This is a genomic window from Salipiger mangrovisoli, assembly GCF_015223355.1.
Taxonomy (GTDB): domain Bacteria; phylum Pseudomonadota; class Alphaproteobacteria; order Rhodobacterales; family Rhodobacteraceae; genus Salipiger; species Salipiger mangrovisoli.
The window spans coordinates 111,994-224,058 of record NZ_JADFFK010000005.1; the positions used below are offsets into that span (position 1 = coordinate 111,994).

Sequence of the window (112,065 nt, forward strand, 5' to 3'; positions counted from 1 at the left end):
CACCGGCGAGGCCACGGATCTCGAGCAGGTTGCCGCCCTCGGGCAGGCGCGTCGCAAGGTACTCGACCTGCTCCTTGCCCATCGCCTTGAAGTCCACCGCGATGCGCCAGGCGCAGGGCGCGGTGACGATCCCGTCGAAGCTGACCACGGTGACACCGGCGTTGCACGCCTCTTCCACCGCGCCGTTCAGCGCCGTCGGCGAGGCGGCGTTCAGGATGATCGCGTCATAGCCCTGCAGGATCATGTTCTGGATCTGCGCGGCCTGTTCGGTGGCCTGGTTCTCGGAGGTCGTATAGGCGTCAGCCGCAGCGACGACGCCCTCTTCCACCGCCTTGCCGCCGACCTCTTTGAAAGTCTGCAGCATCGCCTGCCGCCACGAATTGCCCGCGTAGTTGTTCGACAGCGCGATGCGCTTTCCAGACGTATCGGCAAACGCCCCGCCTGCCAGCATGGCAAGCCCCGCCGCGCCGAGCAGCATCTTGGATTTGGTCATTCTCCCTCCCATCGCCCTATTCCGGGCGCTCACTGGTCGCCCGTCCTCCACGGGCAAGTGCATGCTGCCCTTGCGGAAGCTGCTCGTAAAGTATGCGCCCCGCAGAACGCTTGCGGGTTTCCGCACGTCATCTGCGGAAAAGGGTATTTTCTTCTTCGCCCGACCGCGCCATCGTGCGGAGACGCGCAAGAGGAGGCGCGTGGGGAGGATTCATGACGTCACTGCAAACGGCCGCGGCCGTGCGCGCGGAGCACTTGCGCGCGGAAACTCCGCCGGACGGATCGGGTGCGGCGCGCAGCGCTGCCTTCGCCCGCATTTCGGCGCGGCTCGCCGAAGAGGTCGAGATCGGCTCGGCGCTGAGGGTCATCGCGCCCGAGATCGCCGAGGTCCTGCCCTTCAGCCATGTCGATATCTGCCTGCACGACACGCCCGGCTGGGTGGTCAGCTTCGAGGCCGGGATCGAGACCCGCTGGTCGCAACGCCGCACCCGCGTGCAATATTCCCCCGTGCGCGACGTGCTGCAGGGGCGCAGCCCTGCCATGCTCTCGGCCAATGCCATGGAGGATCCGCAGCAGACCTTCCCCGGGGCCTGCTGCGAGCCGATCCTCAACCACCGCCTGCGCGCCCGGATCACCGTGCCGTTGCGCGTCATGGGCAAGGTCACCGGTACGCTCAATTTCTCGCATGGCACCGAAGGGTTCTACGGCCCCGGGCAGGTACCTCTGGCGCAGGCGCTTGCCGATCTGCTCGCGCCGTGGTTCCACGCGCTGCACGGCGCGGCGCGCGCCACCCAGGCGGCGCAGCTGCGCGCCCGCGCGCAGGAACAGGCCGAGGGGCTGCGTCAGGGCGCGCTCGAGCTGACCCAGACGCTCGAGCAGGAGCGCCAGCGCATCGGCATGGACCTGCACGACCAGACGCTCGCCGATCTCACCCGCATCCTGCGCGAGCTGACGGGCGACGCGCCCCTCGACCGCGACCTGCTGGCCGAGCGTGTCACCGACACCATCGACGACCTGCGCGCGCTGATCGACACCGCTGTGCCGACCCTGCTCGACCTCTTCGGCTTTGCCCATGCTGTGCGCGTGCACCTCGAGCGCGCCGTGGGTTCAGAGTCGGTCGAAGTGGACGTCGAGGACGAGACCGAGGGGGCACCGGACCGGCTTGGCGCCACCGAGCGCACCGCGCTCTTCCGCATCACGCAGGAGGCGATCAACAACGCAGCCCGCCATGCCGGGGCGCACCGGATCCTCGTGACCGTCAGCTCCGAGCCGCAGGACCGCCTGCGCATCACCATCAGCGACGACGGCATCGGCATCGGCCCCGAGGTGGGGCGTCGCTCGGGCCTTTCGCACCTGCGTACCCGCGCCCATCTGATCGGCGCCGACCTTGAAATCGTGGCCGACGCCGGCACCCGCGTCACCGTCACCCTGCCGGAGTTCCCCGCATGAAAGTCCTTCTCGTCGAAGACGACCAGTTCCACGCCTCCTACCTTCAGGACGCGCTTGCCGAGGCGCTCCCCGAGGTCACCGAGATGCTGCACGCCACCGACGGTGCCGCCGGCGAGGCCGAGGCCCGCGACGCGCGTATCGAGGCGGTGGTGATGGACCTGCAGATGGACGGCCGCAACGGCATCGAGGCCGCCCGCGCGATCTGGGCCGAGCGGCCGGGCACGCGCATTCTCTTCTGGTCGAACTACTCGGACGAGGCCTACCTGCGCGGCATCTCGCGCATCGTGCCCGAGGACAGCGCCTATGGCTACGTGCTGAAGACCGCCACCCGCGAGCGGCTGAAGCTGGCGCTGCGCGCGGTGCTGCTGGAAGGCCAGATCATGGTCGACCGCGAGATCCACCGCCTGCAACGCCGCAGCGCAAGCCCGCGCAATGCGCTCGACGACAGCGAATACGCGGTGCTGCTGGATCTGGCACTGGGGCTGCAGGACAAGCTGATCGCAGAGCGCCGCGGCATGTCGCTGCGCACGGTGCAGAACCGCCTGCTGTCGCTCTACGACAAGCTGGGCGTCGATGGCGAGGACGTCGGCCCGGCGCTCAACAAGCGTGTGAAGGCGCTGTCGCGGGCCTTTACCACGCGCACGCTCAACGTCGAGACGCTGGAAAGCGCGCAGCGGGACTACGAGCGCTGGCTGGCAGGACGGGCTAGATCGGTGCACTAGGGGCGCCGGGCGTCCGGCCCGTCTTGCGCCAAGCTGACCACGCAAGGATCGGCCGCCGCTCACGCGGCCCCTTGGCGCAGCCGCGCGGCGGGGCTAAACCGGCCTTCCCGAAGACCCAGAGGAGGCCGCAGCCGTGGACACCCAGACCCGTATCGCCAGCACCATCGCGCGTGAAATCCAGGCCAGTCCGAAGCAGGTGACGGCAGCGGTCGAGCTGCTCGACGGCGGCGCCACGGTGCCCTTCGTGGCGCGCTACCGCAAGGAAGTGACCGGCGGGCTCGACGACACGCAGCTGCGCAACCTCGCCGAGCGCCTCACCTACCTGCGCGAGCTCGAAGCGCGTCGCCGTGCCATCCGCGACTCGATCAAGGAGCAGGGCAAGCTCACCGACGCGCTCGATAAATCCATCGCCGGCGCCGAGACCAAGGCCGCGCTCGAAGACATCTACCTGCCCTACAAGCCCAAGCGCCGCACCCGCGCGATGATCGCCCGCGAGAACGGGCTCGAGCCGCTGCTGCGCGCCATCGAAGCCGACCGCGGGGCCGACCCCGCGCAACTGGCCGAAGCCTACGTCAGCGAGACCGTCGCCGACGCGAAGGCCGCGCTGGAAGGCGCGCGCGACATCCTCGGCGAGGAGTTGACCGAAAACGCCGCCCTGCTCGGCACCCTGCGCGAGTTCATGCGCGCCGAGGCCTTCATTACCGCCAAGGTCGTCCCCGGCAAGGAGCAGGAAGGCGCCAAGTTCTCCGACTATTTCGATCACCGCGAGAAATGGGCCGATATCCCCTCGCACCGCGCGCTGGCGATCCTGCGTGCCTCGAAGGAGGAGGTGGTGACCGTCGACATCGCCCCCGACCCCGAAACCTCGACCCGTCGCGGCGAGGACATCGTGGCCACGGCGATCGGCATTCCCGGCAGTGCCCCCGGCGACCAATGGCTGCGCGGCGTCGCCGAGTGGACCTGGCGGGTGAAGCTGAGCCTGTCGATGTATGTGGATCTGATGACCGAGCTGCGCCGCCGCGCGCATGAAGAGGCGATCCACGTCTTCGCGCGCAACCTCAAGGACCTGCTGCTGGCCGCACCCGCCGGGTCGAAGGCGACGCTGGGCCTCGATCCGGGCATCCGCACCGGGGTGAAATGCGCCGTGGTGGACGCCACCGGCAAGCTGCTCGACACCGCCACCATCTACCCGTTCCAGCCGAAGAACGACACGCGCGGCGCCACCGCCACGCTGATGGAGCTGATCGCCCGCCACAGGATCGAGCTGATCGCCATCGGCAATGGCACCGCCAGCCGCGAGACCGAGCGGCTTGTCGGTGACGTGCTGAAGCTGCTGCCCGCAAGCGTTGCGAAACCGACCAAGGTTGTCGTCTCCGAAGCCGGTGCTTCGGTCTATTCGGCATCCGAGACGGCGGCCAAGGAATTCCCCGATCTCGACGTCTCGCTGCGCGGCGCCGTCTCCATTGCACGCCGTCTGCAGGACCCGCTGGCCGAGCTGGTGAAGATCACCCCGCAAAGCATCGGCGTCGGCCAGTACCAGCACGACGTCGACCAGCGCAAACTGGCGCAGACGCTGGAAGCGGTGGTCGAGGACGCGGTGAACGCTGTGGGTGTCGATCTCAACACCGCCTCGGCCCCCTTGCTCGCCCATGTGGCGGGCCTTGGCCCGTCGTTGGCGCAATCCATTGTCAGCCACCGCGATGCCGCCGGCGCCTTCCCCTCGCGCAAGGCGCTCTTGAAGGTGGCGGGTCTCGGGCCGAAGGCCTTCGAGCAATGCGCCGGATTCCTGCGCATCCGCGACGGCATCGAGCCGCTGGACGCCTCCTCGGTGCACCCGGAGGCCTACGGCGTGGCACGCAAGATCGTCGCCGCCTGCGGCCGCGACATCCGCCAGATCATGGGCCAGCCACAGGCGTTCAAGGGGCTGCGCGCCGAGCAGTTCGTCGACGGCGCCTTCGGTCTTCCGACCGTGCGTGACATCCTCAGCGAACTTGAAAAGCCCGGACGCGACCCGCGCCCCGACTTCGTCACCGCCAGCTTCACCGATGGCGTCGAGGAGATCACCGACCTGCGCCCCGGCATGATGCTCGAGGGCACGGTCACCAATGTCGCGGCCTTCGGTGCCTTCGTCGACATCGGCGTGCATCAGGACGGGCTCGTGCACGTCAGCCAGCTGGCAGACCGCTTCGTCAAGGATCCGCACGAGGTGGTGAAGGCCGGCGACGTGGTGAAGGTCCGGGTGACCGAGGTCGACGTGCCGCGCAAGCGCATCGGCCTCACCATGCGCAAGGACGGCGGCGGCCGCGAGGCGGCTCAGGACCGGCGCGGCGCGCCCGACAAGGCTGCGGGCGGCAAGGGGTCGGGTGGCCGGGGGCCGGGCGGCAAGTCCGGCCCGCGCGGCCCGATGAGCGCCGGCCCCAAGGGCGGCTCCGGCGCGAGCGGCGGCCAGGGGGCGCTCGGTGCCGCGCTGCTCGACGCGATGAAGAAGAAGCGCTGAGCCCGAAGGCAGGCACGGGGCCCGTTCCGCTCGGGCACCGCGCCTGCCGGTGGCCGCGCCCGGCCGGCAAGACAGCTCCCCCAGCTCCCCCGTCCCGGCCGCGACGCGGGCCGCGCTTTTCTGCCGGCCACCGGGACAACGGCACTCCGCCCCTTGCCGGTCGCCTGCCGGTGCCTGCCGGCCCAAGTGGCGGCCGCGCAGCGGTTCACCGGACATCTAGGGTGCCGCGTCCGGCGCTGCCGAACGCCCCCAGGGACCGCCCGGCCCCAGCCGGGTTTTCTTCTAGGCAAAACTATCCTGGGGGAGGCCGCGCAGCGGCCGGGGGCAAAGCCCCCACTGCAGGTTTCAGGTCCGCGCCCGCGCCCGGCCTTCTGCGATCCGCCCGAGACCGCGCCGGCTTGACTTGTGCCGCCCAAGCGGCGCATGGGGGCCGCAACCAGCCCTCTCCGGAAAGCCCGCCGACCGTGTCCACCAACCCCTACGACCTCGCCGGCTTCTACGAGACCGCCATCGCCGAAGGGCGGCACCGCGCCATCGTCGGCGGCCGCTGGGACGAAACCGGGCGGATCGAGATGTCGATCCTGCGCGATGCCGGCCTGCTGCCGCACCATCACCTGCTCGACATCGGTGCCGGCGCGCTGCGCCTCGGCTGCAAGGCGGTGCCCTATCTCGATCCCGGACACTACTGGGCCACGGACGCCTCGCGCGCGATCCTGCTCGCGGGCCACAGGGCAGAGCTCGAGGACCCTTCCCGTCTCGATCCCGCGCAGCTGATCGGGGATGCGGGATTCGACTTCCCCGGTGTGCCCGACCGCATCACCCATGCCATCGCCTTCGCGGTCTTCCCGCATCTGCACATGGCGCACCTGCGCCGCGCGCTGACCAACCTCCGCCGGTTCGAGCGGCTGGAGCGTTTTCTCTTCACTGTCTTCCTTGCTCCCGATCCGGTCACCGCCACGCGTCCCTACCGCCAGCCCGACGGCGTGGTCACCCACGACACGCGCGCGCCCTATCACATCCTCGCCGAGGACGTGTTGCACCTGGCGCAGGGCACCGGTTGGTCGGTCACCCGCGAGTCGGTCATGCTGCCCCGCGGTCAGGTGCTCTTCATCGCGCAACCGCTTCGGGACTGACCCAAAGCGGTGCACGCGGTCAGGGCACCCTGATCAGGCCGCCAGCTCGCGCGAGACCAGTTCGATCCAGTAGCGCATGCCGGGAAGGATCGCCGCGTCATTGAAGTCATAGGCGGCATTGTGCAGTTCGGCGCTGTCACCATTTCCGTACCAGACGATGGCACCGGGGCGTTTCTCGAGCATGTAGGAAAAATCCTCCGAGCCCATTGTCCGATCACAGGCGTCGTCGACATTGCCCGCGCCCACCACCGCCGCGGCGGCGGCCAGCGCGACCGCGGTTTTGGCCGGATCATTGGCCGTGACCGGGTAGCCCGGCCGCCAGTCGAGCGCGACCTCGCAGCCGAACTGCTCGGCCCCGGCGGTGAGGATGCGCCGCAGGTGGCCCTCGATCTCGGCGCGGGTGGCCCTGTTCATCGTCCGGATCGTGCCGCCGAAGGTGGCGGTATCGGGGATCACGTTGAGCGCCCGAGCCGAACCCGCGTCGAGATGGGTGATCGAGACGACCACCTGATCGAACGGGTCCGAGAAGCGCGACACCAGCGTCTGCGCCGAGGAGATGAGATGCGCCGCGGCGACCACCGGATCGATCGACATGGTCGGCGCGGAGGCATGGCCGCCGCGGCCGGTCACCGTCACCATGAAGCGATCGCCGCCGGCCATCAGAGCGCCGGGCCGCGTGGCGAACTGGCCGACGGGCAGGCCGGGCTTGTTGTGCATGGCGAAGACGCTGTCGATACCGAACCGCTCGAGCATCCCCTCCTCGATCATCCTGCGTGCGCCCGCGCCGCCCTCTTCGGCGGGCTGGAAGATCAGCGCCACGGTGCCGGCGAAATCGCGGGTCCGGCAGAGGTACTGCGCGGCGGCGAGCAGCGTCGCGCTGTGCCCGTCGTGGCCGCAGGCATGCATCATGCCCGGCACCTTCGAGGCGTGGGGAAGGTTGGTCTTCTCGTCCATCGGCAGCGCGTCCATATCGGCGCGCAGGCCGATCACCGGACCGGCCCCCTTGCTGCCCCGGATCAACGCCACGATGCCGGTCCTGGCGATGCCGGTCTCGATCTCGTCGACGCCGAAGCCCCTCAGCTTCTCTTCGACAAAGGCGGCGGTTCTATGCAGGTCGTAAAGCAGTTCGGGCTGTTCGTGCAGGCTCCGCCGCCAGGTTTTCGCGTCATCCGCGATGCGAGCCATGTCTTCTGCGTGGGTCACGCGGGTCTCTCCTGTTGTTCCGATCCGGCCGCAGCCCTGCGCGGCATCGCGGCGCGCGTCGCAACGGTCCCGAGCCGCTCTCTCAAGTCCGCGCTGGATGTTGGGCACGGTTGCAGAAACCGCGGACAAGGCCAAGCGGTTCAGAGGGAATCTTCGACCCGGAAGCCCTCGGGGATGGCATCGCGGCCGTCCAGCAGCAAGTCGGCCATGACCTCTGCCACCTTGGGCCCCATGCCGAAGCCGATCTTGAAACCGCCGTTGGCGATGAAATGCCCCGCGCGGCCCGGCCAGGCCCCCAGCATCGGCGCGCGGCTGCGCGCCCGCGGGCGCACCCCGGCCCAACGTTCGATCACCTCGGCGCCATGCAGCGCGGGCACCGCCAGGGACGCGCGGGCAATGAGCTCCTCGCATTGCGCATCAGTTGCGGCCGGATCGTCGTACTCGCGCTCCGAGGTCGAGCCGATCGCCACGGTCCCATCGGCGTGAGGCACGACGTGCAGCCCCTCGGCATAGATCTGCGGCACCTCGCCCGCGACGAAGCGCAGGCTGACCGATTGCCCCTTCACCCCGGTCCCGACGGGCTTGCCGAGCGCGGCCGACAGATCCTGAAGCCCGCGCCAGCCCGCGGCCCAGACCACCTGCCCCGCATCCCCGGCTTCGGGCAGCACCTCGATCCCGCGCACCGCCAGCGCCGCGACCAGAGCCGCGCAGGCCCGGCGCGGGTTCATCCGGGCGGTGAGCGTGTCGTGCACCAGCAGACCCGAAGGCGTGATCGGCGCCCAGGGCCCGGCCTCGGCTGCCGGGATCACCTCCCAGACGGCCTTGTCGCCCCAGAGCTCGCGCGCGGTGAGCACGCGCCCACGCGCCAGCTCCACCGCCTTGTCGTCCGCCAGGGGCTGCAGGCGGCCAAGCCGCCCGTAGCCCGCCGAGACCCCGCCCGTGGCCTCGACCGCGGCCCAGAATTCCGCCGCCATCAGCAGGCTTTCGAGCTGGAATGCCTTCTTGGGGTTCCAGTTCTCGGGCACATGCGGGGCCAATGCACCCACCTGTCCTCCGCTCGATCCCGAGCCCGCGCCGAATGGGTCCACAACCTGCACCCTGGCACCGCGCCGCGCGCAGGCCCAGGCGATCGACAGGCCGAAAATGCCCGCCCCGCGCACCGTCACATCCACGCTGTTCTGCCTGCTTGCCATTCCGCCGACTCCGCTTCATGTAGGATCACAGTTCTAGGACAGGACCGCAGAATGAGCCAGCCCGACACCCCGGAGTGGCGCGACGGAGACGTTCCCGTTTCCCCACGCTTCGACGACCCGTACTACTCGCTGGAGAACGGCCTGTCCGAGACCCGCCACACGTTTCACGCGGGCAACCAGCTGCCCGAGCGCCTGCGCGACGGCTTCCACGTCGCGGAGCTGGGATTCGGCACCGGGCTGAACCTGCTGGCAACGCTGGCGTTGTGGCGCACGGCCGGGATCCCCGGACGGCTGCGCTTCACCACCTTCGAGGCCTTCCCGCTGGCGGCCGGAGACATGCTGCGGGCGCAGGCCGCCTTTCCCGAGCTGTCGCAGATCGCCGCCGAACTCGCCCCCTTCTGGCGGGCGAATGCGCGCGAGATCACCCTGCCGGACCTGACGTTCACCATGGTCGAGGGGGACGCGCGCCAGACGCTTGCTGCCTGGGACCAGCAGGCTGACGCCTGGTTCCTCGACGGCTTTTCCCCGGCGAAGAATCCCGAGCTCTGGGGACCAGAGCTGATGCGTGAGGTCGCCCGCCACACCGTGCCGGGTGGCAGCGCCGCAACCTACACCGCCGCGGGCCACGTGCGCCGCGCGCTGGCCGAAGCCGGGTTCGAGGTCGAACGCCGCCCCGGTCACGGACGCAAACGCCACATGACCGTGGCCAGGAAACCCTGATGGCACAGCAGAACACGCGCCTCGGCATCTGGCTGATGGTGCTCACAACCCTGATTTTCTCGGTGCAGGACGGGCTGTCGCGGCACCTGTCCGAGGCCACCAACGTCTATATGGTGACGATGGTGCGCTACTGGTTCTTCGCCGCCTTCGTGATCACGCTGGCGGCGCGCAGCAAGGGCGGCCTGCGCGGTGCGGTCAAGAGCGGCCAGCCCGTGCTCCAGACGATCCGAGGGGTGCTGCTGGTGGTCGAGATCTGCGTGATGGTCTCGGCCTTCGTCTACCTCGGCCTCGTCGAAAGCCACGCGGTCTTTGCCTGCTACCCGCTGCTCATCGCGGCGCTCTCGGGGCCGGTGCTGGGCGAGAAGGTCGGCTGGCGACGCTGGACCGCGATCGGCATCGGATTTGTCGGCATCGTCATCATCCTCCAGCCGTCGGGCGGGGTGTTCTCGCCGCTCGCGGCGATCCCGCTGCTGGCGGCGCTGATGTTTGCGCTCTACGGCCTGCTGACGCGCCGCGTTGCCCGCACCGACAGCGCCGCGACCTCGTTCTTCTGGACCGGCGTTGTCGGGGTGATCACCGCCACGCTGATCGGCATGTGGTTCTGGCAGCCGATGGACGCGCCGGACTGGGCGATGATGGCGCTGCTCTGCCTGACCGGTGCCACCGGCCACTACACGCTGATCAAGTGTTACGAGGTGGCCGAGGCTTCTGCCGTGCAGCCTTTCGCCTACCTTCAGCTGGTCTTCGCCTCGGCTCTCGGTCTCATCGTCTTCAACGAGTCTCTGCGACCCAACGTGGTGATCGGCGGCGCGATCATCGTCTGTGCCGGCATCTTCACCCTGCTTCGGGCCCGCAAGGCCGAGCAACGCTGAGCAACGCTGAGGCGACCCGGCCGCGCGCAGGCGATCAGGCCAGCTCGGGCACCGTCTCGCCACGGGCGATCCTCAGCGTCTCGTAGGACGGCGGGCGGATGTCCAGCACCTGCCCCTCGCGCACCAGAAGCCGGTCCGATTGCGGTCGGGCGATGAGCTGGTCGAGGCTCCAGGCCTCCAGCACCATGAAATCGGCGCGTCGCCCGGCGCCGAGGCTGCCCGCCCCGAACCCGCAGATCGCCGCCGGGGCCGTGCCGGCCAGCCCCGCGCTGTCGCCGAACGGGTGGTCGAGGTGACAGATCCGCACCGCCTCGCGCCAGGTGTCGAGCATGTCGTGATCGCCATAGGCGTAGAAGGGATCGCGGCAATTGTCCCCGGCCACGGCCACACGCACCCCGGCGGCGCGCAGCTCGTGGATCGGCATCACCCCGCGCCAGCGCGGCGTGCGGCCCGGAACCCGGTCCTGCAGGTACATGTTGACCGTCGGGAGGGTGATCAGCGAGAGCCCCGCCTCCTTCACCAGCGCGATGGTGGCATCCATCTCGGCCTCGGGCAGCCGCGCCAGCGAGCAGCAATGGCCGCAGGTCACGCGCCCCTCGTAGCCGTGGCGGAGCGTGGCGCGGGCGACATGCGGCAGGGCATCCGCCTCGGCGGCCTCGTCCACGTGCAGGTCGAGATCGAGATCGCGTTCTTTGGCCAAGGTGAAGACCCGGTCGAGCAGCCCGTCGATATCGTCGAGCGAGCCGTGGGTGCCGCCCGAGGCACGGGTGACCCCGCCGAGCAGCCCGCCATGTCCGGCCACGATGTCGGCAAGGCGAACCGCGTAATCCGTCCCCCAGGCGTCGAAGGGCACCAGCGCCGAGGCCTGCAGCGCAATGCGTCCCTTCCAGGTCTCGCGGATTTCGGCAAACGCGCCCCAGACGGTTTCGCCCTGCCCCTCGTGGCTGTCGAGATGGGTGCGGATCGCGGCAACGCCATGCGCCTCGGCACAGGACAGGCCGAAATCCATCCGGTGGATCAGGTCGTCATGCCGCCAGTGGGCGATGCGGTCGCGCGTGGTGGCTTCGCGCGCACCGGGATGGGTGCCGCCCGAGGCGGGGGCGCGGCCCATCACGTGACCCTTGTCGAGATGGGTGTGCGCGTCGACCAGCATCGGCCAGACATGGCGTCCGCCGAGCGAGAGGCGCGGCGCCTCCGTGGCAAGGCCGCCCGGCGCGGCGATCGCGGCGATGCGCCGGTCACGGAGCAGCAGCTCGACCGCCGCGGTTCCGTCGCCATCCAGCGGGGCACCGGCGGGCGCGCCCTCGGTCAGCAAAGCGGCAGGGCAGCGCAGATCGGTGAGCAGCAGGTCTCCGCCTGCCGCGAGCGCCTCGGTGAGGCGGCGGTGCATGGGGTTGGTCATCAGTAATCTTTCCGTATCTGCTCCGAAGGCTCAGCTTTCGCCCTGCCCGAAGTGGTCCTTGATCGCCTGCATGAAGCCGTCCGCCGCCGAGCTGAGCGCGCCGCGGCTGCGGTGCACGAGACTGAGCCGCTGCCGCCCGGCGGCGGCCATCAGCGGCAGGAAGGCCAGATCGCCGTCGCGAAGCTCCTGATCGACGTCGACGCGGTTGAGGAAGGTCACATGCGGCGGGCGGCGCACGAGGCGCTTCATCATCTCCGTGGAATTGGTTTCCACCACCGGCCGCAGCTCTGCCGTGGCCGGGGCGAGGTTCTCGATCAGCGGCCGAAGCGACAGCTGGTGCGAGGCCAGCACCAGCGGGTAGATCAGGCAGTCGGCGACGCGCACGTTCGGCTTGGCCGTAAGAGGATGGCCCGGCGCGACCACCGCGCCAAGCCGATGCTGGAAGACCGCTGTTAGCTGCATCCGGTTGTCCTCGGGCAGGTTGTAGCCCAACCCGATCTCGGCCTCGCCCGAGGCGACCATCTCCATCAGCTCGGAGCGGTTGCAGACGGTCACTTTCAGCTCGACCCGCGGGTGGCGTTCGCAGTAGTCGGCCACCACGTCGCCGAGCCGCCCGGCGGCGAGCGTGCCCATGGTTGCCACGGTGACCTCGCCATGGCTCAGACCCTTCAGCGCGTGGATGCGCGCCTGCAGCCGGTCGTGGCCCTTCAGCGTCTCGCGGATATGGGCAATCAGCAGCTCGCCGGGCGCGGTCAGCTTCAGCCCGCGCGGCAGTCGCTCGAAGATCGGCACGCCGAAGTCGGCCTCGACCTCGAGCACCTGCCGGTTGACTGCGGAGGCCGCGACATTGAGCTCGCGCGCCGCCTTGCGGATGGAGCCCTGACGGGCGACCTCGTCGATGTAGCGCAGAGCGCGGCCGTGCAGCATGGACCTTCCGAAGCTGGGTCTCGCAGGGACCTGCGCCCTGCCCTTTGTCGTGATGTTGTCACCCGGAAGGCCCATGCTCAACGCCTTACTTCTTGGCCGCTTTGCTGGCGGCGAAGTTGGCGTTGATCCGCATGGTCAGGTAGTCACCCGCGGTGATCGGCTCGTACTTGCCGAGCGGGCCCTGCATCACCGCGTCGCGGTTGGCCTGGCAGAAGAACGGCAGCGACAGGCGGCGGCCCTTGTATTCGCCCTCGTGCGGCATGCGCACCCGGTGCAGGGTCGACTGCAGCTGATCGTCCGACCAGCGCATCAGCATGTCGCCGATGTTGCAGGTGATGTAGCCGCGGCGCGGCGGCACGTCGGTCCAGGCGTTCGATCCGGCGTCCTTGCCGGGGCAGACCTGCAACCCGCCTTCACCTTCCTTCTGGTGCAGGATGGTGAGGCAGTCGAAGTCGGAATGCGCCCCGGCGCGCCACGCCGTGAAGTCCTCGGGTTTGGCGTCTTCCATCGACATGTAGTGGATGAGGCGCAGGGTCGACTGGTACTGGTCGGACTCGGGGTCATGCGCATGGGTGAAGAAGTCCTCCGGAAAGCCCATCTTCAGCGCGAAGCACGACAGGATCCGCATGCCCAGCTCCCAGTTCTGCCGCTCGAACTTCAGCGCGCGCTCCTTGAAGCGGGGCAGTTCGTCCTCGGTCGGCCATTTGCCTTCCATCAGCGGGCGGGTGACCTGGTAGCTTTCCTTGTTGTCCGGCGTGCCGGTCGAGGGGCGCACCTGCGCCTTGAATTCCCAGCCGGCGTTGGTGCCCTTGGGCATCGGGTATTGCGCCTTCACCTCGGTCGGCAGCTCGAAAAACTCCCAGGCGGTGTCGAAGGCGGCGTCGATGTCTTCCTCGGGGATGCCATGGTTGTAGACCTGGAAGAAGCCGATGCCGGTCGAGGCCTCCCAGAGCGCATCGGCGATCTCGTGCTTGCGGGTCTCAAAGTCCGACAGGTCGATGGCGGGCACGTCGCGCTCGACGGTGCTGCCCATGCCGCCGATGGTGGTTTCCTTGTTCAGCTCGGCAAGGTCGTAACTGGTGCTCATTGCAGTCTCCAAAGTAGGTCGCCGGAGGGACCGGCAGGTTGGGGAGCAATGTCCGGGCCGGGGCCTGACTGCTTCTACTCCGGGGGATGCACCGGGCGGCGAACCGCGCGGCACGAAGGGGTCAGCGCTTGCGCGGCAGGCTCCAGGGGAAGAGCAGCTTCTGCGCCCAGCTCACCGCCTGGAACAGCGCCAGCGACATGCCGGCGAGGACGAAGAGCCCGGCCCAGGCCTGCGGCAGTTTGAACATCGAGGTCGAGAACTGGATGAAGTAGCCCACCCCCGCGTCCGAAGCGCAGAACTCGGCCACCACCGCGCCGATCACCGCCAGCGTCACCGAGATCTTCAATGCCGAGAAGATGTAGGGCACGGCAAAGGGCAGCCGGATCTGGGTGATCTCGCGGAAAGCCGGGGCGCGCAGGCTGCGCGACAGCTCGATCAGTTCCGGCGGCGTGGCGGCAAGGCCGGTCGCGGTCGAGACCACCAGCGGGAAGAAGCAGATCAGCGTGGTGATGACGATGCGCGGCGCGTCGCCAGCGCCCAGCACCACGATAATGATCGGCGCGATGGCGACCACGGGGGTGGACTGCACGATCACCAGCAGCGGATAGAGCGTGCGGTTGAGCGCGGGCGAGCGCACCAGCGCGATGGCCAGCGGGATGGCGATGGCGATGGCCAGCGCAAAGCCCAGCAGCGCCACCCGCAGCGTTGCCCAGACGTGGCCGACCCAGCGCTCTGCCCCGATGCTGGGGAAGGTCGAGAAGATCGCGCTCGGCGCGGGCAGCAGGTAGCTGGGGATGTTCAGCGTGCGGGCAGCCAGCTCCCAGAGCGCCACGGTGCCGAGGATGGTGAGGATCGCGGCGACACCGGGCGCCGCGAGGATGCGGCGCAGGTCGAGGCGTTTGCTTTCGGGCTTGGTGAAATCTGGCATCGAAAGGCTCATCAGGCGGCGTCCCTTTGCAGCAGCAGGTCCCGCAGGTGGGCGGCAAGCTCGGTCACGGCGGGATCCTTGATCGTCTCGCGGCCGCGCGGGCGGGCGACAGGCACCGGCAGCTCGGTCAGCACCGAACCGGGGCGGCCGGTCATCACCAGAACGCGGTCAGCCAGCAGCGCCGCCTCGCTGACGGAATGGGTGATGAAGACCACGGTTTTCGGCCGCTCGGAGAAGATCCGCAGCAGATCGAAGCCCATCTCCTCGCGGGTCAGCGCGTCGAGCGCCGAGAAGGGCTCGTCCATCAGCAGGATGTCGGGGTCCATGTGCAGCGCGCGGGCGATGCCGACGCGCTGCTGCATGCCGCCCGAAAGCTCGTCGGGCAGGCGCTTGCCGAAGCCCTCGAGCCCGACCATGCGCAAAAGCTCCTGCGCGCGGTCGCGGTCGTGGCTGCCCACCCGTCCGCGCTTGTGGCGGACGGGGAACATGACGTTGTCTTCGATGGTGGCCCAGGGCAGCAGCGTCGGTTTCTGGAAGACGATGCCGATATCCTCGCGCGGGCCATCGACCCGCCGCCCAAACACTTCGACGGCGCCCGACGTGGGTTCGAGCAGCCCGGCAATCATCCGCAGCAAGGTGGACTTGCCGCAACCCGAGGGGCCGAGCACCGCAAGAAACTCGTGCCGGGCAACCTCGAAGCTGACGTTGCGCAGGGCCTCCACCCGGCCCGAGCCGGTGTCGAAGACCTGCCCGAGATGGTCGAAGCGAATGGCGGCGGGCGTCTGCATCAGCCTTCCCCGCCGGGCTGGAAGTCGCGGGTGACGAAGCTCTCGGGCTCGGCCGCGGCCTCGTCGAGCCCTTGCGCCTTTGCCACGCGGGTCCAGGTGGCCGCGAGGCGACCCGGCTCGAACACGCCCAGCCCATCCGCGTCGGTGACGTCGTTGAAGATCAGGCCGAGCGTGTCACCCAGCGAGCCCAGAACGTCGTCCTGCCCCAGCTCGGGCACCATGTTGACCACCGATTGCGCAGCTGCTTCGGGGTTGGTCCTGCAGAACTCCACCGACTTCTTGAAGGCGGCGACGAAGCGCTTGGCCACGTCCGGGCGCTCGGCGAGGAAGGCGTCATTGGCAACCAGCGAGGCGGAGTAGAGTTCAAGCCCGGCCGCCGACCACGGCAACGCGATGATCTCCTTGCCCGCGTCCTTGCCCTGCTCGGTGTAGCGGGTGAGATCGGTCATCCAGGCGACGATGCCGTCGACCTGCCCCGTCATCAGCATCGGCCCGAGCGCGCCCGCGTCGGCCTTGGTCAGCTCGAAGTCGGCCTCGGTCAGCCCCACGTCCTCGAGCACCAGCGGCAGGTAGACGTTCGACGAGGTGAAGGGCGACGTCGCAACCTTCTTGCCCTTCACGTCGAGGACGCTGTCGAAACCGCTGCCCTTGACGGTGTAGAATGCGTGCGGCCCCTTGTTGAACACCGACAGCACGGCAGTCACGGCGACGCCTTCCTGCGCCTTGGCCGCCATCAGCGCGCCGATGTCTGCCGAGCCGATGTCAGACGACCCGGCGGCGAGACGCGAGATCGCATCCGACGAGCCGCGGCCCGAGGCGATGGTCACGTCGAGCCCCGCGTCGGCGCAGAAGCCCTGGTCGACGCAGACGTAGATGGGGGCCTTGTCACCGCCGGGCAGCCAGTCGAGCTGGTAGGTGACCGGATCCCCGGCGAGCGCGGTGGTCGCGGTCAGCGCGAACCCCAGGGCCGCGAGCGTGGTGGATGTGGATGGCATGAAAGCACTCTCCCTAGTGTGCGGATTTGTTGGACAGTTGCAGGCGATCGATCTCGGCCCGGTCGATCCCATCGTCGAGCATCCGGCCGCGGGCACAGCGCCGCCGTTCCGGATCTGCGCACGTCAGGCAGCCCCGGCACTTGTGCGCCACGAGATCGATATTATCGATTTTTTCTATTATAAGCAGATGGTTGATGGACATAGTCGGCCTCGTCAGCGGTGATCCTACTGGCGAGCAATGTCCTGGATTTGCTCCAGACCGCTTCTACTCGTGCCCTCATTTATGGAACACGTTTTCGGCTTCCATCAACGAGATTTGACGGGTTTTCATTGCGCACATAAATTGAACAAATTTCTTCGGTGCGAACCATCGGCACTTCGCGCCTATTCCCAATATATTGTTTTTATGTATTTAAATTTCAATACAGGCCAAGTTGCGCGCCAAGAAGGCCGGGTAAAGAGGCACAAACTTTAATCGTTCGGTTTTTTAGAACGCTTTCAGCGATAAATTCTGTCGTGCTCGCGTCCATTACGCGTGCTTCGCAAGGGACAGAAAATGCGTACGGCCGGTCAGCCCAGCCCGAGCACCAGCAGAACCAGGGGAATCGTCAGAACCCCTGCGAGGGTCTGGGCCGTCACCAGACCGGCCATCAGCGTGCCATCGCCCCCCATCTGGCGGGTCAGCACATAGGCCGTGGGCGCCGTCGGGATCGCCGAGAAGACCACAAGCACCAGCGCCTCCACCGTGCCGAGGCCGAAACCGCCTGCCACCAGAAACGCCAGACATGGCACCAGGAGCAGCCGCAGCGCCGAAGTCCCCGCCAGCGCCGAAAGGTCGCGCCGCATTGCGCGCGGCTGCAGCGCTGCCCCGACGCAGAGCAGGCCCAGCGGCAGGCTGCCCCGTGCCAACAACTCCAGGAACCTGTCGCCGCCAAAGGGCAGTCCTATCCCCGACAGGGCCAGCGCGATCCCCAGAAGACATGCAAGGATGAGCGGGTTGCGCAGCATTGTCCCGATCAGTCGGCCCGGATGGCGCAGCACCTCGGCCTCGCTCAGCGCCATGATCGACAGCACATTTACCAGAGGCACGGCCACCGCAAGGTAGACCGCCGCCCGCTCGACGCCCGCGGGCCCCGTCAGGCTCGCCGTGATCGCCAACCCCAGGTAGGTGTTGAAGCGTACCGCCCCCTGTAGCGCGGGGCCGAAGCGCGCGGCGGGCATCGGACAAAAGCGCCGCCACACCGCCAGACCAAGGCCGACAAGGCAGATGGTGACGATCGCGGCCCCGCCTAGGCGCAGGATCTGCGGGTCCCCCAGCGGGGCGCGCATAAGGCTCGAGACAAGCAGCGCCGGAAAGAGCAGCAGGTAGTTGAGCCGCTCCGCCGCGGGCCAGAAGGCCGGGTCAGGAAAGCCTTTCCGCGCCAGCACGAACCCCAGGCAGATCAAACCGAACAGCGGCCAGATTGTGATGAACAGCACGGCAAATTTCCAGTCGCGCGCCCGTGGCAGACGCCCGGACGGATGTGTCTCGTCGCCATCTCTATCGCGCAGCACGGCGGGTGTCGGCAAGGGTGATGGTTGCAGGGCACGTGGCATCCAAACCCTACACAAGCGAGGTAGAGGAGTATATGACTTCTCTCAATATCCACATTATGAGAATGAAATGCTCGACTCCTACGATCGGAAGATACTCGCGCTGCTCCAGCGCAATGCCGAGATGCCGGTTGCAGAAATCGCCGCCGAGATCGGGCTGACCAGCACGCCCTGCTGGCGGCGCATCCGCAAACTGGAGGAGCGCGGCTATTTCAAGCGCCGCGTGGCGCTGCTCGACGAGGCGAAGCTGAACGTCGGGGTCTCGGTCTTCATGGCGATCCGCACCAACCAGCACAGCCGCGAATGGTCCAGCGCCTTCGTCAAGGCGGCCGAGGAGATCCCCGAGATCGTCGACATCTTCCGGCTGGCGGGCGAGATCGACTACATGCTGCGGGTCGTGGTGCCTGACATCGCCACCTTCGATCGGGTCTACCAGCGGCTGATCCAGAAGGTCGAGATCCACGACGTCTCGTCGATGTTCGCCATGGAGACGATCAAGTCGAGCACCGAACTGCCGCTGGATTACGCCTGAGCGTTCAGGCCGCGCTGGCCGAGAAAATCGCCCGCGCGCCGTCCACCGTGTACCCCTCCACATACGCCACCGCGTCACGCGCCAGCGTGAGGACGCTTTGCAGGATGAAGTCCACCTCGGTCTCGCTCATCAGCACCGACAGGTTTAGACGAACGAAACCGGGCTTTTCGAGCTCCTGCCCCGAGAGGATCGCCGCGCGGGTCCGCGCCGCCGTCTCGGCATCATAGCCCAGCAGGCGCAGCACGTAGGGACCGGCGCAGGCGCAGCCGCCGCGGGCCTGAATGCCGAAGCGGTCGCTCAGCAACTTGGTCGCCAGCTGCTGGTGGATATAGCCGCCACGCGGATCGCGCAGGCGGAAGGAGAGCACCGGGAGCCGCGAGGCCCTGGTGTTTCCGAGCAGCTCGATGGCCGGCTCGTCCCGCCAGGCCGCGATGGCGCGGGTCGAAAGCTCGGCGTTGCGCTGCGCCATGCAGGCCGCGCCGATCTCTTCTTTCACGATCGCCGCCAATGCCGCCCGGAGGTCACCGATGACGTTGGGCGTGCCCGCCTCCTCGCGCGCCTCCAGAGCGTCCGAATAGTCATGTCCCTGCGCGGAAACGAAGCGCACGGTTCCGCCACCGACCCACGTCGGACGATCCGAGACCACCGCATCGCGGCGCAGGACCATGACACCCGAAGCCCCCGGCCCGCCGATGAACTTGTGGGGCGAAAACACCAGCGCGTCGATTCCCGCGCCCTGCTGATCCATCGCCATCGGCAGGTAGGGCCCGCCCCCGGCGTAATCCCAGACCATCAGCGCCCCGGCGGCCTTCACCCGGCAGGTGAGACCCGCGACATCGGCGATGATCCCCGTCACGTTCGAGGCAGCCGAGAAGGCGCAGATCACCCGGTCATACCGCGCGGCGTCCGCCAGCGCGGCATCGAGCGCGGCAAGCTCCGGCCCGCCCTCCTGTGCTTCGGGCAGCTCGACGACCTCGGCGCCGCTCTCGCGCCACGGCAGGATGTTGGAATGATGCTCGTAGGGGCCGAGGATGACCTTGACCCGGCCCCGATCCGCGCCAAGCAGATGCACCAGCCGGTTGAGCCCGGCGGTCGCTCCGCTGCCGGCGAAGATCACCGCATGGTCGGCGGTCGCACCACAATGCGCCGCGACCGTCGCGCGCGCGGCCCCGCGCAGCCGGGTCATGAAGCCGCCGCAGAACGAGGCCTCGGTGTGGCTGTTGGCGTAATAAGGAAGCACCTGCTCAAGAAGGAACATCTCGAGCGTCTTCAGCGCCCGGCCCGAGGCGACGTAGTCGGCATAGACCAGCGGCTTCGGCCCGAACGGGCCGTCGATCATCACGCCCTTGCCGACGAGATCCCCGGCCATCTCCGCCACCGGCGGCAGCGCGGCACGGAAGGAGGAGAGAAGGCTCGCGGGATCGGGACTGGGCATGGGGTCACTCTGCTGCTCGGAGGGGTCCGCACACGAGGCGCGGTTGCCGCCAGACTAGCATCGCGAGCCGAGCAGAGGGTTCCAATTTCATGCGCACTTTTGGCATCTTGGCGTCACCATATGCTACATCGGCGTGATTATTTGGAAGTCCATTGCTCATAATCTCCCGCAACGCACCTTCCTGTTCCAACATCCCCGACATCGCGGCCAGCTGGCAACGCAGCCGGCTGCACCGCCGCGCGTTCCCCGAGGAACAGGCTTGTGCGGTGCCCCGAAATCCCCCTTGAATGAGCGTGAGCAAGGGAGCGCGCCATGTCCTTTACCCTGAAACAACTCCGCTATTTCGTCGCCGTTGCCGAAAAGGGCTCGGTGATCGGCGCGGCGCAGACGCTGTCGATCTCGCAATCGGCGGTGACCGAGGCACTGAAGAACCTCGAGGCGGACCTCGGCGTCACGCTTTTCGAGCGCCACGCGCGCGGGCTCGACATCACCCACAGCGGCCACCAGTTCCTGCGCCATGCGACGAAAATCCTCTCGGACGTCTCGGGCGCGCGGCGGGCGTTCCAGCGTGCGCCGGGCACCACGCAGGGGCGGCTCAACATCGGGGTGACCTCGCTGATGGCGGGCTACGTGATGTCGGACCTGCTGTCGCGCTACCGGCGGATGAACCCGGCGGTCGAGGTCTCGGCGCTGGAGGATCAGGGCGAATACCTCGAGCACCTGCTGGTCGGCGGCGAGCTCGACGTGGCGGTGATGGTGATCTCGAACCTGCGCGACCGCATGGCGCTGCAATCCGAGATCCTCGACGTCTCGTCCTTCCGGCTCTGGCTGCCCTTGGGCCACAAGCTGACCGCGCGCGAGAGCATCGGGCTCGACGACGTGGCGCGCGAACAGCTGATCATGCTCAACGTCGACGAGATGGAGGAGGAGGCGGTGAAGCTGCTCTCGGCTTTCGGGCGCAAGCCGCAGATCGCCTTTCGCACGCGCTCGGTGGAAGCCGTGCGCAGCCTCGTCGCCACGGGCGCGGGCGTGGCGCTGCTGCCAGACCTCGTCTACCGTCCTTGGTCTCTGGATGGCGACCGGATCGAGAGCCGCGACGTCTCGGGCAGCCTGCCGATCGTGCAGGTGGGCATGGTCTGGCGCAAGGGCCTGCCGCTGTCGGAGGCGGTGCAGGATTTCCTGTCGCTGGCGCGGATGGGACAGGCCGAGAGGCCAGCGCGGTTCTGAAGGGCCTACCTATCGGTTTTTCCGAATGACCATTTCTGATTAATGAATTTGCGAATGCAGCGACGCCGTCTCATGATTTTCATGCGGAACAAGGGCACGTGGCCGAACGGCTGAAAGATGCCCCCGCGCCACGGCGCAGGCCGCCGTCGGCTCTACAACCAACAGCGAATTCCGGGCCGCCGCCCGCACCGGGGACGTGTCTCGCACGGCCATCGGCCTCATGCGGCCTGCCCGCAGGGAGAGTGCAATGACCAACCGTTTCATCACCGCCGTGGTGAGTGCGATCACCGCCGCCTCGCTGGCGACGAGCGCCGTGGCGCAGATGACCGAGATCGGCGAGGGCGAGGGCGCGCTGTCGATCGTCGCCTGGGCCGGCTACATCGAGCGCGGCGAGACAGATGCCGCCTTCGACTGGGTGACCAAGTTCGAGGAAGCGACCGCCTGCAAGGTCTCGGTGAAGACCGCCAACACCTCGGACGAGATGGTCGCCCTGATGAACGAGGGCGGCTTCGACTTGGTGACCGCCTCGGGCGACGCCTCGCTGCGGATGATCGCCGGCAAGCGGGTACAGCCGATCAACGTGGACCTCATCCCGTCCTGGAGCAAGGTGGACGACCGCCTGAAGGACGCGCCCTGGCACACGGTGAACGGCGAGCACTACGGCACCCCCTACATGTGGGGCCCGAACGTGCTGATGTACAACACCGAAGCCTTCCCCGAGGCGCCGACCTCGTGGAACGTGGTGTTCGAGGAGATGACGCTCGCGGACGGGTCGAGCAACAAGGGCCGGGTGCAGGCCTATGACGGGCCGATCCACATCGCCGACGCCGCCAACTACCTGATGGCGCACAAGCCCGAGCTGGGGATCACCGACCCCTACGAGCTGAACGCCGATCAATATGCCGCCGCGCTCGACCTGCTGCGCGTACAGCGCGAACTCGTCAGCCGCTACTGGCACGACGCCTTCATCCAGATCGACGACTTCAAGAACGAGGGCATCGTCGCCTCGGGTTCCTGGCCGTTCCAGGTGAACCTGCTGCAGGCCGACGGCGTGCCCGTCGCCTCGGTGATCCCCGAGGAAGGCGCGACCGGCTGGGCCGACACCACCATGCTGCACGCCGAGGCCGAGCACCCGAACTGCGCCTACAAGTGGATGGAGCACACGCTGTCGTCCAACCTGCAGTCCGACCTTTCGGTCTGGTTCGGCGCCGTGCCCTCGGTGCCCGCCGCCTGCTCGGATGGCTCGGGCATGCAGACCCAGGAAGGCTGCGACGCCAACGGCCTGTCGCAGTTCGACAAGATCAAGTTCTGGAAGACCCCGGTGGCCAACTGCGAGAGCCAGGGCGAATGCGTGCCCTATTACCGCTGGGTCTCCGACTACATCGGCGTGATCGGCGGCCGCTGATCGCCCTCCCCTGACCTTCCCCGCGCCGCCGCCAGCGGCGCGGGCACAAGAACCGGAATACTCCCATGCCAGCCGTGAGCTTCGACCACGTCTCCCGCCATTTCGGTGCGGTGAAGGCGGTGGATGACGTCATCCTCGACATTGCCGAAGGCGAGTTCTTCGCCATGCTGGGGCCCTCGGGCTCGGGCAAGACCACCTGCCTGCGGCTGATCGCCGGCTTCGAGCGCCCCACCGGGGGCGACATCCGCATCTTCGGCGAGCCCGTCGCCGATCTGCCGCCCTACAAGCGGCAGGTGAACACGGTGTTCCAGGATTACGCGCTCTTCCCGCACCTCAATGTCCGCGACAACGTCGCCTACGGGCTGATGATCGCCGGGCGCGGCAAGCGCGAGCGTCACGCCGAGGCCGAGGCGGCGCTCGAGATGGTGCGGCTCGGCGGCTATGGCAGCCGCAAGCCCTCCGAACTGTCGGGCGGTCAGCGCCAGCGCGTCGCGCTGGCGCGGGCGCTGGTCAACAAGCCCCGCGTGCTGCTGCTCGACGAGCCGCTGGGCGCGCTCGACCTCAAGCTGCGCGAGCAGATGCAGGAGGAACTGAAGACACTTCAGCGCCAGCTCGGCATCACCTTCGTCTTCGTCACCCACGATCAGGGCGAGGCGCTGTCGATGGCCGACCGCGTCGCCGTGTTCAACGACGGCAAGATCATCCAGGTCGGCAGCCCCGAGGACATCTACTTCCGCCCCGAGGTGCCCTTTGTCGCCGATTTCGTCGGCTCGTCGAACGTGCTGCCCGAGGCGCTGGTCGCGCGGCTGACCGGCGAGACCTGCCCCGCCGCGATCCGCCCCGAGCGGCTGCGGCTGACCTCCGAGGGGCCGCTGAAGGCGCGGGTGACCGGGCTCAGCTTCCTCGGCCTCAGCACGCGCGTGAGCTTCGATGCAGAGGGCACGCGGCTGACCGCGCTGCTGCCGCAGGACGTGGCCCGCCCGCGCGAGGGTGACGAGGTGGCGCTGAGCTGGGCGCCCGAGGATCTGCACCTGATGCGAGCCGGGGCATGACGGTGGTGCAAACGACCCCTTCCGCGCAGGCAGGTCCTTCCGATGGGCTGCTGACGCGGGTTTCGGACACGCTCTGGCGGCGTCCGACGCTGCTCCTGCTCATCCTGCTGACGCCGCCGGCGCTGTGGCTGGGGATCATCTACCTCGGCTCGCTCTTTGCGCTGCTGTTGCAGAGCTTCTTCTCGATCGATCACTTCACCGGGCTGATCAACCACGAGGTCACGCTGGCGACCTACGCCGAACTCTTCACCCCGGCGAACTTCGACATCATCCGCCGCACGGTGGGCATGGCGACCATCGTCACCCTCGCCTCCGCCGTGATCGCCTTCCCCATCGCCTATTACGCGGCGCGCTACGCCAAGGGGGCGTGGCGGGCGCTGTTCTACCTCGGCATCATGATGCCGCTGTGGTCGAGCTACCTGGTCAAGGTCTACGCCTGGAAGCTGATCCTCGCCAAGGAAGGCATCCTCACCTGGATCTTCGAGGGGCTGCACCTCACGTGGCTGCTCGACGCCTACCTCGCGCTGCCGGTCATCGGGGGCAACTCGCTGTCGGTGAGCCCGACGGGCACCTTCCTCGTCTTCGTCTACGTCTGGCTGCCCTACATGGTGCTGCCGATCCAGGCCGCGCTCGAGCGTGTGCCGGGCTCGATGCTCGAGGCCAGCGGCGATCTCGGCGCGACACCTGCGCAGACCTTCCGCCACGTGCTGCTGCCACTGGCGCTGCCGGGGGTGATCGCGGGCTCGATCTTCACCTTCTCGCTGACGCTCGGCGACTACATCATCCCGCAGATCATCGGCACCTCGCGGCTCTTCATCGGGCAGGCCGTCTACCAGCACCAGGGCATCGCCGGGAACATCCCGCTGGCCGCCGCCTTCGCCGTGGTGCCCATCGTCATCATGGGCGTCTACCTCTGGATCGCCAAGCGCATGGGGGCCTTCGATGCACTCTGACCGCGCCTCGCTCAAGCTCAAGATCGCCGCCGCCGCGGGGCTGCTGTTCCTGCACCTGCCGATCGCGCTGATCTTCGTCTACGCCTTCACCACGGAAGAGAAATCCTTCCAGTGGCCGCCGCCCGGCTACACGCTGAAGTGGTTCGCGGCGACATGGAACCGCCCCGACGTCTGGGAGGCGATGGCCCTCAGCCTGAAGGTCGCGGCAATCTCGACGCTGCTCGCCATGATCCTCGGCACGCTCTGCGCCGCCGCCGTGAGCCGCACGAAGTTCTTCGGCCGCGAGAGCATCTCGCTCTTGGTGATCCTGCCGATCGCTCTGCCCGGCGTGGTGACGGGGATTGCCCTGCGCTCGGCCTTCTCGATCGCCGAGGTGCCGTTCAGCACCTGGACCATCGTGCTCGGCCACGCGACCTTCTGCGTGGTGATCGTCTACAACAACGCCGTCGCCCGCTTCCGCCGCACCAGCGGCAGCCTCATCGAGGCCTCGATGGACCTCGGCGCCAACCTCTTCCAGACGCTGCGCCATGTGATCCTGCCCAATATCGCCACCGCGCTGGTGGTGGGCGGCATGCTCGCCTTCGCGCTCAGCTTCGACGAGGTCATCGTCACCACCTTCACCGCCGGACAGCAGCAGACGCTGCCGATCTGGATGCTCGAGGAACTGGTGCGCCCGCGCGAACGCCCGGTGACCAACGTGGTCGCCATGGTGGTGGTGCTGGTCACCCTGCTGCCCATCCTGGGCGCCTATTATCTCACCCGCGGGACCGAAGCGGTCGCCGGGCAAGGAAAATGACGGAGAACATCATGCAGACCAAGATGCTGATCGGCGGCGCTCAGGAAGCCGGCAGAGAGACCGAGGAAGCGGTTCTGAACCCGCGCACCGGCGAGCTGATCGTGAAGATGCCCGAGGCGGACATGGACCAGGTGAACCGCGCCGTGGCTGCCGCCCGCGCCGCCTTCCCAAGCTGGGCGCGCACCACGGCCGCGCACCGCTCGGGCCTGCTGCTGGCGCTGGCCGACGCCATCGAGGCGCGCGCCGAGGAGTTCGTGAAGCTGGAATCGCTCAACTGCGGCAAGCCGATCGAATGCGTGCGCAATGACGAGGTTCCCGCGGTGGCCGACTGCTTCCGCTTCTTCGCGGGCGCGGTGCGCAACATGCACGGGCCGGTGGCGGGCGAGTACATGGAGGGCCATACCTCGATGATCCGCCGCGATCCGATCGGTGTCGTCGCCTCGATCGCGCCGTGGAACTACCCGATGATGATGATGGCCTGGAAACTGGCCCCGGCGCTGGCGGGCGGCAACACGGTGGTGATGAAACCCTCGGAACAGACGCCGCTCACCGCGCTGCTGATGGCCGAGATCATCGCCGGCATCTTCCCGGCGGGCGTGGTCAACGTGATCGTCGGCCAGGGCGCCACGGTCGGCAATGCGCTGATCAACCACCCGCAGGTCGACATGGTGTCGATCACCGGCGACGTGGCGACCGGGCGCAAGGTGCTTCAGGCGGCCTCGAAGTCGGTCAAGCGCACGCATCTGGAACTGGGCGGCAAGGCCCCGGTGATTGTCATGGATGACGCCGATCTCGGCCGCGTGGTCGAGGGGCTGCGCGCCTTCGGCTACTACAATGCCGGTCAGGACTGCACCGCCGCCTGCCGGATCTACGCGGGGGCGAAGGTCTACGACAACCTCGTGGCGGACCTCTCGTCGGCCGTCTCCTCGATCACCTTCGACGATGCGGACGATACGAAGAACGAAATCCCGCCGCTGATCTCCATGCGCCAGCGCGACCGGGTGGCGAGCTTCGTGCAGCGCGCCTCGGAACTGAAGCACATCGAGGTGACCACCGGCGGCGCGCAACACGAGGGCTCGGGCTTCTACTACCGACCCACCGTCATCGCGGGCGCGCTGCAGGAGGACGAGATCGTCCAGCGCGAGGTTTTCGGCCCCGTCGTCTCGGTCACCCGTTTCGACGACGCCGATACCGCCGTGGCCTGGGCCAATGACAGCCAGTACGGGCTCGCCTCCTCGGTCTGGACCGAGAACATCGGCCGGGCGCTCGATATCTCGGCGCGGCTGCAATACGGCTGCACCTGGGTGAACACGCATTTCATGCTGGTCAACGAGATGCCGCACGGCGGACTCAAGCAGTCGGGCTACGGCAAGGACATGTCGATGTACGCGCTCGAGGATTACACCGTCGCGCGCCACGTGATGATCGCGCACTGAAAATCGGCAGGGGCGGCCTCGCCGCCCCGCGCCTCAGAGCGGCACGTAGCGGTAGCCGTCCCCGGCCCGCTCCACATGCCCCATGCCGCCCTGCGAGAGGTGGTAGCCGATCACCGGCACCTGCTCCCGCGCCAGCCGATCCATCAGCGCCACGCGGGTCTTCGCGCCCAGTTCCGGGTCCTGATCCGAGTTCGCCTCCCAGGCGGGACGGGCGAAAGCCACGTGGTCATTGCCGATGGCATCCCCGACGATCAGCACTTGCTCGCCCCCCTGCCGCAGCTCGAAACCCATGTGTCCGGGTGTGTGGCCAGGCAGGAGCATGGCTGTGAGGCCGGGCAGGATCTCGGTGCCATCCTCGAACCGCTCTATCCGGTCCTCGATTGCCTCCATCCGCCTCCGCGCACCGAGGGCGAAGAGCTGACGCTCTGCGCCAATGCTGTCCGCAGTCGCCGGATCCCACCAGTAGTCCCACTCGGCCCGGCCCATGAGGTAGCGCGCCTCGGGAAAGACCGGCTCGTCGAAGTCGTCGAGCAGCCCCCAGATGTGATCGGGGTGCGCATGGGTGAAGACCACCGCGGTCACCTGGTCCGGGGTGACGCCGACGGCCTCGAGATTGCCTTGCAGCGCGCCGGCGCTGTCCATGAAGTCCGGCCCCGCGCCGACGTCGAAGAGCACCGTCTGATCGCCGTGCTGCCAGAGGGTCACGTTGCACTCGGGCGTCAGGCGCTGGCGGTCGATGTGCCGCGCCGCGAGGATCGCTGCCAGCTCGGCTTCGGGCATGCCAGCGAAGATGAAGTCTCCGGGCAGCACCAGGTTGCCGTCGCTCACGGTGGTCAGCAGGCCGGTGCCGAGGGTCGCCTCGGCGATCAGCTTGCGGGGCAGCAGCGGCGCGAGGCCGGCAGCAGCGGCGGTTTGCAGCAGGTGCCTGCGGGTCAGTGGCATGGTCTCTCCTCCCATTCACACATTCGCATTCTATGATGCAAATTGCAGGACTGGAAGCGCCGAATGCGCCGCTACTCTGCGGGCGCGAAACCGACGATGAGCTGGCGCAGCCCGATGGCCGCGCCAGCGAAGATCGACAGCAGTGCCACGGGCGCGCTGAAGGACAGCAGCGAAAAGGCGCTGAGCCCCTGCCCGACGCTGCAGCCCGCGGCCAGCACCGCCCCCGGCCCCATCAGCGCCGCACCGAGGATCTGCCGTTTCAGCTCGCGCGGGTCCTCGCAGGCCTCCCAGCGGAACTGCCCCTTGCGCAGGGAGCCGAGGAAGGCCCCAAGCAGCACGCCGGTGACGGAGCCGACAGCAAAGCCGGGCGCCGCAGCCGAGGCGGTCATCAGCCACAGCAGGCTCTCGCCCAGCGGGCGGGCAAAGGAATGGCCTTCGACCGAGATGGCGCCGAAGCTCTGGGTGGCGGCGATCTGCGTGCCGACCCAGGCCGAGGTGACCGCAAGCCCGACGACGACGCCCCAGAAGACGTGCCGCCCCGCGCGCAGCATGCCGCCGCCCGACAGCGAGATCGCGATCAGCGCACCGCCCACCACCAGCCCGGTGAGCAGCGGTGCCCCGGTGAGCTGCGACAGCGCCTGCGGCGACGTGGCCGGGGTGTCGGGGAAGACGGTGATCCGCGCCAGTGCCAGCGGTCCGGAGAGGGTGACATAGGCTGTCAGCCCCATCACCACCACGATCACCAGCGCGCGCAGGTCTCCGCCGCCGAGCCGCGCCAAAGCGCCGTAGCCGCAGTTGCCCGAGAGCGCCATGCCATACCCGAAGAGCAGCCCGCCGAGCACCGTGCCGGGCAGCGACCATTGCCGCGAGAGATAGAAGGTCTGGCCCGCGTCGAGCCATCCTGCGGTGATCGCGACATGGGTGGCGATCACAGCCGTCCCGACCGCCAGCCCCCACATCCGCAGCCGCCGGGTGTCCGAGGAATAGAGCGCGTCCTCGATCGCGCCAAGCGTGCAGAAACGCCCGAGCCGCGCGGCGAGGCCGAGAACCATGCCACCCAGCAATCCAACCAGCGCCGCAAGCGCGGCGCCGTCACCAAAGTCGAACATTCCGACCGCCGCTCCCTTTCGACCCTCGGCCAACGCCTCCGGTCACTCCTCCCGACAGAACAGGTCGTATATGACTTCCATGATCTTCTTCGGCCGGTCGTCGGTCAAGGAATAGTAGATTGTCTTGCCGTCGCGACGGGGCGTGACCAGCCCCTCGAGACGCAGCCGTGAAAGCTGCTGCGAGACCGCCGACTGCCGCGCCGAAAGCAGGTCCTCGAGCTCGGTCACCGATTTCTCGCCCGAAGCGAGATGGCACAAGATCATCATGCGCCCGCCGTGGCTCATCGCCTTGAGCAGGTTCGAAGCCTCTTCGGCCTTCTGCATGAACCGGTCCATTTCCGGCTCGCTCATGCCCTCGTCGAAGACGTGGAGTTGGGCTGCGTTCGACATCGGCGTCATCCGTCTATCGTATTCGAGGCCGGAAGGTCCTCGATCAGTCGGGCAAGCAGTGCCCAGAAAAAGTCTTCTCCAGGATAGCCTTCGATTCGCCCGGTTTCCATCCCGTCCTGCACCAGCACGAAGGTCGGGGTGAAGGCGACGGGTCGCTGCAACACGATCTCCTCCGGCAGCGCCCGGATGTCGGCCCGGCGCAGCGGCGCGGCCTGTCCCTCGGCGGTCTTAGGGTAGATCGGTGCGATCTCGGCGTCCCAAGCCTCGCAATAGCGGCAGCCGACCTGCTCGGCCATGAGCAGCAGGGTCTCGGCGCAGAGTGGCGCGGGCAACAGCAGCAGGAGGCAGAGGAGAAATCGCATCGTCGGTCCATTCAGGGTGATTGACCGAAAGCATATCACATACGTAACGTAATATGCGAATATGTATTTGGAGAGGAGCGCCACGCGCATGTTCGATGTCACATTTCTGGGCGCTTTCATCGCCGGACTGCTGTCATTCCTGTCGCCCTGCATCCTGCCGATCGTGCCTTTCTACCTCTCCTACCTTGCCGGGCAGGGCGTGCATGTGGTCGCCGAAACCGGCGTCGTGCCGCCCGGACTGCGCCGCCGCGCGGTAACCGGGGCGGTGCTGTTTGCCCTCGGGGTGACCACCGTCTTCGTCGGGCTGGGGGCCACGGCGACGGTCTTCGGCCAGATGATGCGCGAATGGTTCGGCGTGCTGCGCTGGATCGCCGCGGGGCTCATCCTCCTGATGGGTCTTCATTTTCTCGGCGTGCTGCGCATCCCCTTGCTGTACCGCCAGGTGCGATCCGAAGCAGGCAAGGCCGGCGGGTTTCTCGGCGCCTATGTGATCGGCCTCGCCTTCGCGTTCGGCTGGACCCCCTGCGTCGGGCCGGTGCTGGCGGCCATCCTCTTTACCGCCGCCGGTCAGGACACGGCGCAGCACGGCGCGGGGCTGCTGCTCACCTATGGCGCGGGGATGACCCTGCCTTTCGTTCTGGCGGCCGCCTTCATCGGACCGTTCCTGCGCTTCATCGCCCGCTTCCGCCGCCACCTCGGCCGCGTCGAAAAGGCCATGGGCGTGTTGCTCATCCTGTTCGGCGTGCTGATCGCCACCAACAGCGTCAACCTGATCGCCGCTTGGCTCATCGACACCATCCCCTGGTTCAGCCGCATCGGCTGACCGGCCCCCACACCCAAGGAGCACGAAGATGACAAGACTGTTCCCCACGCTGGCTGCCGCTGCGCTCATCGCCTGCGCGTCCACCCTGCCCCTGCCCGCAGCACAGCTCGGCGACGACGGGCTGCACAAGGCGCCGTGGATGCACGACACCTTCAAGGATCTGCGCGAGGATCTGGCGGAAGCCAATGCCGCCGGTCAGCGTCTGCTGATTCTGATCGAACAACGCGGCTGCATCTACTGCACCAGAATGCACGAGGAGGTCTTCCCTCATCCGGAGATCGCGAAGATGCTGTCTGACGACTACTTCGTCATCCAGATCAATATGTTCGGCGATGTCGAGGTGACCGACTTCGATGGCACCTCGCTGCCGGAGAAGGACATGGTGCGGCGATGGGGGGTGCTGTTCACCCCGACGATGATCTTCCTGCCCGAAAAGACCGGAGAGATCCCCGCTCCGCAGGCCGCGGTCGCCATCATGCCCGGCGCCTTCGAGGCAGGCACCACCCGCCATCTGCTGCAATGGGTGCTGGAGAAAGGCTACGAGGGGGATGAGCCCTTCCAGAAGTACCATGCCCGAAAGATTGAGGAAGATCGCGCAAATAATTGAGAAACATAAATAATTATAGGAATCCCACCAAAGATCTCGACACCGCAGGATACCGCATTGAGCCAAAGTCGGACGGTAGACACATCTTTAAATTCATGGCTATGAATTTGTTGTTGCAAGAAGCTTGATGTGTGCCGTAGCATTCAGAACATGGAAGGGGAGGAGACATGAAAACCACGGTCGCACTTGCGTCCGTCATCGGGATCGTTGCGTCCGCCGCACTGGCCGACACCACCATCCCGGATGACGTCAGCTTCACGGAATACGGCGAGGTCGAGGCTTCGCTGACCGGCACTGCGGGCGATCCAGTTCGGGGCGCCGAGATCATGACAACCCGGTCGAAGGGCAACTGCGTAGCCTGCCATGCGGTCACCGCGCTCGCCGACGCACCTTTCCACGGCGAGGTCGGCCCGTCGCTCGACGGCGTAGGCGGCTATCGCTCGGAAGCCGAACTGCGCGGCATCGTCGCCAATGCCAAGAAGATGTTCGACGGCACCGTGATGCCCGCCTTCTACAAGACCAGCGGCTTCATCCGGCCCGGCGATGGCTACACCGGCAAGGCCGCACCCAATGACCTGCCGCCAATCCTCTCCGCCCAGGAGGTCGAGGACGTGGTGGCCTTCCTGATGACCCTTCAGGACAGCTGAGAGAGGAGACGGCATGAGCCTGACCAGACGAGACACATTCGGGCTTGCGCTCGGCGCCGCGGCGCTGACCGTCCTGCCCTTCCGCGCCAACGCCTCGGCCGAGGACCTGATCGCCGAGTTCACCGGCGGCGCAGCGACCGGCGACAGCGGCGTCGAGCTGACCGCGCCCGAGATCGCCGAGAACGGCAACACCGTGCCGATCAGCGTGGACGCGCCCGGCGCATCGGCGATCTTCGTGCTCGCTGCCGGCAACCCGACACCCGCGGTCGCGACCTTCGCCTTCGGCCCGCTGGCGGGCTCGCGCATGGCCTCGACCCGCATCCGGCTTGCCGGAACGCAGGAGGTCATTGCGGTGGCGAAACTCGAGGACGGCACGTTCGCGCGCACCGCCAAGACCGTGAAGGTCACCATCGGCGGCTGCGGCGGCTAACAGGAGACAAGACAGATGGCATCCGGAGTCAAACCCCGCGTCAAGGTCCCCAAGTCCGCTTCGGCGGGCGAGGTGGTAACCCTCAAGACGCTGATCAGCCACCCGATGGAGAGCGGCCAGCGCAAGGACAGCGACGGCAAGCTGATCCCGCGTTCGATCATCAACCGCTTCACCTGCGACTTCAACGGCCAGAACGTCATCGATGTGAAGATGGAACCCGCGATCTCGACCAACCCCTACTTCGAGTTCGAGGCGCTGGTGCCCGAGGCCGGTGAGTTCACCTTCACCTGGTACGACGACGACGGCTCGACCTACACCGACACCAAGCCGATCGAGATAGCCTGACACGCGGCCGGCCGCCCGGAGAGGAGCCGGGCGACCCGGAACCGTCTCGCCCGCCGCCATGCATGGCCGGGCCAACTTGAGGGAGGAGACATATGACACGCAAGGCGATTGCGCTCACCGCGCTCGCCCTGCTGGCCGCACCGCTGGTGGTGCAGGCCGGCGGGCCCGATGATGACGAGCTGATCATCAACGGCGAGATCGAGATCACCACCAAGGCCCCGGCACCCGAATTCCTGTCGGGCGTGATGGACGAGGTCATCTCGGGCTGGCACTTCCGCTCGGACGAGACCCAGGCGCTCGAGATGGATGACTTCGACAATCCCGGCATGATCTTCGTCGACAAGGCGCGGGAACAATGGGCCATGGTCGAGGGCAGCGAGGGCAAGAGCTGCGCTTCCTGCCACGGCGAGCCCGAGGACATGGCCGGGGTGAAGGCCACCTACCCCAAGTGGAACGACGCGGCCGAGGAAGTCCGCACCTTGCAGATGCAGGTGAACGGCTGCCGCACCGAGCACATGGGGGCCGAGGCCTGGAAATACGACGGGGTCGAGGCGATCAACATGGTGGCGCTGCTCTCGGCGGTCTCGCGCGGGATGCCGGTCGATGTGGCCATCGACGGCCCGGCGCAGGCGGTCTGGGAGCAGGGCAAGGAGCTTTACTACACCCGCACGGGTCAGCTCGAGCTTTCCTGCGCCAACTGCCACGAGCAGAATTACGGCAACTTCATCCGCGCCGATCACCTCAGCCAGGGTCAGATCAACGGCTTTCCGACATACCGGCTGAACAACGCGGCGCTCAACGGGGTGCACTCGCGCTTCAAGGGCTGCGTGCGCGACACCCGCGCCGAAACCTACGCAGCGGGCAGCCCGGAGTTCATCGCGCTCGAGCTCTACGTCGCCTCGCGGGGCAATGGTCTTTCGGTCGAGGGCCCCTCCGTCCGCAACTGACCCCGGCCCCGCGCGATGGCTCGTGCGGGGTTTCTTCCCCCTCGCAATTTCACGCGCCTGGATGCGCAAGAGGATACCCCGATGATCTCCCGACGTGATTTCCTCCAGGTCTCGATGGCTGCCGCGGCGCTCTATGGCGGCTCGGGCTTCGGCAACTGGGCGCGGCTCGCGGCGCAGCAGCGCCTGACGCAGGACGACCTGCTGGCCATGCCCACCTACGGGAACGTCTCGCTGATCCACATCACCGACATCCACGCGCAGCTGAAACCGATCTACTTCCGCGAGCCCTCGGTCAATATCGGCGTCGGCGGCAACCGCGGCGCGGTACCCCACCTGACCGGCGCGGAATTCCGCAAGATGTATGGCATCGCCGACGGCTCGCCGTCGCATTACGCGCTCTCCTCGGGGGACTTCGACGCCCTCGCCCGCGGCTACGGCCGCGTCGGCGGCATGGACCGGGTCGCCACCGTGGTGAAGCAGATCCGCTCGGAACGCCCCGACGCGCTGCTGCTCGACGGCGGCGACACATGGCACGGCAGCTACACCTGCTACCAGACCGCCGGGCAGGACTGCGTCAACGTGATGAACCTGCTGAAGCCCGACGCGATGACCTTCCACTGGGAGTTCACCCTCGGCTCCGAGCGGGTGCGCGAGATCGTCGAGGGGCTGCCCTTCGCCGCGCTTGGCCAGAACATCTTCGACGCCGAATGGGACGAGCCCGCCGAGCTATTCCAACCCTACAAGATGTTCGAGCGCGGCGGCGTGAAGATCGCGGTCATCGGCCAGGCCTTCCCCTACATGCCGATCGCCAACCCCGCGTGGATGTTCCCTGAGTATTCCTTCGGCATCCGCGACGAGCACATGCAGGAGATGGTCGACGAGGTGCGGGCGGACGGCGCCGAACTCGTTGTGGTTCTCAGCCACAACGGTTTCGACGTCGACAAGAAGATGGCCGAAAAGGTCACCGGCATCGACGTGCTGCTCTCGGGCCATACCCATGACGCACTGCCCGAGCCGGTGCTGGTGGGCGAGACGGTCCTCATTGCCTCTGGCTCCAACGGCAAGTTCGTCTCCCGCGTCGAACTCGACGTGCGGGACGGCCGGATGATGGGCTTCCGCCACAAGCTGATCCCGATCTTCTCGGACGTGATCGCCCCCGACCCCGAGATGACCGCGCTGATCGACGCCGAGCGCGCGCCCTTCGCGGACCAGCTGTCCGAGGTCATCGGCCACACCGACACCACGCTCTACCGCCGCGGCAATTTCAACGGCACCTGGGACGACCTGATCTGCGACGCGCTGCTCACCCAGCGCGACGCGCAGATCGCGCTCTCGCCCGGCGTGCGTTGGGGGCCGTCGCTGCTGGCGGGCGATCCGATCACCCGCGAGGACCTCTGGAACGTCACCTCGATGAGCTACCCCAAGGCCTACCGCTCCGAGATGACCGGCGCGTTCCTGAAGGTCGTTCTGGAAGACGTGGCCGACAACATCTTCAACCCCGATCCCTACTACCAGCAGGGCGGCGACATGGTCCGCGTCGGCGGCCTTGGTTACCGCATCGACGTCACCGCCCCGGCGGGTCAGCGCATCTCGGACATGGTGCTGCTGAAGACCGGCGAGGCGATCGACCCGGCCAAGAGCTACACCGTCGCCGGCTGGGCCAGCGTCAACGAGGGCACCGAGGGCCCGCCGATCTGGGACGTGGTGGAAAGCCACATCCGCAGCCTCGGCCGCGTGCAGCTGGGCGAGAACACCTCGGTAGAGGTGGTTGGCGCATGACGCAGGGCCCGGAGAGAACCATGGAAGAGAAAATGAGCGAGCCGAAGACGTCGCGCCGCGCCTTCCTGCAGGGGGCGGCCACGGTGGCCGTGACCGCAGGCGCCGCGCGCGCCGCCGAGCCCGATCCGCTGATCACCGAGGTGCAGCCCTGGGCTCAGGGCCTCGGCGAGGGCGTCGATGCCACCCCCTACGGGCTGCCGATCCGCTTCGAGGACGACGTGGTGCGCCGCAACGTGCCGTGGCTGACCGCCGACCCGATCAGCTCGATCAACTTCACGCCGATCCACGCGCTGGACGGCACGATCACCCCGCAGGGCTGCGCTTTCGAGCGGCACCACTCGGGGGCCATCGAACTCAGCAAGAGCGACTACCGGCTGATGATCAACGGGCTGGTCGATAGGCCGCTGGTCTTCACCTACGAGGATCTCGAGCGCTTCCCGCGCGAAAACCACGTGTATTTCTGCGAATGCGCCGCGAACACCGGCATGGAATGGGCGGGCGCGCAGCTCAACGGCGCGCAGTTCACCCATGGCATGATCCACAACATGGAGTACACCGGCGTGCCGCTGCGTACCCTGCTGCGCGAGGCGGGCCTGCCCGCCACGACGGGCAAGTGGGTCTACGTCGAGGGCGCCGATGCCTCGTCCAACGGCCGCTCGATCCCGATGGAAAAGGCGCTCGACGACGTGCTCGTCGCCTTCAAGGCCAATGGCGAGGCGCTGCGCAAGGAGCACGGCTACCCGGTGCGCCTCGTGGTGCCCGGCTGGGAAGGCAACATGTGGGTGAAATGGCTGCGCCGCATCGAGGTGCTGGACGGCCCGGTAGAGAGCCGCGAGGAAACCTCCAAGTACACCGACACGCTGGCTGACGGCACCTCGCGCAAGTGGACCTGGGTGATGGACGCGAAATCCGTCGTCACCTCTCCCAGCCCGCAGGCGCCGATCAAGCATGGCCACGGCCCGCTGGTGATCACCGGCCTTGCATGGTCCGGTCACGGCAGGATCACCCGCGTCGACGTCTCCACCGACGGCGGCAAGAACTGGCAGACCGCGCGGCTTGCTCGCGAGGGCGAGACCAAGGCGCTCACCCGCTTCTACCTCGACACCGAATGGACCGGCGAGGAGATGTTCCTGCAGTCCCGCGCCATGGACGAGACCGGCTACGTGCAGCCCACCAAGACGCAGCTGCGCGAGGTGCGCGGCGAGAACTCGGTCTACCACAACAACTGCATCCAGACCTGGTGGGTCAAACCGAACGGGGAGGCAGAAAATGTCGAAGTCTCTTAAACTCTACGGCAGCGTCTTCGGCGGCATCGCGGTCACCCTGACGGTCGCGGTCAACATGGCCGACCGTTTCGTGGCCGAGGCGCCCGAGGGGCTGCGCAGCCTGACCCCCCTTGAAGTCGCAGCGGACCCCGCGCCGATTGGCGGCCTTGTCGCTGTCGCCCATGCCGACGAGGCGCCCAAGGACGGCCCGCTCGGCATCGGCCGCGAGGCGCTGCCCGAGGAGGTCGCCGCCTGGAACCTCGACGTCTCGCCCGACGGCACCGGCCTGCCGCCCGGCAGCGGCTCTGTCGAGGATGGCGAGTTGCTGTTCTCCGAGAACTGCGCCTCCTGCCACGGCGAATTCGCCGAAGGGTCGGGCAACTGGCCCAAGCTCGCGGGTGGCGAGGACACGCTGGCCAACAAGGACCCGGTGAAGACCGTCGGCAGCTACTGGCCGCACCTGTCGACCGCCTGGGACTACGTGCACCGCTCGATGCCCTTCGGCAACGCGCAGTCGCTGGAGCCGGATGAGGTCTATGCCATCGTCGCCTACATCCTCTACTCGAACTTCATCGTCGACGAGGACTTCACCCTGTCGAACGAGAATTTCACCGAGGTGGTCATGCCCAACGTGGGCGGCTTCATCGTCGATGACCGCCCCGAGACGGAGTACCCGCGATGGACCGGCGAGCCCTGCATGACCGACTGCAAGGAAAGCGTCGAGATCACCATGCGCGCCACGGTGCTCGACGTGACCCCGGACCATGGCGGCGACGAAGGGGCAGCAGGGCCTGACGCGACGGACGCCCATCCGGATCAGGCCGAAGTGGCCTCCGCCGACACCGGCACCGAGGCCGCGGCGGTCGCGACGGACGCGGCCCCTGCCGCGTCCGAACCCGCACCGGCCCCCGCTGCCGCCGACCCCGAGCTGGTCGCCGCTGGCGAGAAGGTCTTCAAGAAGTGCATGTCCTGCCACGCGGTCGGCGACGGCGCGAAGAACAAGACCGGCCCCGAGCTCAACGGCGTGATCGGGCGCGGCATCGGGTCGGTCGATGGCTTCGGCTACTCGAAGGTCTTCGAGGAGGCCCATGGGGCTGGCGAGACATGGACGCCGGAACGCCTGCAGGCGTTCCTCGAAAAGCCGAAGGACTCGATGAAGGGCACCAAGATGTCCTTCCCCGGCCTGCGCAAAACCGAGGATATCGACGCCGTCATCGCCTATCTCTCGAGTTTCGCCAAATGACAGACGGCCCGGCCGCGCCCCCCGCGACCGGGATCCATCAAGGAGACCCGCCATGCTCAGAACACTTGCCCTGCTGCTTGCCCTGCCCGCCGGCGCGATCGCGCAGGAGGTCGTCACCCGCCCCTACGACGGCAGTTTCGACGAGGCGGTCTTTGCGCTGGAAAACGCGATCATCGGCGAGGGGCTGGTGGTCGATCACATCAGCCACGTCGGCGAGATGCTGGCCCGCACAGGTGCCGACATCGGCGCCGAAACCCATCTCTACGACGCCGCCGACGTCTATCTCTTCTGCTCGGCCACCACCTCGCGCGAGGTGATGGAGGCCGATCCGCTGAACATCGCCTTCTGCCCCTATTCGATCTTCGTCGAGAGCCGGGACGGCAGGACCAGCATCGGCTACCGCAGCTTCGAGCGCGAAAGCATGGGGCCGGTGAATGACCTTCTTGCCCGCATCACCGCCACCGCCACGGAGTTCTGAGCATGTACGATGCCCTTTTCCGCGCGCAGCTCGATGAGCTGAAGGCGGACGGCAACTATCGCCACTTCGCCGAGCTCGAGCGGCACCGGGGCCAGTTCCCCGCAGCCACCCATCACGGCGCGCAGCGCGAGGTGACGATCTGGTGCTCGAACGACTATCTCGGGATGGGGCAGCATCCGGCGGTCCTGCAGGCGATGCATTCCGCGCTCGACACCTGCGGCGCGGGCTCGGGCGGCACGCGCAACATCTCGGGCACGACGCATGAACACGTGCTGCTCGAGGCGGAACTGGCCGACCTGCACGGCAAGCAGGCGGCGCTGCTCTTCACCTCGGGCTACGTGTCGAACTGGGCCAGCCTCGGCACGCTCGGGGCACGCATTCCCGGGCTGATGATCCTGTCGGACGCGCTCAACCACGCCTCGATGATCGAGGGCATCCGCCACTCGAAAGCGGAGCGGATCATCTGGAAGCACAACGATCTGGCCGACCTCGAACGCCATCTCGCCGCGCTGCCCCTTGATCGGCCCAAGCTGATCGCCTTCGAGAGCGTCTACTCGATGGACGGTGACATCGCCCCGATCGCCGAGATCTGCGACCTGGCCAAGCGCTACAACGCCATGACCTATCTCGACGAGGTGCATGCGGTCGGCCTCTACGGTCCGCGCGGCGGCGGCATCGCCGAACGCGAGGGGCTGATGCGGCGGATCGACGTGATCCAGGGCACGCTGGGCAAGGCCTATGGCGTCACCGGCGGCTACATAGCCGCTTCGGCCACGCTCTGCGACGTCATCCGCAGCTTTGCCTCGGGGTTCATCTTCACCACCGCTTTGCCACCCGCCGTGGCCGCCGGTGCCCGTGCCGCCGTGGCGCATCTGAAACGCTCGGACCTCGAGCGCGCGGCGCAGCGCCGGGCCGTGGCCAGCGTCCGCGAGGCGCTCGACCGGATTGGCGTGCCGCATCTGCCGAACCCCAGCCACATCATTCCGCTCATGGTCGGCTGCCCGCAGAAATGCCGCTACATCGCGGACCGCCTGCTGGCGGAACATGCTATTTATATCCAACCGATCAACTACCCCACGGTACCGCGCGGCACCGAGCGGCTGCGCATCACCCCCTCGCCGGTGCACTCCGCCGAGGACATCCGGCGGCTGGCACTGGGGCTCGAGGCACTTTGGGCCGAATGCCAGCTCGCGCGCCGACCCATAGCAGCGCAATAGCGCCGCTCCGCATCCCGCCAAGAGTGCCGCCTTTGGCGCTGCGCTCCCCGAAAACGTGAATGCGTCACATTAAATGCATCTTAGAATTGCAAGAAATCATTGACGAATCGCATGTCACCCCCGCAGCTTTTCTGAGGTCTTCCCGGAGGAGCGCCGCCGACGTGCGGTGTGTGGAGGACCGATTTAGGGAGGAAACCATGCAAACCAACAAATTCATTACATGTCTTCTATTGTCCACGGTCCTGACCGCACCCGCGATGGCCCAGGACAACATGGACAAGCTGTCCAACATGCAGCGCACCGACGCCAATTTCACCTTCATCGACCAGGAGGGGGAGCGGGCCGACGCGCTGAAGGAAATCCTGCCGCACATCACCGTGCCGGAGGGCTTCTCGGTCAGCCTCTACGCGGTGGTGCCGGACGCGCGCTCGATGGCGGTGGCGCCGCAGGGCACCGTGGTCTTTGCCGGGACGCGCAAGGACAAGGTCTGGTCGATCGTCGACCGCGACCGCAACCGGGTGGCCGACGAAGTGAAGGACTTCGCGCCCTCGATCACCTTCGACGTGCCCAACGGCCCCTGCTTCTCGCCCGACGGGTTCCTTTACATCGCCGAACGCAACCGGGTGCTGACCTTCCCGGCGGCGGAATTCTTCTTCGAGGGCCCGGACCCCGCGGTCGGCGAAGTGATCCCCAAGGGAGAACTGATCCCCGCCGAGGAGGAAAGCTTCAACCACACCGCCCGCGTCTGCCGTGTCGGGCCGGACGGCAAGCTCTACATCTCGCTCGGCCAGCCGCACAACATCCAGCCCAAGGACAAGCTCGAGATGTACGACAAGATCGGCATCGGCGGCATCATCCGGATCAACACCGACGGCACCGGGCGCGAGGTCTACACCCGCGGCATCCGCAACTCGGTGGGTCATGACTTCAACCCCGCCGATGGCTCGCTGTGGTTCACCGACAACCAGGTCGACGGCATGGGCGATGACATCCCGCCGGGCGAGCTGAACCGCCAGACCTCGGCCGGGCAGCACTTCGGCTTCCCCTGGACCAACGGCGGCGTCGACATTCCCGATTACAAGGACGTCGAGCGGCCCGAGGGCGTGGAATTCGTCGAACCGCAGGTCAACATGCAGGCGCATGCGGCCGACCTGGGGATGCGCTTCTACACCGGAAAATCTTTCCCTGACAAATACCAGGGCGGCATTTTCTCGGCGCAGCACGGCTCGTGGAACCGCACCGAACCGGTCGGCGCACGGGTGATGTTCACCGCGCTCGACGAGGAGGGCAACGCCGCCAACACCGAGGTCTTCGCCGAGGGCTGGCTTGACGAGGAGACCGGCGAATACCGCGGCCGTCCCATGGACATCGCCTTCCTGCGCGATGGATCGATGCTGGTGTCGGACGATTTTGCCGGGGCCATCTGGCGCATCGCCTATGCGCCGAAGGCAGCCGAATGAGGGCTGTTGCCCTGATGATCCTCGGCGGGCTGATGCTCGCCGGGGGCACCCCGCTCGCAGCCGGAGATCCGGCCGCGGGCCGGAGGGTCGCCAACATGTGCCGCACCTGCCATGGTATTGATGGACTTGCACAAATCCCCATCGCGCCAAATATCGGTGGTGAGCCGGAGGCCTATCTCGAGAGCCAGCTTCTGGCGTTCAAGAAAGGCACCCGCGAGCACGAGATGATGACGGTCGTCGCGGCGGGGCTGTCCGAGCAGCAGATCGCCGATGTCGCCGCCTGGTATGCCGCGCACACGGCGAGCGCCACGCTGCCGGACGGGGTCAGCGAGGACGATGCTCCCGAAGCCTGCGTTTCCTGCCACGGCGCCGATGGCATCGCGGTCTTTCCCGACGCGCCGAACCTCGCGGGCGAGGTCAACATCTACATCGACACCCAGCTCAAGGCGTTCCGCAATGGCAAGCGCACGCATGACATCATGTCGTCGATTGCCGCCGACATGACGGACGAGGAAATCCGCGCCGTGGCCGATTGGTACGCCCGCGTCACCCTGACGATCGCCCCGCCACAATGACCGGTCGCCGGGCTCAGCCGCCAAGCCGCCAGTCCGGCGCGACGTAATAGGTCAGCGGCTGCGGCCCCGCGGCGCGCACCCGCGCGGCAAAAGCCTTGCCCGCCGCCGCGTCGGGCGCGGAAATCTGTCCGGTACGGGCGAGGATGACGATCTCATCGCCCGGAGCCCCCTGTACCAGCATTGGGAAATCCACAACTTTTTCAGATGCTTCCAGTCGGATGTGAACCTCGTAGAAGTCGGCCATCTGCGGCGAGGGCAGCACGCTCATGATCACCCCGATCAGATAGGCCCAGTTCTCGACGATCTGCATTGGAGTCCCTCCTTGCCCGTCCTTCCCGACCTGTCCAGTTCAACCGGTGCACTCCACGGCCGCTTCCGCGACGCCGCCGCCGCCGGTGGCGAGCCAGCGGACGATGGCGTGGGAAATCGGCTGTCCGGTTTGCTCCTCGTAGCAAGAATAAGCCGGAGAGGGATTCACTTCAAAGCAGATGTAGCGCCCGTCCGGCGTCTGCCGCAGGTCGATCCCGCAAAGCGGCAGGTCAAGCCGGCGGGACAGCCGACGGCATGCGTCCTCGATCTCGGACGGCAGCCGCGTGGGTGTGTATTCTGCCGCCTCTCCGTCGTGGCGGGCGTAGCGGTAATCCTCGGCCGTGCTCTCGATGCGGGTCGCGAAGACCGCCTCTCCGATGACGTGCACGCGGATGTCGGTTCCCTCCACCCATTGCTGGAACTGCACCGGCAGGCAGCGCAGCTGGGACAGCCGTGCCAGATGGGACCCTTCGAGCTTGCGCACGATCGACCGGTGCGCGCTGATCGACTTGAAGATCACCGTGCCATGGCGCGCCCTGAAGGCCCGCGCCGCCTCGGGGTCATTGGTGACCAGCGTCTCGGGCACGGCGAGGCCGCAGGCGGCGATGATCCGCGCCTGATAGGGTTTGGACATGTTGGAATTGCAGGCCTTGATCCGGTTCAGCACGGGAACCGGCGTGGTTTCCATCCAGTCGTTCAGCAGCCCGTGCCACGCGGCGATGCGCGCGCGGGCCTCGGTCGTGCCGCGGTGGTATTCCGGCAGGCCCTGCTCGGTGCCGAGACGGGTGTAGACGCCCCGCGCCTGCGACAGGTCGCGCAGCGCGCCCGCACGGTGCAGCATCAGGCGGGCATGCCCCCCTGACTGGTGCAGCAACAGGTCAGCATGGGCCGCCTCACGCGGGTTCAGAAGCACCACCTCGATGCCCTGCGCCTCGGCCGCATCAAGCACCCGGCGCACGGGCGGCTCCGAGGGAATGCCGACAACGAGGATCATGCAGCCCCCCTCCACGCCTCGGCGACGTCCGCCAACAGCCCGACGATCAGCGAAACCTCGGTCGCGCTCGCGGCCTCCGGGACCGGGTTGATCAGCACCGGCTGCCAGCCAGCCGCCGTCTCTTCCAGCGTGACCTCTGCAAGGCGCAACCCGCGTCGCAGCATCTCGGCGCGCAAGCCATTGCGGAGTGCCTCGGGCAGGTCCTGCGACAGGGCATCGCCGGCGATCAGCACCCGCAGCAAGGGCCGCTCGACGCGGTGCTGCCCCGGCCCGCCGGGCCGAAGCGGCGCGCCCGCATCCGGAAAGCCCGCAAGCGGCGTGCCGAGACCGAGATGGCGCGCGCGGCTTGCCGCATGCAGATCCGCCCCGAGCCTCAGGCGATCCTCTGCCGCGCTCCGTGCTGCGAAGCCCGCGACCGAACCGGGGTGCGGCGGGTTCACGCAGCGCGCGCCGAAGCCGGTAAGCCAGCTGATCAGCAGGGCAAAGAACTCGTCCCCCGCGTAGCGCTGGTCCTCGGGCGCTGCGGCGGCAAAATGCAGCGGCGCGACACGCCTCACGCGGTTGAACACCGACAGCAGGTTCGCATCCGTCAGCACCAGCCCCGACGCCAGTTCGACGCGGCTGGAGCCCAGCGGATCATGTGCCCAGTGCGGTGCCATGAAAATCTCGTCCGGAGTGACGAATTCCACCCGCCCCACGCGGCGCAGGGCGCTGCAAACGCGCAGTGCCGTAGCGTCCTCGGGTTCGGCCAGGACGAGGTGGAAGGGCGCCTGCGCGCCCTCCCCGTCCCTTCCGTTCAAGGCCGCCACCGGTCAACCCTGCCGCGTGTCGAGCAACCGCTTGGCCTGCGCGCGATTGCCGCTCGCGGCGGACTGCATCTGCCGCAGGTCCTCTTCGCCCGCCAACGCGCTCATGTCGAGATCGGGCCGCAGCGAGGCGTCGATGAAGGGGGTGATCGACGCCAAGGCGGCCTCGATCGCGGCCAGCCGGTCCTCAACGCCGAAGCCGCCGCCCAATCCACCACCCAGTCCGCCACCACCGGGCCGGTCGAACCCGCCCTCGCGGAGCTTGTCGCCGGGCTTCTCGAAGTTGCCCTTGTCGAAGTCGCCCTTGTCGAGCCCGACCGACTTGTCGGTGATCGGTTTCTCCGGGCGCTTGTCGATGCCGAGCGGCTTTTCGGAGATCAGCGGTTTCTCGAAGCGCTTGTCGGGTATCTTGTCTGCGACGATGGTCTTGTCGATCCGCTTGTCCGAGAAATCCTTGATCAGCGACTTGCCGCAGCGCACCCGCAACTCGGCACTCATCGTCGGGGCCGAAGCAGAGATCCCGGCAACCGCCACGCAGGTATCGCTGCCTGCGTAGCTCCGCGAATTCGGCGTCGAGTTCCTGTCGAAGACGGTGCTTGCAGCGCTGCCCGGATAGGGGTCCCCCGCGTCGCCGCGGTTCGCGCCGCTGCCCAGCCCGTTGGTCCCGTCCGCCTGCTCCAGCGCCACCTTCGGATGCGCCTCGTCCGAATTGGTCGAGATCGCCTCGTCGATGTGCCAGATCAGCAACCCGTCGCCCGGCAGGTCGGCATCGTAGCCGTCGCGCTGGCGGTTCTCGACCAGGAAATACTCCTGCCCCGCGCCGCCGTCCTTCCACAGGCGGAACACCTCGTGCGACGTTTTCACGTCGGGGATCGAGCGGGTGCCGTTGGTGGTGACATTGGTGACGGTGACCCAGCCCTGATTGGCCTTGCACCAGGCCGAGGGATGCGCCGGCGTGTTGCCGCCGCCGTTCCACGAGCCGCCCCCCATCAGGCACCAGTTGCCGACACCCTCCGAGCTCTGATCGGTATCGTAAAGGTCGGGGAAGCCGAAGAGCAGGTGGCCAAGCTCATGCGCGCAGACGCCAAGCAGCGCATCCTCGGGGATGGTGAGATAGGCGAACAGCTTGGTGCCATCGGCGTTGAACTCCGAGCGCATCACCCACTTGTGGGACCAGATGTCGCCGCCCGAGCCGGTCTGCTCGGCCCCCGATCCCGCGTGCACGACGACGTAGGCATCGACGAAACCGTCCCCGTCGTTGTCATAGGGACCGAAATTCACCGTCGGGTTCGCCGCGGTCGCGGCATCCCGCGCCATGTCGCGGGCATTGGGCGTCGTGCTGCCGGTGCCCGACTGGCCGTTGGAATAATGCGCCAAGGTGTCCGGCATGGTGAAGGGCCCGGCCACCTCGCCGATGATGTTGATCGCGCCGTTGGTGACATCCGCGAAGTACTCCTTCACCGATCCCGTGGCGATCTCGCCGGTCGAGAAGAACAGGTCCTTGAACCGCTGCGCCGCGCCGGAACCGAAGGACTTGTCGGAGAACTCCGCCAGAACCACGGCCACCCGCACATCCCCGCTGAGCGGCGCGCGCTGCGCCGCGAAGTTGCGCGCCGCCATCGGCGGCGTGCCCAGCGGCAGCTCGGTGCCCGGCACGATCAGGCCGTCGTTGAAGCCGACCCGCGGCTTCATGCGCAGCGTGACGAGCTCCTCCATCCCTTCGGGCGCCGCCTCGCGCATCTTCTTCAGCGCTTTGTCGATCTTTTTCTTCAGCTCCGGAGCGGGGGCGACGCAGCAGCGGTCATCGCCGCCGCCCGAGCACTGGCCAAAGAAATTGTGCCAGTTTCCCGCGAATTCGGTCCGCGCGAAAATCGAGGAAAAAATGTCGGAAGTCCGGCTGTCGTGATGAGTCTCGCACATGGGAGAGCTCCTTTCAAAAGGCCGATGAAATGCGCCGATTATACCACCTTGCCCGCTATCCGGGCATTACTGGATTCCTGACAGCCCTAAAGGGAATTTTCCTTGACACAGCGCGAGCCGAAGCGCCTGGGGGTCCATGCCGGAAGCCGCGTGTCAGGAGCGCGGCAGCACGACGTCTGCCTGGCTGGCGGCGTTCAGCGCGATCAGCATGGCATGGGCCCGGGAACCGAGCTGCGTTCGCGCATCGCGCCGAAGGGCGTGTTCAGCCGGCAGACCCTGCGCCAGATCCCGACCGGCCTGTCCCCCGCTCAAGCATCCTGTCGCGGGTGAACCGCACCCGGGGCTGCATCCCGCCCTCAACGCGATTGACCGAAGGTGATAGCCGGAAGTCGCTGTGGCGCCCGACCCCGCGGCGCAGTGCACGCCCAGGCCACCCGCATCGCACATTCGCCCCACGGCGCGACGCCGACGCGCAGCGTTGCGCCGCCACCGTCGCGGCGATCGAAGCCCGCCTCGCGGGTCTGGGCGCTGGACCTCGAGGGCACCGGCGTGACGGTCAACATCTCCCTGCCCGCACAGCCAGCCGACACCGACCTGCTGTCACCCTCGCCCGACAAAACGGGCGCCGACGGCCACCTCCTGCCTGCCCGGGATCATGCGGCGCGGCATCGGCTGGCTCTGCAGGCCGGGGTCGGACGGGGTGACGGGCGGGCGGTTCATCGCCCGGCTCTGGGACCCCGAACTGCCCGGGGCCGAGGCCGCCAAGGCCGCGCGCGCGCCGCACCGTCCCAAGCCGGAGACCATGTGCGCCGTGCTCCAACGCGCCCCAGACCTCACGCTCGAGCGGATCATCGACCTCGATCCGTTCCGCCTGCCGCTCGACGTGCTGTTCCCTGACGCCCGCGTCGATGCGCTGGAGCCCGCGCAGGGCTGGCTGTATGGCTGGCACCTGGATTTCGCCAGCACCGAGGTGCTGCTCGGAGTGCAGAGCCACCTGCTGCGGATCGGGGGGCGGATCATCCTCATCGACACCTGCGTCGGCGACTGCAAGCAGCGCCCGGCCCGGCCCGAATGGCACCAGCGCAGCGGCGCGGACGATCTGCACCGACTTGCCGCCGGGGTCCACCGGGGCGATGTGGAGGTGGTCTTCTGCGCCCATCTGCATGCCGATCACGCGGGCTGGAACACCCGGCTGCAAGGCGGCCGCTGGGTGCCCACGTTGCCCAGGGCCCGCTATCCCGTCGGCCGCGCCGAGCTGCGCCACTGGATGGCCAAGGAGGCGCGGGCCCCCGGCATCGTCGGACATGGGGTCTATGCTGACAGCGTGCTGCCGATCCTCGAGGCAGGGCTGATCGACGAGGTGAAGGCAGGTGCCGACCTCGGCCCGGCGCTCGCCCGCGAGGCGGGTTGCCTGCACGCTTGCGACCTCTCGGGACATTCGCCCAGCCAACTCGGCCCGAGCCTCCCCTATCCGGGCGGTCGGCTGCTGCTCTGCGGCGACGCGGTGCATTCGCCGCTGCAACTGCCGCAGCCGGACTGGTCCTCGCGGTTCTGCTTCGCCGGCCCCGAGGCCACCCGCAAGCGCCGCGCGCTCTTTACCGACCTGGCCGAGAGCGGCGACCTGCTGGTCCCGTTTCACCTGCGCAGCGCCCTGGCGCTGCGCGTGCATGCCGAGGCCGATGCCTGGAAACCGCAAGGACTGTGAGAGCCTCGCGGGTCCGGTCCCGCTCAGGCGGGGCTGCGGCTACGCAGGATCTTCATCTTGTACGTCAGTTGGTCCGCTGGGTGCCGGTTGATCGAGCAGATCAGCACGCCTTCGGTGGTCACGTAGCGCCGCAACAGCTGAAGCGATTGCGCCCCGGCGCCAGCCCCAGCAGCCGCTGCGGCTCCTCGGGCATGGCGCGCGCGGGTGTCCTGCTCGACCACGTCTATATGCAGCCCCGAGGCGGCCTCGAACCGGGCGAAGAACGGTCCCTGCATCTGGCCAAGCCCCGCGACACCCTCGCAAAACCGCTCGGGGACAAAGGACTGGATGAAGCACAGCGGGCGCCCGCCCGGCTCGGTCAAGCGCACCCCGTCGATGTGGAACCAGCGCTCACCCGCGCCACCGCCGACCGTTTCGGCCAGTTCGGCATCCGGCACCACATCCTGCTGGCCCATCATCACGAAGCGAGTCTCGACCGCGACCTGGAAGAGCTCCTGCAGATTGGGGATGCTCTGCGCGTAATGCACCTGCGGATGGCTCGAGATGACAGGCGTACCGACGCCCTGGCGGCGCTCGACAAAGCCCCCGTCGGTCAGATGGCGCAACGCCTCGCGCACGGTGAAGCGCGAGGTCGCGAATTCCGCCGCCGACTCGACCTCGGTCGGCGGCAGCGAGCCCACCGGGTAGAGCCCGTCGCGCAGCCGCTGCTCAAGCTGCTTTTGCAGCCGGGCACAGCGCGGCCCCGCCGCGGTCGCTTCTGCCGCCCACGAACACCGTCAACGAAGCCGAATGGGCGCAGATGGTTCCCCACGGCGGGACCTTCCACAGCCATCGGATGCGCCTGCACAGCAGGCTCCACGGTCACCCCGGCGCAATCGCTGCGCGAGGCGTTGAGCGCGCGCAAAGGCCTGCCCGTGGTGACCACCGCCGCGGCCGTCGTCGATGCTCTGCGCGCGACCGGCGCGCGGCGGATCAGCGTCGCGACACCTGACCACGAAGCGCTCAACCAGCATGAGATGCACTTCCTGCAGGGTCACGGCTTCGACGTGCTGGCGATCCGCGGCCTTGGCATCGGCGCGGGCGGTCCGGCGGCGTTTTCCCGCATCGCCCGCACCCCGCCGGACGAGGTGCGCGCCCATGTGCGCGAAACCGTTGCCGCCGGCACCGAGGCGGTGCTGCTGGCCTGCACCGACTTCCCGAGCCTGCCGCTGGTTGCCGAGTTGGAGCAGGCGTTGGGCGTGCCGGTGATCAGCCCGAACACGGCGACGCTGCGCGCCGCACTGCTTGCCGCCGGTCTGCCGGCATCGGCCGCGCCCGCGTTTCGATGCTTGCCGCACAGGGCGAGCGGGTGACCGAGCCGGACCTGCCCGCCTCGCTCGAACGCCACCCGGCGGGAGACGCCCGGATCACGCTGGACGCCACCGACGAGGTCTCGATCGCCGCGGGCACGGAGACGCGCGCCGCGCTCTGCCCCGAGGAGCTTCAAGATTTCGTGCATCCGTCCGGCTGGAACTCCGGGATTCGCCCTCTGTCCGAAAACCCTGCGGCCTATTTCGACGAGATCATCGAGGGCAACCTGCGCTCGGTGTTCCTTGCCACGAAGGCCATGGCACCGCTTATGGCCGAGGGGGCCGCATCGTGCTTTGCAGCTCCGGCCCCGGGCGCTTCATCCGCCCCGGCTTCGGCCCCTATGGCGCGGCGAGGGCCGGGGGGATCGCGCTCATGCAGACCTTTGCGCTGGAGCGCGCGCCGAAGCTTCCGGTCAATGCCGTCGGCCCCGGCGCGGTCGATACCACCTTCCTGCGCGGCGGCACCGGGCGCTCGGACGAAAGCGGTCCGAAGGTGCTCGATCTTGCGCGGCACCGCGCCGGTACACCACTCGGGCGCGGTGCCGACCCTCTGGACATTGCCGGTCCGATCCGGTTCTTGCTGGGCGGGGACTCGGGTTTCATCACCGGCCAGGTCCTCTGGGTGAACGGCGGCGTCTTCATGCCCTGAGGCGGGACCTGCCGCCGGGGCTCGCGCCACGCGCCCACCACAACGTATCCCGAGCGGAGGCTTCATGGCCCGTCCCACCCCCGCACGCCTCTGCGCGTGGCTCGCCCTTATCGCCCTGTCAGCCCTGCTGTCCGCCGGCCTGGAATTGCTGAAGTTCCCTGCCGCCCTGCTGCTCGGGCCGATGCTGGCCGCCATCGCCCTTGCGGCCAGCGGCGCGGCCGCAGGTCCGCGCGCAATCTCGGCACCGCGGCCGATCTTCGAACTGGCGCAGGCGGCGGTCGGGGCGATGATCGCTGGCCAGATCCCCGCCTCGGTGCTGCCCGAGATCGCGCGCGACTGGCCGATCTTCCTTGCCGGCGTGGTCTCGGTGATCATCGCCGCGGCGCTGCTCGGCTACCTTCTGGCGATGAAACAGGTGCTGCCCGGAAGCACTGCTGTCTGGGGCTCCTCGCCCGGCGCGGCGCAGGCGATGGTGTTCCTTGCCGAAGCCCATGGTGCCGACATCCGCCTGGTCGCGGTGATGCAATACCTGCGGGTCGTCATGGTGGCGGCAGGGGCGTCGCTGGTGGCGCACCTCTGGGTCGGCGCCCCCGAGCTCGCCCCCGAGACCACGCCCTGGTTTCCGCCACCAGACCGGGGCCTGCTGGATGCGCTTCTGCTGATGGCCATCGGCATCGTGGTGACACGGCTCACAAGGATGCCCGCCGGCACCTTCCTGCTGCCGCTGCTGCTGGGCGCGGTGGCGAACGGCATCGGCTGGCTTTCGCCGCAGACCCCGCAATGGCTGATGGCGCTGGCCTATGCGGCGATCGGCTGGGCGATCGGCCTGCGCTTCAGCCGCGACATCCTGCGCCACACCGCGCGGGCGCTACCGCGGCTCGCGCTCTCGGTCCTGTTGCTGATGGGGGTCTGCGGCCTGATGGCCGCCGCGCTGGTGGTCTTTGTCGGGGTCGATCCGCTGACCGCCTATCTCGCCACCAGTCCCGGTGGCGCCGATTCCGTCGCCGTGATCGCCGCCGCAAGCGATGTCGACATGGCCTTTGTCATGGCCATGCAGACGCTGCGGTTCATCATCGTCCTTGCGACCGGTCCGATGATCGCCCGCTTCGTCGCCGCGCGCGTCGACCGCGCGCGGCCCGCCCGCCAGTCCGGACACTAGCCCCCGACGAGCTCGAAGCCCGCTTCGGCCACGTCCCGCCCGTTGACCTGCAAGATCACCGCATGCGGGCCTGGATGCAGGCGGAAGGTGGTGGCATCGCCCTTCATCCGGTGCGTCTTGGCCAGCGTCAGCGGCGTGCCGGGCGCAAGCTTGGCGGACTTCAGCTTGAACACCTTCTCCGCGCTGCCCTTCGGGCGGTGGAAACGCAGGCGGTAATCGACGAGGATCGGGCCGGCGACAGGAGAGCTCAAGGCGACCTCGAAGCCAAGCGTGTCACCAATCTTCACGCGGCCCGAGGAAAGCGTCACCCGCGCCACGACCGGAAGATCCGCGCGATAGCCGAGCAGCGCCAGCGCCTCGGGCTCGCCGCGCTTGACCGCCGTGCGCAACGCGTGGCGGGTGATCCAATCGAGTTCCTTGGCCTGCTGACGGCCCTCGACCTGCCAGCGCGACAGCCGCGCCAGGACCTCGGCCGGAGCGATCTTCGAAAGGTCGTTGAGATGGTTGGCCACCGAACGGGTGACGAACCGCGTGTCATCGCCATGCAGCACGTCGAGATAGCGCAGCGGCAGCCGCGGATCGAGGGTGATCCCCATGCCCCAGGGCAGCTTGGGCCGCGTGCCCTCCGAGACCAGCCGCCGCACGTGGTAATGCGGATCCGCCACCCAGTGATCGAGCCGGGCCAGCACCTGCTCCGGCCAGCGATTGAGGAAGGGCCGCAGCGCAAATTCCATCGAGAAGCGCTGGGTTGCCGCGTGGATCAGGTCAAGCGCCCGCGCGGGGTGCTCCAGCCCGTGCTTCACCGCCAGCACGCCGGGCACCGCGTGGATGAAACGGCCGAAATCATCATCGCTCCGCGACGGGTCGAGCGGTGGTGGCAGCGCTGCCTCAATGTGTTCCGCCATTTCGGGAAAAGCCGAAGGAAGCTGCTCGACCAGCGCCTCCGCCATCACCTCGAGCCTTGCATGCACCCCGAGCCCCGCCAGGCGCGGCAGAGCGGTTTCGACGAAACGGGTCTCGTCGAAACCGGGAAGCACCGCGAAGTCGCGGCCCAGATCGCCCAGAGACTGGCGGTTGAACAGCTGGTCCGCGAGCGAGAATCCCGCGCCGCCGCCTTGCCCATCTGGTCCTCGTGCCATGCCGCGCTCAGATCGTCGCCAGCGTTTCGCCACCGTCGAGCACGATGTTCTGCCCGACGATGAAGCGCGCGTGCACCGAGCAGAGGTAGGCGCACATGCGCCCGAAATCCGCCGCCTGCCCGTAGGCGCGCGTGGGAATACCCGCCGCCCGTTCAGCGCTGATCTCGGCGATCGGCCGGCCGGTCTTCTCGGAGTCGTGGCGATCCATCTGCACGATGCGGTCGGTCTCATGCACGCCCGGCAGCAGGTTGTTGATCGTCACGCCCTTCTCGGCCACCTGCCGCGAGGTGCCGGCGACAAAGCCGGTGAGACCCGCGCGGGCCGAGTTCGACAGGCCCAGCTGCAGGATCGGCGCCTTGACCGAGCGCGAGGTGATGTTGACCACCCGTCCCCAGCCACGATCCATCATGCCCGGCAGCAGCGCCTGCATGAGCGCGATCGGGGTCAGCATGTTGCCGTCCAGTGCCTTGAGGAAATCCGCGCGGTCCCAATCGCTCCAGATCCCCGGCGGCGGGCCGCCCGCGTTGGTCACCAGGATATCGGCGCCGCGCGCCATCTCGAGCACCTGCGCACGCCCGTCTTCCGAGACGATGTCTGCCGCAACCGTTTTGACCTCGACGCCATAGGCCTCCCGGATCGCCGCGGCCGCCGCCTCCAGCGCCTCGGCGCCGCGGGCGTTCATGACGAGGTTGCAGCCAGCCTCGGCCAGCGCCTCGGCGCAGCCACGCCCCAGCCCCTTCGACGAGGCGCAGACCAGCGCCGTCTTTCCCGCGATCCCGAGATCCATCCTGCTCTCCCTATGTGCTCTGCCGGCAAAAGGCCGGGTCCGGGGCCATATGATGACACATTCCCCTGACACACAATGGCATGTAGGCTGGGTGCTCCGCTTGGGCATGATGGCCCGCGGAGGAACAGAAGGGCGTGACCTCGCGTTTCGGGAAGTCCCGAAATCCGCACGCCGGTTGAGACGAGTGATGTCAGACGCGTTTTCCAGCTCCGGCGCCCCGCGCCCGGCCCATAGCGTGAGTGTGTACCGCGGCACGCACCTGCGCGTCGTGAGCGGCGCCAACCTCGGCGACGAGCTGAGCTATGCCGAGGACCTGCAACCCGACGACATCTACGCGCTTTCGCCACTCGCCCGGCCCGCGCGGCTGAGCCTGCTGCCCGCCGCCGCCTCGCCCTTCCGGATCGCCCCCGGCAGCGAGGTCGGACGCCGCGGCGCCGATCTGCATCTCGACGCCTGCCTGACCTTCATGAGCGCCGATGGCGCGATCACCGAGGCGCTGGTGCTGGTCGAGACCTGCTCCCAGGGGCTGGTCGCCGAGGTCTACCTGATGCCGCTGGCGGAGATGCGGCCGCGCAAGGACTATGCGCTGGTCCGGGTGAACCGCGCCACGGCGCTTGGCCGCTTCGCCCAGCTCGCCTGCGTCTCCTTCACCGCCGGAACGCTGATCACCCTTGCCTCGGGGGCGCAGCGCGCGGTCGAGGATCTGCGGGTCGGCGACCGGGTGCTCACCCGCGACGATGGTCCGCAGGAACTGCGCTGGATCGGCAACCAGACGCTGCGCGCCGTGGGCGCCTTCGCGCCGATCCTGATCCGCGCCGGCACGCTCAACGCGGCGCGCGACCTGCTGGTGAGCCCCGACCACCGGCTTTTCGTCTACCAACGCCGCGACCGGCTGGGCGCCGGGCGCGCCGAATTGCTGCTGCGCGCCCGCCACCTGGTCAACGGCGAGACGATCCTGCGCCAGGAAGGCGGCTTCGTGGACTACTACCAGATGCTCTTCGACCACCATCAGATCGTCTATGCCGAGGGCATTGCCGCGGAATCGCTGCTGGTCGACACCCGCACCCGCGCTGCGCTGCCCGCCGAGATCTCGGAGCAGCTGGCGGCGCTGCTGCCCCGGCACCTCGCCTCCGACCAACCCGAGCTGGAGGTGCAGGAGACGCTGCTGCAACGCCCGGACATCGCCGATCTGCTGCAAGAGTCCTCGGCGGGGTAACGGCGGGCTCTGCCCGGGCAGCGCTGCGCGCCTCCCCGCGATGGGGTTGACCAGAAGAAAGGCGCGCCGGGTCTTCTTCTCTTCAAAAATACGCGCTCGGCGGCCGGCCTAAGGCGCCGTCTTCAGTGCGTGCGCAGGGCGTCGATCAACTGCGCCTTGGTCATCCCGGAGCGACCGCCGATATCGATCTCCTGCGCCCGCTGGTAGAGCGCCTCTTTCGACCACTCCTCGTAGGGCGGCGCCTTGCCGCCCTTCTGCGAGGGGTGCATGTCGGGATTGGCCTTGGCGTTGGAAATACGCGCGGCCTTCTCTTCCGAGTAGCCCTTGTCGCGCAGCGTCTCGTAAAGCTCGGGGTCCTTGATCGACGGTCCGTGATCCTTGGTCATCTTCGGTCTCCCTTTCGCAGGCTCAACCGTCGCTCGCGCCGCTCGGTTCCCCATAGACAAAACCGCGATCCGCACCTATACGCCGCCCCATGCTGGACACCGCTTCGAACCGCCCCACCCTGCCGCCCGAGATCGCGCGGCGCCGCACCTTCGCGATCATCTCGCACCCGGATGCGGGCAAGACCACGCTGACCGAGAAGTTCCTGCTTTTCGGCGGGGCGATCCAGATGGCCGGACAGGTCCGCGCCAAGGGCGAGGCGCGCCGCACGCGTTCGGACTTCATGAAGATGGAGCAGGAGCGCGGCATCTCGGTCTCCGCCTCGGCAATGTCCTTCGATTACGGCAGGTTCCGCTACAACCTCGTCGACACGCCCGGCCACTCGGACTTCTCCGAGGACACCTACCGCACGCTGACGGCGGTGGACGCGGCGATCATGGTGATCGACGGTGCCAAGGGCGTGGAGAGCCAGACGCAGAAGTTGTTCGAGGTCTGCCGGTTGCGCGACCTGCCGATCCTGACCTTCTGCAACAAGATGGACCGCGAGGCGCGCGACACCTTCGAGATCATCGACGAGATCCAGGAAAACCTCGCCATCGACGTGACGCCCGCCAGCTGGCCGATCGGCATGGGGCGCGATTTCCTTGGCTGCTACGACATGATCCACGACCGGCTGGAACTGATGGATCGCGCCGACCGCAACCGCGTGGCGGAATCCATCAAGATCTCCGGTCTCGACGACCCCAAGCTGGCCGAGCACGTGCCCGCCGAACTGCTGGGCAAGCTGCGCGAAGAGGTCGAGATGGCGCGCGAGCTGCTGCCCGCGCTCGATCCGCAGTCGGTGCTCGAGGGCCACATGACGCCGATCTGGTTCGGCTCGGCGATCAACTCCTTCGGCGTGAAGGAGCTGATGGATGGCATCGGCGAACTGGCGCCCGAGCCGCAGCCGACCTCGGCGTCGCCGCGCCAGATCTCGCCCGATGAGAAGAAGGTCGCGGGCTTCGTCTTCAAGGTCCAGGCGAATATGGACCCCAAGCACCGCGACCGTGTCGCCTTTGTGCGCCTGTCCTCGGGACATTTCGAGCGCGGCATGAAGCTGACCCACGTCCGCTCGAAGAAGCCGATGGCGATCTCCAACCCGGTGCTCTTCCTTGCCGCCGACCGCGAACTGGCCGAGGAGGCCTGGGCCGGCGACATCATCGGTATCCCCAACCACGGCCAGCTGCGCATCGGCGACACGCTGACCGAGGGCGAGACGCTGAAGGTCACCGGCATCCCCTCCTTCGCGCCGGAACTGCTGCAAAGTGTGCGCGCAGGTGATCCGATGAAGGCCAAGCACCTGGAAAAGGCGCTCTACCAATTCGCCGAGGAGGGCGCGGCGAAGGTCTTCAAGCCGTCGATCGGTTCGGGCTACATCGTCGGGGTGGTCGGTGCGCTGCAGTTCGAGGTGCTGGGTGCCCGCATCGAGCAGGAATACTCCCTGCCCGTGCGCTTCGAGGCTTCGCAGTTCACCTCGGCGCGATGGGTGCATGGCGACAAGCTGGCGGTCGACAAGTTCGTCAACGCCAACAAGCAGCACATCGCGCACGACAACGATGGCGACATCGTTTACCTCACGCGCATGCAGTGGGACATCGACCGGGTTGGCCGCGACTACCCGGATGTCACCCTCTCGGCCACCAAGGAGATGATGGTCTGAGCCGCGCTGTTGCAGCGCTGCACAGGTCAACCTGTTGACCTAAGGTCACTTTCCGTTTCGAGGCGCCGCGAAATCACAATTTCGCGGTGCCTTGCGCTTTCGCGGGACAAAGCGGGTCGCACTCTGGCTATACTGGCCCGGCAGAGAGCGCAAAGCTCCGGGCAGTTAAGCAGAAAATAACCATAAGAAACGCATAGAGGCAGCATGTCCCAAGACTCCCTGATCATCCGGCCGATCGAGGCCGGGGACGAGGCCGCATGGCGCGCGCTCTGGACCGGGTATCTCACCTTCTACGAGACCTCGGTGCCCGAGGAGGTCTACGCCAGCACCTTTGCCCGGCTGTTGGGGGATGACCCGCAGGATTTCAGCGGGCTGCTGGCGGAGCTGGACGGCACGCCCGTGGGGCTGGTGCACTACCTCTTCCACCGCCATTGCTGGCGGATCGAGAACGTCTGCTACCTGCAGGATCTCTACGCCGCGCCCGAGGCGCGCGGAACCGGCGTCGGCCGCGCGCTGATCGAAGCGGTCTATTCTGCCGCCGATGCCGCGGCTGCGCCCAACGTCTACTGGCTGACACAGGAGTTCAACGCCACCGCGCGCCAGCTCTACGACCGGATCGGCACCGTCACCCCCTTCGTCAAGTACCAGCGGCGCTGACCCCATGCGGCGGCTGATCTTTTCGCTCGGACTGCTGCTCGGTGCCTGCGCGCCAATGGCACCGGAGAATGTCAGCCGTGCCGCCAGTGCCGCAACCGTTGCGCCCGACGTCAGCCCGCCGCTGGGCAGCCGCTTCGGCGCGCCGCAGCCGGTGGCGCCGCGGGCCGCCAACACGGCGATCGCGCGGGATTTTCTCGATCTGGCCTTCTCGCTGGAATCGGGCCGTGCGCTGCCGGTCCTGACCCGTTTCGAGGGGCCGGTGACGCTGCGCGTTGCCAAGGGCGCACCGCCGAGCCTTGCGCCCGACCTGGCACGGCTGCTGCGCCGCCTGCGCGAGGAGGCCGGGATAGACATCACCGAGGTCGATGGCAGCGCCGCGAACATCACGCTTGTGCCGGTGCCGCGCCGGAGCATTCGCCGCGAGCTGCCGCAGGCCGCTTGTTTCGTCGTGCCCGGCGTCAGCTCCTGGGCCGAGTTCCGCCGCGCACAACGCGCTGGCAAGACCAGCTGGACCGATGTGCGCGAGCGCCGCACCGCCGCCGTCTTCCTGCCCGTCGACGCAGCGCCGCAGGAACTGCGCGACTGCCTGCACGAAGAAATCGCGCAGGCCCTGGGGCCGCTCAACGATCTCTATCGCCTGGGCGAGAGCGTGTTCAACGACGACAACATCCACACCGTGCTGACCGGCTACGACATGCTGGTGCTGCGCGCCTTCTATGACCCCGCGCTGCGCTCCGGCATGGACCGCGCCGAGGTCGCCGCTGTCCTGCCCACGCTGCTTGCCCGGCTGAATCCGGCGGGCGAGACCATGCCCGACCGCCACTTGCCCGCGACCTCGCGCCCGTGGATCGAGGCGATCCAGACCGCGCTCGGGTCCGACGGCTCGCTGGACCTGCGCCGCGCCGCCGCCGAGGACGCACTGCGCCTCGCCCGCGCCGAGGGATGGCGCGACCACCGCTTGGGCTTTGCGCATTTCGCGCTCGGGCGGCTGCTGTCCGGCAGCGATCCCGACGCGGCGGAAGCCGAGTTTCGCGCCGCCCGCAGGGTCTTTGCCGCCCTGCCCGACGCCCGGCTGCACGAGGCCTATGCGGCCGCGCAGCTTGCCGCGCTGGCGCTGCGCATGGGTCGGCCGGAGGACGCGCTGGAGCTCACCTTGTCGCAGGAGCCCGTCGCCCGCCGCCACGAGAACGCCGCGCTGCTGGCCAGCCTGATGACCCTGCGCGCCGAGGCGTTGCGCGCCACCAACCGCGGAGCCGAGGCAGATGCGGTCCGGCTGGACTCTCTGGGATGGGCGCGATACGGCTTCGGCCCGGACTGGGACGGCGGCGCGGACCTGCGCAGGATCGCCGCGCTCGACCCGGCGCAAGGGAGTTGAGGAGAGCGCATGATCGTCATCGCGGCAGCCATTCTTGGCGGCATCATCGGCGGGCTCACCGCCGTGCGGCGCAAGGGCAACAAGGCGGACATCGCCCAGTTCGTGGCGGTCTATGCCATCGCCTTCTCGCTGGTCGGGCTGATCCTGACGATCTTCGTGGAAAAACTGGCGTTCTGACGGCTGCCGGTGACGGACGGCCTCCTGCGTTGCGGCAGCAAGGGGGCGCTGCCCCCTCGCCCTGCGGGCTCACCCCCGGCATATTTTCAAAGAGAAGAAGACGCGGGTTGAGGCCGGGCCGGCCCCGCGCCATGATCTCCCGCGGAGGTGAGCCATGTTCCTTCGGTTCTTCGAGACATTGCGGCAGGCGCAGGTGCCTGTCTCGCTGCGCGAGTTCCTCGGCTTTCTCGAGGCGCTGAAGGCGGGGCTCGCGCTTTACGACGTCGAGGGCTTCTACTACCTCGCGCGCACGGCGCTGGTGAAGGACGAGCGCCATCTCGACCGCTTCGACCGCGCCTTTTCGGAGGCCTTCAAGGGCCTCGAGGCGATCTCGCTGGAGGACATGGTCGAGGCGCTCGACCTGCCCGAGGACTGGCTGCGCAAGATGGCCGAGACGCACCTCAGCCCCGAGGAGCGGGCCGAGATCGAGGCGGCCGGCGGCTTCGACAAGCTGATGGAGACGCTGAAGGCGCGGCTGCGCGAGCAGCAGGCGCGGCACCAGGGCGGCAGCAAGTGGATCGGCACTGCCGGAACCTCGCCCTTCGGGGCCTTTGGCTACAACCCGGAGGGCGTCCGCATCGGCCAGGATGAGAGCCGCCACCAGCGGGCGGTGAAGGTTTGGGACAAGCGCGAGTTCCGCAATTTCGACGACCAGGTCGAGCTCGGCACGCGCAACATCAAGGTGGCGCTGAAGCGGCTGCGGGCCTGGGCGCGGGACGGCGCCGCGGAAGAGCTCGACCTCGACGGCACGATCCGCGCCACCGCCGAGCATGGCTATCTCGACGTGCAGACCCGCCCCGAGCGGCGCAACGCGGTGAAGGTGTTGCTGTTTCTCGACGCGGGCGGGTCGATGGACCCGCATGTGAGAGTGGTCGAGGAGCTGTTCTCGGCGGCGCGGGCCGAGTTCAAGCACCTTGAGCATTACTACTTCCACAACTGCCTCTACGAAGGGGTCTGGCGCGACAACCGGCGGCGCTGGGGCGCGCAGATGCCGACCTGGGAGGTGCTCAACACCTACGGGCCGGACTACAAGTGCATCTTCGTCGGCGACGCCTCGATGAGCCCCTACGAGATCGCCGTGCCGGGCGGCGCGAACGAGCACTGGAACAAGGAGGCGGGCGAGGTCTGGCTGCGCCGGGCGCGGGCGCAATGGCCCGACCACCTCTGGATCAACCCGGTCCCCGAGACGCACTGGCACTACACCCAGTCGATCGCCATGATCCGCGAGATTTTCGAGGAGCGCATGGTGCCGATGACGCTGGAGGGGATCGAGCGCGGCATCCGCGCGCTGGCGCGCTAGAACTCCACCTCGAGCTCGACGATCTCGTCGGGTTCGGCCAGCGCGCCTTCGGTCCATTCCTTCATCGGTGCCCAGTCGAGAATGGTGTCGACATAGGCCTCGAGCCGATCATCCAGCTGCACCGCATAGGTGCGGAAGCGGGTGCAGACCGGCGCGTACATGGCATCGGCGACGGAAGGGTTCTCGCCAAAGAGGAACGGCCCGCCGTAGGCATCGAGACATTCGTTCCAGATCAGCTTGATCCGCTCGACGTCCGGCCGCGCGCCGGAGAAAATCTTGAAGCTCTGGTGCCGCGCCTTGAGGTTCATCGGCAATGCCGAGCGCAGGTTGTAGAAACCCGAATGCATCTCGCCCGAGATCGAACGGCAATGCGAGCGCGCGGCGATGTCCTCGGGGTAGAGCCCGGCGCCGGGGAAAATCTCGTTGAGGTACTGGGCGATGGCCAGCGTGTCCCAGACCTGCACCCGCCCGTGGATCAGCCGCGGCACCAGCACCGTCGGCGAGAGCAGCAGCAGCTCCTGCCGGGCGGTGGCGTCAGAGGTGTCGACCATCTCCTCGGTGAAATCGAGCCCGGCCATGCGGCACAGCAGCCAGCCGCGCAGCGACCAGGACGAGTAGTTCTTCGATGAAATGGTGAGCGTTGCCTCGGCCATGTCTGCTCCTCCGGCTGTCGCGAAACAAAAGACCACATTTTCTTGTCGCATCGGCGGCGCAGACCTGGCTAGCGTTTTCGCGAGGCCGCGGAGGGAAAACGACGTGCTCTATGCCGGATACCAGGGACTTGATGATTTTATCGCCCCTTTTCGAATGGCGGCGATGCAGGGGATCTCTTTCATGCCGCGGCTCAACGGCTCCTTCGCCCAGCTGACGCGCCACAACGCCGCCGTGATGGAACTGATGTCGCGCTTCCGGCTCAGCCACAGCCGCCCCGCCTTCGGCATCCATTCGGTGCGTGTCGACAACCGCGACGTGCCGGTGATCGAGGAGGTGGCGCTGGACCTGCCCTTCGGCCAGCTGCTGCATTTCCGCAAGGACATGGACACGCCGCAGCCCAAGGTGCTGGTGACCGCGCCGCTCTCCGGTCATTTCGCCACGCTGCTGGCGGGCACGGTCAAGGTGCTGCTCCGAGATCATGACGTCTATGTCACCGACTGGAAGAACGCCAGAGATGTTCCTGTTTCGGAAGGAAACTTCGGCGTTGAGGACTATATTTCCTACGTCATCCGGTTTCTCGAGGAGATCGGTCCGGGCGGCCATATTCTCGGCGTGTGCCAGCCCTGCGTGCAGGCCTTGGCGGCGGTGGCCGTCATGTCCGAGGACCGCAACCCCGCGACGCCGCGCACGATGACACTGATGGCCGGACCGGTGGACGTGCGCGAAAGCCCGACGATGGTCAACGATCTGGCCAACGAGAAGCCCGTCGAATGGTTCGAGCGCAACGTGATTGCCCGCGTGCCCTGGCGCTATGCCGGGGCCGGGCGCAAGGTCTATCCGGGCTTCGTTCAGCTCACCGCCTTCATGGCGATGAACATGGACCGGCACCGCGCGCAACATCGCCGCCTCTACGATCATATGGTTTCGGGCGAGACCGAGAAGGCGCGTCGGATCAAGGAGTTCTACGACGAGTATTTCGCTGTTCTCGACCTCACCGAGGAGTTCTACATCGAGACGATCGAGCGCATCTTCCAGAAGGCCGAGCTGGCGACCGGCGCATTCACCTATCGCGGGCGCAAGGTCGACCCGAGCAAGATCCGCCACACCGCGCTGCTGACCGTCGAAGGCGGGCGCGACGACATCTGCGGGCTTGGACAGACCTCGGCCGCGCATGACCTTTGCGCGTCGCTGCGCCCGCACCTCAAGCGCCATCACCTGCAGGCCAATGTCGGCCACTACGGCGTGTTCAACGGCCGCAAGTGGGAGAACGAGATCTACCCGGTCGTGCGCAACATGATCCTCGCCATGGAGTGACGCCGCCGCGCCGTGGCGGAAAGGCGACGGCGGCTCCCGATGCGCCCGCGCGCGTCTTCGGGAGATTGCGTGCAACGCGACAACGCGCCAGTCTCCCGCCCATGAGTGCAGAGAAGAACACCCCCTATCCCGGCGGAATCGCGGCCATTCTCACCCAAATGGAAGGCCGCCGAGAGGCTCTCGAGCTTGCGCCGGGCGAAGCCCTGCCGCCCTATGACACACCGCTCGTGGATTTGGCCGCGCAGTTGGTCCCGGATCCCGATGCCGATCCCGCCGAGGCGCCGCCCTTCCGCTCGGCCCATCACCGCAAACGCCATGCCCTGCGCCGCGAGTTGACCGGTCGGTCGGAGCTGGTCTTTCTCAACGCGCTGCTCATTGCCCACCTGCGCAAGCGCGGCTACCCGGCCCACGCGCCGGCGCTGTTCCAGCGGCTCTGGACCGAAGAAGGCACAGCCCTACTGGCGCAGCTCGATCCGCGCTGGCTGGTGTCCTCCGTCACCACCTTCGGCGATCATGGGCTCAGCCTCGTGCAGCGTTCGGTGGGCCTCGCACTCAGCACGCTCTTCGGCACGATGAAGCTCTACGAATCCGAACGGCTCTACTCGGGATGCGCCGCCGACCGGCCCTTCGCGCTCGGCCAGCGCGACCGCGGGCCGCTGCCGCTGGAGATGGACGGCTATTCGCTCTCGGGCGGCGGGCTCGACGTCAACATGATCGGACGGCTCTGGCTCGAGGCCGAGGGGGACCCGGTGATCCGCCCGCTGGCCCACCGCCTGCTGGAGCTGCTGATTGCCGACGAGCGCACGGTGTTCCAGCGGCTGATGACCATGCGCAAGCGGCAGGCGCGACAGGGCACGGCGAGAGCCAAGGGCGATGCGGCCGGCAATGTCGCCCCCGTCCCTGCGCGCCACCGCGGACTGACCGCGCAGACCCTGCGTTGGGGGATCACCGCCACCATCCGCGCGCCGCTTCCCGAGATTGCCCGCTTTGCCGCGCATCACGTCGAGCTTGGGGCCGAGGTGGTTCAGATCCATCTCGACGCGCCCGATCCCGAGACCGAGGCCTTCCTGTCGCATCATCCCGCGCTCCGCGTCACGCAATGCGACGACGGCTACTGGCAGGCGCAGGGCCGCGCCCGTCCCGAGGCACATCAGGTCCGTCAGGCGTTCAACGCCACCCAAAGCCTGCGCGACGGGCTGGGCGTGGACTGGCTGGGGCATATCGACGTCGACGAGTTCCTGCTGCCGCAGCGCCCGATGGCCGACCTTCTGGCCGAGGTGCCGCCGGGCGCCGCCTTCGCACGCGTCGCACCCGCCGAGGCGCTGGCGCCCGACAGCGGCCTGCCGCAGGCCTTCAAGACCACCCACAAGCATGCCGGACAGCCGAAATCGGTGATCCAGGAACTCTACCCCACCTTCGGGGCGCATCTCTACGGCGGCTTTCTCAGCCACACCTCGGGCAAGGTCTTTGCCCGCACCGGCATCGACGGCACGCGGCTCGGTCTGCACACTCTGAAATACCGCGGCGAGGTTGCCAGCAACCGGCACCGGCTGGGCGAGGTCTGGCTGGCGCACCTCCATGCCCGTTCGTGGCAGCAATTCCGCGCGGATCTGGCGTTTCGCCGCAGCCTTGGCTCCTACCGCAAGAATTCGGAGCGGCCGGAGATGGGCCAGGCCGAGCTGATCTCCTTCCTGATGGAAGAAGAGGGGGATGCAGGGCTGCGGGCGCTGTTCGACGAGGTCTGCGCCGACACGCCGGCGCGGCGCGCCGGGCTCGCGGCGCATGGGATGCTGATCGAACACCCGTTCGATCCGGACGCCGCCGTCACCCGCGTCTTCGGGGCATTGCCGTGATCCGCTGGGGCACCGTCACCACCACCAACGCGCCGCTGACGCGCATCCTCGACTTTGCCGCCTGGCACTTGGAGCAAGGGGCGCACCGTCTCTACATTTACCTCGACGCGCCGGATCCCGAGGCCGAGGCGGTGCTGAATGCCCATCCGAAAATCCGGGTCTTTTGCACCGATGCCGCCTGGTGGGCCAAGCGCGGCAAGCGGCCCGACAAGCATCAGGCGCGGCAGGCGCGCAACGCCCGCCACGCCAACTCCCGCAAGCCCGAAACCGACTGGCTTGCCCATATCGACATCGACGAGTTCCTGCTGCCGTGCCGGCCCTTGGCAGAGCAGCTGGCCGAATTGCCGACGGAGTGCCTCTGCGCCCGCGTCCGCCCGGTCGAGGCGCTGGCCCCCTTGCCCGGAACCGAGGCCGAGGAGATGCTGTTCAAGGCCTTCCATCTTGAGCAGCAGGCGCGCCAGCGCGCTGCCGAGGCCTGCTTTCCGACCTGGGGGCGGCATCTTTCAGGCGGATTTCTCAGCCATGTGGCGGGCAAGCTCTTCTTCCGGACCGGCACCGAAGGGCTCGACATCCGCATCCACAACGTGACGCTCGGCGCGCAGATGAACCCCGGCGAGAGGGCGCTGGCCGACACCGAGCTCGGCCACTTCCACACCGGGGACTGGGCGCATTTCCTCGCGGCCTACCGCTTCCGGCTGGCCAAGGGCTCCTACCGCGCCGAGTTGAAGCCGCAGGTGCGCGGCGAGGACGCGGTCAGCCTGCACGACCTGTTCTGCCTGATCGAGGAGGCGGGCGGTGAAGCGGCGCTGCGCGCCTTCTTCGACGAGGTTTGCACCGCCACCTCCGAGCTTATCGGGCGGCTGTCGCAGCAGGGGCTGCTGCGCCGCCGGCACATGCCACTGCCGGCGCTGCGGGCGCGGCATTTCCCGCCGGACACGGCAGGGCCGGCCAGCCGCGCTTGACCTTCCCGGCGCGCCCTGCTCAACAGATGGTATACCATAGCCGGACAGCCCATGTTCACCGTCCTCACCCATGACATCCTGCCAGTCTTTGCGCTGCTGGCGCTCGGCTTCCTTCTGGGACGGCGCGGGGTCTTTGCCCGGCAGGACGCGGCCTCGGCCAATCGCATCGCGCTGATGGTACTGCAACCGGGGCTGATCTTTCCGCTGATCGCCACCGTGTCCTTCGCCGATTTCGAGCTGCGCGCCCTGCTCACCTATGGCGCATGCGAGGCGCTGGCCTTCACCCTTTCCTTCCAGCTCGCGCGCCGGGTCTTCCACTGCGACAGGCTCGAGGCCTGGCTGCTCGCGATGGCGGTGGTCTTCGTCAATTCGCTGCTCTACATCCGGCCGATTTCGCTGCTGATCTACGGCGAGGCGGGAGCCTTGCCGGTGACCGCAGTCGTGGCCTGGGATACGGCCATCGCCTTTGCCTTCTTCATCATCAGCGCCGACCTCATCGCGCGGCCCTCGGCCGGCCCGCTGCCGGCGCTGAAGCGGCTGTCGGTGAACCCGACGCTGCTCTCGATCGGATTGGGCGTGGTGGTGAACCTCGCGGGCCTGCCGCTGCCCGAGCCGGTGCTCACCGCCTGCGCCTTCGCCGGGGCCGGCACTGCGCCGCTGGTGCTGTTTGCGCTCGGCGTGCTGCTCTCGGGCCAGAGCCTGCGTCCCTCTGCCGTAGTTGCGACCTATTCGGCTTTGAAATTGCTGGGCTTTCCGCTTCTGGTCATGCTGGCGGTCTGGCTCGCGGGGGCCAGCCCTCACTGGCAGGCACAGTTCACCCTGCTCGCGGCGGGGCCCTCGGGCGCCATGGCCTTCGCGCTGGCACTGCTGCACGGCATCCGCACCGACCGCATTGCGGCGGTGACGATCTGGACCAGCGCGCTGTCGCTGCTTTCGCTCGCGGCGCTGGCCTGAGCCTCAGTCCCTTGCCGGGAAGACGAAACAGCGGTCGCGGCGCACGGTCAGCCAGAGCGGCGTGCCCGGCTTGGGCAGGAAGACGTTGGGCACCGTCGCCTTGATCATCCCGCCGTCGAAATCCATGCGGAATTCCACGAGGCTCTCCGACCCCATGAACCGCGCCCGCTCGACCACGCCGCGCGCCGGAGTGCCGGCCATCTGCGTCGGGTTGGGGCCGCGGCCACCGCGGTCGAAGTCGATGCCGACGTGCTGCGGCCGGAAAACGATATCCACCGCCTCGCCATCGGGCACGCCGGGCGCGAGGAAGGGACCAAAGGGCGTATCCGCCAGAGCTCCCTGAACTTTACCGCGCAGCGAGTTGATATCGCTAAAGAAAGCCACGGCCGCCTTGTCCGCCGGGGCGTTGTAGATGTTGTAGGGCGCGCCGCGCTGGACGATCTTGCCGCCGCGCATCAGGGCGATCTCGTCGGCCATCCGCATGGCTTCCTCGGGCTCGTGGGTGACCAGCAGGACCGAGGTCCCCTCTTCCTTCAGCACCGCGAGCGTTTCGTCGCGGATGCCGTCGCGCAGGCGGTTGTCGAGCCCGGAGAAGGGCTCGTCCATCAGCATGATGCGCGGACGCGGCGCAAGCGCACGCGCCAGCGCCACGCGCTGCTGCTCGCCGCCCGACAGCTGATGCGGGTATTCGTCGATGAAATGCCCCAGCCCCACCCGGTCGAGCAGTTCCGTCGCCCGCGCCTTCTTGGCGCTGCCCGCCCCCTTGAGACCGAAGGCAACGTTCTCTCCCACCGACAGGTGCGGAAAAAGCGCGAAATCCTGGAACATCAGGCCGATGGCGCGGCGCTCGGGCGGGATGCGGAAGACCGTGTCGCAGACCAGCGTGCCATCGACGTGGATCGAACCGCTGTCCTGCATGTCGACCCCGGCGATCATCCGCAGCGTCGTGGACTTGCCGCAGCCCGAGGGGCCGAGCAGGCAGGTCACATTGCCCGGCTCGATGGTGAGCGACACGTCATCGACCACCGCACGGCCCTCGAAACGCCGCACGAGATTCCGGACCTCCAGTCGGGGTTGCACCACTGCTGCCTGCCTCGCGTTGTTCCTGATGAAATGCATCGGGGATTGAGCTTCCACGTCCGAGTACCAGCCCCCGCACCGGCAGACAAGGCGCGGCACTGCCCCGGCGTGTGAGCACGGCCCGCCCCCGAGGCGCCTGAAACAGAATTACCGCCAGATGACCACCGGAGTCGGGCGCCGAAACACCGCGGCAAATGAGCACAGCGGTTAATCTACTTAGGGTTGATTGAAGGTTGCATGAAACCACCAATAGGTTCTCACGCCCATAGTAACCGCAAGTAACAATCGCAATACTTCGGTGGATTTTTTCGACCTGACATTACCGTTAGAATTCGGCTAACTTTCCTGAAATTAACGTCAGATCGACCGATTTCGGGTTGTGATACAGCGTGAAATCGGCTGCCTTCTCTCGACGCCGCCAACGACGATCAGGGAGTTTCATGTCACTATTCATCATCGCGCTCCTTCCCTTCCTCGGAGCCCTGCTACCGGGCTTGCTGATTCAGGCGGGTCGGCGTGCCTGTGGCATGACGACCCTTTTCGTCACGCTTGCGGCGCTTGTCGGCCTGATCACCCACCTGCCCGCGGTCTGGGCCGGAGAGACGGTCACCGCGTCAGTCGAGTGGCTTCCGGCGCTCGGACTGAACGTGACGCTGTTTCTCGACGGGCTGGGCATGATGTTCGCGATGCTGATCCTCGGGATCGGCGCGCTGGTGATCATCTACGCCCGCTACTACCTGACGCGCGATGACAACATGGGCGAGTTCTATACCTACCTGCTGCTCTTCCAGGGCGCGATGGTGGGCATCGTCCTGTCGAACAACATCCTGCTTCTGCTGATCTTCTGGGAGCTGACCTCGCTCTCGTCCTTCCTGCTGATCGGTTTCTGGAAACACCTGCCCGAGGGCCGCCAGGGCGCGCGCATGGCGCTGACGGTGACCGGCATGGGCGGGCTGGCGCTGATCGGGGGCATGCTGCTGCTGGGGTCGGCGGCGGGCACCTACGAGATCACCGAGATCCTCGCGCGGCGCGACGTGATCCAGGCCTCGCCCTACTATGTGCCGGCGCTGCTGCTGATCCTGCTCGGCTGCTTCACCAAGTCGGCGCAGTTCCCCTTCCACTTCTGGCTGCCGCACGCCATGGCCGCGCCGACGCCGGTCTCGTCCTACCTGCACTCGGCGACCATGGTGAAGGCGGGCATCTTCCTCATGGCGCGGCTCTGGCCCGCCCTCTCGGGCACCGAGGAATGGGTCTGGATCGTCACTTCGGCGGGCCTCGTGACCATGGTCCTCGGCGCGGTGATCGGCCTGTTCAAGCACGACCTCAAGGCGCTGCTGGCCTTCTCGACGGTCTCGCACCTTGGCCTCATCACCATGCTGCTCGGCACCGGCACCGCTTACGGCGCGATGGCGGCGATCTTCCACATCCTCAACCACGCGGCCTTCAAGTGCTCGCTCTTCATGACGGCCGGCATCGTCGACCACGAGGCCCACACACGCGACATCCGCCGTCTCGGCGGGCTGCGGCACCTGATGCCGATCACCGCGACCATCGCCATCGTCGGCGCGCTGGCCATGGCGGGCATCCCGCTGTTCAACGGCTTCCTGTCCAAGGAGATGTTCCTCGAGGAAGCGTCGCACACGGTGCTCTTCGGCGCGGACTGGCTGGTGCCCGCATTGGCGACGCTCGGCGCGATCTTCTCGGCCGCCTACAGCTTCCGCTTCATCGCGCATGCCTTCCTTGGCAAGACGCGCGACGACTACCCGCACAAGCCGCATGACCCGAACTTCGGCATGTGGGGGCCGCCCGCCTTCCTCGGTCTGATCGTGGTCGCCGTGGGCTGCCTGCCCGTGCTGGCCGAGCCGGTCGTGAAGCTGGTCACCGCCTCGGTTCTCGGCGGGGTTGCCGAGGTGCCGGAGGTTCATTTCGCGCTCTGGCACGGTGTCACCCCGGCGCTGATCATGTCGATCATCGCGACCATCGGCGGCCTTGTCCTGCTGGCGCTTTTCGCGCCGCTGCTCAAGGGATGGGACGCCGCGCCGCGCCCCGAGGCCAAGCAGCTCTTCGACGCGCTCATCAACGCCTGCGCCCGCGGTGCCGAAGGCGTGACCCAGGGCATGCACAACGGCAGCTTCTCGCGCTACGCCTCGGTCTTCACCGTGACCGTGCTGCTGGTGGCGGCCCATGCCTGGTTCACCGGCACGCTGGGGCCGGTCACCCGCGACATGCTGCCGATCCAGCCGCTGCCGCTGGCGGGCTGGATCCTGATTGTCAGCGCCACCGGGCTGATCGTCTTCCTGCACCGCAACCGGCTGGCGGCGCTCATCCTGATGGGGGTCATCGGCACCATGGTGTCGATCGCCTTCAACTACCTCTCGGCCCCCGACCTCGCGCTCACGCAGATCTCGGTCGAAGTGGTGACGATCATCCTGCTGCTGCTGGCCCTGAACTTCCTGCCGAACACCACGCCGATCGAGTCCCCCGTCTCGCGCCGGGTGCGCGACGCGGTGCTGGCGGTCGTCGCGGGCCTCGGCACCGCCGGGCTGACCTATGCCATCCTGCGCCGCGACTTCTCGATGGGCACGATCTCGGACTACATGCTCGAGAACTCCTATGACGGCGGCGGCGGCACCAACGTGGTGAACGTGATCCTGGTGGACTTCCGGGGTTACGACACCTTCGGCGAGATCATCGTGCTCGGCATCGCCGCGCTGGTGATCTACGCGGTGACCGAGGCGCTGCTGACCGGGCCGGTTCGGGCCCGGCTGCTCAACCGCATCCCCGACCAGGAACAGGCCGGTGACGCCCACCCGCTGATGATGGTGGTGGTCACCCGGCTGATCCTGCCGGTGGTGCTGATGGTCGGCGCCTACATCTTCCTGCGCGGCCACAACGAACCGGGCGGCGGCTTCGTCGCGGGCCTCGTGGTGTCGATCGCGGTGGTCATGCAGTACATGGCCTCGGGCTTCGCCTGGGCCAACGAGCGCCAGCGCTACCCCTATCACGGGGTGATCGGCGCGGGCGTGCTGATTGCCGGGCTGACCGGCATCGGGGCCTGGCTCTTCGGGCGGCCGTTCCTCACCTCGACCTTCGGCTACGTGAAACTTCCGGGCCTCGAGAAGTTCGAGCTCGCCTCGGCCATGGCCTTCGACCTCGGCGTCTTCCTTGCCGTGGTGGGGGCGGTGCTGCTGTCGCTCGAGAGCTTCTCGCGCATGGCCCGCCGTTCCGGCACCGAGACCAGCGAACATGCGATGGACATCGACCCCTCGCGCGAAACCGAGACCGGGGGGGCCTGATCCATGGAGTTTCTCATTGCGACCACCATCGGCGTGCTGACCGCGGCCGGGATCTACATGGTGCTGCGGCTGCGGACCTTCCCGGTGATCATCGGCACCTCGCTGCTGACCTACGCCGTGAACCTCTTCCTCTTCGCCTCTGGCCGGCTGGTGATCAATCAGCCCCCTATCCTGCGCGACGACGTGACGAGCTACACCGACCCGCTGCCGCAGGCGCTGGTGCTGACGGCGATCGTGATCTCCTTCGGCATGACCGCCGTGGTGGTGATGATCGCGCTCGCGTCCTATCTGAGCGCCAATGACGACCACGTGGACGAGGCCGGGAAGCTGGCCGAAGAGCGCCACGCCGGAGAAGACCCTGACAGGCAACAGGGCGACGAGAAGGAGTCCCGCGCATGATGCACTGGATCATCGCCCCTGTGCTGCTGCCGGCCATGATGGCCGCGATCATCGTGCTGGCCGCGCGCTTTCACGAAACCCTGCAGCGGATATTCTCGGTCGCCTCGCTGGTGGCGGTCCTTGCCATCTCGATCGGTCTCTACATGCAGGCCAGCGACGGCACCGTGACGCTCTACCAGCTCGGCGACTGGCAGGCCCCGTTCGGCATCGTGCTCGTGGCAGACCGGCTGGCCACCACGATGGTGCTGCTGACCGCGGTGCTGGCGCTGCCGGTGCTCATCTACGCCATCGGCTCGGGCTGGGACCGGCGCGGGCAGCATTTCCACGCGCTCTTCCAATTCCAGGTCATGGGGATCATGGGGGCCTTCCTCACCGGCGACGCCTTCAACCTCTTCGTCTTCTTCGAAGTGCTGCTGATCGCCTCCTACGGCCTGATGGTCCATTCGGGCGGCGCCACGCGCACCCGCGCGGGCGTGCAGTACATGCTCTACAACCTCCTGGGCTCGACGCTCTTCCTCTTCGCGCTCGGCACGCTCTACGCCCAGGCAGGCACGCTCAACATGGCCGACCTCGCGCAGCGCGTGGCGGCGGCGGACATCGAGAACTCCGCCGGGCTGCGGGTCGCTGCGGTGCTGCTGCTGCTGGTCTTCGCGATCAAGGCGGCGCTGCTGCCGCTGCATTTCTGGCTGCCGTCGAGCTACGCCGAGGCCCCGGCCCCGGTGGCCGCGCTCTTTGCCATCATGACCAAGGTCGGTGCCTATGGCATCATCCGCGTCTACACGCTGATCTTCCCGCCCTCGTCGCCGCTCATGCAGGGCGCGCACGAGGAATGGCTGCTGCCGCTGGCGCTGATCACCCTCGCCATCGGAATGATCGGCGTGCTCGGCAGCCGCGAGATCGGGCGGCTGGTGGCCTTTTCCGTGGTCGGCTCGATGGGCATGCTGCTGGCGTCGGTGGCGCAGTTCACGCCCGCAGGCATCGCCTCGGCGCTCTACTACGCGCTGCATTCGACCCTCACGACGGCGGCGCTCTTCCTGATTGTCGACGTGATCCGCGAGCGCCGCGGCAGCGTTGCGGGCACGGTCGAGGAGACGCTGCCCATGGCCGGCGGCGCTCTTGTCGCGGGGCTTTTCTTCATCGCCTGCATCGCCATGGCGGGCCTGCCGCCGCTTTCGGGCTTCATCGGCAAGCTGCTGATCCTCGAAGCCTCGCAGCAGAGCGCGATGATGGGCTGGGTCTGGGCGGTGGTGCTCGGCTCGTCGCTGGTGGCCGTGGTCGGCTTCTCCCGCGCCGGATCGACGATCTTCTGGAAGCCCCACCAGCTGGCAGTGGAAAACTGCGGCTCGGCGGAGGACCCGGAGGACGAACAGGGCGCGCGCGAACTGCACGATCCCACGGGGGGCAACCAGCCGCTGCCGATGCTGGCAATCGGGCTGCTCGTGGCACTGCTGATCGCGCTGACCGTTTTTGCCGGGCCGGTGATGCGCCAGCTAGACGCCACCGCCGCGCAGCTCTTCGCTCCGCAGCCGTATGTGTCCACCGTGCTCGAGACGCCGGGCAAGGAGATCGTCAAGCATGGGGATGATCACGGCGACGATCATGGCAAGGTCGAAGCCGACGACGGCGATCTGCCCGCCGACGAGGCGCATGACGCCGGCACCGAGGCGATCACCGACGACGCATTGGGAGGACACTGATGGCCACGCGTTTCATCCAAAGGCTGCTGCCGCACCCGCTGCTGTCGGTGGCGCTGGTGGCCGTCTGGCAGCTTCTGGCCAACGAGCCTTCGGTCAACAGCCTCGTTTTCGGGATCATCCTCGGCGTGCTGCTGCCCTTCGCAACCGCCGCCTACTGGCCGAACCGCCCCCAGGTGACGCGGCCGTGGCGGCTGATCCCCTACGGGCTGATCGTGGCCTGGGACATCATCACCGCGAACATCACCGTGGCGATGATCGTGCTCTTCAAGCCCAACCGCGACATCCGCTCGGGCTGGGTGAACATCCCGCTCGACATCCGCACCCCCGAGGCGATCACCGCGCTGGCGGGCACCATCACGCTGACACCTGGCACGGTTTCCGTCGACCTGTCTGACCATGGCCACGCGCTGCTGGTGCATGCGCTGCACGCCGAGGACCCCGAGGAGGTCGCCCGCAAGATCAAGCACCGCTACGAACGCCGCCTGAAGGAGATCTTCGAATGATCGTCACCTATGCGCTCATCTTCGCCTTCGCCGCGGTCAGCCTGTCGCTGCTGCTGACCATGATCCGGCTGGTCAAGGGGCCGGGCCCCGGCGACCGAATCCTCGCGCTCGACACGCTGTCGATCAACGCCGTGGCGCTGATCATCCTCGTCGGCATCGCCGGGGCCACGCAGATCTACTTCGAGGCGGCGATGATCATCGCCATGCTCGGCTTCGTGTCGACCGTGGCCGTGGCCCGCTTCGTGCTGAGGGGAGACATCATCGAATGAGCCACAACATCCTCGACATCGCCATCGCCGCCGCGCTGGTCATCGGCGGGCTCTTCACGCTGGTGGGCTCGATCGGGCTGCTGAAACTGCAGGCCCCCATGGCCCGGCTGCACGCGCCGACGAAGGCGTCGACGCTGGGGGTCGGGTCGATCCTGCTCGCCTCGGTGCTCTTCGCCTTTGCCAAGGGTGCGCCGTCTTACCACGAGCTGCTGATCATCGCCTTCCTGTTCATGACGGCGCCGGTCTCGGCCTATTTCATCGGCAAGGTGCACATCCACCTCGGCCAGAACCGCAAGCCGCTGCCCAAGCCCGCGCGCGACAACATCTGGGCCACAAAGGCCAAGCGCGAGGAAGACACGCCAAGCGTGCCCGAGATGAAAGCCGACGCCTGAGTGTCGCGGATGCGGCGGTCAGCCCGCCGCCTCGAGCGCCTTGCCGAGCCGCGGCAGGCGCGCCTTCTTGAGCAGGCCGCGCATCGTCCAGTCCTCGCCCGAGAGCCGCCGTGCCTCAGAGAGCACCGCCTCGCAGGCATCCTTGACCTTGCCCGGATTGGCCTCGCAGAGCCCGCGCAGGAAGCCGTCTGCATCGACGCGCGAGAGTCCTTCCTCGGCGAGGATATTGCGCGGGAAGTCCTTGGCGTTCTCGGTCACGATGAGGTCGGCACTGCCCGAGATCGCCGCGGCCAGCACGTGCAGGTCGGCGGGATCTGGCAGCCAGAGCCGGTCTTCCATGGCCGGCTGGTAGCGCACCTCGGCACCCGGCCAGGCGGCGCGGACCTGCGCGATCTCACCGCGCGCCTGCACCTCGCCCATAGGTCCCAGCTTGCGTGCGGCCAGCGCCCATTCCTCGAGGATGCGCGCCGACCAGAGCGGCTGGTAGAGCCCCTGCGCTGCCACGCCAAGGAGCACCTCGCGCATCACCGTCGGGTAGATGACGCAGGTGTCCAGCAGCACCTTCACAGGCGGAACACCAGCGCCTTCAGATAGCCCGATTCCGCAAGCTGCGGCAGCAGCGGATGGTCCGGCCCGGCAAAGCCGGTGTGCAGCAGCTGTGCCCGGCGCCCGGCCCGGCCGATGCCGCGCAGGCAGGCACCGGTGAAGCTCGACAGATCCGCCGCGTGGGAACAGGAGCAGAGCACGAGGTAGCCGCCCTCTTCCACGAGCGGAGCCGACAGCCGCGCGACCTTCTCGTAAGCGCGCAGACCCGCTTCCAGCGCCGGTTTGGCCGGGGCAAAGGCGGGCGGGTCGCAGACCACGAGGCCGAAGCGCTCGCCTTCGGTCCCCAGCGCCTCGAGCGTGTCGAAGGCGTCGCCCTGACGGGTGGCGAAGCGGTCCGCCGCCCCCATGCGTTTCGCGCCCTCCTCGGCCAGCGCCAGCGCCGAGGCAGAGCCGTCCACCGACAGCGCGCTTGTCGCACCACCGGCCAGCGCCGCCAGAGCAAAACCGCCGACGTGGCTGAAGACGTCGAGCATCTTCTGCCCGCTCGCCAGCCGCGCCGCGAAACCGTGGTTCGGACGCTGGTCGTAGAAGAGCCCGGTCTTCTGACCGCCGGTGACGTCGGCCATGTAGGTCGCGCCGTTCATCTCGACCGGCAGCGGTGCCTCGGGCGCCTGGCCCAGCAGCACGGCATCCTGATCGTCGAGCCCCTCGAGCTGGCGGCCGCGGCCGCCGGCGTTCTTGAGGATGGTCTTCACGCCCGAGACCTCGGCCAGCGCCTCGGTCAGCTCGGGCAGCAGCAGTTCGGCCCAGGCGGCGTTGGGCTGGATCACCGCGGTGTCGCCGAAACGGTCGATGATCACGCCGGGCAGCCCGTCGGCCTCGGCATGCACGAGCCGGTAGTAGGGTGCCGGGAAGAGCCGCTCGCGCAGTTCCAGCGCACGGGTCAGCTTGGCCGCGAGCCACGCCTTGTCGATCGAGGCTTCGGGGTCGCGGTCGAGCATCCGGCAGATGATCTTCGAGTTCGGCGTCACGCCCACCAGCCCGAGCAGCTTGCGGTCGTTGTCCTCGAGCCGCGCGACGGTGCCGGCGGCGAGATTCCGGGTGCGGCGGTCAACCACCAGCTCGTTGGCATAGACCCAAGGATAGCCCCGGCGCAGGGCCTGCGGCTTCGACTTGGGAAGGAGACGGACGGTGGGGATATCGGGCTGTGTCATCCCGCCCCTTTAGCGCCGCGCGGGGACCTTGGGAAGCGCCTTTGCAACCTGCCGCCGCGCGATCCGCGGCCCCTTGCCAGAAAGCGGCTTCGGCCGCACTATCCCACCTGCCCGGCCCCCGGAGGAGCCATGACCCTCACGCTCTACTCGCATCCGCTCGCCTCCTACTGCCACAAGGTGCTGATCGCCCTCTACGAGGCGGGCACCGAGTTCGAGGCGGTCACCGTCGATCTTGCCGATCCAGCCGACCACGCCCGGCTGCTCGAGCTCTGGCCGGTCGGCAAGCTCCCGGTGCTGCGTGATGCGGAACGGGATGTCACCCTGGCCGAGGCGACGATCATCATCGACTACCTCGACCGGTTCCATCCCGGCGCCGCGCCGATGCTCCCCGATGATCCCGACGCCACTCTTCAGGCGCGGCTCTGGGATCGGGTCTTCGATCTCTACGTTCAGGGGCCGATGCAGAAGATCGTCTTCGACAGCTTCCGCCCCGACGCCCAGAAGGACCGGATGGGAGTGGCGGCCGCCCGTGCCGAACTGCGGCAGAGCTACAGGCTGATCGACCGCCACATGGCAAGCCGGACCTGGGCCGCAGGCGAGGCGTTTGGTCTTGCCGATTGCGCCGCCGCCCCCGCGCTCTTCTTCGCGGGCATTCTCGAGCCCTTCGGTGCCGAGGCCGCGAACCTGAGCGCCTATTTCGAGCGGCTGCTCGCGCGTCCCTCGTTCCGCCAGGTGCTGGTCGAGGCACGGCCCTGGTTCGACAGCTTCCCCTTCCGTCACCGGATGGATCCGCGCTTCCTGACGATGACGTCGGATTGAGCCCTTGCACCGGGCGATGCTCACGCGCCCGCTTGAACCCGGCGGAACCCTGCGGCGCTGCACCGCCGGCATCGGCGCCGCCGCGTGCCGCATTCACGCGCAATCCCCCCGCCCGTGGCCTCGAACGCAGCTTCGCATCTTTACTGATAGCGCTAACCGGGTTACATCCAGCCCAAGGACGCCAGACCGGCCCCGCCGGACAGCGAAAGGAGCCCCGCCATGTCGCTCAACGCCACCATCGCCAAGGTCACCGCCGAGATCGAGGCCCGCTCGGACAAGCTCCGCGGCACCTATCTCGACCGCATGCGCCGCGCCGCCGAGGAAGGTCCGCGCCGTGCGCATTTGACCTGCGGCAACCAGGCCCACGCCTATGCCGCCATGGGCACCGACCAGGCCGCGCTGGCCGAGGGACGCGCCCCGAACCTCGGCATTGTCACCGCCTACAATGACATGCTCTCGGCGCATCAGCCCTACGAGCGCTACCCCGACCTCCTGCGCGCCGCGGCGCGGTCGGTCGGCGGCACCGCGCAGGTGGCGGGCGGCGTGCCGGCCATGTGCGACGGGGTCACCCAGGGCCAGGTCGGCATGGAACTCTCGCTCTTCTCGCGCGACGTGATCGCGCTTGCCGCTGGGGTTTCGCTCTCGCACAACACCTATGACGCCGCCGTCTACCTCGGCGTCTGCGACAAGATCGTGCCGGGCCTCGTCATCGCCGCCGCCACCTTCGGCTACATCCCCGGCCTCTTCCTGCCCGCCGGGCCGATGACCAGCGGCCTGCCGAACGACGAGAAGGCCAAGGTCCGTCAGCAATATGCCACCGGCGAGGTCGGCCGCGACAAGCTGATGGAAGCCGAGATGAAAAGCTACCACGGCCCCGGCACCTGCACCTTCTACGGCACCGCCAACTCCAACCAGATGCTGATGGAGTTCATGGGCCTGCACCTGCCCGGCAGTTCCTTCATCAACCCCAACACCCCGCTGCGCGACGCGCTGACCGAGGCCGGGGCGAAGCGCGCGCTGGCGATCACCGCGCTCGGCAACGAGTACCGCCCGGTCTGCGACGTGCTCGACGCCAAGGCCTTCGTGAACGGCATCGTCGGGCTGATGGCCACGGGCGGCTCGACCAACCTCGTGCTGCACCTGCCCGCGATGGCGCGCGCCGCGGGCGTGGCGCTCGAGCTGTCGGATTTCGACGCGATCTCGGAAGTCGTTCCGCTGATGGCCAAGGTCTACCCGAACGGGCTCGCCGACGTGAACCACTTCCACGCCGCGGGCGGGCTGCAATACATGATCGGCGAGCTGCTCGATGCCGGGCTGATGCACGAGGACGTCAAGACCGTGGCGGGCGACGGGATGCGCCTCTACACGCAGGAGCCGAAGCTGAAGGACGGCACCATCGTCTACGAGGACGCCCCGCGCGAAAGCCAGAACGACAAGATCCTCCGCCCCGCCACCGACCCCTTCCAGAAGAGCGGCGGCCTCAAGCAGATGATCGGCAACCTCGGCCACGGCATCATGAAGATCTCGGCGGTGAAGCCCGAGCATCATGTCGTCGAGGCGCCGGTGCGCGTGTTCCACGACCAGGCGCAGGTCAAGGACGCCTTCAAGGCCGGCGAGTTCACCTCCGACACCATCGTCGTGGTGCGCTTCCAGGGGCCGAAGTCGAACGGCATGCCCGAGCTGCACAGCCTGACGCCGACGCTGGCGGTGCTGCAGGACCGCGGGCTCAAGGTGGCGCTGGTCACCGACGGACGCATGTCGGGTGCGAGCGGCAAGGTGCCCTCGGCGATCCACGTCTGCCCCGAGGCCGCCGACGGCGGCCCGCTCGCCAAGCTGCGCGACGGTGACATCGTGCGGCTCGACGCGGGCGCCGGCACGCTGCAATGCCTGACCGAGGGCTTTGCCGACCGCGAGAGCGCCACGGCGGACCTTTCGGGCAACGGCCACGGCGTCGGGCGCGAGCTTTTCGAGGCGTTCCGCCAGAACGTCGGGCTTGCCTCCAACGGTGCGGCCGTGGTGGTCTGACCGCCGCTCCTTCCGAAAGTGCCCCTTGCGCTTTCACCGTTCTAAAAATACGCATTTTCCCGACCCGCTACGGTCGGTCCAGCAACCAGACAAAGGCCCCGCCCATGACCCCCCAGGACGCCAGCCGCGCCAACGAAGCCCTCTGCCTGCTCGCCCCGGTGATCCCGGTGCTGGTGATCGATGATGTCGCCCATGCCCGCCCGCTGGCCGAGGCGCTGGTTGCCGGCGGCTTGCCGGTGCTGGAAGTGACGCTGCGCACGCCTGTGGCGCTCGACGCGATCCGCGAGATGGCGAAGGTCGAGGGCGGTGTCGTTGGCGCAGGCACGCTGCTCACCCCCGCGGACGTGACCGCGGCGGTCGAGGCCGGCGCGAAGTTCGGCGTCTCGCCTGGCGCCACGGACACGCTGCTCGACGCCTGCGAGGCGGCGGACTTGCCGCTGCTGGCCGGCGCCGCCACCGCCTCCGAGGCGATGGCGCTGCTCGAGCGCGGCTACACGGTGCAGAAGTTCTTCCCCGCCGAGGCCAATGGCGGCGCGCCCGCGCTCAAGGCCATCGGCGCACCGATCCCGCAGGTGAAGTTCTGCCCCACCGGCGGCGTCAGCATGAAGAATGTGAACGACTACCTGTCGCTGAAGAATGTGCTCTGCTGCGGCGGCTCCTGGGTCGCCCCCAAGGAGCTGCTGCAGGCGGGCGACTGGGACGGCATCGTGGCGCTGGCCCGCGAGGCGGCGGCGCTGCCGCGCTGAACGGACCTTGGGCGAGGCGCGCAGGTCCCCTTGCCCTCGCCCACCCCAGCCAGGCCGAGCCATCTTCCGAACCGGTCGCGGTCCCGCCGCGACCGGGCGTCATCCCAGTAGATCGAACGCCGACAATGCATTAGCATCCGGTTAAACCCTGTCATGGGTTGGATTGGAGGGGCGCTTGGACGGTCGGCATTCCAGCACTCAGAACACGGCACCAGCCTGGCGCTTTGCTGCGGCCGCGCTGGTTCTGACACTTCTGCCGGGGGCGGCGTCCGAGGCCTGGGCCGAAGGCAATCCGACCCGCCGCGCGATCAGGCTCGATCCGCTGGAGATGGCGGCCGACTCCGGCTTTTCGGTCACCCGCTACGAGATCGAGACAGGGGTCTACTACAAGTGGACCATCACCAGCGACGGGCTCGAGGAATACAAGCTCGTCGCACCCGAGCTTTTCGGGGAAAGCTGGATCGACCAGGTGGTGATCGCGGATCTCGAGGTCAAGCCCGCCGGGCTGCGCGCGGTGGAGTTCGACGCCGAGGGCAGCATGGACATCTGGTTCATCGTGCTCCGGCCAGGCGAGTACAACTACGGGGTCGAAGGGCTGCAAACCCAGGGGTTCAGCGGGGTCTTCGCGGTCAGGTGACACGGTTCGTTGCGATCTTCATCCCGATGCTCTGGCTGGGTACCGCGGTGCTGGCGCAGCCGGTCAGCCCGGCCTGCCAGACGCTGACCAGCCGCATCGCCCAGTCGCCGAAACTGCTCGAGGGCCGACTGCTTGACGAGGCCCTTTTCGAGGCGGCCGACGTGGACTGTCCCGAGCTTGCCCGGACCATTCTTGACCAGGGCGCGTCGGTGCAGGCGCGCAACCGATTCGGCAGCACCCCGCTGATCACCGCCGCCGGACGCGGCGCGCGCGAGATCGCCGCCATGCTGCTGGAACGGGGTGCCGAGATCGGCCACGCCAATCTCGGCGGGACGACGCCGCTGATGAGCGCGGTCGAGGGCGGGCGGCGGCGCATGGTCGCCGATCTGCTCGCCGCGGGGGCCGCGGTGAATGTCGCGAACCGCGAAGGCGTCACGCCGGTGATGTCGGCCGCCTTCCAGGGCGATGCGCGGATGCTCGAAACCCTGCTGGAGGCAGGCGGAGATCTCTCGGCCGAGGACAGGCACGGCAAGGGGGCGCTGGTCTATGCCGCCGGGCGGGCCTATCCGGCGATCGTCACCCGGCTGCTTGCTGCCGGGGCCGATGCGGACCGGGTCTGGGGGCACGATCTGACGGCCCTGATGTGGGTGGCGGGTCACGGCAACGACGCGCCCGAAGCCGACAGCCTCGCGGTGGCGCAGCTGTTGATCGCGGCGGGCGCCGCTGTGGACCGGCAAGACGACCGCGGCAAGACCGCCCTGATGATCGCAGCCGAGCGCGGGCACCGTCAGATGGTCGATTTCCTGCTTCAGGCCGGGGCCGACGCCACGCTCAGGGACAAGACGGGAAACGCCGCCAGGGACCTGGCGGCGTCCGATGAGATCAGAAAGGCGCTCGACCTGGCCGGTCAGTGAATGACCACCGTCGAGAGGTATCGCGCCAGCGCGTGGATTTCGTCGTCGGAGACATCCGCCATGAGATTGGACATGTCGGGCGCATTCTTCCGCGTCTTGCTCTTGAAGTCGAGCATCGTGGTCGCAAGGTAGTCGACCTGCTGCCCGGCGAGGCGGGGGATGCGGCTGTCGCCCTGCCATTTGCCGTGACAGGCGCTGCATTCCGCGGCGGTCATCGCCTTTTCCGCCAGTTGCCGGTCACCCTCCTGCGAGGACCCCGGCACATCCGGCCAAGGCTTGTCGGCGAAATACTGGGCGATCTCTTTCGCCTGGTCGCGGTCGTATTCGGCGGCAATCGGGGTCATCGTCTCGTTCTCGCGCCGGCCGGCCCCGAAGTCGCGCAGCTGCGTGAAGATGTAGAAATACTGCTGCCCGGCGATGATCGGATAGTCCGTCGCGACGGGCACGCCATCCTCGCCGTGGCAGCCGGTGCAGAGGGCGACCTCGTCCTCGAGGACGAAGTTGTCTTTCGCCAGCGCCGGGACTGCGGCAAGGCAGCCGGCGAGGACGAGAAGGGGCAATTTCATGGGCTCGTCTCCGTTTGACAAGAAAGGCGGGCCCGCAGGCCCGCCATCGGTGCAGATCGCCTGCTCGCTCAGTCAGACAGCGCGAAGGCAATGATGTTGTTGCCCCGCTTGTAGTTGAGCTGCGCGTTGCCGCCGGCTGCCACGACGATGTACTGTCGGCCCTCGACCGTGTAGCTCGACGGCGGCGCGTTGACCCCCGCCCCGGCCTGGAAGCGCCAGAGTTCGCCGCCGTTCGAGCTGTCATAGGCCTTGAACAGACCGTTGCCCTCGCCGGTGAAGACCAGCCCGCCCGCCGTCGCGAGAATGCCGCCGATCATCGGCTCGGCCGTCCGGACCTGCCAGGCGATGGCCCCGGTGTTGTAGTCCACCGCGGTGACATTGCCCCATTGCTCTTCCTCGGGGATCACCTTGAACGCCCCGCCGAGCCAGATCTTGCCCTCGGGATAGGGGGTGGATTCCACGTGGTAGGTCATCGGCTGATGCAGATTGATCGCATAGGCCATGTGCAGGTTCGGATCGGTGGCCATCGGCGACCATTCGACACCGCCATTCGCGCCGGGCAGCATCCGCGCGCCTTCGGCGGTCGGCAGCACCCACATGTTCTCCTGCGGCACCATTGCCTCGGAGAAGCGGATGAGCGAGCAGTCGTCGGCCTTGTGCACATAGACATGCCCGGTCTTGCCGCCGTGCAGGATGCCCTTCACATCATTGCCCTCGGCATCCTTCACCGTGGTGATGATCGGTGGCGAAACCGCGTCGAGGTCCCAGACGTCATGGGCGATGTACTGGAAATGGCAGATATATTCGCCGGTATCGAGGTTCACCGAGACGAGGCTGTCGGTATAGAGGTTGTCACCCGGCCGCAGCGAGCCGTCGAGGTCGGGCGAGGGGTTGCCGACGACGAAATAGATGCGGCGGCTCTCGAGATCGACCGCCGGGTTCTGCCAGACACCGCCGCCGAGGGTCTCGTAGGGATCCCCCATGCTCGCCAGAGCGGCCTTTTCGGCCTCGATGTCGCGCAGCATGTCGCGGCCGGTGGCGTCATGCGTGGCCCACACGCCGACCGAATCCTCGGGAACCGTGTTGAAGGTCCATTTCAGCTCGCCCGACGCGGCATCGAAGGCCTTCACGAAGCCGCGGATGCCGTATTCGCCGCCGTTCGTGCCGATCAGCACCATGTCATCCACGACAGTCGGAGCCATGGTTTCGGAATAGCCCAGCTCGGGATCCGCGATCTCGGTTTCCCAGAGCTGCTTGCCGGTCTTGGCATCGAGTGCCACGAGCTTGGCATCCAGCGTGCCCATGAACACCCGGTCGCCCGACACCGCGACGCCGCGGTTGTTGGGGCCGCAGCAATAGGTGGTCACCGGCCCCATCGCGTGGGTGTAGTGCCAGATCTCCTGCCCCGTCCGAGCGTCGAGCGCGTAGACATGGTTGAACGCGGTGGTCACATACATGATGCCGTTGACCACGATCGGGCTCGTCTCCATCGAGTCCACGATCTCGGTCTGGAAGATCCACGCTGGACGCAGGTTCTTCACGTTGCCGGTGTTGATCTGACTGGCCGGATAGTAGCGCGTCTGCTGATAATTGCCGTTGGCATGAAGGAAGTTATTCCCATCGCCCGAGGCACGATTCAACATGGACTGGGTGACGTTTTGCAGGTCGCCGTAGAGCGTTCCATGCGAGACCTCGTCCTGGGCCCACAAACTTCCGGCATGACTACATAGAACTATTGCCGCCGCAGCGGCCAAGGCCTTGGTCTTCATCTAAGTTCCTCCCTAGATCCTATCAGAAGATTTTATGCTCGCCTCAATTCGCAGTTCTGTCTGGTTTTCTCCGCGACATTTTGTCCTATTTTTAGCTAGCTTATTCGAGTTTCGCACTATTGCATAGCAACATCTGCATGGGAGTTGTCGCTTTGATTCGGAGTGATGCCGCGCTTGTTGCCTGCCTCTTGCTGGCCCCCGTGGCGACCCTGGCCGAGGGGTCGGGCATGGCCATCGTGACCAATGAGAAGAGCAGCACGCTGTCGATCATCTCGCCTGATCTTCAGGTTGTCCGCACGGTCGAGACCTGCGCCCGCCCGCGTGGAATCCTCTTCAACGCCGACAGGTCGCGGTTCTTCGTGGGCTGCGCCGATGACGACATGATCGCCATCTACGACACCGCGACCATCGAGCTTGTCGGCCGGGTCACCGGCGTGCCCGCGCCCGAGACATTCGATCTGCACCCCGACGGCAAGCGGCTGATCGTGTCGAACGAGGAAGACGCCGCCGCCTCGGTCTACGACGTGACGACGGGCGAATTCCTCGGCGAGTTCCTGACCGGCGAAGAGCCCGAAGGCGTGCAGGTGACCGCGGACGGGAAGCTCGCCTTCGTCGCGTCCGAGGCCGCCAACCTCGTCCACGTCCTTGACCTCGACGCGGGCGAGGTGGTCGCCGACATCCTCGTGGACACCCGGCCCCGACGCTTCGCGCTGACACCCGACGGCAAGGAACTGTGGGTCTCGGCGGAGCTTGCGGGGATGGTCGACATCATCGATGTCGCCACGCTGAAGCTCGTCGGCGACATGCAGTTCCTGCCCACCGGGTTCCGCCCGGAGCAGGTGACGCCGGTCGACCTGCAGATCAGCGCAGACGGGACTCGGGCCTATGTCGCGCTGGGGCGGGCCAATCACGTGGCGGTGGTGGATGTGCCCAAACGCCAGGTGATCGACTACATCCTGGTCGGCAAGCGCGCCTGGGGGGTCGCGCTTTCGGCCGACGAGACGCGGCTCTACGTGGCCAATGGCCTGTCGGACGATGTCACTGTCATCGACACCGCCACGCTGAAGCCGATCACCTCGATTGCGGTCGGCGGCGTGCCCTACGACATCCTGATCGATGATCGCTAGGCTTGTCCTGCTCCTGCTCTGTCTCGCCGCGCACGCCCGCGCCGAGGAGGTGGCGCGGCTGGTCTATCTCGGCCTCGAGAATGATCCCTACTACGCGCCCGCCGAGGTCTACACGGGCGTGTCACTCAAGGACCGGCAGCGCCCGCTTGCAGGTGCGCAGCTGGCCTTCCGCGACACGCGGGTGCTTAGCCGGGCGCTTGGCGTCAGCTTCCAGCTCGACGAGATTCTCGCCGCCGAGGGCGCGGCACTGAGCGCTCTCGACGCCGCCCGCACGCCGCACCCGCTTGCGATCCTGCTCGACCTGCCCGCGGCCGAGATGCAGGCAGTGCTCGCGTCCCGGCGCGACGACGAGGTCTTCATCAACGTCCGGGACCCCGCGAACCACTGGCGCGAGGACGATTGCGCGGCGGGCCTTCTGCACACGGTGCCCTCGGATGCGATGCTCTCGGATGCGCTGGCGCAGTTCCTGCGGGCCCGCGACTGGGGGCGGGTCCTGCTGCTGCGCGGGCCGACGGAGCGCGATGCGCAGCAGGCCGAGGCGGCGCGGGCCTCGCTCACCAAGTTCGGGCTCGAGCTCGTCGAGGAGCGGGAGTTCGAACAGACCAACGATCCCCGCCGCCGCGACCGCAGCAATATCGCGCTGCTGACCGGGAGCGCCCGTTACGACGTGGTCTGGCTGATCGACGACGGCGGCGATTTCGGTCGCTACGTCCCTTTCTCGACCTATTCGCCCCGCCCGGTTGTCGGCTCAGAGGGGTTGACCCCGCTGGCCTGGCATTGGGCGTTCGAGCGGTATGGCGCCCCGCAACTCAACCAGCGGTTCCGTCGCGGTGCCGGGCGGAACATGACCCCATCCGACTGGTCCGGATGGGCCGCCATACGGGCGGTGGTCGATGCGGTCTCCGCCAGCCGCAGCGTCGATCCTGCGGCGGTGGATGCCGCCTTGGTTTCCGAAGCGCTTTCGGTTGATCTCTACAAGGGGGTGCGCGGCAACTTCCGCGATTGGGACGGGCAGATGCGCCAGCCGATCCTGCTCGCCAGCCACAATGCCGTCATCGCGGTCGCCCCGATCGAGGGGTTCGAGCATCGGGTCGATACCCTCGATACGCTGGGGGTCGATCGTGCCGAGACCCGGTGCCGACGCTGATCCGGCAAGACGCCTCGTGGCCTAGCGACGCCTGGACAGGCCCCGGCTCGGCTGGCGCATCGGCGTGTAGCCGAGCAGCGCCAGCGCCACGAAGACCGCCAGCGCAGCGATCGTCCATCCAAGCGCGGCAAGGTTGGCCTGCCCGTAGAGCGCGAAGCGGATCGCCTCGACCGCGTGGGTGAAGGGGTTCAGCGTACAGAGGCGGTAGAGCAGCTGCGAACTCTCCTGCATCTTCCAAAGCGGATAGAGCGCCGAGGACAGGAAGAAGGCGGGGAAGATGACGAAATTCATCACGCCCGCGAAGTTCTCCAGTTGGCGAATGCCCGACGAGAGCGCCAGCCCCAGCGCCCCCAGCATGAGCCCGGTCAGCAGCAGCACGGGCAGCGCGGACAGGTACCCCCAGAGCGGCAGGTCGATCCCGAAGAGCGCCGCGACGCCAAGAAAGGCATAGACCTGGAGGATCGACACCACCGCCCCCGCCAGCAGCTTTGAAAACAGCAGCCACCAGCGCGGCAGCGGGCTGGTCAGCAAGAGCCGCATCGAGCCCATCTCGCGGTCGTAGACGAGGCTGAGCGAGGATTGCATGCCGTTGAAGAGCTGGATCATCCCGCACAGGCCCGGCACGATGTACACCTCGTAGGGGATGTAGGTCGCGTAGGGCGGGATGATCGACAGCCCCAGCGCCGAGCGGAACCCGGCGGCGAAGACCAGCAGCCAGATCAGCGGACGCACCAGCGCGGACAGGAACCGCCCGCGCTGCGCGACGAACCGCAGAAGTTCGCGCGCCACGATGGCGACGAGGGCGACAAGATAGGCCCTCATGCCGAGCGCGCCGTCATGTCGAGAAACACCGCCTCGAGCGGGCGATCCCCGGCCACCTCTGCCGCGACGCCCCGCGCCAGCACGCGCCCCTGATGCAGGATGACGAGGTCGTCGCCCGGCGCCACCTCATCCACCAGATGCGTCGCCCAGAAGACGGTGATCCCTTCGGTCTCGCACAGCGCATGCACATGGCGGGTGATCTCCGCCCGGCTCTCGGGATCGAGCCCCACCGTCGGCTCGTCGAGCAACAGCAGCTGCGGGCCATGCATGAGCGCCCGCGCGATCTCGGTGCGGCGGCGATGCCCGCCGTTCAGCTCGCGCGCCTTGACGCCCGCGCGGTCGCGCAGGCCGAGCCGGTCGAGCGCCGCGTCGATCCGCCGGGCCGCGTCCCGCCCGTAGAGCCCTCGCAGAGCGGCGTAGTAGGACAGGTTGCTGCGCACCGAGAGGTCGAGATCCAACGTGGACTGCTGGAACACGATGCCCATGCGGGAAAGCGCCGCCCGCGGCGCCCCGGCAAGGTCGAGCCCGTCGATCCCGATGCGCCCGGCGCGCGGCATCGCAAGCCGGGTCAGCAGCGCGAAAAGGCTGGTCTTGCCGGCGCCGTTCGGCCCCAGAAGCGCGCAGAACCGGCGCTTCTCGACCGAGAAGGTGACATCCCTGAGCACCAGCTCCGCGCCATAGCCGAAAGAAAGATGCTCGACCGCCAGGCCCGGTGGCGCGCTTGCGGTCGGCTCGGTCATTGGCACGCTCATCACACCCCGGACAGGTTACAGGCCGTTCGCGCAAATCATGCCCCTATTGCATCGGCTTGCCAATGGCCGGCTTGCCGGGGGTCGGTCGGAGCGCCGACGCGCGCCCGGAACCGTCTCAGCCGCGCCGCGCCGCGCGGCCGCCGCGCCGACGGGCCGTGACAGGTGCGGTGAGCCCCTCTGTCAGAACCCGCGTCATCGGATGGCCCGGCACGCCGTGACGCGCCAGCAAAGGCCCCAACGCGGCCCCGGCGCCGCTGCCCTCGGGCAGCGAAAGCGCCCAGTCGAGGAAGATCGAGCGGCATTCCTCGATCGTGATGCCGTCAATCCGGTAGGCCTCGGCGATCAGGGCCTTGGGATCGAGCGCATCCCCCTTCATTCGGCGGGCACCGGAAGCGCGGCGTCGATGATCTCGGCGGCGCGGGCGGTCATTTCGTCGAGCTTCGCACGCAGCGCATCCGGGCTCTGCACCCCCGCAAGGCTGCTCAGGAACGTGCATCCGCCCGCGCCCAGCTCCTCGGGAACGAGCGCGCCCTCGGTGATCAGCCGTGCGCCGATCTGGAGCGCCCAGCAGAACCGGTAGGTGGCGGCGAGGTGGTCGGCCCCTTCCCGGCTCAGCCAGCCCTCCTGCGCCGCGGCGGAAAGCCCGCGCGCGGTGCGCCGCGGCGCGCTGCCCGACAGCAGCGCCCCGGCCTGCCCCACCAGTTCGATGTCCTGCATCCGGCCCTGTCCGAGCTTGGGATCCCAAGGGTCCCCGCCCCCTTTCGCGGCGGCGATGCGGGCGCGCATCTTCGACAGTTCGGCCAGCACCTCGGCGCGCTCGCGCGGGCCTGCCAGCAGCGCTTGCCGCCGCGCCTCGACCTCGGAGGCCAGGTCCGCCGGACCCGCGATCACCCGCGCGCGGGTCAGCGCCAGGTGCTCCCAGACCCAGGCGTCCTGGCGCTGGTACTCGGTGAAGGCCGCGAGCGAGGTCGCCACCGGCCCCTGGTTGCCCGAGGGGCGCAGCCGCATGTCGATCTCGTAGAGCCGTCCCTCGGCCATCGGCGCGGTCATCGCCGTGATCAGCGCCTGGGTGAGCCGCGCGTAGTAGGTGCGCGCCGGCAGCGGGCGCTTGCCCTCCGAGGCCTCCACCCCGCCGGCATCGTAGATCACGATGAGATCGAGATCGGAATGCGCATGCAACCGCCCCGCGCCGAGGCTGCCCATGCCCACCACGACCGCGCCACGACCGGGCGCCGGCCCGTGCTTGCGGGCAAATTCGGCCTGTACCTCGGGGGCGAGCGCGGCAAGCGTCGCCTCGGCCAGCTCGGCGTAATGCTTGCCCGCCTCCTGCGCCTCGGAGATGCCGCGCAGCAAGTGCACGCCGATGCGGAAATGCCATTCGTGCTGCCAGCGGCGGGCCAGATCGAGCTGACGCTCGTAGTCCTCTTCGCGCGAAAGCACCTGTGCAAGGTCCGCGGTCAGCGCCGCCACCCCTGGCCAGGGCGCGAAGAAATCACCGCCGATCACCGCGTCGAACACCTGCGCGTTGCGCGACAGGTGCAACGCCAGCTCCGGCGAGACCGAGACGATATCCACCAGAAGGTCGACGAGCTGCGGGTTCGCCTCGAAGAGCGAGAAGAGCTGCACCCCGGCCGGCAGACCCGCCAGGAAGCCGTCGAAGGCCAAGAGCGCCTCTTCGGGGCGCGCGGCACGGCCGAGCCGGCTCAGGATTTCGGGACGCAGGCGGCCGAAGATCTCGACCGCGCGGCTCGAGCGCAGCGCCGGGTAACTGGTCCAGCGGGCCACCACCGGGCTGTCCTCGAGCGGCGAGGCCACGGCGGGCTCGCTGCGGCTTTCGGGGGCGAAGAAGCCCTCTGTCAGCTCGTGAACCTCCTCGAGCCGGGACTTCAGCTCGGCCTTCAGTTCGGGCAGGTCGCGGCCGCAAAGCGCGGCGAGCCGGGCGAACCCTTCTTCGCTGCCGGGCAAGGCATGGGTCTGGGCATCCTGGACCATCTGGATTCGGTGCTCGATCTCGCGGTGGGCGCGGTAGTGCGAGGTCAGCGTCTCAGTCACCTCCCGCGGCACCCAGCCTTTCTCGGACAGCACCCGCAGCCCCGGCACCGTGCCGCGCACCCGCAGGTCGGGATCCCGCCCGCCGGCGATGATCTGCCGGGTCTGGGTGAAGAACTCGATCTCGCGGATGCCGCCGCGGCCCAGCTTCATGTTATGCCCCGGCAGGGTGATCGGCCCCGAGAGCCCCTTGGCCTCGCGGTAGCGCAGGCGCATGTCATGGGCGTCCTTGATCGCGGCAAAGTCGAGGTGCTTGCGCCACACGAAAGGTCGCAGTGACTCGAGGAATCGCGCCCCCGCCTCGGGATCGCCCGCGCAGGGCCGGGCCTTGATCCAGGCAGCGCGCTCCCAGGCGCGTCCGAGGCTTTCGTAGTAGCGCTCGGCGGCCTCCATCGCCATGCAGACCGGGGTGACCGCGGGGTCGGGGCGCAGCCGCAGGTCGGTGCGGAAGACATAACCTTCGCCGGTCAGATCGTTGAGCGTGGCGCTCATGCGCTTGGTGGCGCGGATGAACGAGGCGCGGGCCTCGTGGAAATCATCGCGGTCAAAGCGGGTCTCGTCGAAGAGGCAGATGAGGTCGATGTCGGAGCTGTAGTTCAGCTCGCCCGCGCCCATCTTGCCCATGGCAAAGACCACCATGCCCCCGGCGCTCGCCACGTCCCGCTCGGTTGCGCCGGGCAGCTTGCCGCGCTTCACCTCTCGGGTGATGGCGTCGCGCAGGGCGATCTGCACCGCGAGATCCGCAAATTCGGTGAGAGCCCCGGTGACCTGCTCCAATCGCCAGGCCCCGCCAAGATCGGCGAGCCCGACCAGCAGCGCGACCCGGCGCTTGGCCTCGCGCAGCGCCACGCCCGGATCGCCCTCGACCTCGGCGAGCTGCGCGAAGAGCGCCTTCAGCGCCTCCTGCGGAGCATCGACCGCCGTTTCCAGCCAGCTCCCTTCCTTGCGGATCAGCCCCAGCAGATACGGGCTCGAACCGCCGGTTCCGGCAATCAGATCGGCCAGCGGACCCGCGGCCCAGGGCACGGCCTCGCGCGCCTCCTGTCCAAGGGCGGGCTCGAAGGGGCGTGGCAGGCGGGTGATCGCATCGGCAAGGCTCATGGCGGCAGATGGCCACGACTGGCGGCTTTGTGCAATGGCATGTGAAAATCGGTGGCTTGCCGCGCCGCCGCATGGGCGGCTATGCCTCGGGATCAACGGGATGGGATCGGCAGGACAGGAGACGGGACATGAGCAAGAGCCTCAAACGGGTGCGCGCGGCGCTGGATGACGCTGGGCTTCCGATCGAGATCCTCGAGGTGGAGAACGCCCGCACCGCGCAGGAGGCGGCAGACGCCGTGGGGTGCGATCTCGACCAGATCGCCAAATCGATCATCTTCCGCGCGGAAGAGAGCGGCGAGGCGGTGCTGTTCCTGACCGCGGGCGGCAACCGGGTCTGCGCCGAAAAGGCCTCGGCATTGGCCGGCGAGCCGCTGGGCAAGGCGGATGCGGCGCTGATCCGCGGCCAGACCGGCTTTGCCATCGGGGGCGTCTCGCCGGTCGGGCACCTGTCGCCGATCCGCGCCTGGATCGATCCGCGGTTGCTGGAGTTCAGCCAGATCTGGGCCGCCGCTGGAACGCCGCGGCACCTTTTCGCGCTCGACGCCCATGTGCTGCCCGGTCTGACCGGCGCGGTGGCGGCCGAATTCACCGAGTGAGCGGCATGGACCTGCTGATCGACGGCGACGGGCCGGGCCGGACAACGGTGCTGCTGGCGCATGGCGCGGGCGCGGCAATGGACAGCGACTTCATGGTGGCGATGACGGCCCTGCTGGCGGCGCGCGGGTTGCGCGTGGCGCGCTTCGAGTTCGCCTACATGGCGCAGCGGCGGACGGGTGGCACGAAGCGCCCGCCGCCGAAGATCGAGGTCTTGCAGGCAGAATACCGGGCGGCGATCGCCGCGCTGGACTGCGCGGGACCGCTGGTCATCGGCGGCAAGTCGATGGGCGGGCGGGTGGCCAGCCTGATCGCCGACGATCTGCACGCCACCGGCCGCATCGCCGGGCTGCTGTGCCTTGGCTACCCGTTCCACCCCACCGGCAGGCCCGAGAAGCTGCGCACCGAGCACCTCGCCGCGCTGCACACGCCCACGCTGATCTGCCAGGGCAGCCGCGATCCTTTCGGCACGCGCGAGGAAGTGGCAGGATACGCGGTGTCGCAGGCCATCGCCGTGCACTGGCTGGAGGACGGCGATCACGATCTCAAGCCGCGCAAGCGCGTGAGCGGGCAGAGCCACGAGGAGGCGCTCGCCAGCGCCGCCGATGCCGCGTCCGACTGGGCCCTGCGGCTCCGCTAGGCGTTTCGGCGAAAGCTACCCGCGGCTGTCGGGCAGCGAGATGTTCGCCACCTGCTCGGCGATGGGATCGGTGCTCAGAGGGTGCGTCTCGGACGCGTAGTCGTCATCGTGGCGCATCGGCTCCCAGCGACCACGGCGGTAGATCTCGAGCGCCGAGAACTGCGCCTTGTAGCCCATCTTCGGCGAACCGGGCACCCAGTAGCCAAGGTAGACATAGGGCAGCCCCGCCTCGCGGGCGATGTCGATGTGATCGAGGATCATCCAGGTGCCGAGCCCGGACTTCGGCAACTCGGGGTCGTAGAAGGAATAGACCATCGACAGCCCGTCATCGAGCACGTCGGTCAGGCAGACCGCGGCCAGGTCGCCCTGCTCGCCATCGCTGTATTCGACCACGCGGCTGCGGATCGGCGTCTCCTCGATCATCGCGGCGAACTCGAAGATGTCCATATCCGCCATGCCGCCGTCGGCGTGGCGGGCATCGAGATAGCGGCGGAACAGCTCGAACTGATCCTCGGTGGCCCAGGGGCTCGAGGCGCGGCGGTGCAGGTGGGCGTTGCGCTTCAGCGACCGGCGCTGGCTCTTCGAAGGTTCGAAGTGCCGCACGTCGATACGCGCCGACAGGCAGGCCGAACACTCCGAGCAGGACGGACGGTAGAGCACGTTCTGCGAGCGGCGAAAACCCTGCTTGGACAGGCTGTCGTTGAGCTTTTCGGCGCTGTCCCCCTGCAAGGCCGTGAAGAGCTTCCGCTCCATCCGGCCGGGCAGGTAGGGACAGGGTTGGGGCGCCGTGACGTAGAATTGCGGCGCGAGGGGCAGCGAATGGCGCATTTCGGGACCGTCCGGACTGTTTGAAAGAAAAACGTAACAACGAAAGCGGCAGTCGCCAACCCCAGGTCAACTTACACATGCAGCATTCACGATCTTGGGAAAGGCGCAATGCGAAAGATTGCCAAGAATGCCAAGGCTTGCCCGGCTTGGCCCTTGCGTCACGCGAAGTGCACGCTGCGCGCACAGAGGCAGCGCCCAGCGCGACGGGGCATGAAAAAGGGGGCCGAAGCCCCCGATCTTGTCGTTGAAATCCGTCCTAGGTCATGCGGCCCGGCGATTCAGCGCCACGGTGCCCAGAGCAAGGTCGGTCAACCCCTGCCCCCGCTCGGTGGCCAGCATGCAGACGATCGAGACGATTTGCAGCGGGGCGATCGACACCGAGACCGTGTAGCCCAGCGTATGAAGCAGCGCCTGCGGCAGGCCAAAGCGGTGGCCCTGCCAGTCACGGAACTCGATGGCCATGAGGCGCATCCCCCAGGTCGCCGAGCCGGTGGCCAGCGTCGCCACGCGATAGCCGAAGCTGACCACCATCCAGATGGCGAAGAAGATGAACACCCCGAGGAAAGCGGTGAACAGCAGCGCGATGAACACCAGCACGGCAACGATCATCGTGTCGATGACCCAGGCCATGCCGCGCTTGAGCGCGACGCTTTCGTAAAAGGCACGCTGGTGCTCCGGGTCGGGAAGCTGGGAATAGGTTGCGTTGGGATACATGTGTCTCTCGCTCGGGCTGTCCGTCTCGGGCGGGTGCAGGGTTATGGGATCAATGGGTCAGGTGGGGACGATGGCGGGCAAAGTCCAGTGCCCATCCGGGGCCATGGCCCGGCGTGGGCCATGGCGGTGAGGCGATCCCGAGTGATCAGGCCTCTTCGGTTTCGCCCTTTTCGCGCTCTTCTCGGGCTGCGCGATCGCGTTCATTCATGAACTGGTCAAACTCGGCCTTGTCACGGGCGTCGCGCAGGCGCTGCAGGAAGTCCTCGAAGCTCTTCTGCTCGTCCTCGAGACGGCGCAGCGTGTCGGACTTATAGGCGTCGAAGGCGGCGTTGCCACTGGGGCGCATGGCGTTGAAGCCTTGCTGGAACGCGGCGTGACGGTGGCTGTGGCGATTGCGGCAGGACTTTCCGAACATGCGTTTGCTCCAGATCATATAGGCCAGAAGGGCAAGCCCGATCGGCCAGAAGAAGATGAAACCGAGGATCATGGCGACGATCCACGCGGGCTTGCCCCGCTGGTCGAGCCAGAACTCGGCACGGCGCAGCCAGCCGGGGTTGGCGGGCTGGGTGTAGTGCTGCGAGGCGGCGGTCATGGGTCGTTTCCTTTCGGTTCTTGTCGATGTGAATATCTTTCACATTATCGAAGATCGGTATTCGACCCGCCCCCTTCAAGGGGTGATGTGAAGGGTTTTTACATTTTTCGCGCCCGGCCGGATTTCACCGCATCCCGTCCTCTTTGTCCCGGTCCGCATCCCGCCGGTGCGACAGGGAATTCCCATTGACCCCGCGGACCCGGATGCATGTGTCCTGGCCGCTCGGCTTCGACCGCCTGGTGCCCTGGCGCAGCAATCGTGATCTCTTCCTTCCCTCCGGCGCTTCCCTCAGCCCGAATGTTCTGGCAATGTTCTCATCTATCCGCCCATGCCGACTCCGCTGCCCCCGTTCCGGTTATCTTGTCTGCCCCCATGCGCCCCCTGCCCGCCAGCCCGCCTCTTGCCGAGGCCGATCCGCTCTCGCTCTCGCTCTGCCCCGCGCGGGTGCACGAGGCCGAGGGGCGTGCGCGGCGTGGCTTCGCGCTGTTTCAAGCCACGCGCCACGACGGGCCGCTGGTCTGGATCCTGCCGCGCCATGCGCCGCAGACACCGCTGCTCCGCGGCCTGCCCGAGGGGGTGGGCGCGCGGCTGTATCTTGTCCGGACGCAGAGCGAGACCGATCTTCTGTGGACCGCCGAGGAAGCGCTGCGCTGCCCTGCCGTGGGGCTGGTGGTGGCCGAGCCCGGCGATCCACTCTCGCTCACCGCCGGGCGGCGGCTGCAACTGGCGGCAGAGGCCGGCAAGACCACCGGGCTGATGCTCCTCCAGAGCGGTCAGGGCAGCAATGCCGCCGAGACACGCTGGGCCTGTGAACAGCTGCCTTCCCCCGCGCCGGACTCGACTCTGCAGCAATGGGAGCTTATCAAGAACAAAAAGGGAACACTGAAACTCTGGACCGTGGACTGGCATGGCGAGACGTCTGCTTTCCATATGGTTTCCGCGGCTGGCGAGCGACACGAGCCTGCGGAAACGCCCCGTTGAGGGGCCTTTCGCCCTGACCCTGCGGTCGGGCAATTCCGATCATCTGCACTGCGTCTCCCCCTTGGCACAGGCGCATGGGCTGGCGCGCGGCATGGCACTGGCCGATGCCCGCGCCATCTGCCCCGATCTTGCCACCCGCCCCGCCGACCTGGCGCGCGAGGCCGCGGCGCTCTCGGGTCTGCGCCGCTGGGCCGGGCGCTACGCGCCGCTGGTGGCGCGCGACGGCGCCGACGGGCTGATCGCCGACATCACCGGCGTGCCGCATCTCTTCGGCGGCGAGGTGACGTTGCGCGCGGATCTGCACGACCGGCTGGAGCGCACCGGGCTGGCGGCGCAGAGTGCCATCGCCGGCACCCGCGGCGCGGCCCATGCGCTGGCCCGCCACGGCGGCGGGGTGCTGCCCGAGGGCGCGCTGGCCGAGGGGCTTGGGCCGCTGCCCGTCTCCGCCCTGCGCATCGACCACGACACCGCCGCCACGCTCTCCCGCGTCGGGCTGACCCGCATCGCCGATCTCGTGCACCTGCCCCGTGCGCCGCTGGCCAAGCGCTTCGGTCCCGCCCTGGTGATGCGGCTCGACCAGGCGCTCGGCACCCGTCCCGAGCCTGTGGACGCCGAGCGCGAGGCACCGCATTTCGGCGTGCGCATGACCCTGCCCGAGCCCATCGGGCTGCAGGAGGACGTGATGGCCGGTCTCGCGCGGTTGCTGGAACGGCTCTGCGCCCAGCTCACCCACCACCAGCACGGCGCGCGGCGGGTGCTGCTCGAACTGCGCCGGGTCGACCGCGAGACCGCCCATGTGCGCGTCGGCCTCGCCCGGCCCATGCGCGACCCCGCCCGAATTGCCGCGCTCTTCGAGAAGGGCGTGGCCGAGGTCGAGGCGGGCTTCGGCATCGACGCGCTGCGGCTCTGCGCCGAGGTGACGGAAAAGCTGCCGCCCGAGCAGCTTGGCCCCGGTGGCCCCAAGCTGCGCAGCGAGGACGCGCTGGCGGATCTCGTCTCGCGGCTCGGCAACCGGCTCGGCTTCGACACCGTGCAGCGGCTGCTGCCCGCCGACAGCACCATCCCCGAGCGCAGCTTCCTCATCGCCCCCGCCGCCTACAGCGCCGCCGAGGAGGCCCCGCCCCGGCGCGGCCCGCCCCGGCCGCAGATCCTCTTTCCGCCCGAGCTGGTCAGCGGCGCGCGCGGCGCGCAGCCCGGCCATCCCCCCGCGCAGTTCCGCTGGCGCAACATGCGCTTCTCGACGCTGCGCGCGACGGGACCGGAGCGGATCGCCCCCGAATGGTGGTTCGACGATCCCGCCTGGCGCGCAGGGATCCGCGACTACTGGCGCATCGAGACGCGCGAGGGGCCGCGGCTGTGGCTGTTCCACACGCCGCAGGTGGCGGGCTGGGACGCGGGCGGCGCGCAGGACTGGTTCGTGCAGGGGGAATTCGCATGAGGGACCTGCCATGACCCCCTATGCCGAGCTCTGCGTCACCAGCAACTTCACCTTCCTCACCGGGGCCTCGCACCCCGAGGAGCTGGTCACCCGCGCCGCCGAGCTGGGGCTGACCGCCATCGCCATCACCGACCGCAACTCGGTGGCCGGGGTGGTGCGCGCCTTCTCGGCGCTGAAGGAACTGGAGCGGCTGCAGGGCGAGGCGCGCGAGGCGGCCGAGGCGGCGGCGCGTGAGGCCCCGGCGATCCGCTCGCACTCGCTCACCGATCCGTCGAGCCGCCAGCGCGTCGCGCAGGTGCCGCCCGGTGCCGCGCCGCTGCTGCCGCCCGAACGCCCGCTGCCCCGGCTCATCGCAGGGGCGCGGCTGGTGCTGACCGACAGCGCGCTGCAGTGGCTTGCGCTGCCCTGCGACGTCGCCGCCTGGGCGCGGCTGACGCGGCTGCTGTCGCTCGGCAAGAGGCGGGCGGAGAAAGGCGAATGCCACCTCACCCGCGCCGACCTGCACGCCGCCTGCGAGGGGATGATCCTCATCGCCCTGCCCCCCGATCCGCTGGAGCCGGGCAGCACCGGGGCAAAGCCCGACCCCGAGCTGCGCGAGATGCTGCGCCGCTGCCCGGGCCGCACCTTCCTCGGCGCGGCGCCGGTCTACGACGGGCGCGACCAGATCCGGCTCGACCGCCTTGCGCGGCTGTCGCAGCAGACCGGCCTGCCGCTGGTGGCCGTGGGGGATGCGCTCATGCACCGCTCGGCCCGGCGCCCGCTGGCCGACGTGCTGACCTGCCTGCGCGAGGGCTGCACCATCGACAATATCGGCAGCCGGCGGCTGACCAACGGCGAGCGGCGGCTGAAGTCCGGCGACGAGATGGCCCGGCTCTTCCACCGCTACCCCGCCGCCCTGCGCCGCACCACCGAGATCGCCGACCGCTGCGCCTTCCGCCTCGACGAGCTGCGCTACCAGTACCCCGACGAGGCGCGGGACGGCGAGCCCGCGCAGGACCGGCTCGCCCGGCTCTCGCGCGAGGGGCTGCACTGGCGCTACCCCGCAGGCCCGCCGCCGAAGATCGTGCACCGGGTGGAAAAGGAACTGCGGCTGATCGGCGAGATGGGCTACGCCTCGTATTTCCTGACGGTGCACGACATCGTCGCCTTTGCCCGCTCGCGCGGCATCCTCTGCCAGGGGCGCGGCTCGGCGGCGAACTCGGTGGTGTGCTACCTGCTCGGCGTGACCGAGGTGCCGCCCGAGAGCATCACGCTGATCTTCGAGCGCTTCATCTCCAAGGAACGCGGCGAGCCGCCCGACATCGACGTCGATTTCGAGCACGAGCGCCGCGAGGAGGTGATCCAGTGGATCTATGAACGCTACGGCCGCGAACGCGCCGGGCTCACCGCCACGGTGATCCACTTCCGCTCGCGCGCGGCGATCCGCGAGGTCGGCAAGGTGATGGGGTTGAGCCAGGACGTGATCGCGCGGCTCTCGGGGCAGATCTGGGGCTGGTCGTCTTCGGCCCCCGACGAGGACCGCATGCGCGACGCCGGGATCGACCCCACCGACGACCGGGTGCTGATGACGGCAAAGCTGATCGAGGAGATCATCGGCTTCCCGCGCCACCTGAGCCAGCACGTCGGCGGCTTCGTCATCACCCACGGGCGGCTCGACGAGCTTTGCCCGATCGAGAACGCCGCGATGGACGATCGCACGGTGATCGAATGGGACAAGGACGACATCGACGCGCTGGGGCTCCTGAAGGTCGACATCCTCGCGCTGGGGATGCTGACCTGCATCCGCAAGGCGTTCTCGCTGCTGGTGGAGCACCGGGGCCAGCACTGGACGCTGGCCAACGTGCCCGCCGAGGACGGATCGGTCTACGACATGCTCTGCCGTGCCGATGCCATCGGGGTCTTCCAGGTGGAAAGCCGGGCGCAGCTGAACTTCCTGCCCCGGATGCTGCCCCGGCGCTTCTACGATCTGGTCTGCGAGGTCGCCATCGTCCGCCCCGGCCCGATCCAGGGCGGCATGGTGCATCCCTTCATCAACCGCCGTCAGGGCAAGGAGCCGGTCGAGGATCTGGGCCCGGCGATGATGGAGGTGCTGGGCCGCACCTACGGCGTGCCGCTGTTCCAGGAGCAGGCGATGCAGATCGCCGTGGTCGCCGCAGGCTTCACCCCGGCCGAGGCCGACCGGCTGCGCCGCTCCCTCGCCACCTTCAAGCGCATGGGCACCATCGGCGCCTTCCGCGACCGGTTCGTCTCGGGGATGCTGGCGCGCGGCTACGACGGGGCCTTCGCCGAGCGCTGCTTTGCCCAGATCGAGGGCTTCGGCAGCTACGGCTTTCCCGAGAGCCACGCCGCCAGCTTCGCGCGGCTGGTCTACATCTCGGCCTGGCTGAAAAGGCACCATCAGGCGATCTTCACCTGCGCGCTGCTCAACGCCCAGCCCATGGGCTTTTACGCCCCCGCCCAGCTGGTGCGCGACGCGCGCGAGCACGGCGTCGAGGTGCGCCCGGTCTCGGTCAACCATTCCGACTGGGACAACACGCTCGAGCGACGCCCCGATGGCAGCCTCGCGCTGCGGCTCGGGTTTCGCCAGATCAAGGGGATGCGCGAGGAGGATGCGGCCTGGATCGTCGCGGCGCGGGGCAACGGCTATCCCGATGTCGAAAGCCTCTGGCGCCGCGCCGGGGTCAAGCCAGCGACGCTGGAGCGGCTGGCCGAAGGCGACGGTTTCGCCGCGCTCGGCCTCACCCGGCGCGATGCGCTCTGGGCCGCCAAGGCGCTGCAGGCGCCGAAGCCGCTGCCGCTCTTCGGCACCGACGGCGAGGGCGGCGTGGAGCCAGACGTGATCCTGCCCGCCATGACGCTGGGCCAGGAGGTGGTCGAGGATTACCTCTCGCTGCGCCTGAGCCTGCGCGCCCACCCGATGGAACTGCTGCGCCCGCGCCTGCCGGAGAGCCTGCCGCACAGCGGCTTCGACAAGGTGCCCCACCGCCACCGCATCACCGTCACCGGGCTGGTGATCACCCGCCAGCGCCCCGGCACCGCCTCGGGGGTGATCTTCCTGACGCTCGAGGACGAGACCGGCACCTCCAACGTGGTGGTCTGGACGAAGATCTACGAGACCTTCCGCAAGGCGGTGATCGCGGGCCGGTTGCTGCGCGTCACCGGGCGGCTGGAACGCGAGGGCGTGGTGACCCATCTCATCGCCGAGACGGTCGAGGATCTGTCGGACCTGCTGTTCGAGCTGGGCGGCCCGGTGCCGATGCTCGGACCGATCGAGACCAATGACGGCCGCGCCGACGAGACCCGTCGCCCGGCCGGCGGCAGCCGCCGTGGCAGCGCCGCCCACCATCCCCGCGAGCAGGCGAAGAAACTCTTTCCCAGCAGGGATTTCCACTGAGAAGCTCACTCAAGAGCCAACTTTGAGCCCGAGCCATACGCTGCCAGAGAGAAATCTGCCCGTTACAAATTCCTCGTTGCAGACGCGCTGTGACCTCCCGTAAATTAACTAACCGTAAACTTGGCATTCCAGGGCCACGGACCACGCAATGATTCTCGCAAAAACCGATCTCGAAGCGACCGTCCTCTCGACAGTCATGGGCTATCTCGCACAGCGCACCACGGTCTGCGCCAAGGTGCTGGACCGCAGCGGCAAGGTGCTGGCGGTGAACAAACGCGGACTGGAGCTGCTCCATACCGACGCCGATATGATCTGCGGCGAGATCTGGACCGACTTCTGGGACGGCGAGGAACGGAAAAAGGCCGAGGCCGCGCTGGCAACTGCCTTTGCCGGAAAACCCTCCAGCTTCGTCGGCACCTTCAGCCACGAACGTGTCGGGAACAGCGACTGGGAAGTGGAAATCGTCCCGCTGGACTGGGCAGAGGGTGAGGTGGCCAGGGTGCTCGCCCTCTCTTCCTTCATGTCGGGCACAGCGCCCGACGGCAAACACACGCGCGAGGCGTTCGAGGATCGGCAGATGCTCGGCTCGCTCAGCGAGCTGTTCCACACGCTCAACAACCTCACCGCTGTCTCGACCAGCGCCGCCAACATCCTGCGTCGCGGCGTCGATCAGGAGCGCGCCGAGGCGCTGGCCGAGGCATTGAGCGATGCCGGCGCGCGCGCCGCGCGCGCCGTCGAAACCCTGCGCGACCAGATGGGTGGCGGCTCCCCCTTCGGCACCACTTCCGGCTCCGAGGACGGCAAGGCCGCCTGAACGGCGGCCCGGCACGCCCGGATTGCGATAGGGCTTCAGGCGCGTCCGTTGTTCCGTGCTGCGAGCCGACCGACCGCTTTCGACAAGGTCTCGATGGTGAACGGCTTGCTGGTCATCGGCGCGCTGGGGAAGCGCGACAGCCAGTCCGACTGCCCGGCATAGCCGCTCGCCAGCACGAAGGGCACACCGCGCCGCGCCAGCATTTCCGCGACCGGCAAACTGGTTTCAGAGCCGAGGTTCACATCGAGCACCGCCACCGAGACCGGATGCGCATCGATGATCCTCAGCGCCTCGGCCACCGAAGAGGCCGTGTGCACCGTCTCGGCCCCGAGGTCCGACAGGATGTCGGCGGCATCCATGGCGATGATCATATTGTCCTCGACCACCAGCGCCACGCCCGAAAGCCCCTCGCCGTCCGATGCCGCATCCTGCGGCACCGACGCCGCGGCAGGCGCCGCATCCGGCGCGTCGGTCACGTATCGTTCGGGCAACAGGAACTCGGCCCTGAGGCCGGTCAGCTCGAAGTGCACCTCGGCCTTGCCCTTCAACTCGAAGGGAATGGACTTCTCGATGATCGTGGTGCCGAAGCCGCGTCGCTCGGGTGCCCGCACCGCCGGACCGCCGCTCTCGGTCCAGCCGATCCGCACCAGCCCGTCGGGAAGGCGCTCGACCGTCACCCCGACGCGCCCCGTCGGCACCGACAGCGCACCGTATTTCACCGAGTTGGTCACCAGCTCGTGCAATACCAGCGCCATCGTGGAAAACGCATCCGGGGCCAGAAGCACCGGCGTCCCCGAGATCGTCACGCGGTGCTCCTCGCCGGCAATGTAGGCGCCCAGCTCGACCGCCAGCAACTCGCGCAGCGCCACCGGGTGCCACTCGGTCGAGGTCAGCTGGTCATGCGCCTGCGCCAGCGCGTGAATACGGCCGTCAACGGCGGCGGTGAACTCCTCGATGGTATGCGCCGACTGCCGCGACTGGCCGACCAGCGACCGGATCAGCCCCAGCACGTTTCGCACGCGGTGGTTGAGCTCGGCGATCAGCAGCTCCTGCTGGTCCTGCGCCCGCTTGCGCTCGGCGTTGACCTCGTCCGAGAGCTTGAGCACCACTTCGAGCAGCGTCACCCGGATCGCCTCGGCGGCCTTGAGCACGGTCGGCGACCATGTCTCCGACCGGCCGGCCACGTCTTCCTTCCATAGCTCGAAGCTCTTGCGCGGGGTCAACCGCGCGCCCAGCGGGCCGACCTCGACCGGCTTGTGAGGATTGCCCGCCCAGTTGACCTGCCGCACCACCTCGGAGCGGAACAGCACGATATAGTCGCGGGGCGTACGCGACACCGGAATGGCCAGCACCCCGGCGCAATCCGCCTTCAGCGCCGCCATCGACGGCAGCCGCGCGACCAGGCTGTCGGTCGCATAGACCCGGCTCGCCGCGGCGGTGTTGAGAAAGCGCGCGATGGTCTGGAACTGCTCCTTCGACGGCGTCCGCCCCTGCGCCACGTAGTTCCCATCAGAGTACAGCGCGATGCCGTCATGCGGGATCACCTTGCCGATCTCGTTGGCAATGCTCACAAAGCTCGCCGAGAGGCCCTCGCCCGAGCTGATCTGCATCATCAGCCGGTCGTGCAAGCGCTGTGCGCGGCCGACGGTGTCGCTTGTCGACTTGGCTTCCTGTCGCTCGAGTTCGTAGGCGAAGAACTGCGCCAGCAGCTCGACCGCGGTGCGGCGCTCGTAGTCCACGTGCAGCGGCGCGCGGTGGTGACAGGCGAACAGCCCCCAGAGCTCGCCCCGGATGACGATGGATACCGACATCGAGGCGCGCACATTCATGTTGCGCAGGTATTCCAGGTGGATCGGAGAAACCGCCCGCGACATGGCCAGCGACAGATCGAGCGGCTGCCCCTCGGGGCTCTGCGGAGGCACGATGGGCGACACCGCATCGTCCACGTCGGCGATCAGCCGCAGCAGGCTGCGCTTGTAGAGCGCCCGCGCCTGGCGCGGGATGTCGGAGGCGGGAAAATGCAGCCCGAGGTATGTCTCGGAATCGCCGCCATCCTTGGCCTCGGCGATCACCGTACCGTCGCCTTCGGGACCGAACTGGTACACCATCACCCGGTCGAAACCGGTCAGCGCGCGCAGCTGCCGCGCGGCTTCCTCGGAGGCCCCCAGCAGGTCCTTCTGCGCGGACACGCGGCGCAGCATCGGGGTGACCTGCGCCAGCTCGTCCTTTGCGCCATCGCGGGACTTGGGCTCGAACTCGAAAATGAAGCTCGAACCGGATTGATGCGCGCTGACATCAAACAGCCGCCCATCCCCGAAGACGTCATAGCCGAAAAGCCGCGCCACGGCGTTCTCGTGGCTGGTGCCCCCGAGTTTCTCGCGCAGCTTGGCAACGGTCTCTCGCGGCATCACCTCGCTGAAGCTGCGGCCGGTCAGCCCCTCGGCATCGAGCCCAAGAAGCGCGCCCGCGTTGCGCGACACATGCTGCACGATCCAATCGGCCGAAATCGCGACGAGGGCGGCGAAACTCTGGACGTTGCCAAGCAGATGTATCGGCTCACGGTCGCAATTGGTCAGGTCGACGGGCGTGCCGGTGGAGATAAAGGAATCGTTCATGGTGCTCCGTCGGTGGCCGCTGACAGGATCGCGCGGGCCTCGTGTTCAAAGATGGAAAAGGCGCGGATCGCATCCCGCAAAACGCGCTGCGCTTCGGGGCTGTCATCTGTCTGCATCCCCAGGCGCAGGCAGAAGGCGCGCCAGGCCGCGCGGTCACCGGGCAATGCGAAGAAACCGTCCTGCGGTGCCTCGGGCAGGCTGCGCCGCAACACCGCCGTGCCCAGCTGCGAGCCCAGAACCAGATAGGCCACGGCGTCGCTGTGCAGCGGCAGGTCGAGACCCGGACCCGGCAGCGCTTGCGGCCCCAGGTCATGCTCCAGCGCCTGCAAGGTGTCGCGCAACGCGATGCTGGCCTCGGCGGCGTCCCAGCCGCAGGCCTCGCCAAGACGCGAAAAACCGCGTCTCTGCACCTCGCAAAAGGCACGAAGATCCCCTGCCTTCGCAAGGTCGAGCCGCGAAAGCTCCATGTCCAGACGTTGGTGCGGGCCCGATGTCGCGCTCCTCAGCGCGTCCCTCAGGCTGCACTCCCGGATCACCTCCGGATCGTCCACAATATCCTTCAAGCCGTCTGCCCCTGTTGGTTTTGCTCCACCCCTCATCGGTAAACACTCGATACGACGCATAGTTCCAGCGAGATGTGAATTTTTCAGGTTGCCTCCTTGCCCCTGCTGATGTCGTTTGCAGCCAAAGCACTGCTGCCGGAGGACACCATGCTGAAGACGATCGACCCGCTGCTGACCGGAGAGCTTCTCGCGATCCTGCGAAACATGGGCCATGGCGACGAGCTTGTTCTCGTCGATGCCAATTTTCCCGCCGACCGGGTGGCGCAGCGGCTCGTACGGCTGCCCGGCATCGGCATCGACCGCGCGGCCGAAGCGGTGCTGTCGCTGTTTCCTCTGGATGATTTCGTCGACGCCCCCGCCGCGGTCATGGCCTGCCCCGACGGCCGCCCCGAGATCTTCGACGTGTTCGACCGGCTGCTCGAAGCGGCCAACGGCGCGCCGGTGCAGGTGGCACAGGTCGACCGTTTCGATTTCTACGACCGCACCGCCAGCGCCTACGCGGTGGTCGCCACCGGCGAGCGACGGCTCTATGCCAACCTGATCCTCAAGAAAGGCGTCCTGCGCGAGGGCGACTGAACCGTCGCGGCGCAGGGCAACCAACACCTCGGAATCGCAACGGAAACCGCCGGGTGTCTCGGAAAACCGTGGCCCTCGGGGGCGGCTTCGTCCTAGAACAGCCGCAAGACGCCCCCAGAAGTCCGCAGGAGCCCCCATGCACTACGGTGACACCCGCCCCGAGAGCCTGACCTTCGACCCGTTCAAGGCGATCATCGCGCCGCGCCCCATCGGCTGGATCGGCACGCGCAATGCCGACGGCGTACCGAACCTCGGGCCCTATTCCTACTTCAACGCCATCGGCAACAGCCCGCACATGATCTGCTTCACCTCGGACGGGCTGAAGCACTCGGTGGTAAATGCCCGCGACCGGGGCGAGTTCACTTTCTCGCTGGCAACAGAAGCGCTCGCCGAGGCGATGAACATCTCCTCCGAGGCCATGCCGGACGGCGAGAACGAATTCGCGAAAGCGGGTCTGGCACTGGGCACGAGCATCGCCACCAACGCTCCCTTTGTGGCCGACAGCCCCGCGGCGCTGGAATGCGTGACGCTCTCGGTCACAGAGCTGACCGAGAGCGTCACGCCGATCAACCGCTTCATGGTCATCGGCCAGGTCGTGCAGACCCACATCCGGGACGAATACATCACCGGCGGCCGCTTCGACACGGTGAAGGCGCGGCCGATCGCGCGCATGGGCTACCGCGACTACGCCACGGTGACCGACGCGTGGGAGTTGATGCGGCCCGGCGACTGAGCCAGCGGAGGGGGGATATGGTCGAGACCGGAAGCTCGCTGCGCGACTGGCAGCCCGAACTGCGCACCCTGCGCTATTTCCTCTGCGTGGCAGAGGAAAAGAACATGACCCGCGCCTCCGAGCGACTGCGCATCGCGCAGCCCGCGCTCAGCCGGCAGATCGCCCGGCTCGAGAGCGACCTCGGCCTCAAGGTCTTCAACCGGACCGCGCGCGGCATGGAGCTGACCGAGGCGGGCGAAATCCTGCAGCGCCGAGCCTATGCGATCATGGCGCAGATCGCGCAGGCACATCACGACGTGACCGCCCATGCGGAGAAACCGCAGGGGGTGGTGGTCGTCGGCATGCCGCCGACGCCAGGCGAGTTCATCACCCCGCCGCTGCTCTCGCGGGTGAAGGCCGAGTACCCCGAGATCGAGCTGCGCTTCGTCGAGGGCTTCTCCAACGCGCTCGAACACAAGCTCACACAGGGCGAGATCGGTCTTGCGGTGATGCATGACGCGCCCTTGCAGGATGACATCGTGACGACCGAGCTGCTCGTCGAGCATCTCAACGTGATCGGTCCCTGCGGATCGTTCGACAAGGACAGCTACACGCTGGCCGAGGCGGCGGCGATGCCGCTGATCATGCCCAGCCGGCCGAACTTCCTGCGCATCCTCGTCGACAAGCACGCCGACGAGATCGGCGCCGAGCTGAACATCGTGCAGCGCGTGGATGGCGTGTGGCACCTGAAGTCGCTGGTCCGCCACGGGCACGGGTACACCATCCTGACCTATGGCGGTGTCCTGTCCGAAGTGCAGAACGGCACGCTCGAAGCGCGCCCGATCATCAGCCCGCAGATCGGCTGGACGCTCTGCACCGCCACCAAGGCCGACCAGCGCCGCAAGAAGGCCATCCAGGTGGTCGAGGCCCTGGTCCGCGACATTGTGGGCGAGCTCGTGGCGGCGGGGATCTGGCGTTGATCGATACCGCAAAGGTATCGAAGCCATGAAATAACAGTATTTGAATCATGCCTCGCGATCACCGAGGATCGCCGCAGACGGGCTCGGAGGAGGGCCCGCAACCTTGGGAGGACACATGTCTCTGAACGCATTTCTGCGGTCGTCGGCGCTTGCGCTCGCGGCCGTGACCGGCCTTGCCGCCACGGCGCAGGCCGACACCTTCAAGTGGATCACCTTCAAGCCGCAGGGCGCCGGGGACGCGCAGGCGATCACCACGCAGTGGCTGGTGGACCAGTTCGCCGAACGCACCGGCGGCAAGCACAGCATCGAGGTCTTCTGGGGCGGCTCGGTCGCCAAGACCGGCGAGATCCCCGAGGCGCTGGCCGCTGGCGTCGGTGACTTCGGCGACATCATCACGCCCTACTTCCCCGACCAGATGCCGCTCAACAACGCTGTGGGCTTCTTCATCCCGCAGCCGATGAACACGCTGCAGGTCGGGCAGTTCATGGAAGAGATGCACGCCACCTACCCGCAGTTCAGCGAAGAACTGGAAAGCCAGAACATCCACGCCTTCGGCTTCCGCCCGCTCGAGGACTACGGCCTGCTCTGCACCAAGCCGGTGAAGAGCGCCGCCGATATGAAGGGCCTGCGCATCCGCTCCTACGGCTTTGCCTATCCCAAGCTGATCGAGGCGCTCGGCGCGTCGCCCGTGTCGATCGCCACCTCCGAGGCCTACGAGGCCCTGCAGCGTTCGATCATCGACTGCACCCCGATCGGCCCCGCGCTGGCGCGCGGCTGGAAGTATGACGAGGTGGCCAAGTACTACATCGAAGTGCCGCTCGGCGCCTCCTTCGGCCACCTGCTGGCGATGAACCTCGACAGCTACAACGGCATGGATGACGAGACCCGCGCCGTCGTGGACCAGCTCGGCAAGGATTACCTCGTGGAATACGCGCGCGTGGTGGACGAGGACGCCGCCCGCGTGCGCGAGCTGTGGAAAGGCGATCTCGGCGTCGAGGTGATCCCCTTCCCGAAAGAGGAGCTGCTCGGCGTGCTCGAAGATGCCGGCGTCAAGGACGTGCGGCAGGAGTGGATCGACAAGGCAAACGGGCTTGGCGTTCCTGCCGACGAGATCGTCAAGAACTTCGAGTTCGACACCCCGTCCTGACCCGGACGTGACCGGTCCCGCGCCAAAGCCTATCCCCGGCGCGGGACCTCCCCCTCGCGAGAGTTCCCAAGATGCAAACGCTTGAAACCCTGCGCCGCCGCTACGGCGCATTCCTGTCGCTGTGCGGCACAGCCGCCGGGGTGCTGATCTTTGCGGTGATGCTGCTGGTCGTCGCCAACGTGGTGATGCGCTACGCCTTCAACCAGCCGGTCGCCGGCACGCTCGAGCTGACCGAAAGCGCGCTGCCGCTGATCATCTTCCTGTCGCTGGCGATGACCCAGATGCATGGCGGCCACATCAAGGTGGTGTTGCTGACCCAACGCCTGCCGCAGGGCCTCGCACGCGGAGCCAAGGTGCTGGCGATGCTGGCGGGCTGCGTGCTCTTCGCCTGGGCCGCCTACGCGGGCTGGCTGATGGCGGCCAAGAGCTTCGCCATCGGCGAGCTCGAACGCGGCTCGATCCGCTTCCCGATCTGGCCGATCAAATTCGCGATCTGCTTCGGCCTCGCGCTGCTGGCGATCCAGTACCTGCTCGACGCGATCTGGGTGGCGCTGGGCGGAACTCTCAAAGACGACTCTGATGAGGTGATGGAATGAGCTCGCTCCTGATTGGCGGGATTGGTGCGGCCGCGCTGTTCGGCGGCATCCTGCTGGGCATCAACGTGATGGTGGTGCTGGGCCTCGTGGGCGCTTTCGGCCTTGCCTCGCTCGTCGGCTTCAAGGCCGCGACGGCGATCCTCGGCACCGTCTTCTTCGACACCACCCACAGCTTCCACTTCTCGGTCATCCCGCTGTTCCTGCTCATGGGCTTCTTCGCCATGCGCGCAGGCCTCGGCGAGGACCTTTTCGAAGCCACCACCAAGTGGCTCGGCAACCTGCGCGGCGGCCTCGCGATCTCGACGACGCTCGGCGCTGCGGCCTTCGGCGCGGCCTCGGGCTCGTCGGTGGGCACGGCGACGGTCTTCACCAAGCTGGCGCTGCCGCAGATGCTCGACCGGGGCTACGACAAGAGCCTCGCCTCGGCCTCGATCGCCATCGCGGGCACCTTGGCGGTGATGATCCCGCCCTCGGCGCTGGTGGTGGTCTACGGCATCCTCACCGACAGCTCGATCGGCGCGCTGCTCATCGCCGGCTTCATCCCCGGCATCGTCTTCGCGCTGGTGCTCTGCCTCGCCATCTGGCTGACCGTGCTGCGCAACCCGTCCCTTGCGCCGCAGGAGAGCTACAGCTTCACCCTGCGCGAGAAGATCGCCTCGTTGCGGCTGGCCGGTCCGCTGGTGCTGATCATCCTGCTGATCGTGGTGGGACTCTATGTCGGCATCTTCACCCCGACCGAAGCCGGCGGTATCGGTGCCTTCGCCACCTTCCTGCTGGCGATCGTCCGGCACCGCGGGCTGGGCGGCGTCGAGCTGCGCAAGACGCTGCTCGAGACCATCCAGACCACGGCGATGATCTTCGGCATCCTGATCTGCGCGCTGGTCTTCTCGAAGTTCCTCGCGCTCTCGGGCGTGGCCAACGCGGTGGGCGGCTACCTGACCGGGCTCGACGTCAACCGCTGGGTGATCGTGCTTCTGGTCTCGCTGATCTACCTCGCGCTGGGGATGATGATGGACGCGCCCGCGCTGCTGGCCATCACCCTGCCGATCACCCACCCGGTGATGATGAACCTCGGCTTCGATCCGATCTGGTTCGGCATCTTCGTGGTGCTGCTGGTCGAGATCGGTGCAGTGACGCCACCGGTGGGGATCAACTGCTTCGTGGTGCAATCGGCCTCGAACGGGCGGGTCACGCTGGAGCAGGTGTTCAAGGGGCTGCTGCCCTTCGTGCTGGCGGGCTTCGCCATGCTGATCCTGCTGTGCCTGATCCCGCAGATCGCCCTCTTCCTGCCGGAGACGATGCTATGAGCATGACCCTCGACAAACCCCTCGCGCTCTGCGGCGCGGGGGACGGCGGCCGGGCGATCCTGCGCACGACGCTGACCTCTCCCTACGGCCGCAAGGTGCGCATGGCGGCGCAGGTGCTGGGGCTCTCGGAGCGGATCGAACTGGTCCCCGCCGACACCCGCGATCCCTCGGACGACCTGCGCGCGCAGAACCCGCTGGGCAAGATGCCCTGCCTGATGACCGACGGCGAGACACTCTACGACAGCCGGGTGATCCTCGAGTTCCTCGACACGCTCGCCGAGGGGCGCGGCATCCTCCCGCGTGAAGGCCGCGAACGGTTTCACTGCCTGACGCAGGCCTGCCTCGCGGACGGGGTGACCGATGCGGCGCTGTTGATGGTCTACGAGGGCCGTTTCCGCGGGGCGGAGAAGATCTCGGAGGAGTGGCTGGCCCACCAGCGCGGCAAGGTCGAGCGCGGCCTTTCGGCGCTCGCCGCCCAGCCCCCGGACCCGGCCCGCACCGACGCGGCGGCGATCTCGCTGGCCTGCACACTCGGCTATCTCGACTGGCGCGCGCCCGTCACCTGGCGCGACCGCTGGCCGGAACTTGCAACCTGGCTCGACCGCTTCGCGTCCGCCGAACCCGCCTTCAAGGCCACGGAGGCCCCGACATGACCGACTGGCCCAAACAGCGCCTCGCCGCCCCGGACCCCAAGACCTACACCGCCCGCCAGCGCGAGATCCACGAGGCCATCGCCTCCGGGCCGCGCGGCGGCGTGCGCGGCCCGCTGGCGGTCTGGCTGCACCGCCCGGAACTTGCCGCCAAGGCGCAGGAACTGGGGCGGTACTGCCGCTATGACAGCGCACTCGAGCCGAGACTGAGTGAACTGGCGATCCTCACCATGGCCCGTCACTGGAGCGCCGAATACGAGTGGTTCGCGCACAAGCCGCCGGCGCTGAAGGCGGGCCTCGCACCCGAGTTGGTCGAGGCGCTGCGCACCGGAACCGAGCCGCCCTACGCCGATGACGAAGAGCGCGTGACCCATCAGGTCGCCGTCTCCGTGCTGACCACCAACGCCGTGCCCGATGCGCTTTACGCCGAGGCCGAGGCGGTGCTGGGCACCCAGCGGCTCGTCGATCTGGTGGCGGTGATCGGCTACTACACGCTGATCTCCGCCACGCTCAACGTGTTCCGCATCTCCCCGCCTCAGGACGCGCCGAAGGAGCTGACATGAACGACGCCCCCATCACCTGGAACCCGGACCGCAGCGCGCCCACGCTGACCCTGCCCAAGGGGGCCACCGACTGTCACGTGCATGTCTTCGGCCCGACTTCGCGTTTCCCCTACGCGCCCGAGAGCGGCTTCAAGCCCGGCGACGCGCCCAAGGAAGAGCTTTTCGCGCTGCATGACATGCTGGGCGTCGACCGCTGCGTGATCGTGCAGTCCGGCTGCCACGGGCATGACAACTCGGTGGTCGCCGATGCCATCGCTGCGCGCCCGGGCCGCTACCTCGGCATCGCGCTGGCCCCGCCGGACATCCCGGACGCGCGGATCACCGAGTTGCACACGCAGGGATTCCGCGGTGTGCGCTTCAACTACATGTCCCACCTTGCCCCCGGCGCCACCCACGACCAGCTGCGCGCGCTCGCGCCGCGGCTCGCACGGCACGGCTGGCAGCTGCTGATCCACATGGAGGCCAAGCTCATCGCCGAACTTGCGCCGGTGCTCGCCGAGCTGCCCTGCCCGGTGGTGATCGACCACATGGGCCGGATCGACGCCAGCCTCGGGATGGATCAGGCACCGTTTCAGGAGCTGATCCGGCTGGGCGAGAAGGACCACGTCTGGCTCAAGGTTTCGGGCTCCGAGCGCTGCTCCGTGCAGGAGCCGCCCTATGCCGACGCCACGCCCTTTGCCGCGAAGCTGGTCGACCTCTACCCCGAGCGCACCATCTGGGGCACCGACTGGCCGCATCCGAACTTCCGCGCCGCGCCGCCGGATGACGGAATTCTGGTCGATACGCTGAAGGTGATTGCCCCCACCGAAGACGCGCTTCAGCGCCTGCTCGTGGACAACCCGGCGCGGCTTTACGATTTCGGAGACAACGCATGACCCGGCGTCTCGAAGGCAAGGTCGCCATCATCACCGGCGCGGGTTGCGTCGGTCCGGGCTGGGGCAATGGCCGCGCCGCCTGCGTCCGCTTCGCCGAGGAAGGCGCGAAGATCTTCGCGGTCGACCTGCGCGTCGACACGATGGAAGAGACCCTGACCCGCACCCGCGACGCGGGCGGCGAGGTGGAACCCTACCTCTGCGACGTGACCGACCGCGCCAGCGTCGAGGCCATGGTGGCGGCCTGTCTCGCGCGCTTCGGCAGGGTCGACATTCTGGTCAACAACGTCGGCGGCTCGTTCAAGGGCGGCGCGGCGCAGCTGTCCGAGGAAGACTGGGACCGGCAGATGGACTTCAACCTGAAGTCCGTCTTCCTGACCTGCAAGTCGGTGCTGCCCCACATGGAGACGCAGGGCTCGGGTGCGATCGTCAACACCTCCTCGACCTCGGGCACCCGCTGGACCGGCGCGGCGCAGGTCGCCTACGCCTCGTCGAAGGCGGCGGTGATCCAGTTCGGCAAGGTCACCGCGGTCGAATACGCGGCCAAGGGCGTGCGGGTGAACACCGTGGTGCCGGGGCAGCTGCACACGCCGATGGTCGAGGCGCGGCTGGCGGGCCAGCGCGCGGGCGGCGACGTCGACGCGCTGCTGGCGCAGCGGCTGGCGCGGATCCCGATGGGCTGGATGGGCGACGGGCGCGACACGGCGAACGCGGCGCTCTTTCTCGCCTCGGACGAGGCGCGCTTCATCACCGGCACCGAGATCGTCGTCGACGGCGGCATGTCGGTGCGCTGCGACTGATGGGCGGCGCGCTCGAACGGCTGCGGGTGATCGACACCACCCACGTGCTGGCAGGCCCCTTCGCGGCCTACCAGCTTGGCGTCCTGGGCGCGGATGTCATCAAGATCGAGGATCCGAACGATCCCGATCAGGCCCGCATGCAGGGCAGCGACCCGGCGCTGACCGATGCCGCTATGGGCACGGCCTTTCTGGCGCAGGGGTCCAACAAGCGCTGCATGGCGCTGGACCTGAAAACACCGGAAGGACGCGACGCACTTCTGGCGCTCGTCGAGGGGGCCGACGTCTTTGTCGAGAACTACCGCCCCGGCGCTTTCGAGGCGCTTGGGCTAGGATACGACGCACTCTCCGCGCGCAATCCGGGGCTGGTCTACTGCTCGATCTCGGCCTTCGGTGCCACCGGGCCGCGCCGCGCGCAGACCGGCTACGACAACGTCATCCAGGCCTTCTGCGGCATGATGGCGATGACCGGCACCGGGGACAGCGGCCCGCTCAGATGCGGCGCGCCGGTGATCGACTATGCCACCGGCACCACCGCCGCCTTCGCCATCACCGCCGCGCTTCTGCACCGCGCGCGAACCGGGCGCGGCCAGCACGTGGACGTCTCGATGCTCGACGTGGCGCTGATGCTGATGAGCGCGCCGCTCACCGGCTACCTGTGGAACGGCGCGCATCCGCAGCCTGCGGGCAACGATTTCTTCTTCGCCACGCTCGGCTGCTACGACACGGCGGACGAGCCGCTGATGATCGCCGCCTCGAACCTTGGGCAGCAGGAGCGGCTGTGGCGTCTGCTCGGCCATCCCGAGATGATCCAGAGCGAGAACAACGCCCGGATCGCGGCGCATGCCCGGGAAAAGGCGCTGCTGGCCGAGATCTTCGCCACCCGCCCCGCCGCCGCGTGGGAGGAGCGCCTGCTCGCCGCCCGCATCCCCGCCGCGCGGGTGCGGCGGCTGGAAGAGGCCCTGGCCGACCCGCAGATCGCGGCGCGCGGCGTGCTGGCCACGAACGAAGGCTGGGGAGCACAGGCCCAAGGGCTGAGAGTTCCGCTGGCTGGCTTCACCCTGTCCGAGACACCCCCCAAGCTGCGCAGCGCCCCGCAAGCGGTCGGCGCGCAGGGGTCGTGCTGCCGCTGGCACGATTGATCCGCGGCGCGCGGCGACGGCTCAGAATATCCCGATGCGCTGCGCCAGCCGCTTCCAGTCGCGCATCCGCGCATCCATGTCGCGACCCGAACCATGGGCCGTGGCGTGGATCAGCAGGCTGGTCGCCGCGGTGAGGCCAAGCAGCGATTCAAGGAACAGGCCGGTCTTCGACGGCGTGTTGATCACCGCGTCGGTCACCTCATGCGCCCAGTGGCAATACTCGTCGGTGACCACCACCACCGAGCGGCCCTGCTCGCGCGCCATGCGCGCCAGCGTTTCGCTTTCAGCGGCATAGGGGATGACATCGATGATCAGCAGGCAACTGCCGCCCGGTGCCGGCGGGTCGAGCCATTCCGAGAGCATGCTGTCATGCCCCGACAGGAAGCGCACGCGGGGGCGCGCCAGCGCCAGTCGCCGCGCCGTGTCCTCGCCCAGCCCGCGCACGGTCTGGAAGCCGGTGACATAGACCTCCTCGGCCTCGCCGAGATAGCGCTCCGCGGCCTGAAAGGCGGGCGTGTTGATCTTGGCGTAGACCGTGCTGACCGCGCGCAACTCGGCGTTCATCTGCTCCTGCCAGTCGCCCGGCAGCTCGGCGGTGTCCCCGGCAAGGCTTTCTCCGGTGACCGAGTAGCGGTGCCGCAGCATCGCCTTGAACTCCTTCATCCCGGCACAGCCGAAACGGCGCAGCATCCGGCCGACGGTGATCTCGGCCACCCCCGCCTTCTGCGCGATGGACTTGCCGGTCTCGAAGGAGATCGAGTTGAGGTTCAGAAGAAAGTACTGCGCGACCTTTGCCTCCTGCTTGGGCAGCGCGGCCATTCCC

109 protein-coding genes and 1 pseudogene (2 of these 110 cut by a window edge) are annotated in these 112,065 nt (G+C 67.9%); 71 read left to right on the forward strand and 39 right to left on the reverse strand.

Annotated features, from left to right (window positions below; translation table 11 throughout):
* Positions 1–493 carry the beginning of an ABC transporter substrate-binding protein gene (locus IQ782_RS08445; protein ID WP_194134189.1) on the reverse strand. Its footprint begins 518 nt before the window's first position, so only the first 493 of its 1,011 coding nucleotides appear in the window; it begins with the start codon at positions 491–493; the stop codon falls past the left edge of the window.
* Positions 494–705: 212 nt separating this feature from the next.
* Here IQ782_RS08445 and IQ782_RS08450 point away from each other — a divergent pair, with 212 nt between their 5' ends.
* From IQ782_RS08450 to IQ782_RS08465, 4 genes are all read left to right on the forward strand, one after another.
* Positions 706–1,941, forward strand: a complete 1,236-nt coding sequence (locus tag IQ782_RS08450; protein WP_194134190.1) for a sensor histidine kinase — start codon at positions 706–708, stop codon at positions 1,939–1,941.
* On the forward strand, positions 1,938–2,663 hold the full coding sequence (locus IQ782_RS08455; RefSeq protein ID WP_092420185.1) for a response regulator transcription factor: 726 nt from the start codon (positions 1,938–1,940) through the stop codon (positions 2,661–2,663). Before IQ782_RS08450 ends, IQ782_RS08455 begins: the two co-directional genes overlap by 4 nt.
* A gap of 133 nt (positions 2,664–2,796) precedes the next feature.
* Positions 2,797–5,160 (forward strand): Tex-like N-terminal domain-containing protein, encoded by a 2,364-nt coding sequence (locus tag IQ782_RS08460; protein WP_194134191.1) that lies wholly within the window; start codon positions 2,797–2,799, stop codon positions 5,158–5,160.
* A 464-nt stretch (positions 5,161–5,624) separates the two neighbouring features.
* On the forward strand, positions 5,625–6,293 hold the full coding sequence (locus tag IQ782_RS08465) for a class I SAM-dependent methyltransferase (RefSeq protein WP_194134192.1): 669 nt from the start codon (positions 5,625–5,627) through the stop codon (positions 6,291–6,293).
* 33 nt (positions 6,294–6,326) lie between these two features.
* Here the strand turns inward: IQ782_RS08465 and IQ782_RS08470 are convergent, their stop codons facing one another.
* Together IQ782_RS08470 and IQ782_RS08475 are read right to left on the reverse strand one after the other, a co-directional pair.
* Positions 6,327–7,496 (reverse strand): M20 aminoacylase family protein, encoded by a 1,170-nt coding sequence (locus tag IQ782_RS08470; RefSeq protein WP_338092562.1) that lies wholly within the window; start codon positions 7,494–7,496, stop codon positions 6,327–6,329.
* A 140-nt stretch (positions 7,497–7,636) separates the two neighbouring features.
* Complete coding sequence (locus tag IQ782_RS08475; protein ID WP_194134193.1) at positions 7,637–8,689, reverse strand: NAD(P)/FAD-dependent oxidoreductase; 1,053 nt, start codon at positions 8,687–8,689, stop codon at positions 7,637–7,639.
* A gap of 51 nt (positions 8,690–8,740) precedes the next feature.
* Between IQ782_RS08475 and mnmC2 the strand changes: the two genes are divergently transcribed.
* Both mnmC2 and IQ782_RS08485 read left to right on the forward strand, forming a co-directional pair.
* Positions 8,741–9,409, forward strand: a complete 669-nt coding sequence (mnmC2, locus tag IQ782_RS08480) for a tRNA (5-methylaminomethyl-2-thiouridine)(34)-methyltransferase MnmC2 (protein WP_194134194.1) — start codon at positions 8,741–8,743, stop codon at positions 9,407–9,409.
* On the forward strand, positions 9,409–10,281 hold the full coding sequence (locus IQ782_RS08485; RefSeq protein ID WP_194134195.1) for a DMT family transporter: 873 nt from the start codon (positions 9,409–9,411) through the stop codon (positions 10,279–10,281). The genes mnmC2 and IQ782_RS08485 overlap by 1 nt, the downstream gene beginning before the upstream one ends.
* Positions 10,282–10,315: 34 nt before the next feature.
* On the opposite strand, the gene IQ782_RS08490 is transcribed toward IQ782_RS08485, so the two are convergent.
* The 6 genes from IQ782_RS08490 to IQ782_RS08515 form a co-directional block, all read right to left on the reverse strand.
* Positions 10,316–11,683 (reverse strand): cytosine deaminase, encoded by a 1,368-nt coding sequence (locus tag IQ782_RS08490; RefSeq protein ID WP_194134196.1) that lies wholly within the window; start codon positions 11,681–11,683, stop codon positions 10,316–10,318.
* 30 nt (positions 11,684–11,713) lie between these two features.
* The gene (locus IQ782_RS08495) at positions 11,714–12,610 is read right to left on the reverse strand and encodes a LysR family transcriptional regulator (RefSeq protein ID WP_194134197.1); all 897 of its coding nucleotides are present in this window, start codon (positions 12,608–12,610) and stop codon (positions 11,714–11,716) included.
* 85 nt (positions 12,611–12,695) lie between these two features.
* Positions 12,696–13,697, reverse strand: coding sequence for an isopenicillin N synthase family dioxygenase (locus IQ782_RS08500; protein WP_194134198.1), 1,002 nt, complete (start codon positions 13,695–13,697; stop codon positions 12,696–12,698).
* Between the two features lie 121 nt (positions 13,698–13,818).
* On the reverse strand, positions 13,819–14,637 hold the full coding sequence (locus IQ782_RS08505) for an ABC transporter permease (RefSeq protein ID WP_240989181.1): 819 nt from the start codon (positions 14,635–14,637) through the stop codon (positions 13,819–13,821).
* Positions 14,637–15,413 (reverse strand): ABC transporter ATP-binding protein, encoded by a 777-nt coding sequence (locus tag IQ782_RS08510; protein ID WP_194134199.1) that lies wholly within the window; start codon positions 15,411–15,413, stop codon positions 14,637–14,639. The genes IQ782_RS08505 and IQ782_RS08510 overlap by 1 nt, the downstream gene beginning before the upstream one ends.
* Positions 15,413–16,408: an ABC transporter substrate-binding protein gene (locus IQ782_RS08515; protein ID WP_194134200.1), complete on the reverse strand. Its 996-nt coding sequence runs from the start codon at positions 16,406–16,408 to the stop codon at positions 15,413–15,415. Before IQ782_RS08515 ends, IQ782_RS08510 begins: the two co-directional genes overlap by 1 nt.
* Here IQ782_RS08515 and IQ782_RS08520 point away from each other — a divergent pair.
* Positions 16,407–16,631, forward strand: coding sequence for a hypothetical protein (locus IQ782_RS08520; RefSeq protein WP_194134201.1), 225 nt, complete (start codon positions 16,407–16,409; stop codon positions 16,629–16,631). The genes IQ782_RS08515 and IQ782_RS08520 overlap by 2 nt on opposite strands.
* Positions 16,632–16,978: 347 nt before the next feature.
* Here IQ782_RS08520 and IQ782_RS08525 read toward each other — a convergent pair whose 3' ends face one another.
* Positions 16,979–17,887 (reverse strand): AEC family transporter, encoded by a 909-nt coding sequence (locus IQ782_RS08525; RefSeq protein ID WP_194134202.1) that lies wholly within the window; start codon positions 17,885–17,887, stop codon positions 16,979–16,981.
* A gap of 184 nt (positions 17,888–18,071) precedes the next feature.
* Between IQ782_RS08525 and IQ782_RS08530 the strand changes: the two genes are divergently transcribed.
* On the forward strand, positions 18,072–18,533 hold the full coding sequence (locus tag IQ782_RS08530) for an Lrp/AsnC family transcriptional regulator (RefSeq protein ID WP_194134203.1): 462 nt from the start codon (positions 18,072–18,074) through the stop codon (positions 18,531–18,533).
* A gap of 4 nt (positions 18,534–18,537) precedes the next feature.
* On the opposite strand, the gene IQ782_RS08535 is transcribed toward IQ782_RS08530, so the two are convergent.
* Positions 18,538–19,968: an aminotransferase class V-fold PLP-dependent enzyme gene (locus tag IQ782_RS08535; RefSeq protein ID WP_194134204.1), complete on the reverse strand. Its 1,431-nt coding sequence runs from the start codon at positions 19,966–19,968 to the stop codon at positions 18,538–18,540.
* 312 nt (positions 19,969–20,280) lie between these two features.
* Between IQ782_RS08535 and IQ782_RS08540 the strand changes: the two genes are divergently transcribed.
* The 6 genes from IQ782_RS08540 to IQ782_RS08565 all read left to right on the forward strand — a co-directional run bounded on the left by IQ782_RS08540 (position 20,281) and on the right by IQ782_RS08565 (position 26,837).
* A complete protein-coding gene (locus IQ782_RS08540) occupies positions 20,281–21,195 on the forward strand; it encodes a LysR family transcriptional regulator (protein WP_194134205.1) in 915 nt (304 codons plus the stop codon).
* A 247-nt stretch (positions 21,196–21,442) separates the two neighbouring features.
* Positions 21,443–22,600, forward strand: coding sequence for an ABC transporter substrate-binding protein (locus IQ782_RS08545; protein ID WP_240989182.1), 1,158 nt, complete (start codon positions 21,443–21,445; stop codon positions 22,598–22,600).
* Positions 22,601–22,665: 65 nt separating this feature from the next.
* On the forward strand, positions 22,666–23,652 hold the full coding sequence (locus IQ782_RS08550) for an ABC transporter ATP-binding protein (protein ID WP_194134206.1): 987 nt from the start codon (positions 22,666–22,668) through the stop codon (positions 23,650–23,652).
* The gene (locus tag IQ782_RS08555; protein WP_194134207.1) at positions 23,649–24,605 is read left to right on the forward strand and encodes an ABC transporter permease; all 957 of its coding nucleotides are present in this window, start codon (positions 23,649–23,651) and stop codon (positions 24,603–24,605) included. The genes IQ782_RS08550 and IQ782_RS08555 overlap by 4 nt, the downstream gene beginning before the upstream one ends.
* Positions 24,595–25,401, forward strand: a complete 807-nt coding sequence (locus IQ782_RS08560) for an ABC transporter permease (protein ID WP_095883848.1) — start codon at positions 24,595–24,597, stop codon at positions 25,399–25,401. Before IQ782_RS08555 ends, IQ782_RS08560 begins: the two co-directional genes overlap by 11 nt.
* An 11-nt stretch (positions 25,402–25,412) precedes the next feature.
* Positions 25,413–26,837, forward strand: a complete 1,425-nt coding sequence (locus tag IQ782_RS08565; RefSeq protein WP_194134208.1) for a gamma-aminobutyraldehyde dehydrogenase — start codon at positions 25,413–25,415, stop codon at positions 26,835–26,837.
* Between the two features lie 33 nt (positions 26,838–26,870).
* On the opposite strand, the gene IQ782_RS08570 is transcribed toward IQ782_RS08565, so the two are convergent.
* The 4 genes from IQ782_RS08570 to IQ782_RS08585 form a co-directional block, all read right to left on the reverse strand.
* Positions 26,871–27,779 carry an MBL fold metallo-hydrolase gene (locus tag IQ782_RS08570; protein ID WP_194134209.1) on the reverse strand — a complete coding sequence of 303 codons (909 nt, stop codon included), beginning with the start codon at positions 27,777–27,779 and terminating at the stop codon, positions 26,871–26,873.
* 71 nt (positions 27,780–27,850) lie between these two features.
* Entirely contained in the window at positions 27,851–28,888 is a 1,038-nt protein-coding gene (locus tag IQ782_RS08575; RefSeq protein WP_194134210.1) for a YeeE/YedE family protein, read from the reverse strand.
* 42 nt (positions 28,889–28,930) lie between these two features.
* Positions 28,931–29,278, reverse strand: a complete 348-nt coding sequence (locus tag IQ782_RS08580) for an ArsR/SmtB family transcription factor (RefSeq protein WP_194134211.1) — start codon at positions 29,276–29,278, stop codon at positions 28,931–28,933.
* 5 nt (positions 29,279–29,283) lie between these two features.
* Positions 29,284–29,640 carry a thioredoxin domain-containing protein gene (locus tag IQ782_RS08585; protein WP_194134212.1) on the reverse strand — a complete coding sequence of 119 codons (357 nt, stop codon included), beginning with the start codon at positions 29,638–29,640 and terminating at the stop codon, positions 29,284–29,286.
* A gap of 88 nt (positions 29,641–29,728) precedes the next feature.
* On the opposite strand from IQ782_RS08585, the gene IQ782_RS08590 reads away from it, so the two are divergent.
* From IQ782_RS08590 to IQ782_RS08650, 13 genes are all read left to right on the forward strand, one after another.
* Complete coding sequence (locus IQ782_RS08590; RefSeq protein ID WP_194134213.1) at positions 29,729–30,463, forward strand: cytochrome c biogenesis CcdA family protein; 735 nt, start codon at positions 29,729–29,731, stop codon at positions 30,461–30,463.
* A 28-nt stretch (positions 30,464–30,491) separates the two neighbouring features.
* On the forward strand, positions 30,492–31,070 hold the full coding sequence (locus tag IQ782_RS08595) for a thioredoxin family protein (protein ID WP_194134214.1): 579 nt from the start codon (positions 30,492–30,494) through the stop codon (positions 31,068–31,070).
* Positions 31,071–31,237: 167 nt separating this feature from the next.
* Complete coding sequence (soxX, locus tag IQ782_RS08600; RefSeq protein ID WP_194134215.1) at positions 31,238–31,717, forward strand: sulfur oxidation c-type cytochrome SoxX; 480 nt, start codon at positions 31,238–31,240, stop codon at positions 31,715–31,717.
* Between the two features lie 13 nt (positions 31,718–31,730).
* Complete coding sequence (soxY, locus tag IQ782_RS08605; protein WP_194134216.1) at positions 31,731–32,147, forward strand: thiosulfate oxidation carrier protein SoxY; 417 nt, start codon at positions 31,731–31,733, stop codon at positions 32,145–32,147.
* 15 nt (positions 32,148–32,162) lie between these two features.
* Positions 32,163–32,492, forward strand: coding sequence for a thiosulfate oxidation carrier complex protein SoxZ (soxZ, locus tag IQ782_RS08610; protein WP_194134217.1), 330 nt, complete (start codon positions 32,163–32,165; stop codon positions 32,490–32,492).
* Between the two features lie 92 nt (positions 32,493–32,584).
* Positions 32,585–33,439, forward strand: coding sequence for a sulfur oxidation c-type cytochrome SoxA (soxA, locus tag IQ782_RS08615; RefSeq protein ID WP_194134218.1), 855 nt, complete (start codon positions 32,585–32,587; stop codon positions 33,437–33,439).
* An 81-nt stretch (positions 33,440–33,520) separates the two neighbouring features.
* Entirely contained in the window at positions 33,521–35,218 is a 1,698-nt protein-coding gene (gene soxB, locus IQ782_RS08620; protein ID WP_194134219.1) for a thiosulfohydrolase SoxB, read from the forward strand.
* A gap of 20 nt (positions 35,219–35,238) precedes the next feature.
* The gene (soxC, locus tag IQ782_RS08625; RefSeq protein WP_240989183.1) at positions 35,239–36,504 is read left to right on the forward strand and encodes a sulfite dehydrogenase; all 1,266 of its coding nucleotides are present in this window, start codon (positions 35,239–35,241) and stop codon (positions 36,502–36,504) included.
* The gene (locus IQ782_RS08630; RefSeq protein WP_194134220.1) at positions 36,488–37,726 is read left to right on the forward strand and encodes a c-type cytochrome; all 1,239 of its coding nucleotides are present in this window, start codon (positions 36,488–36,490) and stop codon (positions 37,724–37,726) included. Before soxC ends, IQ782_RS08630 begins: the two co-directional genes overlap by 17 nt.
* A 52-nt stretch (positions 37,727–37,778) precedes the next feature.
* A complete protein-coding gene (locus IQ782_RS08635; protein WP_194134221.1) occupies positions 37,779–38,204 on the forward strand; it encodes a DUF302 domain-containing protein in 426 nt (141 codons plus the stop codon).
* Between the two features lie 2 nt (positions 38,205–38,206).
* Positions 38,207–39,421: a 5-aminolevulinate synthase gene (gene hemA / locus IQ782_RS08640; protein WP_194134222.1), complete on the forward strand. Its 1,215-nt coding sequence runs from the start codon at positions 38,207–38,209 to the stop codon at positions 39,419–39,421.
* A gap of 272 nt (positions 39,422–39,693) precedes the next feature.
* Positions 39,694–40,881, forward strand: coding sequence for a PQQ-dependent sugar dehydrogenase (locus IQ782_RS08645; RefSeq protein ID WP_240989184.1), 1,188 nt, complete (start codon positions 39,694–39,696; stop codon positions 40,879–40,881).
* Positions 40,878–41,456 carry a c-type cytochrome gene (locus IQ782_RS08650; protein ID WP_194134224.1) on the forward strand — a complete coding sequence of 193 codons (579 nt, stop codon included), beginning with the start codon at positions 40,878–40,880 and terminating at the stop codon, positions 41,454–41,456. The genes IQ782_RS08645 and IQ782_RS08650 overlap by 4 nt, the downstream gene beginning before the upstream one ends.
* Before the next feature lie 13 nt (positions 41,457–41,469).
* Here the strand turns inward: IQ782_RS08650 and IQ782_RS08655 are convergent, their stop codons facing one another.
* From IQ782_RS08655 to IQ782_RS08670, 4 genes are read right to left on the reverse strand one after another with little or no spacing between them, the layout of a single operon-like run.
* Positions 41,470–41,766 (reverse strand): hypothetical protein, encoded by a 297-nt coding sequence (locus IQ782_RS08655; RefSeq protein ID WP_194134225.1) that lies wholly within the window; start codon positions 41,764–41,766, stop codon positions 41,470–41,472.
* Positions 41,767–41,805: 39 nt separating this feature from the next.
* Positions 41,806–42,759, reverse strand: coding sequence for an ATP-grasp domain-containing protein (locus IQ782_RS08660; protein ID WP_194134226.1), 954 nt, complete (start codon positions 42,757–42,759; stop codon positions 41,806–41,808).
* Positions 42,756–43,559 carry a hypothetical protein gene (locus IQ782_RS08665; protein WP_194134227.1) on the reverse strand — a complete coding sequence of 268 codons (804 nt, stop codon included), beginning with the start codon at positions 43,557–43,559 and terminating at the stop codon, positions 42,756–42,758. The genes IQ782_RS08660 and IQ782_RS08665 overlap by 4 nt, the downstream gene beginning before the upstream one ends.
* A 12-nt stretch (positions 43,560–43,571) precedes the next feature.
* Positions 43,572–45,485 (reverse strand): M6 family metalloprotease domain-containing protein, encoded by a 1,914-nt coding sequence (locus tag IQ782_RS08670; protein ID WP_194134228.1) that lies wholly within the window; start codon positions 45,483–45,485, stop codon positions 43,572–43,574.
* A gap of 655 nt (positions 45,486–46,140) precedes the next feature.
* Between IQ782_RS08670 and IQ782_RS08675 the strand changes: the two genes are divergently transcribed.
* Complete coding sequence (locus tag IQ782_RS08675; protein WP_194134229.1) at positions 46,141–47,190, forward strand: MBL fold metallo-hydrolase; 1,050 nt, start codon at positions 46,141–46,143, stop codon at positions 47,188–47,190.
* Between the two features lie 23 nt (positions 47,191–47,213).
* Here the strand turns inward: IQ782_RS08675 and IQ782_RS08680 are convergent, their stop codons facing one another.
* Positions 47,214–47,915, reverse strand: coding sequence for a GntR family transcriptional regulator (locus IQ782_RS08680; protein WP_194134321.1), 702 nt, complete (start codon positions 47,913–47,915; stop codon positions 47,214–47,216).
* Here IQ782_RS08680 and IQ782_RS08685 point away from each other — a divergent pair.
* The 3 genes and pseudogenes from IQ782_RS08685 to IQ782_RS08695 all read left to right on the forward strand — a co-directional run bounded on the left by IQ782_RS08685 (position 47,910) and on the right by IQ782_RS08695 (position 50,347).
* Positions 47,910–48,542 (forward strand): maleate cis-trans isomerase family protein, encoded by a 633-nt coding sequence (locus IQ782_RS08685; RefSeq protein WP_194134230.1) that lies wholly within the window; start codon positions 47,910–47,912, stop codon positions 48,540–48,542. The genes IQ782_RS08680 and IQ782_RS08685 overlap by 6 nt on opposite strands.
* Positions 48,515–49,188: pseudogene (locus IQ782_RS29735) on the forward strand (SDR family NAD(P)-dependent oxidoreductase). Before IQ782_RS08685 ends, IQ782_RS29735 begins: the two are co-directional and overlap by 28 nt.
* A 64-nt stretch (positions 49,189–49,252) precedes the next feature.
* Positions 49,253–50,347 carry an AbrB family transcriptional regulator gene (locus tag IQ782_RS08695; RefSeq protein ID WP_194134232.1) on the forward strand — a complete coding sequence of 365 codons (1,095 nt, stop codon included), beginning with the start codon at positions 49,253–49,255 and terminating at the stop codon, positions 50,345–50,347.
* Here IQ782_RS08695 and IQ782_RS08700 read toward each other — a convergent pair.
* Both IQ782_RS08700 and IQ782_RS08705 read right to left on the reverse strand, forming a co-directional pair.
* Positions 50,344–51,486, reverse strand: coding sequence for a hypothetical protein (locus IQ782_RS08700; RefSeq protein WP_194134233.1), 1,143 nt, complete (start codon positions 51,484–51,486; stop codon positions 50,344–50,346). The two genes, IQ782_RS08695 and IQ782_RS08700, sit on opposite strands and share 4 nt — an antisense overlap.
* A 7-nt stretch (positions 51,487–51,493) precedes the next feature.
* A complete protein-coding gene (locus IQ782_RS08705) occupies positions 51,494–52,273 on the reverse strand; it encodes an SDR family oxidoreductase (protein ID WP_194134234.1) in 780 nt (259 codons plus the stop codon).
* A 187-nt stretch (positions 52,274–52,460) separates the two neighbouring features.
* On the opposite strand from IQ782_RS08705, the gene IQ782_RS08710 reads away from it, so the two are divergent.
* The gene (locus tag IQ782_RS08710; RefSeq protein ID WP_194134235.1) at positions 52,461–53,489 is read left to right on the forward strand and encodes a Hint domain-containing protein; all 1,029 of its coding nucleotides are present in this window, start codon (positions 52,461–52,463) and stop codon (positions 53,487–53,489) included.
* Between the two features lie 122 nt (positions 53,490–53,611).
* On the opposite strand, the gene IQ782_RS08715 is transcribed toward IQ782_RS08710, so the two are convergent.
* On the reverse strand, positions 53,612–53,875 hold the full coding sequence (locus IQ782_RS08715; protein ID WP_194134236.1) for a DUF7218 family protein: 264 nt from the start codon (positions 53,873–53,875) through the stop codon (positions 53,612–53,614).
* 89 nt (positions 53,876–53,964) lie between these two features.
* On the opposite strand from IQ782_RS08715, the gene IQ782_RS08720 reads away from it, so the two are divergent.
* The 5 genes from IQ782_RS08720 to IQ782_RS08740 all read left to right on the forward strand — a co-directional run bounded on the left by IQ782_RS08720 (position 53,965) and on the right by IQ782_RS08740 (position 59,120).
* Entirely contained in the window at positions 53,965–55,572 is a 1,608-nt protein-coding gene (locus IQ782_RS08720; RefSeq protein ID WP_194134238.1) for a peptide chain release factor 3, read from the forward strand.
* Positions 55,573–55,776: 204 nt separating this feature from the next.
* The gene (locus tag IQ782_RS08725) at positions 55,777–56,229 is read left to right on the forward strand and encodes a GNAT family N-acetyltransferase (RefSeq protein WP_194134239.1); all 453 of its coding nucleotides are present in this window, start codon (positions 55,777–55,779) and stop codon (positions 56,227–56,229) included.
* A 4-nt stretch (positions 56,230–56,233) separates the two neighbouring features.
* On the forward strand, positions 56,234–57,604 hold the full coding sequence (locus IQ782_RS08730; protein ID WP_194134240.1) for a DUF2927 domain-containing protein: 1,371 nt from the start codon (positions 56,234–56,236) through the stop codon (positions 57,602–57,604).
* A gap of 9 nt (positions 57,605–57,613) precedes the next feature.
* Positions 57,614–57,781 carry an apolipoprotein acyltransferase gene (locus IQ782_RS08735; RefSeq protein ID WP_194134241.1) on the forward strand — a complete coding sequence of 56 codons (168 nt, stop codon included), beginning with the start codon at positions 57,614–57,616 and terminating at the stop codon, positions 57,779–57,781.
* Positions 57,782–57,935: 154 nt separating this feature from the next.
* Entirely contained in the window at positions 57,936–59,120 is a 1,185-nt protein-coding gene (locus IQ782_RS08740; RefSeq protein WP_194134242.1) for a vWA domain-containing protein, read from the forward strand.
* Here the strand turns inward: IQ782_RS08740 and IQ782_RS08745 are convergent.
* Positions 59,117–59,773 (reverse strand): glutathione S-transferase family protein, encoded by a 657-nt coding sequence (locus IQ782_RS08745; protein WP_194134243.1) that lies wholly within the window; start codon positions 59,771–59,773, stop codon positions 59,117–59,119. The genes IQ782_RS08740 and IQ782_RS08745 overlap by 4 nt on opposite strands.
* A gap of 181 nt (positions 59,774–59,954) precedes the next feature.
* Here IQ782_RS08745 and IQ782_RS08750 point away from each other — a divergent pair, with 181 nt between their 5' ends.
* The 4 genes from IQ782_RS08750 (at position 59,955) to IQ782_RS08765 (ending at position 64,857) form a co-directional block, all read left to right on the forward strand.
* Positions 59,955–61,088 (forward strand): polyhydroxyalkanoate depolymerase, encoded by a 1,134-nt coding sequence (locus tag IQ782_RS08750; RefSeq protein ID WP_240989186.1) that lies wholly within the window; start codon positions 59,955–59,957, stop codon positions 61,086–61,088.
* 101 nt (positions 61,089–61,189) lie between these two features.
* Positions 61,190–62,941, forward strand: coding sequence for a glycosyltransferase family 2 protein (locus tag IQ782_RS08755; RefSeq protein WP_194134244.1), 1,752 nt, complete (start codon positions 61,190–61,192; stop codon positions 62,939–62,941).
* Positions 62,938–63,903 carry a glycosyltransferase family 2 protein gene (locus IQ782_RS08760; RefSeq protein ID WP_194134245.1) on the forward strand — a complete coding sequence of 322 codons (966 nt, stop codon included), beginning with the start codon at positions 62,938–62,940 and terminating at the stop codon, positions 63,901–63,903. Before IQ782_RS08755 ends, IQ782_RS08760 begins: the two co-directional genes overlap by 4 nt.
* Positions 63,904–63,954: 51 nt before the next feature.
* Positions 63,955–64,857 carry an AEC family transporter gene (locus IQ782_RS08765; protein ID WP_194134246.1) on the forward strand — a complete coding sequence of 301 codons (903 nt, stop codon included), beginning with the start codon at positions 63,955–63,957 and terminating at the stop codon, positions 64,855–64,857.
* Between the two features lie 3 nt (positions 64,858–64,860).
* On the opposite strand, the gene IQ782_RS08770 is transcribed toward IQ782_RS08765, so the two are convergent.
* A complete protein-coding gene (locus tag IQ782_RS08770) occupies positions 64,861–65,976 on the reverse strand; it encodes an ABC transporter ATP-binding protein (RefSeq protein ID WP_194134247.1) in 1,116 nt (371 codons plus the stop codon).
* Positions 65,977–66,377: 401 nt separating this feature from the next.
* On the opposite strand from IQ782_RS08770, the gene IQ782_RS08775 reads away from it, so the two are divergent.
* Genes IQ782_RS08775 through IQ782_RS08800 form a run of 6 tightly spaced genes read left to right on the forward strand, consistent with a single transcriptional unit; the run spans position 66,378 to position 72,493 of the window.
* Positions 66,378–69,233: a monovalent cation/H+ antiporter subunit A gene (locus IQ782_RS08775; protein WP_194134248.1), complete on the forward strand. Its 2,856-nt coding sequence runs from the start codon at positions 66,378–66,380 to the stop codon at positions 69,231–69,233.
* 3 nt (positions 69,234–69,236) lie between these two features.
* On the forward strand, positions 69,237–69,632 hold the full coding sequence (locus IQ782_RS08780) for a Na+/H+ antiporter subunit C (protein ID WP_194134249.1): 396 nt from the start codon (positions 69,237–69,239) through the stop codon (positions 69,630–69,632).
* Complete coding sequence (locus tag IQ782_RS08785) at positions 69,629–71,329, forward strand: monovalent cation/H+ antiporter subunit D (RefSeq protein ID WP_194134250.1); 1,701 nt, start codon at positions 69,629–69,631, stop codon at positions 71,327–71,329. Before IQ782_RS08780 ends, IQ782_RS08785 begins: the two co-directional genes overlap by 4 nt.
* Entirely contained in the window at positions 71,329–71,832 is a 504-nt protein-coding gene (locus IQ782_RS08790) for a Na+/H+ antiporter subunit E (protein ID WP_194134251.1), read from the forward strand. The genes IQ782_RS08785 and IQ782_RS08790 overlap by 1 nt, the downstream gene beginning before the upstream one ends.
* On the forward strand, positions 71,829–72,101 hold the full coding sequence (locus tag IQ782_RS08795; RefSeq protein WP_240989187.1) for a K+/H+ antiporter subunit F: 273 nt from the start codon (positions 71,829–71,831) through the stop codon (positions 72,099–72,101). Before IQ782_RS08790 ends, IQ782_RS08795 begins: the two co-directional genes overlap by 4 nt.
* Positions 72,098–72,493 carry a Na+/H+ antiporter subunit G gene (locus tag IQ782_RS08800; RefSeq protein WP_194134252.1) on the forward strand — a complete coding sequence of 132 codons (396 nt, stop codon included), beginning with the start codon at positions 72,098–72,100 and terminating at the stop codon, positions 72,491–72,493. Before IQ782_RS08795 ends, IQ782_RS08800 begins: the two co-directional genes overlap by 4 nt.
* An 18-nt stretch (positions 72,494–72,511) precedes the next feature.
* Here the strand turns inward: IQ782_RS08800 and IQ782_RS08805 are convergent, their stop codons facing one another.
* Together IQ782_RS08805 and IQ782_RS08810 are read right to left on the reverse strand one after the other, a co-directional pair.
* Positions 72,512–73,060 (reverse strand): RSP_2648 family PIN domain-containing protein, encoded by a 549-nt coding sequence (locus tag IQ782_RS08805; protein WP_194134253.1) that lies wholly within the window; start codon positions 73,058–73,060, stop codon positions 72,512–72,514.
* Positions 73,057–74,253: an RSP_2647 family RNA methyltransferase gene (locus IQ782_RS08810; protein WP_194134254.1), complete on the reverse strand. Its 1,197-nt coding sequence runs from the start codon at positions 74,251–74,253 to the stop codon at positions 73,057–73,059. Before IQ782_RS08810 ends, IQ782_RS08805 begins: the two co-directional genes overlap by 4 nt.
* Before the next feature lie 129 nt (positions 74,254–74,382).
* Between IQ782_RS08810 and IQ782_RS08815 the strand changes: the two genes are divergently transcribed.
* From IQ782_RS08815 to IQ782_RS08835, 5 genes are all read left to right on the forward strand, one after another.
* Positions 74,383–75,072 carry a glutathione S-transferase family protein gene (locus IQ782_RS08815; RefSeq protein WP_194134255.1) on the forward strand — a complete coding sequence of 230 codons (690 nt, stop codon included), beginning with the start codon at positions 74,383–74,385 and terminating at the stop codon, positions 75,070–75,072.
* Positions 75,073–75,291: 219 nt separating this feature from the next.
* Entirely contained in the window at positions 75,292–77,097 is a 1,806-nt protein-coding gene (gene edd, locus IQ782_RS08820) for a phosphogluconate dehydratase (protein WP_194134256.1), read from the forward strand.
* A 104-nt stretch (positions 77,098–77,201) separates the two neighbouring features.
* Positions 77,202–77,843 (forward strand): bifunctional 4-hydroxy-2-oxoglutarate aldolase/2-dehydro-3-deoxy-phosphogluconate aldolase, encoded by a 642-nt coding sequence (locus tag IQ782_RS08825; protein WP_194134257.1) that lies wholly within the window; start codon positions 77,202–77,204, stop codon positions 77,841–77,843.
* Positions 77,844–78,018: 175 nt separating this feature from the next.
* Entirely contained in the window at positions 78,019–78,480 is a 462-nt protein-coding gene (locus tag IQ782_RS08830) for a hypothetical protein (RefSeq protein ID WP_194134258.1), read from the forward strand.
* Entirely contained in the window at positions 78,477–79,394 is a 918-nt protein-coding gene (locus IQ782_RS08835; protein WP_194134259.1) for an ankyrin repeat domain-containing protein, read from the forward strand. The genes IQ782_RS08830 and IQ782_RS08835 overlap by 4 nt, the downstream gene beginning before the upstream one ends.
* Here the strand turns inward: IQ782_RS08835 and IQ782_RS08840 are convergent.
* Positions 79,388–79,960 carry a c-type cytochrome gene (locus IQ782_RS08840; protein ID WP_194134260.1) on the reverse strand — a complete coding sequence of 191 codons (573 nt, stop codon included), beginning with the start codon at positions 79,958–79,960 and terminating at the stop codon, positions 79,388–79,390. The two genes, IQ782_RS08835 and IQ782_RS08840, sit on opposite strands and share 7 nt — an antisense overlap.
* Before the next feature lie 68 nt (positions 79,961–80,028).
* Positions 80,029–81,729: a pyrroloquinoline quinone-dependent dehydrogenase gene (locus IQ782_RS08845; protein WP_194134261.1), complete on the reverse strand. Its 1,701-nt coding sequence runs from the start codon at positions 81,727–81,729 to the stop codon at positions 80,029–80,031.
* Positions 81,730–81,881: 152 nt separating this feature from the next.
* Here IQ782_RS08845 and IQ782_RS08850 point away from each other — a divergent pair, with 152 nt between their 5' ends.
* Entirely contained in the window at positions 81,882–82,856 is a 975-nt protein-coding gene (locus tag IQ782_RS08850) for a PQQ-dependent catabolism-associated beta-propeller protein (RefSeq protein ID WP_240989188.1), read from the forward strand.
* Positions 82,846–84,003: a type 1 periplasmic-binding domain-containing protein gene (locus IQ782_RS08855; protein WP_194134263.1), complete on the forward strand. Its 1,158-nt coding sequence runs from the start codon at positions 82,846–82,848 to the stop codon at positions 84,001–84,003. Before IQ782_RS08850 ends, IQ782_RS08855 begins: the two co-directional genes overlap by 11 nt.
* A 21-nt stretch (positions 84,004–84,024) precedes the next feature.
* On the opposite strand, the gene IQ782_RS08860 is transcribed toward IQ782_RS08855, so the two are convergent.
* From IQ782_RS08860 to IQ782_RS08875, 4 genes are all read right to left on the reverse strand, one after another.
* A complete protein-coding gene (locus tag IQ782_RS08860) occupies positions 84,025–84,825 on the reverse strand; it encodes an ABC transporter permease (RefSeq protein ID WP_194134264.1) in 801 nt (266 codons plus the stop codon).
* A complete protein-coding gene (locus tag IQ782_RS08865) occupies positions 84,822–85,565 on the reverse strand; it encodes an ABC transporter ATP-binding protein (protein ID WP_194134265.1) in 744 nt (247 codons plus the stop codon). The genes IQ782_RS08860 and IQ782_RS08865 overlap by 4 nt, the downstream gene beginning before the upstream one ends.
* A gap of 127 nt (positions 85,566–85,692) precedes the next feature.
* Positions 85,693–85,953 (reverse strand): hypothetical protein, encoded by a 261-nt coding sequence (locus IQ782_RS08870; RefSeq protein ID WP_194134266.1) that lies wholly within the window; start codon positions 85,951–85,953, stop codon positions 85,693–85,695.
* Positions 85,950–88,727 (reverse strand): [protein-PII] uridylyltransferase family protein, encoded by a 2,778-nt coding sequence (locus IQ782_RS08875; protein WP_194134267.1) that lies wholly within the window; start codon positions 88,725–88,727, stop codon positions 85,950–85,952. The genes IQ782_RS08870 and IQ782_RS08875 overlap by 4 nt, the downstream gene beginning before the upstream one ends.
* A 128-nt stretch (positions 88,728–88,855) precedes the next feature.
* Between IQ782_RS08875 and IQ782_RS08880 the strand changes: the two genes are divergently transcribed.
* Together IQ782_RS08880 and IQ782_RS08885 are read left to right on the forward strand one after the other, a co-directional pair.
* On the forward strand, positions 88,856–89,323 hold the full coding sequence (locus IQ782_RS08880; protein ID WP_194134268.1) for a YbaK/EbsC family protein: 468 nt from the start codon (positions 88,856–88,858) through the stop codon (positions 89,321–89,323).
* Between the two features lie 5 nt (positions 89,324–89,328).
* Positions 89,329–89,961, forward strand: a complete 633-nt coding sequence (locus IQ782_RS08885; protein WP_194134269.1) for an alpha/beta family hydrolase — start codon at positions 89,329–89,331, stop codon at positions 89,959–89,961.
* 15 nt (positions 89,962–89,976) lie between these two features.
* Here the strand turns inward: IQ782_RS08885 and IQ782_RS08890 are convergent, their stop codons facing one another.
* From IQ782_RS08890 to IQ782_RS08900, 3 genes are all read right to left on the reverse strand, one after another.
* Positions 89,977–90,789 (reverse strand): arginyltransferase, encoded by an 813-nt coding sequence (locus tag IQ782_RS08890; protein ID WP_194134270.1) that lies wholly within the window; start codon positions 90,787–90,789, stop codon positions 89,977–89,979.
* A 261-nt stretch (positions 90,790–91,050) separates the two neighbouring features.
* Positions 91,051–91,503 carry an RDD family protein gene (locus IQ782_RS08895; RefSeq protein ID WP_194134271.1) on the reverse strand — a complete coding sequence of 151 codons (453 nt, stop codon included), beginning with the start codon at positions 91,501–91,503 and terminating at the stop codon, positions 91,051–91,053.
* Positions 91,504–91,648: 145 nt separating this feature from the next.
* Positions 91,649–92,095: a DUF2852 domain-containing protein gene (locus tag IQ782_RS08900; protein ID WP_194134272.1), complete on the reverse strand. Its 447-nt coding sequence runs from the start codon at positions 92,093–92,095 to the stop codon at positions 91,649–91,651.
* Positions 92,096–92,467: 372 nt separating this feature from the next.
* Between IQ782_RS08900 and IQ782_RS08905 the strand changes: the two genes are divergently transcribed.
* From IQ782_RS08905 to IQ782_RS08920, 4 genes are all read left to right on the forward strand, one after another.
* The gene (locus tag IQ782_RS08905; protein ID WP_240989189.1) at positions 92,468–93,076 is read left to right on the forward strand and encodes an ImuA family protein; all 609 of its coding nucleotides are present in this window, start codon (positions 92,468–92,470) and stop codon (positions 93,074–93,076) included.
* Complete coding sequence (locus IQ782_RS08910; protein ID WP_194134273.1) at positions 93,003–94,514, forward strand: Y-family DNA polymerase; 1,512 nt, start codon at positions 93,003–93,005, stop codon at positions 94,512–94,514. Before IQ782_RS08905 ends, IQ782_RS08910 begins: the two co-directional genes overlap by 74 nt.
* A 10-nt stretch (positions 94,515–94,524) precedes the next feature.
* Positions 94,525–97,908: an error-prone DNA polymerase gene (locus tag IQ782_RS08915; RefSeq protein WP_194134274.1), complete on the forward strand. Its 3,384-nt coding sequence runs from the start codon at positions 94,525–94,527 to the stop codon at positions 97,906–97,908.
* A gap of 148 nt (positions 97,909–98,056) precedes the next feature.
* Positions 98,057–98,722, forward strand: coding sequence for a PAS domain-containing protein (locus IQ782_RS08920; protein ID WP_194134275.1), 666 nt, complete (start codon positions 98,057–98,059; stop codon positions 98,720–98,722).
* A 35-nt stretch (positions 98,723–98,757) separates the two neighbouring features.
* Here the strand turns inward: IQ782_RS08920 and IQ782_RS08925 are convergent, their stop codons facing one another.
* Both IQ782_RS08925 and IQ782_RS08930 read right to left on the reverse strand, forming a co-directional pair.
* Positions 98,758–101,337, reverse strand: coding sequence for an HWE histidine kinase domain-containing protein (locus tag IQ782_RS08925; RefSeq protein ID WP_194134276.1), 2,580 nt, complete (start codon positions 101,335–101,337; stop codon positions 98,758–98,760).
* Positions 101,334–101,900: a heme oxygenase-like domain-containing protein gene (locus tag IQ782_RS08930; RefSeq protein WP_194134277.1), complete on the reverse strand. Its 567-nt coding sequence runs from the start codon at positions 101,898–101,900 to the stop codon at positions 101,334–101,336. Before IQ782_RS08930 ends, IQ782_RS08925 begins: the two co-directional genes overlap by 4 nt.
* A 147-nt stretch (positions 101,901–102,047) precedes the next feature.
* On the opposite strand from IQ782_RS08930, the gene IQ782_RS08935 reads away from it, so the two are divergent.
* The 11 genes from IQ782_RS08935 (at position 102,048) to IQ782_RS08985 (ending at position 111,242) form a co-directional block, all read left to right on the forward strand.
* Positions 102,048–102,476, forward strand: coding sequence for an RbsD/FucU family protein (locus IQ782_RS08935; protein ID WP_194134278.1), 429 nt, complete (start codon positions 102,048–102,050; stop codon positions 102,474–102,476).
* A 136-nt stretch (positions 102,477–102,612) separates the two neighbouring features.
* Positions 102,613–103,209, forward strand: coding sequence for a flavin reductase family protein (locus IQ782_RS08940; RefSeq protein ID WP_194134279.1), 597 nt, complete (start codon positions 102,613–102,615; stop codon positions 103,207–103,209).
* A gap of 17 nt (positions 103,210–103,226) precedes the next feature.
* Positions 103,227–104,168, forward strand: coding sequence for a LysR family transcriptional regulator (locus IQ782_RS08945; RefSeq protein WP_194134280.1), 942 nt, complete (start codon positions 103,227–103,229; stop codon positions 104,166–104,168).
* Positions 104,169–104,283: 115 nt separating this feature from the next.
* Positions 104,284–105,315 carry a C4-dicarboxylate TRAP transporter substrate-binding protein gene (locus tag IQ782_RS08950; RefSeq protein ID WP_194134281.1) on the forward strand — a complete coding sequence of 344 codons (1,032 nt, stop codon included), beginning with the start codon at positions 104,284–104,286 and terminating at the stop codon, positions 105,313–105,315.
* 71 nt (positions 105,316–105,386) lie between these two features.
* A complete protein-coding gene (locus tag IQ782_RS08955; protein ID WP_194134282.1) occupies positions 105,387–105,911 on the forward strand; it encodes a TRAP transporter small permease subunit in 525 nt (174 codons plus the stop codon).
* Positions 105,908–107,218 carry a TRAP transporter large permease gene (locus IQ782_RS08960; protein ID WP_194134283.1) on the forward strand — a complete coding sequence of 437 codons (1,311 nt, stop codon included), beginning with the start codon at positions 105,908–105,910 and terminating at the stop codon, positions 107,216–107,218. Before IQ782_RS08955 ends, IQ782_RS08960 begins: the two co-directional genes overlap by 4 nt.
* Positions 107,215–107,871, forward strand: coding sequence for a glutathione S-transferase family protein (locus tag IQ782_RS08965; protein ID WP_240989190.1), 657 nt, complete (start codon positions 107,215–107,217; stop codon positions 107,869–107,871). The genes IQ782_RS08960 and IQ782_RS08965 overlap by 4 nt, the downstream gene beginning before the upstream one ends.
* Positions 107,868–108,431, forward strand: a complete 564-nt coding sequence (locus IQ782_RS08970; RefSeq protein ID WP_194134284.1) for a carboxymuconolactone decarboxylase family protein — start codon at positions 107,868–107,870, stop codon at positions 108,429–108,431. The genes IQ782_RS08965 and IQ782_RS08970 overlap by 4 nt, the downstream gene beginning before the upstream one ends.
* Positions 108,428–109,306, forward strand: a complete 879-nt coding sequence (locus IQ782_RS08975) for an amidohydrolase family protein (protein ID WP_194134285.1) — start codon at positions 108,428–108,430, stop codon at positions 109,304–109,306. The genes IQ782_RS08970 and IQ782_RS08975 overlap by 4 nt, the downstream gene beginning before the upstream one ends.
* Complete coding sequence (locus IQ782_RS08980; RefSeq protein WP_194134286.1) at positions 109,303–110,103, forward strand: SDR family NAD(P)-dependent oxidoreductase; 801 nt, start codon at positions 109,303–109,305, stop codon at positions 110,101–110,103. Before IQ782_RS08975 ends, IQ782_RS08980 begins: the two co-directional genes overlap by 4 nt.
* Entirely contained in the window at positions 110,103–111,242 is a 1,140-nt protein-coding gene (locus IQ782_RS08985; protein WP_194134287.1) for a CaiB/BaiF CoA transferase family protein, read from the forward strand. Before IQ782_RS08980 ends, IQ782_RS08985 begins: the two co-directional genes overlap by 1 nt.
* A 21-nt stretch (positions 111,243–111,263) precedes the next feature.
* Here the strand turns inward: IQ782_RS08985 and IQ782_RS08990 are convergent, their stop codons facing one another.
* A protein-coding gene (locus tag IQ782_RS08990; RefSeq protein WP_194134288.1) for a MurR/RpiR family transcriptional regulator crosses the window boundary here: on the reverse strand, positions 111,264–112,065 show its 3' portion. It continues 65 nt past the right edge of the window; only the last 802 of its 867 coding nucleotides appear in the window; the start codon falls outside the window, past its right edge — the gene reads right to left on this strand; the stop codon is at positions 111,264–111,266.

Coding starts and splice junctions, on each gene's coding strand:
- IQ782_RS08450 (WP_194134190.1), top strand. CDS start 706: ATGACGTCACTGCAAACGGCCGCGGCCGTGCGCGCGGAGCACTTGCGC.
- IQ782_RS08455 (WP_092420185.1), top strand. CDS start 1,938: ATGAAAGTCCTTCTCGTCGAAGACGACCAGTTCCACGCCTCCTACCTT.
- IQ782_RS08475 (WP_194134193.1), bottom strand. CDS start 8,689: ATGGCAAGCAGGCAGAACAGCGTGGATGTGACGGTGCGCGGGGCGGGC.
- mnmC2 (WP_194134194.1), top strand. CDS start 8,741: ATGAGCCAGCCCGACACCCCGGAGTGGCGCGACGGAGACGTTCCCGTT.
- IQ782_RS08485 (WP_194134195.1), top strand. CDS start 9,409: ATGGCACAGCAGAACACGCGCCTCGGCATCTGGCTGATGGTGCTCACA.
- IQ782_RS08490 (WP_194134196.1), bottom strand. CDS start 11,683: ATGACCAACCCCATGCACCGCCGCCTCACCGAGGCGCTCGCGGCAGGC.
- IQ782_RS08495 (WP_194134197.1), bottom strand. CDS start 12,610: ATGCTGCACGGCCGCGCTCTGCGCTACATCGACGAGGTCGCCCGTCAG.
- IQ782_RS08500 (WP_194134198.1), bottom strand. CDS start 13,697: ATGAGCACCAGTTACGACCTTGCCGAGCTGAACAAGGAAACCACCATC.
- IQ782_RS08505 (WP_240989181.1), bottom strand. CDS start 14,637: ATGAGCCTTTCGATGCCAGATTTCACCAAGCCCGAAAGCAAACGCCTC.
- IQ782_RS08510 (WP_194134199.1), bottom strand. CDS start 15,413: ATGCAGACGCCCGCCGCCATTCGCTTCGACCATCTCGGGCAGGTCTTC.
- IQ782_RS08520 (WP_194134201.1), top strand. CDS start 16,407: ATGAAAGCACTCTCCCTAGTGTGCGGATTTGTTGGACAGTTGCAGGCG.
- IQ782_RS08515 (WP_194134200.1), bottom strand. CDS start 16,408: ATGCCATCCACATCCACCACGCTCGCGGCCCTGGGGTTCGCGCTGACC.
- IQ782_RS08530 (WP_194134203.1), top strand. CDS start 18,072: ATGCTCGACTCCTACGATCGGAAGATACTCGCGCTGCTCCAGCGCAAT.
- IQ782_RS08535 (WP_194134204.1), bottom strand. CDS start 19,968: ATGCCCAGTCCCGATCCCGCGAGCCTTCTCTCCTCCTTCCGTGCCGCG.
- IQ782_RS08540 (WP_194134205.1), top strand. CDS start 20,281: ATGTCCTTTACCCTGAAACAACTCCGCTATTTCGTCGCCGTTGCCGAA.
- IQ782_RS08545 (WP_240989182.1), top strand. CDS start 21,443: ATGACCAACCGTTTCATCACCGCCGTGGTGAGTGCGATCACCGCCGCC.
- IQ782_RS08550 (WP_194134206.1), top strand. CDS start 22,666: ATGCCAGCCGTGAGCTTCGACCACGTCTCCCGCCATTTCGGTGCGGTG.
- IQ782_RS08555 (WP_194134207.1), top strand. CDS start 23,649: ATGACGGTGGTGCAAACGACCCCTTCCGCGCAGGCAGGTCCTTCCGAT.
- IQ782_RS08560 (WP_095883848.1), top strand. CDS start 24,595: ATGCACTCTGACCGCGCCTCGCTCAAGCTCAAGATCGCCGCCGCCGCG.
- IQ782_RS08565 (WP_194134208.1), top strand. CDS start 25,413: ATGCAGACCAAGATGCTGATCGGCGGCGCTCAGGAAGCCGGCAGAGAG.
- IQ782_RS08570 (WP_194134209.1), bottom strand. CDS start 27,779: ATGCCACTGACCCGCAGGCACCTGCTGCAAACCGCCGCTGCTGCCGGC.
- IQ782_RS08575 (WP_194134210.1), bottom strand. CDS start 28,888: ATGTTCGACTTTGGTGACGGCGCCGCGCTTGCGGCGCTGGTTGGATTG.
- IQ782_RS08580 (WP_194134211.1), bottom strand. CDS start 29,278: ATGTCGAACGCAGCCCAACTCCACGTCTTCGACGAGGGCATGAGCGAG.
- IQ782_RS08585 (WP_194134212.1), bottom strand. CDS start 29,640: ATGCGATTTCTCCTCTGCCTCCTGCTGCTGTTGCCCGCGCCACTCTGC.
- IQ782_RS08590 (WP_194134213.1), top strand. CDS start 29,729: ATGTTCGATGTCACATTTCTGGGCGCTTTCATCGCCGGACTGCTGTCA.
- IQ782_RS08595 (WP_194134214.1), top strand. CDS start 30,492: ATGACAAGACTGTTCCCCACGCTGGCTGCCGCTGCGCTCATCGCCTGC.
- soxX (WP_194134215.1), top strand. CDS start 31,238: ATGAAAACCACGGTCGCACTTGCGTCCGTCATCGGGATCGTTGCGTCC.
- soxY (WP_194134216.1), top strand. CDS start 31,731: ATGAGCCTGACCAGACGAGACACATTCGGGCTTGCGCTCGGCGCCGCG.
- soxZ (WP_194134217.1), top strand. CDS start 32,163: ATGGCATCCGGAGTCAAACCCCGCGTCAAGGTCCCCAAGTCCGCTTCG.
- soxA (WP_194134218.1), top strand. CDS start 32,585: ATGACACGCAAGGCGATTGCGCTCACCGCGCTCGCCCTGCTGGCCGCA.
- soxB (WP_194134219.1), top strand. CDS start 33,521: ATGATCTCCCGACGTGATTTCCTCCAGGTCTCGATGGCTGCCGCGGCG.
- soxC (WP_240989183.1), top strand. CDS start 35,239: ATGGAAGAGAAAATGAGCGAGCCGAAGACGTCGCGCCGCGCCTTCCTG.
- IQ782_RS08630 (WP_194134220.1), top strand. CDS start 36,488: ATGTCGAAGTCTCTTAAACTCTACGGCAGCGTCTTCGGCGGCATCGCG.
- IQ782_RS08635 (WP_194134221.1), top strand. CDS start 37,779: ATGCTCAGAACACTTGCCCTGCTGCTTGCCCTGCCCGCCGGCGCGATC.
- hemA (WP_194134222.1), top strand. CDS start 38,207: ATGTACGATGCCCTTTTCCGCGCGCAGCTCGATGAGCTGAAGGCGGAC.
- IQ782_RS08645 (WP_240989184.1), top strand. CDS start 39,694: ATGGACAAGCTGTCCAACATGCAGCGCACCGACGCCAATTTCACCTTC.
- IQ782_RS08650 (WP_194134224.1), top strand. CDS start 40,878: ATGAGGGCTGTTGCCCTGATGATCCTCGGCGGGCTGATGCTCGCCGGG.
- IQ782_RS08655 (WP_194134225.1), bottom strand. CDS start 41,766: ATGCAGATCGTCGAGAACTGGGCCTATCTGATCGGGGTGATCATGAGC.
- IQ782_RS08660 (WP_194134226.1), bottom strand. CDS start 42,759: ATGATCCTCGTTGTCGGCATTCCCTCGGAGCCGCCCGTGCGCCGGGTG.
- IQ782_RS08670 (WP_194134228.1), bottom strand. CDS start 45,485: ATGTGCGAGACTCATCACGACAGCCGGACTTCCGACATTTTTTCCTCG.
- IQ782_RS08675 (WP_194134229.1), top strand. CDS start 46,141: ATGCGGCGCGGCATCGGCTGGCTCTGCAGGCCGGGGTCGGACGGGGTG.
- IQ782_RS08695 (WP_194134232.1), top strand. CDS start 49,253: ATGGCCCGTCCCACCCCCGCACGCCTCTGCGCGTGGCTCGCCCTTATC.
- IQ782_RS08700 (WP_194134233.1), bottom strand. CDS start 51,486: ATGGCACGAGGACCAGATGGGCAAGGCGGCGGCGCGGGATTCTCGCTC.
- IQ782_RS08705 (WP_194134234.1), bottom strand. CDS start 52,273: ATGGATCTCGGGATCGCGGGAAAGACGGCGCTGGTCTGCGCCTCGTCG.
- IQ782_RS08710 (WP_194134235.1), top strand. CDS start 52,461: ATGTCAGACGCGTTTTCCAGCTCCGGCGCCCCGCGCCCGGCCCATAGC.
- IQ782_RS08715 (WP_194134236.1), bottom strand. CDS start 53,875: ATGACCAAGGATCACGGACCGTCGATCAAGGACCCCGAGCTTTACGAG.
- IQ782_RS08720 (WP_194134238.1), top strand. CDS start 53,965: ATGCTGGACACCGCTTCGAACCGCCCCACCCTGCCGCCCGAGATCGCG.
- IQ782_RS08725 (WP_194134239.1), top strand. CDS start 55,777: ATGTCCCAAGACTCCCTGATCATCCGGCCGATCGAGGCCGGGGACGAG.
- IQ782_RS08730 (WP_194134240.1), top strand. CDS start 56,234: ATGCGGCGGCTGATCTTTTCGCTCGGACTGCTGCTCGGTGCCTGCGCG.
- IQ782_RS08735 (WP_194134241.1), top strand. CDS start 57,614: ATGATCGTCATCGCGGCAGCCATTCTTGGCGGCATCATCGGCGGGCTC.
- IQ782_RS08740 (WP_194134242.1), top strand. CDS start 57,936: ATGTTCCTTCGGTTCTTCGAGACATTGCGGCAGGCGCAGGTGCCTGTC.
- IQ782_RS08745 (WP_194134243.1), bottom strand. CDS start 59,773: ATGGCCGAGGCAACGCTCACCATTTCATCGAAGAACTACTCGTCCTGG.
- IQ782_RS08750 (WP_240989186.1), top strand. CDS start 59,955: ATGCCGCGGCTCAACGGCTCCTTCGCCCAGCTGACGCGCCACAACGCC.
- IQ782_RS08755 (WP_194134244.1), top strand. CDS start 61,190: ATGAGTGCAGAGAAGAACACCCCCTATCCCGGCGGAATCGCGGCCATT.
- IQ782_RS08765 (WP_194134246.1), top strand. CDS start 63,955: ATGTTCACCGTCCTCACCCATGACATCCTGCCAGTCTTTGCGCTGCTG.
- IQ782_RS08770 (WP_194134247.1), bottom strand. CDS start 65,976: ATGCATTTCATCAGGAACAACGCGAGGCAGGCAGCAGTGGTGCAACCC.
- IQ782_RS08775 (WP_194134248.1), top strand. CDS start 66,378: ATGTCACTATTCATCATCGCGCTCCTTCCCTTCCTCGGAGCCCTGCTA.
- IQ782_RS08780 (WP_194134249.1), top strand. CDS start 69,237: ATGGAGTTTCTCATTGCGACCACCATCGGCGTGCTGACCGCGGCCGGG.
- IQ782_RS08785 (WP_194134250.1), top strand. CDS start 69,629: ATGATGCACTGGATCATCGCCCCTGTGCTGCTGCCGGCCATGATGGCC.
- IQ782_RS08790 (WP_194134251.1), top strand. CDS start 71,329: ATGGCCACGCGTTTCATCCAAAGGCTGCTGCCGCACCCGCTGCTGTCG.
- IQ782_RS08795 (WP_240989187.1), top strand. CDS start 71,829: ATGATCGTCACCTATGCGCTCATCTTCGCCTTCGCCGCGGTCAGCCTG.
- IQ782_RS08800 (WP_194134252.1), top strand. CDS start 72,098: ATGAGCCACAACATCCTCGACATCGCCATCGCCGCCGCGCTGGTCATC.
- IQ782_RS08810 (WP_194134254.1), bottom strand. CDS start 74,253: ATGACACAGCCCGATATCCCCACCGTCCGTCTCCTTCCCAAGTCGAAG.
- IQ782_RS08815 (WP_194134255.1), top strand. CDS start 74,383: ATGACCCTCACGCTCTACTCGCATCCGCTCGCCTCCTACTGCCACAAG.
- edd (WP_194134256.1), top strand. CDS start 75,292: ATGTCGCTCAACGCCACCATCGCCAAGGTCACCGCCGAGATCGAGGCC.
- IQ782_RS08825 (WP_194134257.1), top strand. CDS start 77,202: ATGACCCCCCAGGACGCCAGCCGCGCCAACGAAGCCCTCTGCCTGCTC.
- IQ782_RS08840 (WP_194134260.1), bottom strand. CDS start 79,960: ATGAAATTGCCCCTTCTCGTCCTCGCCGGCTGCCTTGCCGCAGTCCCG.
- IQ782_RS08845 (WP_194134261.1), bottom strand. CDS start 81,729: ATGAAGACCAAGGCCTTGGCCGCTGCGGCGGCAATAGTTCTATGTAGT.
- IQ782_RS08855 (WP_194134263.1), top strand. CDS start 82,846: ATGATCGCTAGGCTTGTCCTGCTCCTGCTCTGTCTCGCCGCGCACGCC.
- IQ782_RS08860 (WP_194134264.1), bottom strand. CDS start 84,825: ATGAGGGCCTATCTTGTCGCCCTCGTCGCCATCGTGGCGCGCGAACTT.
- IQ782_RS08865 (WP_194134265.1), bottom strand. CDS start 85,565: ATGACCGAGCCGACCGCAAGCGCGCCACCGGGCCTGGCGGTCGAGCAT.
- IQ782_RS08870 (WP_194134266.1), bottom strand. CDS start 85,953: ATGAAGGGGGATGCGCTCGATCCCAAGGCCCTGATCGCCGAGGCCTAC.
- IQ782_RS08875 (WP_194134267.1), bottom strand. CDS start 88,727: ATGAGCCTTGCCGATGCGATCACCCGCCTGCCACGCCCCTTCGAGCCC.
- IQ782_RS08880 (WP_194134268.1), top strand. CDS start 88,856: ATGAGCAAGAGCCTCAAACGGGTGCGCGCGGCGCTGGATGACGCTGGG.
- IQ782_RS08885 (WP_194134269.1), top strand. CDS start 89,329: ATGGACCTGCTGATCGACGGCGACGGGCCGGGCCGGACAACGGTGCTG.
- IQ782_RS08890 (WP_194134270.1), bottom strand. CDS start 90,789: ATGCGCCATTCGCTGCCCCTCGCGCCGCAATTCTACGTCACGGCGCCC.
- IQ782_RS08895 (WP_194134271.1), bottom strand. CDS start 91,503: ATGTATCCCAACGCAACCTATTCCCAGCTTCCCGACCCGGAGCACCAG.
- IQ782_RS08900 (WP_194134272.1), bottom strand. CDS start 92,095: ATGACCGCCGCCTCGCAGCACTACACCCAGCCCGCCAACCCCGGCTGG.
- IQ782_RS08905 (WP_240989189.1), top strand. CDS start 92,468: ATGCGCCCCCTGCCCGCCAGCCCGCCTCTTGCCGAGGCCGATCCGCTC.
- IQ782_RS08910 (WP_194134273.1), top strand. CDS start 93,003: ATGGCGAGACGTCTGCTTTCCATATGGTTTCCGCGGCTGGCGAGCGAC.
- IQ782_RS08915 (WP_194134274.1), top strand. CDS start 94,525: ATGACCCCCTATGCCGAGCTCTGCGTCACCAGCAACTTCACCTTCCTC.
- IQ782_RS08920 (WP_194134275.1), top strand. CDS start 98,057: ATGATTCTCGCAAAAACCGATCTCGAAGCGACCGTCCTCTCGACAGTC.
- IQ782_RS08925 (WP_194134276.1), bottom strand. CDS start 101,337: ATGAACGATTCCTTTATCTCCACCGGCACGCCCGTCGACCTGACCAAT.
- IQ782_RS08935 (WP_194134278.1), top strand. CDS start 102,048: ATGCTGAAGACGATCGACCCGCTGCTGACCGGAGAGCTTCTCGCGATC.
- IQ782_RS08940 (WP_194134279.1), top strand. CDS start 102,613: ATGCACTACGGTGACACCCGCCCCGAGAGCCTGACCTTCGACCCGTTC.
- IQ782_RS08945 (WP_194134280.1), top strand. CDS start 103,227: ATGGTCGAGACCGGAAGCTCGCTGCGCGACTGGCAGCCCGAACTGCGC.
- IQ782_RS08950 (WP_194134281.1), top strand. CDS start 104,284: ATGTCTCTGAACGCATTTCTGCGGTCGTCGGCGCTTGCGCTCGCGGCC.
- IQ782_RS08955 (WP_194134282.1), top strand. CDS start 105,387: ATGCAAACGCTTGAAACCCTGCGCCGCCGCTACGGCGCATTCCTGTCG.
- IQ782_RS08960 (WP_194134283.1), top strand. CDS start 105,908: ATGAGCTCGCTCCTGATTGGCGGGATTGGTGCGGCCGCGCTGTTCGGC.
- IQ782_RS08965 (WP_240989190.1), top strand. CDS start 107,215: ATGAGCATGACCCTCGACAAACCCCTCGCGCTCTGCGGCGCGGGGGAC.
- IQ782_RS08970 (WP_194134284.1), top strand. CDS start 107,868: ATGACCGACTGGCCCAAACAGCGCCTCGCCGCCCCGGACCCCAAGACC.
- IQ782_RS08975 (WP_194134285.1), top strand. CDS start 108,428: ATGAACGACGCCCCCATCACCTGGAACCCGGACCGCAGCGCGCCCACG.
- IQ782_RS08980 (WP_194134286.1), top strand. CDS start 109,303: ATGACCCGGCGTCTCGAAGGCAAGGTCGCCATCATCACCGGCGCGGGT.
- IQ782_RS08985 (WP_194134287.1), top strand. CDS start 110,103: ATGGGCGGCGCGCTCGAACGGCTGCGGGTGATCGACACCACCCACGTG.